The sequence below is a fragment of the Cellulomonas sp. NPDC055163 genome, assembly GCF_053607065.1.
In genome coordinates this window covers 36113-151455 of record NZ_JBSGSU010000005.1, presented here as the reverse complement: position 1 = coordinate 151455, position 115343 = coordinate 36113, and the positions used below count along the sequence as shown (strand labels likewise).

Below are 115343 nucleotides of genomic sequence, written 5' to 3'. Positions count from 1 at the left end.
CGCCGCTGACTCGCCCGCGTCCCGGCCACGCGGACCTCGTGGGCATGCGCAAGTACGCGTTCGACGACGCGCGACCGGTCCTGGAGCGCGCGAGCGCACGCGAGACCGCGACCCGCGTCGCGCTCGGCACGGTTGCGGCGCACCTCCTCGAGCAAGCCGCGGGGATCAGGCTTGTCTCGCACGTCGTCGCGATCGGCCCCGTCGCGACGCCGGACGACGCTGCACTGCCGCGCCCCGACGACGCCGCGGCTCTCGACGCCGACCCGGTGCGCTGCCACCACGCGGAGACGTCTGCGGCGATGGTCGCCGAGATCGACGACTGCCATGCTGCAGGCGACACACTCGGCGGCGTGGTCGAGGTGCTGGCCTACGGGCTTCCGTCGGGTCTCGGGTCGTACGTGCACGCGGACCGCCGCCTCGACGCGCGGCTCGCGTCCGCCCTGATGGGCATCCAGGCGATCAAGGGCGTCGAGGTGGGCGACGGCTTCCGCACGGCGACCCGGCGCGGGTCGCAGGCGCACGACGAGATGGAGCGCGAGTCGTCCGGGCGCATCATGCGGCGCACCAACCGTGCGGGTGGGGTCGAGGGCGGGATGTCCAACGGCGAGATCCTGCGGGTCCGGGCGGCCATGAAGCCGATCTCCACGGTCCCGCGCGCGCTCGCGACGGTCGACACGGCCTCGGGTGATGCGGCGAAGGCGCAGCACCAGCGGTCCGACGTCTGTGCCGTGCCCCCGGCGGCGGTCGTCGCCGAGGCGATGGTCGCGCTCGTGCTCGCCGACGCGCTGCTGGAGAAGACCGGCGGCGACTCGATCGGCGAGGTGCGCCGGAACCTGGCGGCCTACGTCGCCGCCGTCCCCGAGCTGCAGCGCTGACGGGCGTTCCGATGACTGAGATCAGCACGCCGCCAGGGCGGCGACCGCGGGTGGTGCTCGTCGGACCTCCCGGCGCCGGGAAGAGCACGGTCGGCGCGGCGCTGGCCGCACGCCTCGACGTCGCGGTGCGCGACACCGACACCGACGTGGTCCGTACGGCCGGCAAGCCGATCAGCGACATCTTCGTCGAGGACGGCGAGCCCGCGTTCCGCGCGCTCGAGCGGTCCGCGGTGTCGGTGGCCCTCGCCGAGCACGACGGCGTCCTGGCGCTGGGCGGCGGTGCCGTCCTGGACGCGCAGACCCGCGACGAGCTCGAGCAGTACCGCCGCTCGGGCGGCACCGTGGTCTTCCTCGACGTGACACTCGCGCACGCGGCGCCCCGCGTCGGTCTCAACCAGTCACGGCCGTTGCTGCTGGGCAACCCCCGCGCGCAGTGGCTGGCGCTCATGGAGGTGCGGCGTCCGGTCTACGAGGCCGTGGCGAGTGTGCGCGTCTCGACCGACGGTCTGCGGCCCGCCGGCGTCGCGGAGCTGATCGAGGAGCACCTGCGCACGTCCTCATCCGGGGACGCGACCAGACCGACGGACGGGAGGTCGGGGGAGTGACCATCGACGAGAGTGCACGCACGGTCCACGTCGACGGCGAGCAACCGTACGACGTCGTGATCGGCCACCACCTGTTGGGCGAGCTCCCGCAGCTCCTCGGGAAGGACGTCCGCCGGGTGCTGGTCATCCACCCCACGGCGCTCGCGACCTCGGGCGAGGCGGTGCGCGAGGACCTCGTGGCGCACGGCTACGAGGCGATCGCGGCGGAGGTGCCCGACGCGGAGTCCGCGAAGACGGCGCAGGTCGCCGCGTTCTGCTGGGGGGTGCTCGGTCAGGCGGACTTCACGCGCTCGGACGCGATCGTCTCCCTCGGCGGCGGGGCGACGACGGACCTCGCGGGCTTCGTGGCCTCGACGTGGCTGCGCGGCATCCGGGTGGTGCACCTGCCGACGACGCTGCTCGCGATGGTGGACGCGGCGGTCGGGGGGAAGACCGGCATCAACACGGCCGAGGGCAAGAACCTCGTCGGCACGTTCTTCCCGCCAGCGGGCGTGCTCTGCGACCTCGCCGCGCTCGAGACGATGCCGAAGTTCGACTACGTCGCCGGGCTGGCGGAGATCATCAAGTGCGGCTTCATCGCCGACGCGCGCATCCTCGAGATCGTCGAGGCGGCCCCCGAGCTCGTCGCCGACCCGGTGCGCGCAGCGCGCTCGCCCGAGCTTCTCGAGCTCGTCGAGCGGTCCGTGGCTGTCAAGGCCCGGGTCGTCGGGGAGGACCTCAAGGAGTCCGGGCTGCGCGAGATCCTCAACTACGGGCACACCCTCGGCCACGCGATCGAGCAGGTCGAGCGGTACTCGTGGCGGCACGGTGCCGCGGTGTCGGTGGGCATGGTCTTCGCCGCGGAGCTCGCCCGGTTGGCGGGCCGGCTCGGGGACGACGACGTCGCACGGCACCGCAGCGTGCTGCAGGCCGTCGGCCTGCCCGTGGCGTACCGGGGCGACCGCTGGGACCAGCTGCTCGCCGCTATGCGCCGGGACAAGAAGACCCGCGGCGACCTGCTGCGGTTCGTGGTGCTCGACGCCGTCGAGCAGCCGTCGCGGCTCGAAGGCCCGGACCCGACGCTGCTCGCTGCCGCGTACGCGGAGCTCGCCGAGGGGGCCGCACCGGCGGGCCGGGCGATCGCCCTGTGAGCCGGACGTCGTCGCCTAGGCTCGCCGCATGACGCGCGTGCTGGTGCTCAACGGCCCGAACCTCGGCAGGCTCGGCGTCCGCGAGCCCGACGTGTACGGCTCCGCGAGCTACGCCGACCTCGTCGCTGCCGGTGCCCGCTGGGGTGCCGAGCTCGGGCTCCAGGTCGACGTGCGGCAGAGCGACTCGGAGACCGAGCTCGTGGGCTGGTTGCACGAGGCCGTCGACTCCGCGAGCCACGTCGTGCTCAACCCGGCGGCCTTCACGCACTACTCGTACGCGCTGCGGGACGCCGCGGCCCAGGTCACGAAGGCCGGGCTCGTGCTCGTCGAGGTGCACCTGTCCAACCCCTACGCCCGTGAGGCGTTCCGCCACGTGTCCGTCATCGGGGCCGTCGCGACCGGCACCGTGGCGGGCTTCGGCTTCGAGTCCTACGCGCTGGCGCTGCGCGCGGTGGCGTCCCGCCTCTGACGACCCCTCAAGAGGGGCTTCCCGATGGCCGATGGGTCGGAGGCAGACCCGTCGAGAGGACGCAGGGCAACAACGTGACGCCGTACGCACAGCACATGCCGGCCGGGCCGGTAGCCGGCCGGGCAGGTGCCTGGTTCGCCCGCGAGCTCGCGGACCTGGCCGAGGCCCGCCCTCGGACGCACCGTGTGCTGCGCCGGGTGTGGCGGAACCCCGTCGCGATCCTCGTGCCGCTCGCCGCGGTGGTCCTGGGTCTCGTCGGAGCCGGGAGCCCCGAAGGTGACGCCGAGTGGTTCCGCCGTGCCGGGACGGGGATGGTCGGCCCAGGTCTCTGGGACGTCTTCGCCGACGCAGGCCTGCAGATCGGGCCTCTCGTCCTGCTGCCGGTCGGGCTCGTGACGGTGGCGGCGGAGGCGCTCGGGGCATCGGGCCCGCTCGTGGGGTCTGCCCTGCAGGGGGCTCTGGTCACGTGGGTCGCCCTGGTCGCGGTCCTGCACGCGACGCGTGCGACCGGGGTGCCCGCGCTCCCGGCGCAGTGGTCGGTGGCCTCGGTGCTGGCGTTCGGCGGTCCTCTCGCCGACGCGGTCGCGATGGGCCACACCGAGGAGATCCTCATCGGTCTGCTGCTGGTCCTGGCGGCGTGCGCGGCGCAGGGTGGACATGGTCGGCGCACCGGCGCGCTGCTGGGGGTCGCCGCGTGCCTCAAGCTCTGGGGTGCGCTCGGTGCACCCGTTGCGCTCGTCGGGCGTCGCCCGCGCGTCCTCGTGACGGCGGGCGTCGTCGCGGGCCTGGTCGTGCTCGTGTGCTATGTGCCGTTCTTCGCCTGGGGCGAGGTCAACACGTTTGAGTTCTCCTGGGTGGCCTCGAACCGTCCGGGACTGCGCGAGGTCGTCGGCGAGGGGCCCTCCGACTGGGCGCTGCGAGTCGCGCAGGGTGCGGCCTCGGTCGTCGTCGGCTGCTGCGTCGCGCTGCGCCGGTCAGGCTCGGCCGTGACGGTCGTGCTCTGCACGATGTCGATGCGGCTCTTGCTGGACCCCCTGATCATGCCGTACTACATCGGGCCGCTCCTGGCCGTCGGGCTGGTGTGGGTCTGGGCGAGCCCACTCCGCCGGGTCCGGACGGTCGCATGGGTCGCCACGCTGCTCGTCCCGGCGCACGTGCTCCTGCCGTATCTTCTCGGGCGCCGCGTCGCCTTCGTCGAGTATCTGCTGCTGATGCTGCTCCTCCCGGTCGGTGCGCTCGTGGGCGACCGGCGGGCGGTGCGGTCCGCGGCGTCGGAAAGCCCCGCGCCCCGGCCCGTTCCGTCCATTCCCGCTGATCAGGCGCAAGGTCGACAAGATCCAAGGCTTGTTACTACGGAAACAGTGGCGTAGCCTTGTGCGATGTTCGCCTTGACGATCGACCAGATCGGCAGCCGCCGCGTCGGTGACCGCGTGCCCGAGTTCCTGGCGGCGCTCGGCGCCCTCAGCGACGCGGAGCGCCTGCCTCCCGGGGCCGTGCGTGCCTTCGAGCGCACGGTCGGGGACGAGGTCCAGGGTGTGCTCGACGACCCCGCCCTCGTCGTCGACGTGGTGCTGGACGTCCTGCGGCACGGGGGCTGGAGCGTCGGCATCGGGGCAGGCGCCGTACGCACCCCGATGCCCACCTCGGTGCGCGCCGCGGAGGGACCCGCGTTCGTCCACGCGCGCGACGCCGTCGACGCGGCGAAGAGCCGTGCGCGTGCGGTCCCCGTCGCGGTCCGAGGCGACGACAGCCGCGCCGCCGCGGACGCCGAGGCGGTGGTCGTGCTGCTCGCCGCGACAGCGGCGCGACGCACCCCGGGCGGCTGGGCGGTGGTCGACGCGATGCGGGAGCGGCCGGACCTCCGCCAGGACCAGGTCGCCTCGCGCCTCGGCGTCACGCAGCAGGCGGTGAGCCAGCGCCTGAGGACCGCCCTGTGGCACGAGGAGCTCGCGGCGCGGCCCGCCGCCGCTCGGCTGCTGCGTCTCGCCGAGGCCCTCGGGTAGCGCCGGCGTCCCGAGCGCGGCGGCGGTGCACGGACGGGCTGCCGCGCTCGCGGCTCGCGGCGGAGCGGGGCACGACGCCTGCGCGCGGAGCCGCTACGGTCGGGGCCGTCGCGCGCACGTCGCGCCGGCTGCCCTCGACCCAGGAGCGCGCATGCACCCCGTCCTCCAGCTGCTCGTCGTCGTCGCGATGCTGGCCGTGAGCGTGTTCGGGGGCTGGGTGCTCACCTCCGGGGTGCTCCGGCTGGCCGGGCGGTCGTCCGATGCGGGGACCCCCGGCGACGGGACCCCTCCGGGCGGGGCGGGCGACGGCTCCGGCGGACCCGCACCCGACACGGTGAGCGACGGCCCGGACGGAGAACGTGCGCGCGCGGCGCTGCGCGGCGGGACGTGGATCGGCATCCTCGAGCGCCTCGCCGTCACGGGCATGGTGCTGGTGGGGGAGAACGAGGGTGTCGCGCTGGTGCTCGCCGTCAAGGGTCTGGGCCGGTACCCGGAGCTCCGGGAGAACCCCGGCGCCTCGGAGCGGTTCGTCATCGGGACGCTGGCGTCGCTGCTGTGGGCGGGCGCCGTCGGGTACGCGGGGCGCGAGCTGCTCTTCGTCTGACGCGCCTCGCCCGACGCCCGGGGGAGGGGAGCCGCCGACGCGGTGGCGGCCGTCCCGCAGGCGTGGTTCGGCGCGCACGGTAGGATGGTCGGCGGTCTTGCCGCGCCCGGCGTCCTTCGACGCCTGCAGCCGGCACGCAGATTCTCAACTCGACAGGAAGCAGCGATCGTGGCGACCACCAACGACCTGAAGAACGGCACCGTGCTGAAGATCGACGGCCAGCTCTGGACCGTCGTGGAGTTCCAGCACGTCAAGCCCGGCAAGGGTGGCGCGTTCGTCCGCACCAAGCTCAAGAACGTCCTGTCCGGCAAGGTCGTCGACAAGACGTTCAACGCGGGTCTCAAGGTCGAGACGGCCAACGTCGACAAGCGCGACATGCAGTACCTGTACAAGGACGGCAGCGACTTCATCTTCATGGACACCGCGACGTTCGACCAGCTCCCGGTCGCGGAGGCGACGGTCGGTGACGCCGCGAACTTCCTGCTCGAGAACCAGAGCGCGCTCGTCGCGACGAACGAGGGTGTGCCGCTCTACGTCGAGCTGCCCCCGTCGGTCGTGCTGGAGATCACGTACACCGAGCCGGGCCTGCAGGGTGACCGCTCGACGGGTGGCACCAAGCCCGCGACGCTCGAGACGGGCTACGAGATCCAGGTCCCGCTGTTCCTCGAGGCGAACACGCGCGTCAAGGTCGACACCCGGGACGGCAGCTACCTCGGCCGCGTGAACGACTGACGTGGGTGCCCGGACCAAGGCGCGCAAGCGCGCGCTCGACGTGCTCTTCGAGGCGGAGCAGCGGGGGATCGACCCGGTGACGCTGCTCGGCGACCGGATCGTGGAGCCGGGCACCGAGGCGGCCCTGCCGCAGTACTCGGTCGAGCTCGTCGAGGGTGTCACGGCGCAGCGCGTCCGCATCGACGAGCTCATCTCGACGCACGCGCACGGCTGGACCATCGAGCGCATGCCGGCGGTCGACCGGGCGCTGCTGCGCCTCGGCTCGTGGGAGATCCTCTACAACGACGACGTGCCCGACGCGGTCGCCGTCGACGAGGCGGTCGAGCTGGCCCGGAGCCTGTCGACCGACGACTCGCCGGCGTTCATCAACGGCCTCCTCGGCCGGATCGTGGACCTGAAGCCGACGCTGCTCGCCTGACTCCTCGCTCGACCGCGTGGCCCGAACGGCCCCGGCGACCCGAACACCCGATCAGGGGTGCGGGTCGCCGGGGCCGTCCTGTGTCGCTGCACCGTGCCGATCCGATAACGGAAACACGCGCCGGCGCGGCGCACACGGAAGACGAACCGCAGCAAGGGAGCGCCGGTATCCGACGCGAGGCGTCCGGCGTCCGCGCGGAGCTTGCGGGGGCACGGGCGACCGCCACCGGGGGACCACGGCTCGCGCGCTCAGCCACAGCGACACGCGCGGTAGCCACCGCCGGGCACCACGGGCCGTGCGCGCCGAGGGAGCAGCGGACGGGCGACGCCTCTCAGAGCACCCGCACCGGCCGGCGCCCACGCGGCCGCGGCCGCGGACCACGCACGGGGAGCGTGGGGGAGGCCCGCCCGAGCAGGTTCCCCTGCACGCGGGGGACCCCGAGGTCCGCGAGCGCCGTGAGCTCCGAGGCGCGCTCGACGCCCTCGGCCACCACGTCGAGCCCGTGCGCCTCCGCGAGGGCGAGGATCGCGCGCAGCACGGCCTTGCCGCGGCGCGTGCGGATCTCCCGCACGAACGCCTGGTCGATCTTGAGCACGTCGACGGGCAGCGTCGCGAGGCGGGACAGCGAGCTGTAGCCGGTGCCGAAGTCGTCGATGGCGATCTTCACCCCGCGGCTGCGAAGCTCCGTGAGCGTCCCGGCCGCCGCGGCGCTGTCGTCGAGCAGCGCGCTCTCCGTGACCTCGATCGTCAGGTGCGTCCAGGCGCCGTCGCCCCACGAGCGCTCGACGTGCTTGAGGAAGTCCGGCTCGGCGAGCTGGCGGGCGGCCACGTTGACGGCGACGGGCAGGCGGAACTTCTCGTAGCCGGCGCGCGAGCTCGCGAGCAGCGCCTGGCCGATGGGGACGATGAGGCCGGACTCCTCGGCGAGCGGGAGCCAGTCGGACGGCATGAGCACCTGGCCGCCGCGCGTCCACCGCGCGAGCGACTCGAGCCCGACGACCTCGAGCGTGACGGTGTCGACGATCGGCTGGTAGTGCGCCTCGAACTCCCCGTCGGCGACCCCCTCGTCGAGCGCCCGGCGCAGCTGGGTCTCGGCGTGGACACGGCTGCGGAGCTCACGGCCGAAGAACACGACCCCGGCCCGCGTGCGCTTGGCCTCGAGCATCGCGGTGTCGGCGTGCTGCAGGAGCTGGTCGGGTGCGACGGTGTCGCCCGGCTCGCGCACCGCGATGCCGACGGTGAGGCGCGGGGGGTTCTGCTCGGGCGTGCTGCCGCCGAACCCGGCGCGCAGCTCGCGCCCGAACGCCATGAGGTCGTCGTAGGTGCCGGCACGGGGGATCACCGCGACGAACTCGTCGCCGCCGAGGCGGGCGACCGTCGTCCCGTAGGGCGCCGCGGAGCGCAGGTGGTCGGCGACCTGCACGAGCAGCTGGTCGCCCCAGGCGTGCCCGTGGTGGTCGTTCGCGCGCTTGAAGCCGTCGAGGTCGCAGTAGACGAGCGCGACGCGGGTCCGCTCGACGTCGGCCTGGTCGAGCGCCTCGGCGAGGTGCTGGTCGAGGGCGTGCCGGTTCGGCAGGTGCGTCAGGGAGTCGGTGAACGCGGCCTGGCTGAGGCGCGACGCGAGCGCGTGCCGCTCGGCGGCGGCCGAGACGATCTGCGCGAGGTCCATGAGGAACCCGCGCTCGCGTGAGCTCGCCGCGTCGTGCTCGACCGAGAAGAGCTCGGTGACGAAGCGTCCTCGGGAGAGCGGCCGGAGCGAGCCCTCGATCGTCGGGTCGTCGAGCAGGCGGCGGCTCTCCTCGCGGGCCCGCAGGAGCAGCGCCTCGGGGTCCTTGATGAACCAGGCGGCGTTCGCGATGCGGGCGACGGCGTCACGCATGTCGTTCTGGCGCACGGCGTCGCCCTGCGCGCGGCGCAGCCGGTGGAGGCCGAGGACCTCGAGGCCGAGGCCGAGGGGGAGCGCCCACATGGTCGCGAACCCCTCGGCGGTCGCGCGGTCCTGGACCACGTGCGAGGCGACGAGCAGCGCGACCGACGCGACGCCCGAGGCGATCAGCAGGACCCCCACGGGGGTGATCCGCAGCTTGCCGACCGCCCGCACCACGTAGAGCGCGACGACGACGACGGGTGCGAGGAACGTCGCGGCGTCGAGCGGGCCGTACACCGGCAGGCCCTGGACGTACGTGTGCGTCATGACCATGTCGGTCGTGAGCCACAGCACCGCCCGGACCAGCGCGAACGCCCCCGCCGCGAGAACGTAGCGGCGCACGGGCGGCCCGGCGGTGTACGCGCGCGTCGCCGGCAGCGCGACGAGCACGACCGCGACGAAGAGCTGGGCCCGCACGAACAGCAGGGCTGCCCCGAGGACGCCCTCGGGGGCCATCGCGAGCAGGCCGTTCGTGACGAAGCCGAGCGCGAGCACCGCGGACCACAGCAGCGTCCACTTGGCGCCGGCCTGCCGCAGCTCGCCGCGCCACCACACCCACTGGAGCACGCACGAGCCGACGAGTGCTCCCGCGAGGAAGAACTGGAGAGCCGCCGGCCAGGTCGAGGCGGTTCCATCCATGGCAGGTTGATCGGCTGTCCTGGGGCTCCGCGTGAGTCGGCAACCGGGTGATCGACGCCACGGACGGTGGAAACGTGGACACCCCGGCCGCCCCGGCGGGGCCACGGTAAGGTCGGCGCCTGACAGACATTCCTTTAAGGCCCGTCCTGTGAGGCGGGGAAGGAGGTCGCCAGATGAGCTCTGGCACCGCTGTGCCGGCCGACGGCACACCCCCCGGGGCGGTCCCCGTCCCCGACGCGACGGTCGTCCTCGGCCCTCCGGAGATCTCCCGGGCACTGACCCGCATCGCGCACGAGATCCTCGAGCGCAACCGGGGCGGCTCGCGCCTCGTCCTTCTCGGCATCCCGACCCGGGGCCTGCCGCTCGCGCACCGGCTCGCCGCGCGCCTCGCGGACGTCGAGCCGGGGCTCGACGCGGCGGCGCTCGTGGGGAGCCTCGACGTGACGATGCACCGCGACGACCTCGCGCACCACCCGACCCGCGCGATCGGCGCGACGGACCTGCCCGCGGCGGGGATCGACGGCAAGATCGTCGTCCTGGTCGACGACGTGCTGTTCTCGGGCCGCACGATCCGCGCCGCGCTCGACGCGATCAGCGACCTGGGCCGGCCCGCCGCGGTGCAGCTCGCCGCGCTCGTCGACCGCGGGCACCGCGAGCTGCCCATCCGCGCGGACTACGTCGGCAAGAACCTGCCCACCTCGACGTCGGAGCGCGTGCGTGTGCTGCTCGACGAGACGGACGGCCGCGACGCCGTGCTCATCGAGGGGGCGCGATGAGGCACCTGCTCTCGGCGGGCGACCTGAGCCGCGACGAGGCGGTCCTGGTGCTCGACACCGCGGCGCAGATGGCGGCGACGCAGGCACGCGAGATCAAGAAGCTGCCGACGCTGCGCGGGCGGACCGTCGTGAACCTCTTCTTCGAGGACTCGACGCGTACGCGCATCTCGTTCGAGACCGCTGCGAAGCGGCTCTCGGCCGACGTCATCAACTTCTCCGCGAAGGGCTCGAGCGTCTCGAAGGGCGAGTCGCTCAAGGACACCGCGCTGACCCTCCAGGCGATGGGCGCGGACGCGGTCGTGATCCGCCACCACGCGTCGGGTGCCCCGCACACGCTCGCACGCTCGGGCTGGACGCAGGGCGCCGTGGTCAACGCGGGCGACGGGACGCACCAGCACCCGACGCAGGCGCTGCTGGACGCGTTCACGATGCGCCGGCACCTCGTGGGCGACGGCGGCCGGACGGACGCGACCGGCCGGGACCTCGCCGGCGTGCGCGTCGCGATCGTCGGCGACGTGCTGCACAGCCGGGTCGCGCGCTCGAACGTGCAGCTGCTGCACACGCTCGGCGCCGAGGTCACGCTCGTCGCGCCGCCGACGCTCGTGCCGGTCGGGGTCGGATCGTGGCCCGCGCGCGTGTCCTACGACCTCGACGCGGTGCTGGCCGGCGGCCCCGACGCGGTCATGATGCTGCGCGTCCAGCGCGAGCGGATGTCGACGTCGGGCGGCGGGTTCTTCCCGAGCCCCCTCGAGTACACCCGCAGCTACGGCCTCGACGCGCGGCGCATCGCGCTGCTGCCCGAGCACGCGATCGTGATGCACCCCGGCCCGATGAACCGGGGCCTGGAGATCTCGGCCGACGCCGCCGACTCCGACCGCGCCGTCATCGTCGAGCAGGTCTCGAACGGTGTCGCGGTCCGGATGGCGGTCCTCTACCTGCTGCTCGCGGGGGAGACGACGAACGTGAAGGTGGACGGCAAGTGACGACGTACCTGCTCCGCTCGGTCGCGCCGCTCGGCGGCGAGGCGGTCGACGTGCTGCTCGCCGACGGCGTGGTCGCGGCGATCGGCCCCGACGCCGGCGCGCGCGCGGACGGCGCGACCGTCGTCGAGGGGGAGGGGCTCGTGCTCCTGCCCGGCCTCGTCGACCTGCACACCCACCTGCGCGAGCCCGGCCGGGAGGACGCCGAGACGATCCGCTCCGGGACCCGTGCGGCTGCGGCCGGCGGCTTCACCGCGGTGCACGCGATGGCGAACACGACCCCGACGCAGGACACCGCGGGCGTCGTCGAGCAGGTGTGGCGGCTCGGTCGTGACGCCGGCTGGGTCGACGTCCACCCGGTCGGTGCGGTCAGCGTCGGGCTCGCGGGGGAGCACCTCGCCGAGCTGGGCGCGATGGCGTCCTCCGCGGCGCGCGTCCGGGTGTTCTCCGACGACGGGAAGTGCGTGCACGACCCGGTGCTCATGCGCCGTGCCCTGGAGTACGTCAAGGCGTTCGACGGCGTGATCGCCCAGCACGCGCAGGAGCCGCGGCTCACGGACGGCGCCCAGATGCACGAGGGCGTCGTGTCGAGCGAGATCGGCCTCGCGGGCTGGCCCGCGGTCGCGGAGGAGGCGATCGTCGCGCGCGACGTGCTGCTCGCCGAGCACGTCGGCTCGCGCCTGCACGTGTGCCACCTGTCGACCGCCGGCTCCGTCGAGATCGTCCGCTGGGCCAAGTCCCGCGGCATCGACGTGACCGCCGAGGTCACGCCGCACCACCTCGTGCTGACCGACGAGCTCGCGCGCGGCTACGACCCCGTGTTCAAGGTCAACCCGCCGCTGCGGACCGCCGAGGACGTCGAGGCGGTCCGCGCGGGCCTGGCCGACGGCACGATCGACATCGTCGCGACCGACCACGCACCGCACACCCGCGAGGACAAGGACTGCGAGTGGGCCGCGGCCGCGTTCGGCATGACCGGGCTCGAGACGGCCCTGGCCGTCGTGCAGGAGACGATGGTCGACACCGGCAGGCTGACCTGGGCCGACGTCGCGCGCGTGCTCTCGACCGCCCCCGCGTCGATCGGGCGCGTGGAGGGACACGGCCGCCCGATCGCGGTCGGCGAGCCGGCGAACCTCGTGCTCGTCGACCCGTCGGTGCGCCGCACCGTCGAGCCTGCCGAGCAGGCCACCGCGAGCGGCAACTCCCCGTTCCGCGGCCGCGAGCTCCCGGGCCGTGTCGTGGCGACGTTACTCCGCGGGCGCGCGACGGTGCTCGACGGCGTGCTGCAGGACGACGTGGACGGCTCGCACCGCGCGGCGGGACGGGGGGCAGGCGCCTGATGCGCGTGCTCGTGACCGTCCTCGTCATCGTCGCGCTGGTCCTGTTCGCCCTGTGGGGCATGCGCCGCGGCTGGGCGAGGCGCCGGACCGCCACCGCGGCCGTCGTCCCGGCGCTGCCCGTCACGCCGCCCGAGGGCGAGGGCCCGGGCACGCTCGGGCGCGCCCGCACCGAGCCGATCGAGGCGACCTACGTCTCCTCGACGCGCGCGGGCGACTGGCTCGACCGCGTCGTCGCGCACGACCTCGGGACCCGCAGCCCCGCGCTCGTGCAGGTCCGCGACGCGGGCGTGCTCGTCCGGCGCACCGGCGCGCGCGAGGTGTTCGTCCCCGCCGGCTCGCTGCGCGCGGTCGGCACCGCCCCGGGGCAGGCCGGCAAATTCGTCGGCCGGGACGGGCTCGTCGTCCTCACCTGGCGCACCGGACCCGACGACGAGCGCGGCCTCGACACCGGCCTGCGCGTGCGACGACGGGCCGACCGGGCCCGCCTGGTCGCCGCCGCCACGACCCTGATCTCGCAGAACCCGCCGCCTGCCGCACCGCAGGCGCAGAAGGAGCAGTCATGACCGACGCAGTCCTGGTCCTCGAGGACGGACGCACGTTCCACGGCGAGGCCTATGGCGCGCACGGGAGCACCGTGGGGGAGGTCGTCTTCAACACCGGCATGACCGGCTACCAGGAGACGCTCACCGACCCGAGCTACCACCGCCAGATCGTCGTGATGACGGCGCCGCACATCGGCAACACGGGCGCGAACGACGAGGACCCGGAGTCGGGGCGGATCTGGGTCGCCGGCTACGTGGTCCGCGACCCCGCGCGGCGGGCGTCGAGCTGGAGGTCCGTGCGCACGCTCGACGAGGACCTCGCCGACCAGGGTGTCGTCGGCATCTCCGGCATCGACACGCGCGCGCTGACGCGCCACCTGCGTGAGCGCGGGGTGATGCGTGCGGGGATCTTCTCCGGCGACGCGCTCACGGGCGACGGCGGCGCGCGGCGCTCCGACAACGAGCTGCTCGCGGTGGTGCTCGCCGCCCCGGCGATGCAGGGCGCCGACCTCGCGGGCGAAGTCACCACGAAGGAGCCGTACGTCGTCGAGGCGCTCGCCCCCGACGGCTCCCCGCTCGACGAGCCCGTCGCGACGGTCGCCGCGATCGACCTCGGGATCAAGGCCATGACGCCGCAGCGCCTCGCCGAGCGTGGCGTGCGGGTGCACGTGCTGCCCTCGAGCTCGACGATCGACGACGTGCTCGCCGCCGGCCCCGACGGGGTGTTCTTCTCGAACGGTCCCGGCGACCCCGGCGCGGCGACGCACGAGGTCGAGCTGCTCCGCGAGGTGCTCGACCGCCGGATCCCGTTCTTCGGCATCTGCTACGGCAACCAGATCCTCGGGCGCGCGCTCGGCTACGGCACGTACAAGCTCGGGTACGGGCACCGCGGCGTGAACCAGCCTGTCCTGGACCGCGCGACGGGCCGCGTCGAGATCACCGCGCACAACCACGGCTTCGCGGTCGACGCCCCGCTCGAGGGCGAGTCGGTCGCGCCGCACGACGGCGGGCGCTACGGGCGCGTCGTCGTCTCCCACGTCGACCTCAACGACGACGTCGTCGAGGGCCTCGCCGCCCTCGACCTGCCGGCGTTCTCCGTCCAGTACCACCCCGAGGCCGCCGCGGGCCCGCACGACGCCGCGTACCTCTTCGACCGTTTCCTCGACCTCATGCGCAGCGCGCCCACGGGCGCCGACGTGCAGACCGACCAGAAGGGTGCGGACGCCTGATGCCCCGCCGGACAGATCTCCACAGCGTCCTCGTCATCGGCTCCGGGCCGATCGTCATCGGCCAGGCCGCCGAGTTCGACTACTCGGGCACGCAGGCGTGCCGCGTGCTCAAGGAGGAGGGCCTGCGGGTCATCCTGCTCAACTCCAACCCGGCGACGATCATGACCGACCCGGAGTTCGCCGACGCGACGTACGTCGAGCCGATCACGACCGAGGTGCTCACCTCGATCATCGCGAAGGAGCGGCCCGACGCGGTGCTCGCGACCCTCGGTGGCCAGACCGCCCTCAACGCCGCGATCGCGCTGGACGAGGCCGGCGTGCTCGAGGAGTACGGCGTCGAGCTGATCGGCGCGAACATCGCCGCGATCCAGAAGGGCGAGGACCGCCAGCAGTTCAAGGAGGTCGTCGAGGTCTGCGGCGGGGAGAGCGCGGCGTCCGAGATCATCCACTCGGTCGACCAGGCCGTCGACGCCGCCGGGCGGCTCGGGTACCCGATGGTCGTGCGCCCGTCGTTCACGATGGGCGGCCTCGGCTCCGGGCTCGCGTACGACGAGACGGACCTGCGGCGCATCGTCGGGCAGGGCCTGCACTACTCGCCGACCTCGGAGGTCCTGCTCGAGGAGTCGATCCTGGGCTGGAAGGAGTACGAGCTCGAGCTCATGCGCGACCACGCGGACAACGTCGTGGTCGTCTGCTCGATCGAGAACGTCGACCCCGTCGGCGTGCACACCGGTGACAGCGTCACCGTCGCGCCCGCACTGACCCTGACGGACCGCGAGTACCAGCGCATGCGCGACATCGGCATCGCGGTCATCCGCGAGGTCGGTGTCGACACGGGTGGCTGCAACATCCAGTTCGCCGTCGAGCCCGACACCGGGCGCATCGTCGTCATCGAGATGAACCCGCGCGTCTCCCGCTCCTCGGCCCTCGCGTCGAAGGCCACGGGGTTCCCCATCGCGAAGATCGCGGCCCGCCTCGCGATCGGCTACACGCTCGACGAGATCCCGAACGACATCACGGGCTCGACCCCGGCGTCGTTCGAGCCGACCCTCGACTACGTCGTGGTCAAGGTCCCGCGGTTCGCGTTCGAGAAGTTCCCCGCCGCGGACGCGACGCTCACGACGACCATGAAGTCGGTCGGCGAGGCCATGGCGCTCGGGCGCAACTTCACCGAGGCGCTCGGCAAGGCGATGCGCTCGATCGACCGCGCCGGCTCCGTCTTCCACTGGGACGGGGACCCGCTCACGGGCGACGCGCTCGACGCGCTGCTCACGACGATCTCGGTGCCGACCGAGCACCGGCTCGTCGACGTGCAGCAGGTGCTGCGGGCGGGCGTCCCGCTCGAGGACGTGTACGCGCGCACCGGGATCGACCCCTGGTTCCTCGACCAGCTCGTGCTGGTCAACGAGGTCGCCGCGACGACGGCCGGCGCCCCCGAGCTCGACCGTGCGGTGCTCGTGCGCGCCAAGCGCCACGGGCTGTCCGACGCCCAGATCGGCGCCGTGCGCGGGATCGGCGAGGACGCGGTGCGCGCGGCACGGTGGGAGGCCGGGGTCCGGCCGGTGTACAAGACCGTCGACACGTGCGCCGCGGAGTTCGCCGCGCTGACCCCGTACCACTACTCCGCGTACGACGAGGAGACCGAGGTGCGCCCGCGGACGCGCCCGGCAGTGCTCATCCTCGGCTCGGGCCCCAACCGCATCGGCCAGGGCATCGAGTTCGACTACTCGTGCGTGCACGCCGCGCTCGCGCTCAAGGGCGAGTACGAGACCGTCATGGTCAACTGCAACCCCGAGACCGTCTCGACGGACTACGACACCTCCGACCGCCTGTACTTCGAGCCGCTCACGTTCGAGGACGTGCTCGAGGTCTACGAGGCCGAGCTCGCGGTCGGCCCGGTCGAGGGCATCATCGTGCAGCTCGGCGGCCAGACGCCGCTGTCGCTCGCGCAGCGCCTCGCCGACGCCGGGCTGCCGATCCTCGGGACGCCGCCCGAGGCGATCGACGCCGCGGAGGATCGCGGGGCGTTCGGTGCGGTGCTCGAGGCGGCCGGGCTCCCGGCACCGTCGTTCGGCACCGCGACGACCCTCGAGGGTGCGCGCGAGACGGCCCAGGGCATCGGCTTCCCGGTGCTCGTGCGCCCGTCGTACGTGCTCGGCGGACGCGGCATGGAGATCGTGTACGACGACGCGCAGCTCACCGAGTACGTCGAGCGCGCGATCGCCGCCGCGGTCAACACGACGGGCCGCGGCACCGAGATCCCGCCGCTCCTCATCGACCGCTTCCTCGACGACGCGATCGAGATCGACGTCGACGCGCTCTACGACGGCACCGAGCTGTTCCTCGGCGGCGTCATGGAGCACATCGAGGAGGCCGGCATCCACTCGGGCGACTCCGCGTGCGTGCTGCCGCCCGTCACGCTGTCGCTGTCCGAGCTCGAGCGGATCCGCCGCTCGACCGAGGCCATCGCGCAGGGCGTCGGGGTCCGCGGCCTGCTCAACATCCAGTTCGCGCTCGTCTCCGACGTGCTCTACGTCCTCGAGGCGAACCCCCGGGCGTCGCGCACGGTGCCGTTCGTGTCCAAGGCGACGGGCGTCCCGCTCGCCAAGGCCGCCGCGCTCGTCATGACGGGCCACTCGATCGCGGACCTGCGTGCCTCGGGCGTCCTGCCGCGCACCGACGCGAGCGTGCTCGACCTCGACGCGCCGATCGCCGTCAAGGAGGCCGTGCTGCCGTTCAAGCGGTTCCGCACGCACGACGGCACGGTCGTCGACACGGTCCTCGGCCCCGAGATGCGCTCGACCGGCGAGGTCATGGGCTTCGACGTGGACTTCCCGACCGCGTTCGCGAAGTCGCAGGCCGCGGCCTTCGGCGGGCTGCCGACGTCGGGCACCGCGTTCATCTCGGTCGCCGACCGCGACAAGCGCTCGATCGTGTTCCCGGTGAAGCGCCTCGTCGAGCTCGGCTTCGAGATCCTCGCGACCGAGGGCACTGCGGCCGTGCTGCGGCGCAGCGGCATCGCCTCGCGCGTCGTCCGGAAGTTCTCACGGGGCCGCGGGCCGGCGGGGGAGCCGACGATCGTCGACCTGATCTCCGAGGGCAGCGTCGACATCGTCGTGAACACGCCCTCGGGCCAGGGCGCGCGCGCCGACGGGTACGAGATCCGGGCCGCGACGACCGCCGCCGACAAGGCCATCGTCACGACCGTCCAGCAGCTCGGCGCCGCGGTGCAGGGCATCGAGGCGGCCCTCGCCGGACCGTTCAGCGTGACGAGCCTGCAGGAGCACGACGCGGCGACGCACGCACGCCGGGCGCGGGCCGCTGCCGGCGCTGTCGGTGCGGGTGCGGGTGCGGTCGCGGTGGGGGCGACGACGGACGGCGCGGTGACCGCGTGACCGCGCCGTTCGGCGCACGCCTCGCAGCGGCGACGGACGCGCACGGGCCGCTGTGCGTCGGCCTGGACCCCCACCCCGGGCTGCTCCGGGCATGGGGGCTCGCGGACGACGTCGCCGGTCTGCGCGCGTTCAGCCACGGCGTGCTCGACGCCCTCGGGGGGAAGGTCGCGGCGCTCAAGCCGCAGTCGGCCCTGTACGAGCGGCACGGCTCGGCCGGCGTCGCGGTGCTCGAGGAGGTCGTCGCGGCGGGACGCGAGACGGGCACCCTGGTGATCGTCGACGCCAAGCGCGGGGACATCGGCTCGACCATGGCCGGGTACGCGGACGCCTACCTGCGGGACGGTTCGCCGCTCGCCGGGGACGCGCTCACGGTCTCGCCGTACCTCGGCTTCGGGTCGCTCGCGCCCGCGGTCGAGGCCGCCGCTGCGTCGGGCCGCGGGCTCTTCGTGCTCGCGCTCACGTCGAACCCCGAGGGCGCGTCGGTCCAGCACGCGACCGGACCCGACGGGACCGCGGTCGCCGCGGCTGTCGCCGCGCAGGCCGCCGCGCTCAACGCCACGGAGCTCGCCTCGACGCGCGGCGCGCTGGGGTCGGTCGGCCTGGTCGTCGGTGCCACGACCGGTGACGCCGCCGAGCGTCTCGGGGTGGATCTGGCTGCCGTCCGGGGCCCCCTCCTGGCGCCCGGTGTCGGGGCGCAGGGAGCGGGCCCGGCGGAGCTCGCACGCGTCTTCGGGAGCGCTCGGCACGCCGTGCTCGCGTCGTCCTCCCGCGCGGTGCTCGCCGCCGGACCGGACCGGGCGTCGTTGCTGGCAGCGGCACGGAACGCGGCCACCGAGGCCGCATCCGCGCTCCGCTGAGCGTCGCGTTGGCGGACCCGCCCCCCGGTCGCTAGGTTCGGACCACGATCACATCCCGCGGACGAGAAGGTGACTCGAGTGGCTCTTCCCCCCTTGACCCCCGAACAACGCGCAGCAGCACTCGAGAAGGCAGCCGCGGCCCGGCAGGCTCGTGCCGAGGTCAAGAACCGACTCAAGTACTCTCAGGGCACGCTCTCCGAGGTGATCGCCCAGGGCCAGGCGGACGAGACGATCGGCAAGCTCAAGGTGCTCGCGCTCCTCGAGTCGCTGCCGGGCGTCGGCAAGGTCAAGGCGCGCGCCATCATCTCGGAGATCGGCATCTCCGAGACGCGGCGCGTCCGTGGCCTGGGTCCGCACCAGGTCAAGGCGCTCGTCGACCGCTTCGGGTGAGCCCGGAGGCACGCACCGTGTGCCTCTGACCACCCGGATCCAGCACCAGGCCAGGAGCACCGCAGCACCCATGACGACGCCAGCCCGGCTCACCGTTCTCGCCGGACCGACCGCCGTCGGGAAGGGCACGGTCTCCGCCGACATCCGCGAGCGCTACCCCGAGATCTGGCTGTCCGTCTCCGCGACGACGCGTGAGCCGCGACCGGGCGAGGTCGAGGGCGTGCACTACCACTTCGTGACGCCGGCCGAGTTCGACGCGATGGCGGCGGGCGGCGAGCTGCTCGAGTGGGCGGTCGTGCACGGCCGCAACCGGTACGGCACGCCGCGGCGCCAGGTCGAGGAGCGGCTCGCGGCGGGGTCGCCCGCGCTGCTCGAGATCGACCTGCAGGGGGCCCGTCAGGTGCGCTCGACCATGCCCGGTGCGCGGTCCGTCTTCCTCGCCCCGCCGTCGTTCGAGGAGCTGGAGCGCCGGCTCGTGGGCCGGGGGACCGAGGGGCCGGAGGAGCGGGAGCGGCGGCTCGCCACGGCGCGCGTCGAGCTGGCCGCGGAGCCGGAGTTCGACCACGTGATCGTCAACGACGACGTGCGGCGGGCGACCGACGAGCTGGTCCGGGTCATGGGACTGCCGACCAGGTAGACTGGCGTCAGTCCCACCCCTTCGTCTTTGCGGGAGTCCACCGTGTCCGGAACCGTCGCTGCACCCGTCGGCATCACCGACCCGCCCATCGACCAGCTGCTCGAGCGTGCGGACTCCAAGTACGCGCTCGTGATCTACGCCGCCAAGCGCGCGCGCCAGATCAACGCGTACTACTCCCAGCTCAACGAGGGCCTGCTCGAGTACGTCGGGCCGCTCGTCGAGACCCGCCCGCAGGAGAAGGCCCTGTCGATCGCGATGCGCGAGATCGACGGCGGGCTGCTGACGGTCGAGGCCACCGAGGGCTGACCTCGGCCCCGGTCCCTCGCGGCGTCCCGACCATGCGGATCGTCCTCGGCGTCGCCGGCGGCATCGCGGCGTACAAGGCCGTCCTGCTGCTGCGCCTGCTCGCGGAGGCCGGGCACGACGTGCGCGTCGTGCCGACCGACTCCGCGCTGGAGTTCGTCGGGCGCGCGACGTGGGAGGCGTTGTCCGGCAAGCCCGTGACGACGCGGGTCTTCGAGGACGTCGACGAGGTCCCTCACGTGCGCCTCGGCAAGACGGCCGACCTCGTCGTCGTCGCCCCGGCGACCGCGGACCTGCTCTCGCGGGCCGCGACGGGCCGGGCGGACGACCTGCTCACCGCGACGCTGCTGACGGCACGGTGCCCGGTGCTGCTCGCGCCGGCGATGCACACGGAGATGTGGGAGCACCCGGCGACGCGCGCGAACGTCGCGACCCTGCGCGCCCGAGGTGTGCACGTGCTCGACCCGGACTCCGGCCGCCTCACCGGCGCGGACACCGGGCCGGGCCGGCTCCCCGAGCCGGAGGCGGTCGCCGCGGCGGCGCTGGCGCTCGTGCGGCCCGCGCCGCAGGACCTCGCCGGCCGGCACGTCGTCGTCTCCGCGGGCGGCACCCGCGAGCCCCTCGACCCCGTTCGTTACCTCGGCAACCGGTCCTCGGGCCGCCAGGGCTGGGCGCTCGCCCGCGCGGCAGCGGCACGCGGCGCCCAGGTGACGCTCGTCGCCGCGAACGTGACCCTGGCGGCCCCCGACGGCGTCGCCGTGGTCCCGGTCGAGACCTCGGCCGAGCTGCGCGACGCGGTGCGTGCCGCGGCCAAGGACGCCGACGTCGTCGTCATGGCGGCCGCCGTCGCCGACTTCCGGCCCGCGACGGCGGCCGAGACCAAGATCAAGAAGGACGCGGGCGACGCTGCGGGTGGGACGCGCGTGCTCGAGCTCGTCCAGACGCCCGACATCCTCGCGGAGCTCTCGGCGCCCCGGCTCCGGGAGGGGCAGGTCGTCGTGGGCTTCGCGGCCGAGACCGGGGACGCCTCGGGGAGCGTGCTGGACCACGGGCGGGCGAAGGCCCGGCGCAAGGGCGCCGACCTCCTCGTCGTCAACGCCGTCGGCGGCGGGCGCGGCTTCGGGACCGCCGACAACGACGTGACGATCCTCGACGGGGACGGCGACGTCGTGGCGGTCGCGGCGGGCTCCAAGGACGACGTCGCGCACGCCGTCTGGGACGCCGTTCTGCTCCGGGGCTGAGCGTGCGCCCAGTAACCTGTGCGCATGACCGAGCCCGACATGCGCCTGTTCACGTCCGAGTCCGTGACCGAGGGGCACCCCGACAAGATCTGTGACCAGATCTCCGACGCGATCCTCGACGCGATCCTCGAGCAGGACCCCACGGCCCGGGTGGCCGTCGAGACGATGGTGACGACCGGCCTGGTGCACGTCGCCGGCGAGGTCACGACGAGCGCGTACGTGGAGATCCCGCAGGTCGTGCGCGAGGTCGTCCGGGGCATCGGCTACACGTCCTCGCACATCGGCTTCGACGGGGACTCGTGCGGGGTGTCCGTCTCGATCGGCCAGCAGTCGCCGGACATCGCCCAGGGTGTCGACAAGGCGCTCGAGGTCCGCGTGGACAGCGGCGACCTCGACCCGCTCGACCTGCAGGGTGCCGGGGACCAGGGGCTCATGTTCGGGTACGCGAGCGACGACACCCCGAGCCTCCTGCCGCTGCCGATCTGGCTCGCGCACCGCCTCGCGGAGCGCCTCGCGGCCGTGCGCAAGGAGGGCGTCGTGCCCGGCCTGCGCCCCGACGGCAAGACGCAGGTGACCATCGGCTACGACGGCGACCGCGCGGTGCGCCTCGACACCGTCGTCCTCTCGACGCAGCACGACCCGGACGTCCACCTCGAGACGACCCTCGCCCCGGCGATCGCGGACCTCGTCGTCGCGCCGGTCGTCGCCGGGCTCGACCTCGACGCGAGCGACTTCCGGCTCCTCGTGAACCCGACGGGCACGTTCGTCGTGGGCGGTCCCCAGGGCGACGCCGGCCTCACCGGCCGCAAGATCATCGTCGACACCTACGGCGGCATGGCCCGTCACGGCGGTGGCGCGTTCTCGGGCAAGGACCCGTCGAAGGTCGACCGCTCGGCCGCCTACGCCATGCGCTGGGTCGCCAAGAACGTCGTCGCGGCGGGCCTCGCGCGGCGCTGCGAGGTGCAGGTCGCGTACGCGATCGGCAAGGCGCACCCCGTCGGCCTCTACGTTGAGACGTTCGGCACGGGCACCGTCCCGGTCGGGCGCCTGACGGCCGCGATCCGCGAGGTGTTCGACCTGCGCCCGGCTGCGATCATCCGCGACCTGGACCTGCTGCGCCCGATCTACCAGCGGACCGCCGCGTACGGGCACTTCGGTCGCGACCTCGCCGACTTCACGTGGGAGCGCACGGACCGCACCGCGGACCTCCTCAGCGCGGTCGGCTGACACCGGGCGAGGGCGCCGGCATGTGCGGCGTGCTGGGCGCCGCGCCGTGAACCCGTCACCGGGGCCGCCCGTCTGACTGCACACGCCCGTCTGACCGCACTCGTCCGACCGCACTTGCTCGACCGCACTTGCTCGACCGCACTCGTCCGACCGCACCTGGTCGACAGCGTCCGCCCGCCCGGCCCTCACGTGGCCGGGCGGGCGGTCGTCGTCCCGGGCGGTGTGGTGTCGTCTCAGACGGCGTGGCGGCGGCGTGTCGTGCGGTCGCCCCGGCGAGCTGCCCCGGCGGGCGGTGCGGTCACCCCAGCGAGCCGCCCCGGCGCTGTGGGTGCTCCGCGGCGACGTCCCGCTGTGGCGGGCGACGCTTCGGCGGCCGGGACCGGTCGTGCGGTCGCGGGGCACCGCGTGCGGGCATCGGTGGACGGTGCGGTCCGCGGGGTCGGTCGTCGATGGTGAGATAGAGCCGTGGAGGCGACGGGCGGAGCAGCGGGGGAGCAGCTGACCCTCGCGGGGCTCCCGGAGCCGGTGCTCACGGGCCGTGGGCGGTCGGCGGCGCGGCGGCGGACCGCCGAGGGGCTCGAGCCGGCGGGGTCCCTGCCGGTCGCGCGGGTGTGCATCGACCTGCCGCCCGCGCACCTCGACCGGGTGTTCGAGTACCTCGTCCCGGAGGCGCTCTCCGCGGACGCCGTGCCAGGCACTCGCGTCAAGGTGCGCTTCGGGCGGCAGGACGTCGACGGGTACGTGCTCGCGCGCACCCCGGACGCCGAGCACGACGGCGCGCTCCAGCCGCTGCGGCGGGTCGTGTCGGCCGAGCCGGTGCTCAGCGACACGGTGGCGCGGTTGGCGCGCGCCGTCGCGGACCGGTACGCCGGGACCCTCGCGGACGTCCTGCGGCTCGCCATACCGCCGCGGCATGCGCGCGTCGAGTCCGAGCGAGGGGCGGCGGGCGCGGGGGGAGAACCCGGCGCAGCGAGGGCGGCCGGCGAGGCGGGGACGTCCGGTGCGGCGCGGGCGCCTGGCCCGGTGCCCGAGGTGTCCTCCCTCGCGGCCGCAGACGCAGCCGGAGCAGCAAGCGCAGCCGGAGCAGCCGCAGCCGCAGGCGCAGACGGGTCGACCGGGTCGGCCGTCACGCCGGTGGCCGGCGAGGCTCCCGGCCTCGGGACGGTCGGCGGGTCGTCGTCGGGCACGGCGGACCCGCCTCCCGCGCACGGGCGCCTGTCCGGCGACGCGTGGCTGCCGTACCGGGGCGGGCCCGCGTTCCTGCAGCACGTCGCCGCGGGCTCGTCGCCGCGTGCCGTGTGGACCGCGCTGCCGGGCCCCGCCGGTGCCCGCTGGCCCGACGCCGTCGCGCAGGCCGTGCAGGCGTGCCTCGTGTCGGGTCGGGGTGCGCTGATCGTCGTCCCGGACGCGCGCGACGTGGCCCAGGTGTGCGAGGCGCTCGACCGCGCGGAGGTCCCCGCGTGCACGCCGGACGCCCCCGGCGGGTACGTGCGCCTCGCGGCGGAGGACGGTGCCGCGCCGCGGTACCGCGCGTTCCTCGCGGCGCTGCGGGGCCGGGCGCGCGTCGTGGTCGGCACGCGCGCGGCGGCGTTCGCGCCGGTCGCGGACCTCGGGCTGGTCGTGTGCTGGGACGACGGGGACGACCTGCACGCCGAGCCGCGAGCGCCGTACCCGCACGTGCGGGAGGTCGTGCGGCTGCGCGCGGAGCTCGAGGGCACCGCGGTGCTGCTGGCGGCGCACGCCCGCAGCGTCGAGTCGCAGGCGCTCGTCGAGAGCGGCTGGGCGCGGGAGGTGAGCGCCGACCGTGCGGTGCTGCGTGCCCGGGCCCCGCGCGTGCGGGCGCTGACGTCGGTCGAGCTCGCGCGGGAGGGGGCCGCGGCGTCGGCCCGGTTGCCCGGTGAGGCGTGGCGGGCGATCCGTGAGCACCTGGCGCACGGACCGGTGCTCGTCCAGGTGCCCCGCGCGGGGTACCTCCCGGCGGTGGCGTGCGGCCGGTGCCGGGCGCTCGCGCGGTGCACCGCGTGCCACGGCCCGCTGTCGCTCGCGTCGGCCGACGGGGTGCCGCAGTGCGGGTGGTGCGGGCGGCTCGCGACGGGGTGGCGGTGCACCGAGTGCGGTGCGGGGGCCCTGCGGTCGGTGCGCGTGGGTTCGGAGCGCACCGCCGAGGAGCTCGGCCGGGCGTTCCCGGGGGTGCCGGTGCGCTCGTCGGGGGCGCGGTCGGCGACCGGGGTGCTCGCGAGCGTCCCCGGGACCCCCGCGCTCGTCGTCGCCACCACGGGCGCCGAGCCGGTGTGCGACGCCGGGTACGCGGCCGCGGTGCTGCTCGACGCGGCGGTCGCGTCGGCGTCGACGTCGCTGCGCGGGGCCGAGGACGCGCTGCGGCGCTGGCTCGCCGCGGCGGCGCTCGTGCGCCCGACGACGGACGGCGGCGTGGTCCTGCTGGTCGGCGACGGCGCTCCGCGTCCCACGCAGGCGCTCGTGCGCTGGGATCCCGCCGGTCTCGCCGCCCGGGAGCTCGCCGAGCGTCACGAGCTCGCGCTGCCGCCGTCGGTGCGGGTCGTGGCGGTCACGGGTGGGCGCGAGGCGGTCCGGGCGGTGCTGGCACGACTCGAGCTGCCGCCCGGCGCGGACGTGCTGGGCCCGGTGCCGGTCGCGGAGGGCGGCGGCGTCGTGCGCACGGGCGTCGCGTCGGGCCGGACACGTACCGCCGCGGCACCGGCGCAGGGGTCGTTCGAGCCGGAGGTGCGGGCGCTCGTGCGGGCACCCGTCGCGGTGGGCGACGCGCTCGTGCGGACCGTCGCCGCGTCCGTCGCGGTGCGCAGCGCCCGGCGCGAGGGCGGCACGGTGCGCGTGCAGGTCGACCCGGCGGAGATGCTGTGAGCGGCCCGGCTGCTCCGCGCGGGCACGCGTCCCACGGCCCCGGCGGTCCCGGCCGTCCCGGGGAGGCACCCATGCCGCTCGCGCCCGTCGACGCCGTCGTGTTCGACCTCGGCAACGTGCTGGTCCGCTGGGACCCCTACGGGCCGTACGAGGGGCGCCTCCCGCGCGCGGCGGTCGACGCGTTCTTCCGCGACGTGGACTTCCCGGCGTTCAACCACCTCCAGGACGCCGGGCGACCCTGGGCGCACGCGCGCGCCGACGTGCAGGCCCGGCTGCCGCAGCACGTGCCGGCCCTCGACCTGTACGTCGAGCACTTCCGGGCGGCGCTGCCCGGTCCGGTGCCCGGCTCGGAGGACCTCGTGCGCGACCTGCGCGCGCGGGGCGTGCGGGTGCTCGGCCTGACGAACTGGTCCGCGGAGACGTTCCACCACGCCGAGCCGGCGGCGCCCGCCGTGGGGCTGCTGGAGGGTGTGCTCGTCTCGGGGGAGGTGGGCGTCGCCAAGCCGGACCCGCGCATCTACCGCCTGCTCGCGCAGCGGTTCGCGCTCGACCCGGCGCGCACGGTGTTCCTCGACGACAGCGCGGCGAACGTCGCGGCGGCGGCGGCCGAGGGGTTCGCGGCGGTGCTCTTCACGACGGCGCCCGCAGCCCGTGCCGAGCTCGCCGCCCGGGGTGTGCGCGTCTGAGGGGGTCCGGGGACGCCGCCTAGGATCGAGCCATGCGCCTTCTCTTCGCCGGGACCCCGGACGTCGCCGTCCCGGCCCTCGACGCCCTGCTCGCCTCCCGGCACGACGTCGTCGCGGTGCTCAGCCGCCCCGACGCCCGGTCGGGACGCGGCCGGACGCTCGCGCCGAGCCCCGTGAAGCAGCGCGCGCTCGACGCGGGCCTCGAGGTCCTGACCCCGCGGTCGCCGCGCGACGCCGACTTCCAGGCGCGCCTCGCCGAGCTCGACCTGGATGCCGCACCCGTCGTCGCGTACGGGGCGCTGCTCCCCCCGGCCGTCCTCGACGTGCCGCGCCACGGCTGGGTCAACCTGCACTTCTCGGTGCTCCCGGCGTGGCGCGGCGCGGCGCCCGTCCAGCACGCGCTGCTCGCGGGCGACGAGGTCACGGGCGCGAGCACGTTCCGGATCGAGGAGGGCCTCGACACCGGTCCGGTGTTCGGCGTCCTGACGGAGCAGATCCGGGCGCGGGACACGTCCGGCGACCTGCTCGGACGGCTCGCGGTGGCCGGCGCCGGGCTGCTCGTGAGCACGCTCGACGCGATCGAGGACGGCATCCTCGCGCCGGTCCCGCAGGCGTCCGAGGGGGTCAGTCACGCCCCGCGGCTCGAGGTCGAGGACGCCCGCGTGCGCTGGGAGCACCCCGCGTACGCGGTGGACCGCCGGGTCCGCGGCTGCACGCCGGCGCCGGGGGCGTGGACGCGCACCCCGGACGGGGCCCGGCTGGGCCTCGGCCCGGTGACGTCCGCACCCGACGTCACGGACCTGGCGCCCGGTGAGCTGCGTGCGGGCAAGGACGCGGTGCTCGTCGGCACCGCGACCCACGCGGTCCGCCTCGGGGACGTCACCCCCGCGGGGAAGCGCACGATGCCGGCCGTGGACTGGGCGCGCGGCGCCCGCCCGGCGCCCGGCACGGTGCTCGGCGCGGCCGTGGTGGAGCACGCATGAGCGCCACGGGCGGTGCGGGTGGCACGGGCGGTGCGGGTGGGCGTCCGAGCGGCGGGGCGGACCGGCGGGACCGGCAGGGCCGCGAGCGCGGCGCCGCCCGCGCGCAGGGCCGGGGAGAGCGGACGGCCGCGGCACCGTCGGCCCGTCGTCGCGCGGGGGACCCGGCGCGCGGCGCCGCGTACGACGTCCTGCGGGCCGTCGACACGAGCGACTCCTACGCCAACCTGGTGCTCCCGCCGCTGCTGCGCGAGCGCCGGGTCGCCGGGCGCGACGCGGCGTTCGCGACCGAGCTCGCGTACGGGACGCTGCGCCTGCGCGGGCGCTACGACGCGGTGATCGAGCTGTGCGCGTCGCGTCCGGCCGCGTCGATCGACGCTCCCGTGCTCGACCTCCTGCGCCTGGGCATGCACCAGGTGCTCGGGATGCGGGTGCCCGCGCACGCCGCGGTCTCGGAGACCGTCGGGCTCGCCCGCGAGCGCGCCGGGACGGGTGCGTCGCAGTTCGTCAACGCCGTCCTGCGCGCAGCGTCGCGCGAGCCGCTCGACACGTGGCTCGAGCGCGTCGCCGAGGCGGCGCCCGCCGACGACACCGACCGGCTCGCGGTCACGCAGAGCCACCCGGCCTGGGTCGTGCGCGCTCTGCGCGAGGCCCTCGCCGGGTCCGGGCGACCGGTCACGGAGCTCGAGGACCTCCTGCGGGCGGACAACCAGGCCCCGCACGTGACCCTCGTCGCGCGCCCCGGCCTGGTCGACCGGGACGAGCTCGCCGCGGACGCCGGTGGTGCCCGCCCGGGCCGGTGGGCCCCGACCGCGCTGGTGCTCGACGGCGGCGGTGACCCGGCGGCGCTGGCCGCGGTCCGCGACGGGCGCGCGGGGGTGCAGGACGAGGGCAGCCAGCTCGTGACCCTCGCGCTCTCCGGTGCCCCGCTCGACGGCCCGGACGAGCGGTGGCTCGACCTGTGCGCGGGACCCGGGGGCAAGGCGGCGCTGCTCGGTGCCGTGGCGGCGCAGCGCGGGGCCCGGCTCGTCGCCAACGAGGTGCAGCCGCACCGCGCCCGCCTCGTCGAGCAGGCCGTCGCCGGGCTTCCCGCCGGGGCGGTCGAGGAGGTCCGCACCGGAGACGGGCGCACGCTCGGCACCGACGAGCCGGGCGCCTACGACCGGGTCCTCGTCGACGCGCCCTGCACCGGCCTCGGGGCGCTGCGCCGGCGCCCCGAGTCACGCTGGCGGCGGACGCCGGCCGACCTCGCAGGCCTCGCCGAGCTGCAGCGGGCGCTGCTCACGTCGGCGCTCGCGGCGGTCCGGGTCGGGGGCGTCGTCGCCTACGTGACGTGCTCCCCGCACCTCGCGGAGACCCAGCTCGTCGTCAAGGACGTCGTGCGGGCCCGGTCGAGGGCGGGCGACGGGGTCGAGGTCCTCGACGCCCGCGCGGCGGTCCTGGCCGTGGCGCCCGCGATCGAGCTGCCCGAGCGTGACGACGTGCAGCTGTGGCCGCACGTGCACGGGACCGACGCGATGCACCTGACCCTGCTGCGCCGCATGTCCTGACCGGGGAGACCGCCGGGGCGCACGGCACGAGCAGGTGGTGCGGGGACTGCCGGGCGCCGCGGCGGGCCGCGGCTAGGCTGGCCCGGTGCGCGCGCTGATCAACCCGAGCATCCTGTCCGCCGACTTCGCCAACCTCGAGCGTGACCTCGCTGCGATCGCGGGCGCGGACCACGCGCACGTCGACGTCATGGACAACCACTTCGTTCCGAACCTCACGATCGGCCTGCCGGTCGTGCAGCGGCTCGTCGAGGCCTCGCCGGTCCCGGTCGACGTGCACCTGATGATCGAGGACCCGGACCGGTGGGCCCCCGCGTTCGCGGAGGCGGGCGCCGCGTCCGTGACGTTCCACGCGGAGGCCGCCCGGGCCCCGGTGCGCCTCGCCCGGGAGCTGCGGTCCCTCGGGGCGCGCGCCGCGGTGGCGGTGCGCCCGGCGACGCCCGTGGAGCCGTACCTCGACCTGCTCGACGAGCTCGACATGATCCTGGTGATGACGGTCGAGCCGGGGTTCGGCGGCCAGTCGTTCATCGAGGGCACGCTCCCGAAGATCCGCCGCGCCCGTGCCGCGATCACGGCGGCCGGCGCGGACACGTGGATCCAGGTCGACGGCGGGGTGTCCCGCAGCACGATCGAGCGCATCGCCGCCGCCGGGGCGAACGTCTTCGTCGCCGGGTCCGCGGTCTACGGGGCGGAGGACGTCGCGGCCGAGATCGCCGCGCTGCGCGACCTCGCCGAGCAGGGGCTGCGCGTCGGGGAGTGACCGGCGCGGTGTCACCCGCGCCGCGTGACCGGAGGGGGACCGGCACCGCGTGACCGGCACACCGTGACCGGCACACCGTGACCGGCACACCGTGACCGGCACACCGTGACCGGCACACCGTGACCGGCACACCGTGACCGGCACACCGTGACCGGCGCGGCGACCGGCACCGCGGTAGCGCCGTGCACGACGACGACGCCGGCTCGTCAGGCGGCGGCCAGGAGGCCGCCGCCACGGTCCGGCGTGCCCGCGACGGGGGCGTGTCGGAACCCGGACACCCGGTGGGCGGGAATGCGGGGTGTGCCATGATCGTTGCTCAGCAAGAACACGCACACACGTGCTCCGGGGTCGGTGCAATTCCGAGCCGGCGGTGACAGTCCGCGACCCGTGAGGCTCCTCGTGAGCCGAGCGGTTGACCTGGTGGAACTCCGGGACCGACGGTGAAAGTCCGGATGGGAGGAGACGTGGCGTGCGCGCGGCCGACGGTCGCGTGCACGTGGCAGCGGCGACCCCTGGGGTCGTCCTCCGCCGAGACCCCGGAGCCCTGACCGGCACGGGAGGACGGCGATGGGTACCGAGACCCAGCACGACGCGACGCTCCTCGGCACGCCCGCACCCACCGCGGCGCCCCGCCCGGCATCGGGCGCGCCCGCGACGCTCCCCGCAGCCGCGGGGGCGGTGACCCCCGCCGAGACGGCCGCGCTGCGCCACGCGCTCGACCTCGCCCGCCGGGGACCCGCACACGGGCCCAACCCGCGGGTCGGCTGCGTGCTCCTGGCCCCCGGCGCGGCCCTCGACCCCTCCGGCGCGCCCGACCACGCCGCGGTTCTCGGCGAGGGCTGGCACGGGGGAGCGGGGACCGCGCACGCCGAGGTCGCGGCCCTCGCCGACGCCGGCCGCCGCGGTCACGACGTGCGCGGCGCGACGGCCGTCGTGACCCTCGAGCCGTGCGACCACACGGGGCGCACCGGCCCGTGCAGCGTCGCGCTCCTCGACGCGGGTGTCGCGCGCGTCGTGGTGTCCGTCGCCGACCCGAACCCGCAGGCCGCCGGCGGAGCGGACCGGCTGCGCGCCGCGGGCGTCGACGTCCACGAGGGGGTGCTCGCCGAGCAGGGACGGCAGACCCTCGGGGCGTGGCTGCCCGCCGTCGAGCGTGCGCGCCCGTTCGTCACGCTCAAGCTCGCCACCAGCCTCGACGGACGCGTCGCCGCCGCGGACGGGTCGAGCCGCTGGATCACCTCCGCGCAGTCCCGCCGGCACGCGCACGACCTGCGCGCCGACGTCGACGCGATCGTCGTCGGCACCGGCACCGCGCTCACCGACGACCCTTCGCTGACCGCCCGCAGCGCCGACGGTGCCCTGACCCACCACCAGCCGCTGCGGGTCGTCGTCGGCCGCCGGGACGTCCCCGCCGGTGCGCGCCTGCACGGCCCCGGCGGCGAGCTCGTGCACGTGCGCTCCCACGACCCCCACGAGGTGCTGCGCGCCCTGCACGCGCGGGAGGTGCGGCACGTCCTCGTCGAGGGCGGTCCCACGCTCGCCGCGGCGTTCCTGCGCGCCGGCCTCGTCGACGAGGTCCACGCGTACGTCGCACCCGTCCTGCTCGGCGCCGGGCCGCCCGCGCTCGCCGACCTCGGCGTCACCACGATCGCGGGCGCGCTGCGCCTGACCCCCCGCGAGGTCGTCCACCTCGGGCCCGACGTCCTCGTCGTGGCGACCCCGGACGCCCCCGCACCCCCGACCGGTACGAGCACGACCAGCGAGGAGAGCTGATGTTCACAGGCATCGTCGAGGAGGTCGGCGCGGTCGTCGCGCTCGAGCCCGGCACGCACGACGGCACCCCGGCCGGCGGTGCGGGGGACGCGCGGCTGACGGTCCGTGGTCCGCTCGTCGCGTCCGACGCGCACCTCGGGGACTCGATCGCCGTGTCCGGGGTGTGCCTCACGGTCGCCGCCCTTGGCGACGACGGCACGTTCACCGTCGACGTCATGCCCGAGTCGCTGCGCCGCACCGCGCTCGGCGACCTCGCCGCCGGCAGCCCCGTGAACCTCGAGCGCGCCCTGCGCGCCGACGCACGCCTCGGCGGGCACGTCGTGCAGGGGCACGTCGACGGGGTCGGGACCATCCGCGCCCGCCGGCCCGGACCGCGGTGGGACGACGTGGAGATCGCGCTCGACCCGCACCTCGCGCGGTACGTCGCCGAGAAGGGGTCGATCACCGTCGCCGGGGTCTCGCTCACGGTCACGCACGTGTCCGACGACGCGTTCGGCGTCTCGCTCATCCCCACGACGCTCGAGGCCACGACGCTGGGCGGTCTCGCGCCCGGCGCACGCGTCAACCTCGAGGTCGACGTGCTCGCCAAGTACGTCGAGCGCCTCCTCGCGGCCGGTACGGCAACCGGCAGGGTGACCCGGTGAGCGCGCCCGTGCGCCTCGGCGCCGTCGAGGACGCCCTCGACGCGCTGCGCGCCGGCCGCCCGGTGCTCGTCGCGGACTCCCCGGAGCGGGAGAACGAGGCCGACGTCATCCTCGCCGCGCAGTCCGCGACCCCCGAGTGGGTCGCCTGGACGATCCGGCACTCCTCCGGCTACCTGTGCGCGCCCATGCCGGCCGCCCGCGCCGACGCCCTCGAGCTGCCCCTCATGGTCCCGCGCAGCGAGGACCCGCGCCGCACCGCCTACACCGTCACGGTCGACGCCGCCCGCGGAGTCACGACCGGCATCTCGGCCGCGGACCGCGCCCACACCCTGCGCACCCTCGCCGACCCCGCGTCGGGCCCCGAGTCCCTCATCCGCCCCGGGCACGTCCTGCCGCTGCGCGCCGTCCCCGGCGGCGTGCTGCACCGGGCCGGCCACACCGAGGCCGCCGTCGACCTGTGCCGCCTCGCGGGCCTCGAGCCCGTCGGCGCGATCGCCGAGCTCGTCAACGACGACGGCACGATGGTCCGGCTCCCCGAGGCCGCCGGCCTCGCGGAACGCGACGGCCTCGTGCTGCTGACCATCGAGGACCTCGTCGCGTGGCGGCGCACCCACGACCCCGTCGAGGCACCCGCCCCCGGCACCACCGGCGCACCGCAGGCCCCGACCACCCCCCGCGTGCACCCGACCCACACCGCGTACCTGCCGACCCGCCACGGCGACTTCCGCATCCACGGGTACCGCGACCTGCGCACCGGCGCCGAGCACGTCGCTCTCGTCTCGACCGCCGGCCTCGCCGACGTCCCCGTGGTGCGCGTCCACTCCGAGTGCCTCACCGGTGACGCCTTCGGGTCCGCACGCTGCGACTGCGGCCCCCAGCTCGACGCCGCCCTGGCGCTCGCGGCCCGCGACGGCGGCGCGGTCGTCTACCTGCGCGGGCACGAGGGCCGCGGGATCGGCCTGCTCGCGAAGGTCGCCGCCTACGCGCTGCAGGACGAGGGCCGGGACACCGTCGAGGCGAACCTCGACCTCGGCTGGCCCGCGGACCGCCGCGAGTACGGCGCCGCCGCCGCGATCCTCACCGACCTCGGGGTCACCCGGGTGCGGCTCCTGACGAACAACCCCGCCAAGGTCACCGGGCTGCAGGCCCACGGCGTCGCCGTCACCGAGGTCCGCGGCCTCGAGGTCGGACGCACCCCGCACAACGAGGCCTACCTGCGCACCAAGGCGAGCGCCATGGGTCACGTGCTGCCCGGCCTCGACACCCGCGAGCCGCACACCGCGGACGCCGCGTCCCCCACCACCGAACCCGTGCACGTCGACCCCGTGCACGTCGACCCGGTGCACGCCTCCCCGCCCCTGCCGGGCACCGACACCACCGACCACGTCCTCGACGGCGCCACCGCACCCGCGACCACCGTCACCAGCCCCCGCACCACCCCCACGAACCAGGAGACCCCCGCATGAGCGGCGCCGGAGCCCCCACCCTCACCGTCGACGGCACCGGGCTGCGCGTCGTCGTCGTCGCCGCGAGCTGGCACACCGTCGTCATGGACGGCCTCCTCGCCGGGGCGCGGCGCGCGCTCGCGGACGCCCACGTGAGCGACGTGACCGTCGTGCGCGTCCCCGGGACGTTCGAGCTCCCCGTGGCCGCGAAGCACGCGGCCGAGCACGGCGCGGACGCCGTCGTCGCGCTCGGCGTCGTCATCCGCGGCGGCACCCCGCACTTCGACTACGTGTGCCAGGCCGCGACCCTCGGGCTCACGGACGTCGCCGTCCGCACCGGCGTCCCCGTCGGCTTCGGGGTCCTCACCTGCGACGACGACGCGCAGGCCCTCGACCGGGCAGGCCTGCCCGGGTCGCACGAGGACAAGGGCGCCGAGGCCGCGCAGGCCGCGGTCGCGACCGTCGTGGCACTGCGCGCGTCGCTGGGGGCCACGCCCGGGGGCGCACGGTGATCGACTGGCTCTTCGACGCCCAGCTCGTCGTCGCGGGCGCGCCCATCCTCGTCCGGGAGGTCGTCGGCAACCTGTTCGGGCTGGCGTCCGCGGTCGGCGGCCTGCGCCGGCGCGTGTGGGCGTGGCCGGTCGGCATCGTCGGGAACGTCCTGCTGTTCACGGTGTTCCTCGGCGGGGTCTTCGACACCCCGCAGGCCAAGGACCTGTACGGGCAGGCCGGGCGGCAGGTCTTCTTCGTGGTCGTCGCCGTCTACGGGTGGGTGCGCTGGCGCCAGGCCCGCGGCGCCGGGGACGGCCCCGCGATCGTCCCGTCCTGGGCGGGCACCCGCGGCCGGGTCCAGCTGCTCGTCGCCGCCGTCGTCGGGACCGTCGTCACCGCGCTCGTGTTCCAGGCCCTCGGGTCGTGGGGGCCGTGGGCCGACGCGTGGATCTTCACCGGCAGCCTGCTCGCGACCTACGGCATGGCCCGCGGGTGGACCGAGTTCTGGCTCGTGTGGATCGCGGTCGACGCGGTCGGGGTGCCGCTGCTGCTGCGCGCCGGGTACTACCCGTCGGCCGTGCTCTACGCCGTGTACGGCGGGGTCGTCCTCTACGGGTTCACCGTGTGGGTCCGCGCCCAGCGCACCGGGCAGGCACAGGAGGTCACCGCGTCGGCCGGTGCGGGCACCCTCGCCGTGGACGCGCCCGCCCCCGACCGCGCGGGCGTCTAGGCTCAGCGCGTGAAGACGTTCGACTCGCTGTTCGCCGAGCTCGCCGAGAAGGCCACCACCCGCCCCGCAGGATCCGGAACCGTCGCCGAGCTCGACGCCGGCGTCCATGCGATCGGCAAGAAGATCGTCGAGGAGGCCGCCGAGGTCTGGATGGCCGCCGAGCACGAGGGCGACGAGCGCACCGCCGAGGAGATCTCGCAGCTGCTCTACCACCTGCAGGTCCTCATGCTCGCGCGCGGCCTCACCCTCGAGGACGTCTACGCCCACCTCTGAGGCGCCGGCACGACCCCGGCCCGGGCCGCCGCGCACCCCCGCGCGCCCCGGGCCTCCACCCGACCGAACCACCCCGTGAGGACCACGTGCTGAGGATCGCCGTCCCCAACAAGGGCTCCCTGTCCGAGCCCGCCGCCGACCTGCTCCGCGAGGCCGGCTACCGCCAGCGCCGCGACTCCCGCGAGCTCGTGCTGCCCGACCCCGACAACGACGTCGAGTTCTTCTTCCTGCGCCCCCGCGACATCGCCGTGTACGTGGGGGAGGGGACCGTCGACGTCGGCATCACCGGCCGCGACCTCCTGCTCGACTCCGCCTCGACGGCCACCGAGCACCTGCGGCTCGGCTTCGCGCGCTCGACGTTCCGCTTCGCCGCCCCCGCCGGGCAGCTCACCGACATCGCGCACATCAGCGGGCACCGCGTCGCGACGTCCTACCCGGTCCTGGTCACCGACTACCTGCGCGAGCACGGCGTCGAGGCCTCCGGGATCGTGCGCCTCGACGGGGCCGTCGAGACCGCGATCCGCCTCGGCGTCGCCGACGTCATCGCCGACGTCGTCGAGACCGGCACCACGCTGCGCGCCGCCGGCCTGGAGATCTTCGGCGAGCCGATCCTGCGCTCCGAGGCCGTCCTCGTGCGCCGCGCCGACGGCGACGAGCCCGCAGGCCTCGACGTGCTCACCCGCCGCATCCAGGGTGTCCTCACCGCCCAGCAGTACGTCCTCATGGACTACGACGTCCCCCTCGCGCTCGTCGACCAGGCCGTCGCGATCACTCCCGGCCTCGAGTCCCCGACCGTGTCGCCGCTGCACAACCGCGAGTGGGCGGCCGTGCGCGCGATGGTCCGGCGCGACGAGACCAACCGCGTCATGGACGCGCTGTACGACGTGGGCGCGCGGGCGATCCTGGTGACCTCGATCCACGCGTGCCGGCTCTGACCCCGCAGCACCCCGCCCCCGGAGAGGAACCATGACCAGCGGCGACCCCGACGCCGGACTCCCCGCCGACCGCATCGCCGAGCTCTACGCGACGTTCCGCCCACGGCTCGCACGCGTCGTCACGCTCGCGCTCATGGTCCTCGTGCTCGCCCTCACGGCCGCCCTCGTCGCCGCCCTCCCGAGCATCGGGCCCGAGGGCGAGTCGTTCGGGGACCAGCTCGGCATGGGGCTCCTCGGCGCCGGGATCGCCTGGTTCTGCTGGCGGCAGGCGAGCGTCCAGGCCCGCGTCGACCGCGACGGCGTCACCGTGCGCAACCTCCTGCTCACCCGGCGGCTCGCCTGGGCCGAGATCGTCTCCGTGCGCTTCGGCCAGGGCCGGCCCTGGGTGCAGCTCGACCTCGCCGACGGCGACACGCTCGCCGTCATGGGCGTGCAGCGCTCCGACGGTGCGTACGCCGACGCGCAGGCCCGGCGCTTCGCGACCCTCGTCGCCCTGCACTCCCGCACCCCCCGCGACGACTGACCCGGCTCGGCGTCACCCGACCGGTGACCCGAACCGCACCCGACCGGTGACCGTCAGGCGCTCGCGGACCCCGCGGCCAGCCGCTCGGCGTGCACCCCGGCGGCGGCGACCGCCAGGAACGATGCCGGGTCGCCGTCGAGGCCGCGCCCCATCGTGGACAGCCGCACGGGCGTCCCGCGCAGCGCCTCGAGCAGCTCCGGCCCGGTCGGCACGTCGACGAGCCGGTGCCGGCCCGCGGGGGCGGCGAGGTCCCGGGCCTGCGCGCGCACCCGGGCGTCGAGCTCGTCGAGCCCGGCTCCGGCGGCCGCGAGCCCGGGGACGACGACGTCCGCGGGGCACAGCGCCACTCGCCCGTACGCGGTCGTGGAGTGGTGCGAGACGCCGAGGTGGCGCTCGCGCGCGTCCGCACCGGACACGCGCAGCGACGCCACGGCGCACCCGCCGAGGACCCCGGCGGCGTTCACGGCCTCCCCGGCGGCGACCCCGGAGAACCCCCACCGGGTCCCGGTCCCGAGGTTGCCCGGGCCCTGCGCGACGACGACGAGGTCCGCGCCCGCCACGAGCCGCGCGGCGAGCAGTCCCGTGTGCACGGTGACGGCCTCGAGATCGCCCCCGAAGGCCTGCCCGGTCGTCACGCACGCCTCGATCCAGCCGGCATCCCGCAGACCGGCGACCGTCCGGGAGAACCACGCGGGCAGCGCACCGCCGTCCGTCATGACGTAGACGACGCGCGGCGCGGGACGCCCGTGCAGCGCCGCGGAGTGCCGGGCCCCCGCGACCACGGCCGGCAGGGCCGAGTGCAGGTCCGCGACCACCACGGGCAGCCCGGCGAGGTCGTCCGCGTCGCGCAGCACGTCGTGGTGCGCGGACTCCTGGTCGTCGACGCCGAGCACCGTGGCCTGCAGGGCGGTGTACCGGGCCTTGACCAGGTGCCCGGGCCCGGGCGGCGGGTCGGCGGGCACGCGGTCGGCGAGCGCGACGACCATGGCGTAGCCGCCCGTCCCGAGCCCGCGCGCGAGCGCCGACACGTTGAGCAGCACCCGGTCACCGACCTGGGGCTCTCCGACGAGGCCCGGGTACGCGAGCGCCCGCACCCGCCCGTCCGCGGGCAGCCCGCCGACGGGCTCGCCCTCGAGCTCGACCTGCACCTCGACCGCCCCGGGCCACGACGCGCCGCCCGACACCACGACACCCGCACGCCACGTGATCACCGCTGCAGGCTACCGGCGACTACGGTGGAGCCGATGCCCGACCAGATCCACCCCGCCGAACGGCTGCTCAACCTCGTCATCGCCCTCGTGAACACCTCGGGACGCATGACGAAGGAGCAGATCCGTCGCAGCGTCGCGGGGTACGCCGACGCCCCGTCCGACGACGCGTTCGAACGCATGTTCGAGCGCGACAAGGACACGCTCCGCGACCTCGGCATCCCCGTCCTGACCGTCACCGGTGCCGGGCACGGCGACGACATCGGGTACCGCATCGACCAGGAGGCCTACGCCCTCCCGCCCGTCGACCTCACCGCCGCCGAGCTCGGCGTGCTCTCCCTCGCGTCGGAGTTCTGGCAGGACAAGTCCGTGCGCACCGACACCGAGCGCGCCCTGACCAAGCTCCGCGCCGTCGGCGACGCCCCCGAGGCGTCCGACCTCGTCGCCGGCCTCGCCCCCCGCGTGCGCGCCGCCGGGGGAGCGTTCGGGCCCTTGCTCGACGCCGTGCACGCCCGCCAGGCCGTCCGCTTCACCTACCGCGCCGCGAGCACCGGGGAGGTCCGCGAGCGCGCCGTCGAACCCTGGAAGCTCCTCGCCCGGCGCGGCGGCTGGTTCCTCGTCGGCCACGACCGCGACCGCGACGCCCCCCGCTCCTTCCGGCTCAGCCGCATCGAGGGCAAGGTCCGCACCGTCGGCGCCCCCGGCGCCTTCCCCGAACCCGACCCCGCGCGCCTCGGCACCGCCCTGCACAGCTGGGCCGCCGGGGAGGAGCGCATCGCGACCCTCGCCATCCGCCCCGAACGCGCCGAGGCACTGCGCGTGCGCGCCGTCCGCACCCCCGCCACCACACCCGACGACGTCGACCTCACCGACCCGCGCGTCGCCGCCGTCCTCGCCGACCGCGACGTCGTCCGCATCCCCTTCACCTCCCTGTGGGACCTCGCCGAGGAGATCGTCGGCTACGGCGACGCCGTCGTCGTGCTCGCCCCCGAACCCCTCCGCGCGACCGTCCTGCGCCTCCTGCGCACCGCCGCCGACCTCGTCACCCGAGGAGCCGACCATGGCTGAACGCGCGAGCGACCGCCTCCTGCGCATGCTCGGCATGATCACCTACCTCGACCGCCACGCCGGCGTCCCCGTCGAGCAGGTCGCCGAGCAGTTCGGCGTGACCCCCGCCCAGGTCATCGACGACGTCGACACCCTCTGGATGACCGGCACCCCCGGGTACTTCCCCCACGACCTCATCGACTTCGACGCCGCGTCCTACGAGGCCGGCGTCGTCCGCCTCACCGAGTCCCGCGGCATGACCCGGCCCCTGCGCCTCGGCACCCGCGAGGCCGTCGCGCTCGTCGCCGCCCTGCGCGCCATGGCGGAGGCCCTCGGCCCCCGCCTCGAACCCGCCCGCGCCGCCGTCCTGTCCTCCGCCCTCGCCAAGCTCACCGCCGCCACCGGCGAGGCAGCCGCGACCATCGACGTCCGCCTCGCCGTCGACGGCGCCCCCGAGGTCGTCGAGGCCCTCTCCGCCGCCCTGCGCGACGCCCGCCGCCTGCGCCTGCGCTACGTCAACGCCGCCGACGTCGCCAGCACCCGCGACGTCGACCCCGTCCGCCTCGTCACCGACGACGAACGCTCCTACCTCCTCGCCTGGTGCCTGCGCGCCGACGACGAACGCCTCTTCCGCGTCGACCGCATCCTGCGCGCCGACGTCCTCGACGCACCCGCCCAGCCCCACCGCGTGCGCGCCGACGCCGACGTCTTCCGCCCCGACCCCGCCGGCGGGCTCGTCACCCTCCACCTCACCAGCCAGGGCCGCTGGGTCGCCGAGAACGTCCCCGTCGAAGCCGTCCGCAACCACGACGACGGCACCTTCGAGGTCGACCTGCGCATCGCCAACCGCGCGTTCCTGCGCCACCTCCTCCTCCAGGCCGCCGACGACATCCTCGAGGTCCGACCCGCCGACGCCGCCGCCGACGTCTCCGCCGTCGCCCGAGCCGCCCTCGACGCCTACGGGCCCCTCGCCGACTGACCCCGCCCCACCCCGCCCGAGCGCACCCCGCCCGAGCGCACCCCGGGCCACCCCGCCCGAGCGCACCCCGCACCGGACCCACGACTACGCTGGCCCGATGCTCTGGTTCCTCGTCTGGACGGCCCTCGTCCTCGCCGCCGCAGCCGGCGCCGTCCTCCTCGGACGCAGCCTCTGGCGCAAGGTCCGGGACCTCGGCGACGCCGCCACCGAGGCCTCCGACGCGCTCACGCGCCTCGCCGACCAGGTCGACGCGCTCGCGGACGCCGCGGGGGAGTCCGAGCCGGTGCGGGCGCAGCTGGTCGACGACACGGACGTCCTCCGTGCACGTCTCGCGGAGCTGCGTCGCGCTGCCGCGGGGCGCCGTGCCGTGCGGCAGCTGCGGCACCAGGAGACGTACGCGCGGTGGCGGGCGTACAGCCGCTGAACAGATCCGCGGATCGACGGTCGAAGCGCTTCGACGGGGTTAGGATCGTCTGACCCACCGATGTTCGAGGGAGAGCACCCCATGTTCGGCAACGCTGTGAAGCCCACGCACATCCTGATCCTGGTGATCGTGATCATCCTGCTGTTCGGGGCGAAGCGGCTTCCCGACCTCGCGCGCAGCGTCGGCCAGTCCCTCAAGATCTTCAAGAGCGAGGTCAAGGACCTCACCGACGACAAGGACAAGGCCACCCCCTCGGCCCCCGTCGCCGGCGCGCCCGCGACCTACCCGGCGCCCGCGACACCCCCCGCGCCGTACACGAACGGGTCGATCCCCGACCCCGTCGCCGCCACGGAGCCCGTGCGCCCGGCCGAGCCGCCCGTCGAGGGCGGCGGCCAGCCCCGGGTCTGACGCGTCGTGGCTGCAGAGCGCCGCCGGGGCGAACCCGGCGGTCGGATGCCGCTGCGCGAGCACCTCCTCGAGCTCCGCAAGCGGCTGTTCCTCGCGGCGTGCGGGCTCGTGCTCGGCGCCGTCGCCGGGTGGCTGCTGTTCGACCCCGTGTTCGAGGCGCTCCAGGAGCCGCTGCTCGACGCCGCCGCCGACCGCGGGGCGTCCGCCTCGGTCAACTTCGGCGGCCTCGCGACCGCGTTCGACATGCGGGTCAAGGTCTCCCTGTTCCTCGGCGCGATCCTCACGAGCCCGTGGTGGCTCTACCAGCTGTGGGCGTTCGTCACCCCCGGGCTCACCCGGCGTGAGCGGCTTTACGCGGTGGGCTTCGTCGCGGCTGCCGTCCCGCTGTTCCTGAGCGGTGCGTTCCTCGCGTGGACGACGCTTCCCGCGGCGGTCCGGGTCCTCACCGACTTCATCCCCGAGGAGTCGACCAACCTCGTCGACGCCCAGACCTACCTGAGCTTCGTCATGCGGTTCATCCTGGCCTTCGGCGTCGCGTTCGTGCTGCCGGTCATCATGGTGTGCCTCAACCTCGCGGGGCTCGTCCGCGCCGCGACGTGGGGCCACGGCTGGCGCTGGGCGGTGCTGCTGGCGTTCGTCTTCGCCGCCGTGATGACGCCCACGCCGGACGCCGTGACGATGATCGTGATGGCACTGCCCATCTGCGGGCTGTACTTCCTGGCGCTCGGTGTCTGCCTCGTGCACGACCGCCGCGTGGACCGCAAGCGGCTCGCGGAAGGGCTGCCGAGGCTCGACGGCTCGGTCCCCGGCGAGGGCCTCACCGCGTCGTGAGCCGTCGCCGCCGCACGCCGCCGGCCCCCGCCCGGTGAGCCGGCGCACGCCTCCCGCACCCGCCCGCGCACCCGGTCCCGTGTCATGAGCCGTCTCGGTGTCGTCGTGAACCCGACCGCCGCCCGCGGCCGGGGCGCACGGGTCGGGGCGGGGACGATCGCGCAGCTGCGGGCGCGCGGGCACACCGTCCTCGACCTCTCGGCGCCCGACGCGGAACGGGCTCGGGCAGCCGCGCGGCACGCCGCGGTCGAGGGGCTCGACGCGCTCGTCGTGGTCGGCGGTGACGGCATGGTGCACCTCGGCGCGAACGTCGTCGCCGACACCGACCTGCCGCTCGCGATCGTGCCCGCCGGCACGGGCAACGACCTCGCCCGCGCGCTCGGCATCCCGCGGCGCGGCGTCGAGGAGCACGTCGCGGCGATCGAGCGCGGGCTCGCCGCCGGCGCCCGGTCCATCGACGCCGTGAGCGTCGGTCCGCCCGAGCACACGGCGCGCGAGTGGTACCTCGGGGTGCTCTCGTGCGGCATCGACGCCGCGGTGAACGCCCGCGCGAACGCGCTCACGTGGCCGCGGGGAAGCGGGCGGTACGTCCGGGCCCTGGCGGGTGAGCTCGCCCGGTTCCGGCCGTACGGCTACCGCCTGACGCTCGACGACGTCGTGTGGGAGTCCGCCGGGACGCTCGTCGCCGTCGCCAACGCGCCGTGGTTCGGCGGCGGCGTGCACATCGCCCCCGGCGCGCTGCTCGACGACGGCCTGCTCGACGTCGTCGTCGCCGGGCCCTTCACGAAGGCCGGAGTCGTGCGCATCTTCCCCGGCATGTACGCCGGCAAGCACGTGACGCACCCCGCCGTGCAGGTCCTGCGCTCACGCTCCGTGCTGATCGAGCCCGTCGAGCGGCTCGGCGCCGAGCCCCCGCACGCGTTCGCCGACGGCGAGCGCCTGGGGCCGCTCCCGCTGCACGCCGACGTGCACCCCGGCGCTGTCCGGGTGCTCGGGGGCACCAGCACCTAGGGTTGTCGCGTGGCACGCACCGAACGATCGCGACCGGCGTCGCACCCCGCAGCCGGCTCCGAGGCGCTCTCCCCGGCCGAGCGGTACGCGGCGGCCCGGCGGCGCACCGCGGCGGAACGCACCGAGCTCGCCCGGTTCGCCGAGGGCTTCGAGTTCGGCCTCGACCCGTTCCAGGTCGAGGCGTGCGAGGCCGTCGAGCGCGGCAGCGGCGTGCTGGTCGCTGCGCCGACCGGGGCGGGCAAGACGGTCGTCGGGGAGTTCGCGGTGCACCTCGCGCTCGCGTCGGGACGCAAGGCCTTCTACACGACGCCGATCAAGGCGCTGTCGAACCAGAAGTACGCGGACCTCGCCCGGCGGCACGGCGCGGACAACGTCGGGCTCCTCACGGGCGACACCTCCGTCAACGGCGACGCGCCCGTGGTCGTGATGACCACCGAGGTGCTGCGGAACATGCTCTACGCGGGCTCGCGTGCGCTCGACGGGCTCGGCTACGTCGTGATGGACGAGGTGCACTACCTCGCCGACCGCTTCCGAGGTCCGGTCTGGGAGGAGGTGATCATCCACCTCCCCGACGACGTGCAGCTCGTCTCGCTCTCCGCGACGGTGTCGAACGCCGAGGAGTTCGGCGACTGGCTCACGATGGTCCGCGGTGACACCCAGGTCGTCGTCAGCGAGCGCCGGCCCGTCCCGCTGTGGCAGCACGTGCTGGTGCGCGGCGACCTGCTCGACCTCTACGCCGGCCAGGTCGACCCGACCGACCCGGGCCCGAACCCGCCGATCAACCCGGAGATCACGCACCTGCTGCGTCGGCAGGAGCGCATCGACGGCCCGCACCGCGGCCGCCGTGGTCCGGGCGACCGGGGGTTCCGCGGGCGCGGTCACGGGCCGTCGAACGCGCTGGGAGGGAACCGGCCGACGCCGCGGTTCGCGGTCGTCGACGTCCTCGAGCAGGCCGAGCTGCTGCCCGCGATCTTCTTCATCTTCTCGCGCGCCGGGTGCGAGGGCGCCGTCTCGCAGTGCCTCGCCGCCGGGCTGCGGCTGACCACGCCGGCGCACGAGGCGGAGATCCGCCGGGTCGTCGAGGAGCGGTGCGCGTCGATCCCGCCCGAGGACCTCGAGGTGCTCGGCTACTGGGCGTTCACCGAGGCGCTCGCGCGCGGCATCGCGGCGCACCACGCGGGCATGCTGCCCGTGTTCAAGGAGACGGTCGAGCACCTGTTCGCGCGCGGGCTCGTGCGCGTGGTGTTCGCGACCGAGACCCTGGCGCTCGGGATCAACATGCCGGCGCGCTCCGTCGTGCTCGAGAAGCTCGTGAAGTGGGACGGGTCGAACCACGTCGACATGACCCCGGGGGAGTACACCCAGCTCACCGGGCGGGCGGGCCGTCGCGGCATCGACGTCGACGGGCACGCGGTCGTCGTCGAGCACCCCGGGCTCGACCCGGTCGCCCTCGCCGGGCTCGCGTCCAAGCGGCTCTACCCGCTCAGGTCGAGCTTCCGGCCGACGTACAACATGGCGGTGAACCTCGTCGCGCAGGTCGGCCGTGACCGCGCCCGCGAGGTGCTCGAGACGTCCTTCGCGCAGTTCCAGGCGGACCGCGGGGTCGTCGGGCTGGCCCGGCAGGCGCAGGCGCACACCGAGGCCCTCGACGGGTACGCCAAGGCGATGAGCTGCCACCTCGGGGACTTCTCCGAGTACGCGGGCATCCGCCGGGCCATCAGCGCCCGCGAGCGGGCGATCGCGAAGGAGTCGTCCGCCGCGCGGCGCGCCGACGTGGTCCGCTCGCTGGAGGGACTGCGGGTCGGCGACGTCATCGAGGTGCCGTGGGGGCGCCGCGGCGCGCACGCGGTGGTGCTCGACCCCGGGACGGCCGGCGGGTTCGACGGACCCCGACCGACCGTCCTGACGACCGACCGGCAGGTCCGGCGGCTCGCCGTCGCCGACGTCGGCACCGGCGTGACGACCGTCGGGCACCTGCGCGTGCCCAAGGGCTTCAACGGACGCGTCGCCGCCGCACGGCGCGACCTGGCGGCGACGCTGCGGGACTTCGCGGCCGACCTCCCGTCCGGCGACGGCACGCGGCGCGACGGGGGTCGTCGGGCCCGCGGGAGGTCCGGCGCCCGCGAGGACACCACGCTCGACGAGCTGCGTCGCCGGCTGCGCGCTCACCCGTGCCACCAGTGCCCCGACCGCGAGGAGCACGCACGCTGGGCCGAGCGCTGGGAGCGCCTGCGCGCCGAGCACGACTCCCTCGTGCGCCGCATCGAGGGACGCACCGGGTCCATCGCCAAGGTCTTCGACCGCACGTGCGACGTCCTGCTCCGGCTCGGCTACCTCACGACCGCCGAGCCCGCGCCCGTGACCGCGCCGGGCACGCCCGAGGACGGCGACGGTGCGTGGCCGCCGGTCCCGTCGCGTGGGACGGTCGCCGGACGCCCGGGCGCCGGCTCGCGCACCGTGGTGACCTCCGACGGGCGGTGGCTGCGCCGGCTCTACGCCGAGAACGACCTCCTGCTCGCGGAGTGCCTGCGCCGGGGTGCCTGGGACGAGCTCGACGCCCCCGGCCTCGCCGCCGCGGTGTCCGCCCTGGTGTACTCCGCGCGGCGCGACGACCGCGAGGCCGAGCCGGGCATCCCCGGTGGTCCCGCGGGAACGCTGGGGCGCGCTCTCGACGAGACGGTCCGGATCTGGTCCGAGCTCGAGGACCTCGAGCGGGAGCACCGCCTCGAGACCCTCGCGCCGCCCGACCTCGGCCTCGTGCAGTCCATCCACCGGTGGGCCGCGGGCCGCAGCCTCGACGCCGTGCTGCGGGGCAGCGAGCTCGCGGCGGGCGACTTCGTGCGCTGGTGCAAGCAGGTCATCGACCTCCTCGACCAGCTCGCGCAGTCGGCACCCGACCCCCACCTCCGTCAGACGGCGGGACGCGCGGTCGGTGCGCTGCGCCGGGGCGTGGTCTCCTACTCGTCGCTGTGAGCGGGCTGTGCGGCGCCTGGGACGGTCGCGTGGGAGCGGACCGGCGGTCCCGCGCAGCCCACGTGCCCGCTCGTGCAGGCTCCTTCGCAGGTCAGGCGCGGTGAACCTGGCTATCGTGCGGGTGTGACCTCCACCCTGTACCGGCGCGGCGTCGTCCACTCGTCCGCGGACCCCTTCGCCGAGGCCCTCGTCGTCGAGGACGGGACGATCGTGTGGATCGGTGCCGACGACACCGCCGACGGGCTCGCGGACCGTGCCGACGAGGTCGTCGACCTCGACGGTGCGCTCGTCGCCCCCGCGTTCGTCGACGCGCACGCCCACGTCCTCGAGACCGGCTTCGCGCTCGAGGGCGTCGACCTGTCGGCCACGGCCGGCGTGACGTCGCTCGCGGACCTCCTCGACGCCGTGCACGCCGCCGCCGAGGAGGTCCGGGCCACGGGCGGGGAACGCGCCGGCCTCCCGCTGCTCGGCCACGGCTGGGACGAGCTCACCTGGCCCGAGGGCCGTGCGCCCACGCGCGAGGAGCTCGACCGGGCGGCCGGCGGCGCACCCGTCTACCTCGCCCGCGTGGACGTGCACTCGGCCGTCGTCTCGACGTCGTTCGCCGAGGCCCTCGGGCTCCCCGCACTGCGCGGCTGGCGCGACGACGGCCTCGTGACCCTCGACGCGCACCACGCGGCGCGCGACGCAGCACGCGACGTCGACGCGGCGCGCCGCGACGCGCTCTACGCCCGCGTGCTGCGCACCGCAGCCGCCGCAGGCATCGTCGCGCTGCACGAGCACAGCGCACCGCACGTCGACACCCGCGAGGGACTCGTGGCGCTGCTCGGGATGACGGCCGACGCCGGCTCCGGCCTGCCGCACGTCGCCGGATACCGCGCCGAGCTGTGCGTCACGAGCGACGACGCCCGCCACCTCCTCGCCGCCATCCCCGGGCTGACGGGCATCGGCGGCGACCTGTCGGTCGACGGCTCGCTCGGCTCGCGCACCGCCGCGCTGCGCTCCCCGTACGCGGACGCCCCGGCCGGAGCCGAGCACGCCCACGGCGTCCTGCACCTCGACGCCGGCGCGATCAGCAACCACGTCGCCGCGGTCACGCGCGCCGGTTCCCACGCCGCCTTCCACGTCATCGGCGACCGCGCGATGGACGAGGTGCTCGTCGGCCTCCGCGTCGCCGTGGACGTCGAGGGGGTCGGCGCGATCCGCGGCGCGGGCCACCGCCTCGAGCACGCGTCGATGATCGACGCCCCGACGCTCGCCGCCCTCGTGCTCCTCGGTGTGCGGGTCAGCACCCAGCCCGCGTTCGACGCCGCATGGGGCGGCCCCGGCGGCATGTACTCCCGGCGGCTCGGCGAGGGGCGCTCCGACGCGCTGCACCCCCTGGCGGACCTCGCCGCCGCGGGCATCCCGCTGGCGTTCGGCTCCGACTCGCCGGTGACACCGTTCGACCCCTGGGGGGCGGTCCGCGCCTCGGTCACGCACCACGCCCCGGACCAGCGCATCTCCGCCCGCGCCGCGTTCCGTGCCCACACGCGCGGCGGCTGGCGCGCTGCCGGGCTCGATGACACCGGCGCGGGGGAGATCCGGCTCGGCGCACCCGCGCACCTCGCCGTGTGGCGGGCGGAGCACCTCACCGTCCAGGCCGCGGACGGTCGTGTCTCGGCGTGGAGCACCGACGCCCGTGCCGGCACGCCCCTCCTGCCCGACGTCAGCCCCGGCGCACCCGCGCCGCGGTGCCTGCGCACGGTGCGCGCCGGCGTCGTCCTGCACGACGAGCTCGGCTGACCGCACCGCAGCACCACCCCAACGGGCGGACGTGTCGAGCGTCGCGGCGACACACCGGGCGACACGCCGGAGCCTCCTGCCACAACACGCCCGCGGGGGCGGCGCTGACCAGCCGCTCGACGCGTGACCTGCGGCGACGCGGCCTTGACACGTGCCCAGCAGCCGGTAGGTTCACGTGGTGTTCCGCTCTGGCGGACGACGGTCGGTCCGGAATGCGCTCAGCACCCAGGACCCGCCGCCCGTACAGGAGGACCCGGCTGGGCCCGCGTGTTCAGTAGAAAACGTACGCCGCACCACACGGTCGTGGCGTCCGGCACGAAGGACACGCGGGCCGGTCGGCCGGGTCACCCGGCTGACGTAGGCTTCTGCGGTGCCAGCCCGAGAGCCCTCACGCGCGCTCAGCCTCGCGCTCGCGGCCGTCGGCGGTGTGCTCGCCTGGACCGCGTTCCCGGACCTCGGGTGGTGGGGGACGGCCTACCTCGCCGTCGCCGCCCTGTTCCTCGCGATGCGGCGCGACAGCGCCCGGTGGAACACCCTGCTCGGCCTCGTCTGGGGTCTCGTCTTCTTCCTCCCGCACATCGCGTGGGCCGACTACGCCGTCGGCCCCGTGCCGTGGGTCGCGCTCTCCGTGGTCGAGGCCGGCTTCGTCGCGCTCTTCGGTGCCGCGTGGACCTGGGCCCGGCGCGGTAACGCCGTGTGGCGTGACGCCCGCCTCCAGCTGGTCGTGTTCGCTGTGCTCTGGGTCGCCGTCGAGGAGCTCCGGTCCGCGTGGCCCTTCGGCGGGTTCCCCTGGGGCCGGCTCGCGTTCTCCCAGGCCGGCTCACCGGTGCTCGCGTACGCCTCCTGGGGCGGTGTACCCCTCCTCTCGCTCCTCACTGCCGCAACCGGCGTCCTGCTCGCTCTCGGGATCCTCGCGGCACGTCGGCTCGCGGTCGGGAGCACGGCGCTGCGCATCGGCGCTGCGTTCGCGATCGTCGTCGGGGCGCTCCTCGTGCCGCTCCCGTCGAACTCCGAGGCCGGGCGCCTCGAGGTCGGGGCGGTGCAGGGCAACGTCCCCACGCCCGGCCTGGACGCGTTCGCTCAGCAGCGCGAGGTGCTGCACAACCACGCCGTCGGCACCCACGCTCTGCTCGACCAGGTCGAGCCCGGCGAGCTCGACCTCGTGCTGTGGCCCGAGAACGGGACCGACGTCGACCCGCAGGTGGACGCGCAGGCCGCGGAGGAGATCGACGCTGCCGCGCGGGCGGTCGGGGCGCCGATGCTCGTGGGGACCGTCGAGTACCCCGAGTCGGGGGGCCGGTACAACACCGCGGTCTTGTGGGTCCCCGGACAAGGCGTCGTGGCGACCTACTCGAAGCAGCACCCCGCGCCGTTCGCCGAGTACATCCCGCTCCGGTCGCTCGTCCGGCCGTTCTCGTCCGCGGTCGACCTCGTCCGCAACGACATGCTCCCCGGCACGGAGGTCGGCCTCGTGCCGCTCGAGTCCGAGCGGCTCGGCCGCGTCGTCGGCATCGGGGACGTGATCTGCTTCGAGGTCGCGTACGACGAGCTGGTCCGCGACGCCGTCCGGGCGGGTGCCGAGGTGCTCGTCGTGCAGACGAACAACGCCTCGTTCGGCTACACCGCCGAGTCGACGCAGCAGCTCGCGATGTCCCGCGTGCGGGCCGTCGAGCACGGGCGGGCGACGGTGCAGATCTCGACCGTCGGGGTGAGCGCCGTGATCCAGCCGAACGGCGTGGTGAGTCAGCAGACCGGGCTGTTCACCGCCGAGCAGATGGTCGCGTCGCTGCCGCTGCGGGACTCGCTGACGCTCGCGTCCCGCCTCGGTGGGTGGCCGGCGTGGGTGATCGAAGGGCTCGCGCTGTGCGTCGTCGTGACGGGGATGGCGGGGGCCCGCCGCATCCGACGTGACGAACGGCCGGACGGGGTCGGCTAGGCCGGGCGCGGAGGAGACCGCGGACGCGGCACGACGAAGGGCGGGTTCCGGCATCCGCCGGAACCCGCCCTTCGTGGATCCTCACCTCATCGCGGTGCGGACACCGTCACGGCGTCACGCGCTGCGGCGCAGCTTGCCCGCCCGGAGCAGGCCGAGACGCTCGTCGAGGAGCTCCTCGAGCTCCTTGACCGTCCGGCGCTCGAGCAGCATGTCCCAGTGGGTGCGCGGCGGCTTGCCGGCCTTCGGCTCCGGTCGCGACGCGTCGCGCAGGAGCGCCTCCTCACCGCAGCGGCACTCCCAGACGAGCGGGACGTCGGCCTCGACGGAGAACGGGAGGATGATGGTGTGACCGTTGGGACAGTCGTAGTGCGCCTGGAGGCGAGGGGCGAACTCGACGCCGTCCTCGGTCTCCATACTGTGAGAACCGATGCGCATCCCGCGCAGTGACCGGTTCGACATCTGTGGACCTCCGTGCTGTTGCCTTACGAGATCTTCCACCGGGCTCAACGATGGAGGGACCCTGGGTGTTCCAGTCTGCCGTGAAGGTCTCGTGAACGCGCGCGGGGCCCGGAGCAGCGCAGACGCGGAGTCGGGCATACCCGGACGAAACCCGACAGGGGGCGGTCCGGTGGTGTGACGGACGTCTCGCCTACCGGCCGGTCGGCGTCGGTCGTGACCCGGCGTCGAGGATCCCTTCCCGCGTGACGCCCGTCACCAGCGCGGGTCCAGCACGCGGGCGCGGTCCTGCCCGAGGGCCGCCTCCACGCGGATACGCACGCCGGCCCGCGCGGCCTCCGCCTGCAGGACTCGTGACCACCCGCCCTCGAACGCACCGCGATCCCCACCACCGCGCCGCACGTACGCCACGAGCAGCGAGCCGCCCGGGGCGTCGTGCTCGAGGACGTGCAGCAGGTTCGCCGCCACGACCGGGTCGGCGACGAGCGGGACCTCGGGGATCGGCAGGACGACGGGGAGCACCCGGTCGTCCGCGTCGAGCAGCACGAACCACAGCGCCGGCGGCCCCGAGCGGTCGCGACCCACGAGGCCGAGCAGGAGCGCGAGGGCCTCGTCGGCGCTCTCGAGCGTGCGGCCGACGGCGTCGGGCGTCTCGTGCTCGGGGAGCCGGAGGGCGTCCCAGGGCTCGGGCGGCGGTGTGGGCGCCACGCGTGGGTCCGGCGGGGGAGCGTGGGGGCCGCGTGGGCCCTCTGCGGGGGAGTGCGCGGGGGGCACGTCCGGCGGGAGGGCCTCCCGGTGGGGGCGCGGGCGGGGGAGCAGCTGGTCGTCGTCGGGGCTCATGGCGTGACCGTCGCCGACCGGGGCGCCGGGGTGGCGGCGCGCCGGCACGCACGGCGGTCGGGGCGGCGGACGCCGGGTCTGTGGGTGGCCGTTCGGGCTGCGCACCGACGAGCGACGAGTGCGACGGCCGCGGGCGGATGGGTCGGCGGCGGCGAGGCCGATGACCGGCGCGGACGGCGTCGACGGGCCGGAACGCCGGGCCGACGTGCGCCGTCGGCCCGGCGTGGGGCGACGGTCAGGCGGGCGGCGACGCCGGCTGCGCCATGACGACGCCGTCGGTGAACATGACCCCGTCGGAGAACCGGGCCTCGACCCGCCCGCCGCCGAACTGCTCCGCGTACAGGCGTGCGTACAGCCCGTCGGGCGCGGCCACGAGCTCCTCGTGCGAGCCTCGCTCGACCACGCGGCCGTCGTCGACCACGAAGATCACGTCCGCGTCCCGGATCGTCGAGAGCCGGTGCGCGATCGCGAGCGTCGTGCGCTGGCGCACCGCCCGCGCGAGCGCACCCTGCACGAGCCGCTCCGACGCGGTGTCGAGCGCGGACGTCGCCTCGTCGAGGATGAGGACCCGGGGGTCCTTGAGCAGCACGCGCGCGATCGCGATGCGCTGCTTCTCCCCGCCGGACAGGCGGTAGCCGCGCTCGCCCACGAGGGTCCGGTAGCCGTGCTCGAACGCCTCGATCCGGTCGTGGATGTTCGCGGCCCGGCACGCCTCGACGAGCTCGTCGTCGGTCGCGTCGGGACGGGCGTAGCGCAGGTTGTCGGCGATCGTCGCGTGGAACAGGTACGGGTCCTGCGTGACCATGCCGACGGTGTCGGCGAGGCTCGAGAGCGTGAGGTCGCGGACGTCGTGGCCGTCGACGCGCACCGCACCGCGGTCGACCTCGTACAGCCGCGGGACGAGGTAGCTGAGCGTCGTCTTGCCCGCGCCCGACGGGCCGACCAACGCAGCGAGCTGCCCGGGCTCGACCACGAGCGACACGTCGCGGACGGCCCAGGGGCGCCGTCGCGACCCGGCGAGCGCGTCGCCGGTCCCGGGTGCCGGCTCGTCACGGGGCAGCCGGACCGCGCCGCCTCCGCCGGGGTGCCCGCCGCCGGACGGGGCAGCGAGGCCGACCATCGCCCCGCGCATGCCGAGGCCGCCGCCTCCGCGTCCTCCCGGCACGGGAGCCGGCTGCGTCAGCCGCGGCGGGGGCGGGTACCGGAACCACACCTGGTCGAGCTCGACCCGGCCCTGGGTCCCGCGTGGGTCGAGGTGCACGGCGCCCGGGCGGTCCGTGATCGCCGGCGTGAGGTCGAGGTACTCGAAGATGCGCCGGAAGAGCGCGAGCGACGTCTGCACGTCGAGCGCGACGCGCATGAGGGAGATGACGGGCATGAGCAGGCGGGCCTGAAGCGTCGAGAACGCCACGAGCGTGCCCGCGGTCAGCGTGTCCGTCCCGGCGCGTCCGGCGATCATGTATCCCGCGACGAGGTACACCAGCGCCGGGGTGATCGCCATGAAGGCGGTGACGACGCCGAAGAAGCCCTGCCCGGCCATCGCCTGCCGGACCTGGAGGGTGACCTGCCGGTCGTTCTCGGCCCGGTACCGCGCGATCTCGGTGTCCGAGCGGTTGAACACCTTGGTGAGCAGGACCCCGGAGACGCTGAGCGCCTCCTCGGTGATCGCCGTCATGTCCGAGAGCGACTCCTGCGTCTGGCGCGCGATGACCTGCCGCCGGGCGCCGACACGGCGCTGCAGCACGACGAAGACCGGCATGAGCGCGACGGCGACGACGGTGAGCTGCCAGCTGAGCAGGAGCATCGCTACGAGGGAGGCGAGCACCGTGACGGTGTTCGAGAGGATCGACGACGCGGTCGTGGTCAGGACGGAGCGGACGCCGCCGACGTCGTTCGCCAGGCGCGACTGGATCGAGCCGGTCTTCGTCGCGGTGAAGAACGCGAGCTCCATCCGCTCGAGGTGCTCGAACAGCCGGCCCCGCAGGTCGGCCATCGCGAGGTTGCCGATCTTGGTCGTGAGGTACGTCTGGCCGACCCCGATCGCGGCGCTGAGGAGCGGGATGACGATCATGGCGGCGACGAGGCCCGTGAGCAGCGGCAGGTCGACCCCGGAGCCGTCGACCGGGAACAGCGCGTCGTCGAACACGCGCTGCGTGAGGAACGGCGTGACGATCCCGAGCACCGACGCGACGACGATCGAGAGCGCGACGAGCAGCAGCGCCCCGCGGTGCGGCGCGAGCAGCGCACCGATGCGTCGCAGCAGGCCCGAGTCGCCGGTGCGTTCGGCGGCGCGGGCGGATGTGGGGGTGGTCGTGGGATCGGTGGGACGCGAGGTGCCGGGCAGGCCGTCCGGAGTCATGGGACCAGTCTCAGGCAAGCGTCGCCTGGACCGCGCGGGCGACGAGTGCGGCGTCGTCCGCCCCGTCCTCACGCCACCGGCGCTGCCGGACGGCGCCGTTGCCGCGCGCGAGGACCTCTTTGAGGTGGCTCGTGACCCACTCGAGGTCGCCGGACGCCTCGAGGGCCGGCCGCACGTGGGCCAGGAGCGCGGCGACCGCGTCGGCGGCGGGCACCGTGGTGCCGTGGACCGGGTCGACGAGTCCGCCGCTCAGGCCGGACCGTGCCGCACGCCACGCGGCGACGCGCACGAGCTCGGTCCGCGGCTGCTCGAGGAGGGCCGGCCCCTGCGCCTCGGCGACGGCCGTGTCGGCGAGCGCGCGGACGAGGGCGCCCTGCAGCACCGCGTCCGCGGGGTCGAGGCACACGTCCGGCACGCGCACCTCGACGGTGGGGTAGCGCGCGGACAGCCGGGCGTCGAAGTAGACCATCCCGTCGTCGAGGATCGTGCCGCTCGCCAGGAGGTCCCGGACCACGGAGCGGTAGGTCGCGACGTCACCGAAGGGCGCGGTCGGCCCGGCCGTGGGCCACCGTCCCCACACCTGCGAGCGGAAGCTCGCGTAGCTCGTGTCCACGCCCTGGTAGTAGGGGCTGTTCGCGCTGAGGGCGAGGAGCACGGGCGTCCAGCGGCGCAGGTGGTCGATGATGACGACGCCCTCGTGGTCGTCCTGCACCGCGACGTGGACGTGGCACCCGGAGGTGAGCTGGTCACGCGCGACCTGCCCGAACTCCGACCGGATCAGCCGGGCCCGGTGGTTCGCGATGACCGTGGCAGCGACCCGCTGCGGTGCCGTCCCGAGAGCGGCGACGCGGGCGCCCGCGTGCTGGGCGGACGCGTCGGCGCGGGCACGCCCCGACCGCACCTCGGTCAGCAACGCTTCGAGGTCGGTGCACGGGTGCGTCGAGGTCTCGACCTGCTCCTGCGTGAACTCCTTCTCGAGCTCGCCGCCGGGCGTGGAGCCGGGAGCCGGCTCGGGCATGCGGGCGGACGCGTGCTGCAGCACCGCGGCGGCGACCGCTCGCGGGGCCCCGTCGGGGGAGACGAGCAGGAACTCTTCCTCGATTCCGATGCTGCGCATGCGCACAGTGTGGAGGGGAGCGGCGTGCGTGTCCTGTGCAGGGCGTGCACCAAGGGGCGGGAACGCGGAACAGCTCGCGAGGTCGTTCGGCTCGAGTTCCAGGCCCGGCATGCCGAGAGAACAGGAGAGCGTGAGCATGCGATAACGGAAACAAGCGTTCTCGTGTCGCGTCCTGGCGCGGTTCGGCCGCCCCGCCGTGCGCGCTGCGCACGGCGAGCAAGGAGGGGAGCACCAGGGGCTAGTTTCCGTTATCGACGCGATAGCGCGGCGGGACGCACGATGTCGGTGAGAACCGGTACACCTGTGCCATGAGCAGCGCAGGTCGATCCCTGACCATCCACGACGTGACCGATCGGTACCTCGCTGCACTGGAGGCGTCCACGTCGACCCTGCGTCAGCGACGGTGGGCGCTGCGCGACCTGTGCGAGCACGCGGAGGAGTCGGGGCGAGCCCACGCCCAGGACGCGCTGCAGCCCGGCGCCCTCGCCGCCTGGCTGGCGGCCCGCGAGACACCCGAGGACGGTCGCCCCGCATCCGTCGCAGGCGTCCGGGCGCGGGCGAGCGCCGCGCGCGCGCTCACCGAGTTCGTCCGGGACCACCACCTCGTGCCCGGGCTCGCCGACGTCGGCGACGCCCTCAGCCGCCCGGACACGGCAGCCGCCGTCCACGACCCGCGCGCGGGCCGGTACCTGCTCTCCATGGCGTCGTCAGGAAGCCCCTGGGGAGTGCCCGCCGCCGTCTGGGCGCGCTTCTCCGCGCACGTCCACCTGCTCGCCGCGACCGGCGCCGGCGAGAACGACCTGGCGCGGCTGCGCGTCGAGGACCTCGGGCCGCACCGCGACACCGTGACCCTGCGCACCGGCCCCGTCCCGTTGCCCGACCCCGCGCGCCGGTCGCTCGAGGTGTGGCTCGCCGCGCGGAGCGACGTCGTGCGCCGGCTCAGCGGCTCGGACCCGGCGGCGCTGTGGATCCGGATCCACCCGGGCAAGGACCGCCGCACCGGAGTCGTCGCACCGGCGGGACTCGCGATCAGCGCGCGAGGGCTGCGTCTGTCGTTCCAGACCGTGCGCGCCGCCCTCGCCGCCGAAGACCCCCGCGTCGCCGAGGTCAGCGTCCGGGACGTCCGGGCACTGGGCCGGCTCGAGGACGCCCGCGCCTGACGCGAGCGCCCACGTCAGCGCCGCGCGTCCGCCGCCGCGTCAGGACGCGTCACCTCGTGCACCAGGTGCGCACCGGGATTCGCCTCGACCGCGTCGCGCAGGCCGTGCCCGACCGACTGCAGGTACCTCTTCGTGGTGTCCAGGCTCTCGTGCCCCAGGAGCTCCATCACCTCGACGATCGACGCCGAGCTGTTCACGAGCTGGGTCGCGAACGTGTGCCGCAGCGCATGCACGCACGACTCTCCGCGAGGCGTGATCCCGGCGCGCGCGTACCAGCGGTAGACCAGGTGCTGCATCGCCCGCGGCGTGAACGGTCGACCGTCCCGCTGGACGAAGAGGGCTTCGGACGGGCGCGGCTCGCCGACCCCGTGCTCCCGCTCCGCGAGGTACGTCTCGAGCGTGCCCACCGTCGCGCGCGCCAGCGGGACGGTGCGGTGCTTGTTGCCCTTGCCGAGCACGTGCAGGTGGGGGGAGCCGGTGAGGTCGCGCACGTCCCCGACGGTCACGGCGCAGGCCTCCGAGAGCCGGATGCCCGACGTCAGCAGGACCGACGCCAGCGCGAGGTCGCGTGCGGGCCACGGGCGCCGTGACGTCCGTGCGGCGTCGGCGGTGGCGACCGTCCGCAGCAGGCGTTCCGCCTCGTGGAGCTCGAAGGGCGTGGGGGAGTAGGTGGGCTTGGGGCCCCTGCTGATGCGCGGGTCCTTCATCGGGTTCGCCGCCAGGAGGCCGTGGGCGCGCGCGTGCTCGCACAGCGCCGTCCACGCGGCCGCCGCACGTCGACGGGTCGCGGCGCGGCGCGGCTCGGTCTCGATCCCGGGACGCACGACGCGGCGCCGGTCCGGGGCCGACGAGCCGAACGCCGCGAACGCCTCCGCGAGGTGGCGGGGATGCAGGTCACCGAGCGTCAGCACGGACACGAGCCGGACCGTCTCGCGGTAGGCCGTCGGGCTGACACCGGCCGGCACCCGCTCCGCCGGCACCCGCTCATCCGGGCCGCGCTCTGCCACAGGCCCGTCCTCGGGCGGTGGCACTGCTCGTCCCAGGACGTCGGTCAGCGCGCGAGCGACGAGCTGGACGTCGGCGACGTACGCACGGACCGTCGCACGCGACTTCTCGCCCGTGAGGACGGTGACCCAGTCGACGAAGACGGGAAGCAGCGGTGAGTCGGGGCTGACGTCGACCTCGTCCGCAAAGCTCAGGCCGCCCATGCGAGCAGTCTGCCGCCCGCCACCCACATCGCCGGACGCGTCCCGAACGTGCGGAGCACGGGGGAGTGGTCGGCGCTCACTGGACCTTCGGTGTTCTGCGAGCCGTAGGGGGAGCACTCACGATTGCCACGGCCGCGAGCCGGTCGGGACGTGGGGTCCTGGCGAGCATGCGCACCGACGCCGAACGAGGACGGCAGGCGAGGGGAGACCGAAGCGGTGCCGAGCGGTAAGGTCAAGACCCTGTGCGCTCCGAGTAATGCGTAGATAATGTCCGTTATCTACCTGTTCAACGACGATCGGGGCCCGTCGAACCGTGGCACGCGCGCCGAGAGGGTTCTCGAGCCGTCTCGCGCGAGAGCGTGCAGACCCCGCAGGCGCACGGCCGGCACTCTGTGCGAATCAGTCCGCGAGCGCTGGTGGGCCGTCGTTGCGGCGCTGTGAGAGCGAGCCGCGGCCCGGTGCACGGCGGCAGTCGAGTCGCGACGGTCGCCGGGCCGGACGTCGGCACGTGGCGCTGTCACTTGTGTCGACGTGAGCCGTCGGTGCCGCCGGAGCCGTTCGACGTGCGCCGGCCAGTTCGCAGCCGGCGTGTCGGTGCGTCGCGCCTGGATGCACTCGTCGTGCCGTGACTGCGGCGCCGGTCCGCGTCGCGCAGCCCGGCGTCGCCGGACACACCAGGCGCTGCCGTGAGAGCTCGCACGACACCGCGGGACCCGCGCGTGGCACTCCGATCACCTCTGCGCCACACCCCAAACGTAACGCCGATAATGCACATTATGACATTCCAGCGTGGAGAGGCGGTCCTACTAGTCCCTGCGGCCGCCGCTCAGCTCTCGTTGTCGATACGCACGTCGCGGGGCGAAGGCGCACCCGTGCCGGTCTCCACGAGCGACTTGAGGCTCAGGAGGGACGACGCCCACGTGGTGCTGCATGAACTCCACCGGCTCGCGCCAGCTGCGGTGCGCGAACAGCACGGTCGCGTGCTCGCCCTCCTGACGCAGGTCCCACTCGACGGTCGCCCCGACCCACTCCGCGGGTCCGTCGACGACCCGCCACACCACGCGCTCGGACGGCACGAGCTCGACCACCTCCATGTCGAAGCCGCCTGCCGGGAAGCGGAACGCGAGGGTGCCGCCGCCGACCGTGTCGCCGCTCCCCCGCGTGTCCTCGGTCCACCAGCCCGCGAGCGCGTCGACGCGTGTGAGGGCGTCGTACACGGCGGCGGTCGTCGGGGTCACAGCCCCGACCCTGTGCGGGATGTCGACCATCTCGTCTCTCCTCGTGCGTTCGGTGGTCCGCGTGTTCGGTGGTTCGTGTGCCGCCCGGCCGGGTGTACTGCGCCCGACGCCCGACGCCCCGCGCTCGAGGTGGCCCGCGCGCGGGACCAGGGTGTGTGCGCGCGCAGAGCCGCTCCCATGACGCACGGACGTGCGGCGGACGGGCGGGACCCGCGCTGCACGAGCGCCTCTGACGCCCCGCCGGCGCCGCCCGTGCGGCCCCAGGCAGGCCGCAGCGGCCCACGGTCGGCCCAGTGCGCGCCCCTCAGGCCTGCTGAGCGCCCTCGATCGCCTCGGCGATGCGCTTGATCCGCTGCAGGCGGGCATCCCAGGTGGACCCGACGGAGGTGAGCTGGGCTACCGCTCGTGCGAGCTGCGCCTCGGCGACCTGGTAGCGCCGCTCCCGGCCTGCGGGTGCCGCCGTGACGAGGCCGACGCGGTCGAGCACGCCGAGGTGCTTGGCGACGGCCTGACGGGTCACGGGGAGGTGCTGGCTGAGCGTGGTGGCCGTCCCCCCGCCGTCGGCAAGAAGCAGGTCGAGCATGCGACGCCGCGTGGGGTCCCCGACAGCCGACCAGAGGTCGTCGTCGACGGGCGCGGTCGTCGCAGCGTTCACGGTCGCACCTCGAGGGTTGCGACGTAGGGCGCTATCCGTGGCAGGAAGAAGTCCCAGCCTGTGACGTGCTCGCGGTACTGGCGCTCGAGGACGGCGGCCTCCCAGCCGAGCTCGCGGAAGCCGGTCTCGGTCATCCGCAGGAGGGTTCCCCTGCCCGACGAGGTCAGCTCGAAGGTGACGAGCAGCGAGTTCCCGGCGGCGGCAACCTCCCCTGCGGGGTGGGTCCACCGGAACGAGAACGTGCGCGGCGGCTGCGAGTCGACGACGGTGAACGCCACCGCTACCCCGCCGTCCGTCGGATCCCCGAAGACGATCTCCCCCGGCGCGCCGGGCACCTGCTCGTAGTGCGCCTCGTCGGGCCACCAGCCGGTGAGGTGCTCGGGGCTGCTCACCACGTCGAACACGACGTCGGGCGACGCGTCGACGTAGATCTCCCGCTCGATAGTTCCCAGCTCCACGGCGTCCTCCTGCAACGTTTGGTTGCGGATAACGGTACGCTGCGTCACGTCTGCGCGCAACCATCAGTTGCGCAGTCGATCGATGCGTACCTCCCCGCGCCCTGTCGCTGTGAGCACCCGGTCCCCGCACCGGACACGCCACACACGATCGTCGACCGCCCCGTGCCACGAGAGACCCCGCACCGGCCGCCCACGGCCTCCGACCTCCTCCGCCACGCTGCGAGAGCGCCGGCTCCACCCCTCACGCGGTTGCGGCGCTCCCCGGCGGCAGCACCCGCGCGTACCGGAGCTCGACGAGCCCCTCACGCCCGGGAACGGGGTGCCGCTCCCCCGTGGCCGCGAAGCCCAGCCTCTCGAACAGGCGCAGGGCCGCGGTGTTGTCCTCGCGCACCCACAGCGACAGCGTCTCCGCCCCCGCCCGGGCCGCCTCGCGCTCGGCCGCGGCGAGCAGAGCTGTACCGACGCCGCTGTTCCTCGCCCCTGGCTCCACCCACAGTGCGACCAGGTGACGGTCGGAGCTGGGTGACCCCGGCTCCTCGATCAGGCAGGCGAGCCCGACCGCGGGGCCGTCCTCCCGTGTCGCCACCCACCACGGGCTCGAGCGCAACCGCATCCGCCAGTGCTGCTCCCGGAACAGCTCCTCACGCGCGAGCGACGACGCGAACGCCTCCGGGTCGCTGCGCAGCGCGCGCAGCCGGATCTCCGCAAGCCGCTCCCAGTCGTCCTCGTCGAGCCGCGTGATGCTCGCGGTCACGGCACCTCGCGGGCGGTGACACCGGCGTCGGGGCTGCCGCCGTGGCCGTCCGGGTCAGGGAGCGAGCGGGCGACGTCCGCGATCTCCTCCTCCGGGCGCGGCGGAACCGTCTCGTCGACCTCGAGGAGCTCGACCTCCTCGGACGCCCCCGGGATGGTGGCGGGCTGGGCGACGTCGCTGTTCTCGGGCACGGGGATGGTCACGGGGTGCTCCTTCGGTCGGGTGCGTCCACGGTAGCGGCGGTGCGCGTGGCGGGCAGCGCGGCGTACCGCCGCGTCAGCCGAGCGTGAGCCTGTCCCCCATCGCGAGCCGCCGGTACTCCCCGGGCGCGAGCCCGGACAGGAGCCGGTCGACCATCGCGTTCCCGACCCCGCTCAGGGGGGCGTCGTGGATCGGGACGAGCGTGCGCGCACCGATCTCCCGGGCGAAGTCGACCGCCTCGCCGAGCTTCAGCCACGGCGCCGCCACGGGCAGGCACAGCACGTCGACGCCGCGCGCGGCCTCGGGGACGTCGAACGAGTCGCCGGGATGCAGCACGGCGCCGTCGACGAGGTAGCCGACGTTCGCGATCCCCGGGACGTCGGCGTGGATCTCGGCGTGGCTCCCACCGACGACCGCGACGTCGAAGCCGCCGGCGGTGAACCGGTCCCCGGGAACCACCGCGTGGACGCGCTGCACAACCCCCGCCACGCCCGCGAGCTGGTCGGCGACGGACGCCGGGGCCCACACCTCGAGCTCGGGCTGGGCCTCGAGCGCCGCACGCAGCTGGTCGGGGACGACGTGGTCGGGGTGCTCGTGCGTCACGAGCACCGCCTGCGCGCCGGTCACGGCGTCCGGAGAGCTGAACGACCCCGGGTCGACGACGAGGCGCCGCCCCTCCCGGTCGAGACGGATGCAGGCGTGGCCCCAGAAGCTCAGCTCGGTCGTCATGGACCCAGCATGTCCTCCCCCTGGGCCCGCCCGCCAGGCGAGGTCGGCCGACGGTCCTCGTCGGCCGACCTCCGCCGGTCAGGCGACGACCATCACCAGGTCGCCGCCCTCGAGCTGCTGGACCGCGCCGATCGCGAGGCGCTGCACCTTGCCCGCCACGGGGGTCGTGATCGCGGCCTCCATCTTCATCGCCTCGACGGTCGCGACGGTCTGCCCGGCCTCGACCGACTGGCCCTCCTGCACGACCGGGGTGACCGCACCCGCGAACGGAGCGGCGATGTGACCCGGCGTACCGGGGTCGGCCTTCTCGGCGGTGGCGATGTCGACCTCGACCGTGCGGTCGCGCACCTGCAGAGGGCGGATCTGCCCGTTCAGGGTGAACATCACGGTCCGCATGCCGCGCTCGTCGGCCTCCCCGACGGCCTCGAGCCCCACGAGGAGCCGCACGCCGCGCCCGAGCACGATGTCGACCTCGTCGCCCGCCGCCATCCCGTAGAGGTAGCGCGTCGTGTCGAGCACGCTCACGTCGCCGTAGGCGCGGTTGAACGTCTCGTACTCCTTGGTCGGCCCCGAGAACAGCAGGTGGTTGAGCCGGTCACGTCGGGTCGCGGAGTCGGCGTCGAGGTCCTGGCGGTCCTGGTCGCTCAGCGGGGTGATCGCCGTGCGCACCGTGCGACCCGCGAGGGCACGCGAGCGGAACGGCTCCGGCCACCCGCCGGGCGGGTCGCCCAGCTCCCCGGAGAGGAAGCCGATCACCGAGTCGGGGATGTCGAAGTCCTGCGGGTTCGCCGCGAACTCCGCCGGGTCCGCGCCGCGCGCGACGAGGTGCAGCGCGAGGTCACCGACGACCTTCGACGACGGTGTGACCTTCACGAGGCGGCCGAGGATGCGGTCGGCCGCCGCGTACGTCGACTCGATGTCCTCGAATCGGCTGCCGAGGCCCAGCGCGATGGCCTGCTGGCGCAGGTTCGAGAGCTGACCGCCCGGGATCTCGTGCTCGTACACACGGCCCGTCGGTCCCGGCAGGCCCGACTCGAACGGGCGGTACAGGCGGCGCACCGCCTCCCAGTACGGCTCGAGGTCGCACACCGTGCGCAGGCTCAGACCCGTGTCCCGCGGCGTGTGCTCGAGCGCGGCGACGAGCGCCGACATGGGCGGCTGGCTCGTGGTCCCGGCCATCGCGGCGCTCGCGGCGTCGACCGCGTCGACCCCCGCGTCCGCAGCGGCGAGCAGCGTCGCCATCTGGCCCCCCGTCGTGTCGTGCGTGTGCAGGTGCACCGGGAGGTCGAAGCGCGACCGCAGCGCCGTCACGAGCTTCGTGGCGGCAGCCGGACGCAGGAGACCCGCCATGTCCTTGATCGCGAGGACGTGCGCGCCGGCCTCGACGATCCGGTCCGCGAGGCGCAGGTAGTAGTCGAGCGTGTACAGGTCCTCCGCCGGGTCGAGCAGGTTGCCCGTGTAGCAGAGCGCGACCTCCGCGACCGGGGTCCCCGCCTCGCGGACCGCGTCGATCGCCGGCCGCATCTGCTCGACGTCGTTGAGGGCGTCGAAGATCCGGAAGATGTCGATGCCCGTCGCGGTCGCCTCGCGCACGAACGCCTCGGTCACCTCCGTCGGGTACGGCGTGTAGCCGACCGTGTTGCGGCCGCGCAGCAGCATCTGGATCGCGAGGTTCGGCATGGCCTCGCGCAGCGCCGCGAGCCGCTCCCACGGGTCCTCGCCGAGGAACCGCAGAGCGACGTCGTAGGTCGCCCCGCCCCACGCCTCGACCGACAGCAGCTGCGGCAGCGCGCGGGCCTGCGTCGACGCGACGCCCAGCAGGTCGTGCGTGCGCACGCGCGTGGCGAGCAGCGACTGGTGGGCGTCACGGAACGTCGTGTCCGTGACCGCCACCGCGCTCTGCTCGCGCAGCGACCGCGCGAAGCCCTCGGGACCGAGCTCGAGCAGGCGCTGGCGGCTGCCGTGCGGCGCCGGAGCCGTCAGGTCGACCTTCGGGAGCTTGGTGCGCGGGTCGATCGCGTCCGCGGGCCGTGCGCCGTGCGGACGGTTGACCGTCACGTCCCCCAGGTAGGACAGCAGACGGGTCCCCCGGTCGCGGTTCTCCCGGGCTGCGAGCAGCTCGGGCCGCTCGTCGATGAAGGACGTCGACACCTGACCCGCCGCGAACTCCGGGTCGGCCAGCACCGCCTGCAGGAACGGGATGTTCGTCCGGATCCCCCGGATGCGGAACTCGGCGAGCGCGCGGCGCGCACGGCGCACCGCCGTCGGGAAGTCCCGCCCGCGGCACGTGAGCTTGACCAGCATCGAGTCGAAGTGCCCGGAGATCTCCGAGCCGGCCGTCGCCGTCGCACCGTCGAGGCGCACACCCGCGCCGCCGGGCGAGCGGTAAGCGATGATCCGGCCCGTGTCGGGACGGAAGCCGTTCGCCGGGTCCTCGGTCGTGATGCGCGTCTGCAGCGCCGACCCATTGACGCGCACCGTCTCCTGCGAGATCCCGAGGTCCGCGAGGGTCTCCCCCGCCGCGATGCGGATCTGCGAGGACACGAGGTCGATGTCGGTGACCTCCTCGGTCACCGTGTGCTCGACCTGGATGCGCGGGTTCATCTCGATGAAGACGTGCTCGCCCGCGCGCTCGCCGACCGTGTCGAGGAGGAACTCGACGGTGCCCGCGTTCTGGTACCCGATGCTCCGGGCGAACGCCACAGCGTCGCGGCACAGCGCGTCCCGCACCGCCGGGTCCAGGTTCGGCGCCGGGGCGATCTCCACGACCTTCTGGTGGCGGCGCTGCAGCGAGCAGTCGCGCTCGAAGAGGTGGACGACGTTGCCCTCGCCGTCCGCGAGGATCTGCACCTCGATGTGGCGGGGGCGCAGGACGGCGCGCTCGAGGAACACCGTCGGGTCCCCGAACGCCGCGTCCGCCTCGCGCATCGCCGCGGCGAGGGCGTCGGGCAGCGCGTCCCGGGTGTTGACCCGGCGCATGCCTCGCCCGCCGCCGCCCGCGACGGCCTTGACGAAGATGGGGAAGCCGACCTCGTCGGCCGCGGCGATGAGCTCGTCGACGTCCTTGGACGGCGCGGTCGACGGCAGCACGGGGATGCCCGCGTCGCGCGCCGCCTGCAGCGCGCGGACCTTGTTGCCCGCGAGCTCGAGCACCTCGGGAGGCGGGCCGATGAACGTGATCCCGGCGGCCTGCGCGGCGCGGGCGAGGTCGGGGTTCTCCGAGAGGAACCCGTAGCCCGGGTAGATCGCGTCGGCGCCCGAGTCGTGCGCGACGCGGATGATCTCCTCGATGTCGAGGTACGCACGCACCGGGTGACCGGGCGTCCCGATCGGGTACGCCTCGTCAGCCTTGAGCCGGTGCTCGGAGTTCCGGTCCTCGTGCGGGAAGACGGCGACGGTGCGCGCGCCCAGCTCGTACGTGGCGCGGAAGGCCCGCACGGCGATCTCAGCGCGGTTCGCGACCAGGACCTTGGAGAACACGACTCACCCCATCCGTAGATTCGGCAGCACCGTAGCGACCGGCGCCGGGGCCGGTCATGACCAACCGCATACCGAACACCGGTGCGGGGCACCGGTCGGAATCCTGCCACGGTTCTGATTCGGCGCAGGGATTCGTGCAAGGACTGAGCACGGCGTTACCGTGACGCCGTGCTGGTCCTCGGAGTGTGCAGCCTCAAGGGTGGTGTCGGGAAGACGTCCGTCACGCTCGGCCTTGCCTCGGCGGCGCTCGAGCTCGGCCTGCGGACGCTCGTCGTCGACCTCGATCCGCAGGCGGACTGCACGCTCGCGCTCGGCACGGGTGCGGACGGCCACGACGACGTCGCCGCGGTGCTCGACGCACCCAGCGCGGAGACGATGCAGCGTGCCACCGTGCCCAGCTCGTGGGCCGACGACGGCCTGGACGTGCTCGTCGGCTCCCCCCGCTCCGTGCGCCACGACCGGCTCGACGAGGTGGGCGGCGGCCTCGACGGACTGCGATTCGCGCTCTCCTGGGTCAGCGGCTACGACCTCGTGCTCGTCGACTGCCCCCCGTCGCTGGGCGGGCTGACCCGCACCGGGCTCGTCGCGAGCGACCGCGCCGTCATCGTCACCGAGCCCGGGCTGTTCTCCGTCATGGCCGTCGGGCGCGCGATGCGCACGATCGACGAGCTGCGCCGCGGCGCCGCACCGTCGCTCCAGCCGCTCGGCGTGGTCGTCAACCGGGTGCGGTCACGCTCCGTGGAGCAGGCGTTCCGGCTCGAGGAGCTCCGCACGCTCTACGGACCGCTCGTGCTCGCGCCCCAGATCCCGGAGCGCGCCGCGCTGCAGCAGGCGCAGGGCGCCGCCCAGCCCGTGCACGCCTGGCCCGGTGCCGCGGCCGCGGAGCTCTCGCAGGTGTTCGAGGACCTCCTCGAGCGGGCGCTGCGGGCACCCGGCGCGCGCTGACCCGTCACCCCGCACGCGGCCGGACGCGTGCGGTCCGGCACCGGGCTCACGCCGGGCCGTCACCCAGCGCACGCGGCAGGACCCGGACGCGCGGTGCGCACCCGGGTCCTCAGGCGTTCCGGTCAGCCGGCGGTGCGGGCCTGCCGGCGCGCCGCGAGCTCGTCCGCCGCGCTCGGCTGGGCCGGCACGGCGTCGTGCGCGTCGTCGTCCGCGCGCTCGGTGGGCAGCTCCGCGAGCGTGCCCTCGACCTCGCGCCAGACGCGCCCGACGGCGATGCCGAACACTCCCTGCCCGCCCTGCACCAGGTCGATGACCTCGTCGGCGGACGTGCACTCGTAGACGCTCGCCCCGTCCGACATGAGCGTGATGCGGGCCAGGTCGTCGACGCCGCGCTCGCGCAGGTGGCCGACCGCCGCACGGATCTGTTGCAGCGAGACACCGGTGTCGAGCAGGCGCTTGACGACCTTGAGCACGAGGATGTCGCGGAAGCTGTAGAGGCGCTGCGTGCCCGAGCCGGTCGCCGGCCGGATCGTCGGCTCCACGAGCCCCGTCCGCGCCCAGTAGTCGAGCTGGCGGTAGGTGATGCCGGCGGCACGGCACGCCGTCGGACCGCGGTACCCGGTCGCCGTGTCGAGGTCCGGCAGCTCGTCGCCGAACAGCAGCCCCTGTGCGCGCTGCGGGATCCCGCCCGCGACCTCCACGCTCTCCCCGCTGCCGCTCACGAGTCCTCCACTCACGCCCGCACCCGCCCTGATCGGCGCCTGCTCAGGAGCCCGCGTCGTGCACTGCGGCGCCGTCCTGCCTCGGATGTCTGACCTTGCAACGCTAAGCCTGCACCCTGGGGGCGTCAACGACGCGGAACGACGCGCCGAATCGGCGTGTCGCCCCGGCGTGTCTCACCCTGTGCTTGAGGGTCAGGCACCCGCGCCCGGCCGCCGCTCGGGGTCCTCCCCCTCGTCCTCCCCCTCGGGCGCCCCCGGCTCACCGGGCTCCTGCCCGGTCAGGAAGTCCTCCGCGCTGACCTGCTCGAGGAACGCGCGGAAACGCTCGACCTCCTGCTCCGACGGTCCGTCCGACGCCTCGATCCCGGCGATCGCGACGACCTCCGCGGCGCACAGCACCGGGCACCCGACGCGCACCGCCACCGCGATCGCGTCGGACGCGCGGGAGTCGACGCGGACCCCGGACGCCAGCACGAGCGCCGCGTGGAAGACGCCCTGACGCAGCTCGGTGATCTCGACCGTCGCGACCGCCGAGCCGAGCGCCGCCACGACGTCGCACAGGAGGTCGTGCGTCATGGGCCGACGCGGCACGATCCCCGCCTGCGCCGACGCGATCGCGGTCGCCTCGGTCGGGCCGATCAGGATCGGGACGAACAGCTCCGCAGCCGGGTCGAGGAGCAGCACCACGAGCTCGTCGTCCACGAGGTGCTGGCGCACCCCGACGACCTCGACCTGCACCAGCTGCTCGTCGTCCGCCACACCCTCACGCTACGACCCGAACGGCCGTGCGTCTGCACGAGAACCCCGCGCGCTCGGGCGCCTCGTGGCGCGGCGCTCAGGACGTGAGACCCGAGACCGCCGAGCGGAGCAGGGCCGTGTGCAGCTGCGTGCAGAGCTCACCGACCTCGGCGGCCAAGGTGCCGGCGCGCGCACGCGACGACGCCGCGTTCTGCCCACGCCAGGGCGCGACGATCTGCTCGACGAGGTCGGCCTGCCGGTCCGCCGCCGCACGGAAGACGCGCAGGTGACGCGCGTCGACCCCGTGCTCCCCGAGCGCCGCCGCGAGCACGACGACGTCGCGGGCCCACGGGTCGAAGTGCCCCGACACGCTCGGACGCAGCACCCCCGAGCGCACGAGCTCGTCGACGAGCGCGACGTCGACGCCCGCCTCCCGGGCGAGCGCGTCCCCGGTGTAGCGCGCAGCGACCGCAGGGCCCTGCACCACGCCGTCGCGCGTCGCGAGCTGGGCGCGCGGTGCCGGCTCCTCGTCCTCGCCCGCGTCGAGCGCGGCGAGCTGCTCGCCGATGACCTTCAGCGGGACGTACCGGTCACGCTGCTGGCGCAGCACGTAGCGCAGCCGCTCGATGTCCGCCGGGCTGTACTGCCGGTAGCCCGCGGGCGTCCGGACGGGCTCGACGAGCCCCTGCTCCTCGAGGAAGCGCAGCTTGCTGTTGGTGACCGCGGGGAACTCGATGCGCAGCGCCGCCAGCACGTCGGAGATGCGCATGGACGCACGGCGCGAGATGCCCCGCGGCCACGGCTCGACGACGACGTCCTCGCCCGACCGCGGGTCAGGCGTCCCCGCGCGGGTCGGCGCGAGATCCTCGGAGCCTGCGGCGAGCCGGGACGCGCGCTCGCCCGCCCTCATGACCGGGCGTCGGCAGAGCTCGCAGGGCCGCGACGGTCGCCGTCCCGCGCCGGGCTCGGGTGGAACGTCAGGCGGTACTTGCCGATCTGCACCTCGTCGCCCGCACGCAGCGCGGCCGCGTCGATCCGGCGGCGGTTCACGTAGGTGCCGTTCAGCGAGCCGATGTCACGGACGAGGAAGTCGTCGCCCTCGCGGACGAACTCGGCGTGCTTGCGCGAGACCGTCACGTCGTCGAGGAACACGTCGGCGTCCGTGCTGCGCCCGGCGACCGTGCGCTCGGCGTCGAGCAGGAACCGCGCACCGACCGACGGTCCCCGCTGCATGATCAGGAGCGCCGACGTGGGCGGAAGCGCCTGGACCGCCGCGAGCTCGTCGGCGGTGAGGCCCGAGGGGGCGACCAGGTCGAGGTCGACCGGGTCCAGGTTCCCGAAGCTGATCGTCGTGTCGGACGACGTCCGGGCGATCTGCCCCGCGTCCTGCGCACCACGTTGCTCGGGCAGGTGCCGTTCGTCGCTCATGCCGCCTCCCGGGACTCGTCGTGCCTACGACCTCGGCACGGGTGCCGGGTCGCGCACAGCCTATGCGGACGCGGCCCCTGCATGCAGCACGCGACGCCGGTCGAGCCGCACGGACGGCCCGACCGGGACGGGTGTCAGCCCTCCTCGGGCGCGAGCGGCGTCGCGAACCGGGGCTCGGGAACCGTGCGGGTCGCCAGGATGCTGAGCTCGTCCTGCTGGACGGCGGTGGGACGCCCGCCGTCGTTGCGGATGGTCGCGAAGGCCCCGCCCGGGATCTCCATCGCGTTGCCCATCGTCGCCGGGTCGCCGATCACCAGCCACCGGTACGGGGGCTCGACCGCGACGCCGTCGACCACGACACCCCGGCCGTCACCCTCGACGACGTAGCTGCTCGCGGTGATGCGCAGGTCGTTGAGCTGCACGGCCTCGGCGCCGGCGTTGCGCAGCTCCTCCAGCAGGTTCAGCAGCGACCGCGCGGCAACCGCCCCGTCGGGGTCGGTGACGGTGATGCTCAGGCCCGGGCCCTCGGCCGGCAGACGACCGGCCAGGATGCCCTGCGTTGCGGCGCTGCTCATCGCGGCGTCGAGCGCGGCCTGGCTGCTCGTCGAGCCGGTGAGCAGCTTCTGGCGGGTCCGCTCGAGCGAGTCGGCCTCCCGCTCGAGCTCGTCGCCCTGCCGGGTGGTCTGGTCGAGGATGCCGACGAGCTCCGACTGGCGCAGAGTCGAGAGGCCCTCGTCGTGGGTCTGGCGGACCTGCACGACGACCGCGAAGCCGAGCATCCCGCACAGCAGGCCCGCGAGGACCTGGGCGCGGTTGGCCCGGGGTCGCAGGCTGCGGCCGAGCGTGCGCCACGCCCCGGGGGCCGGAGCGGCGCCGGACGCCTGGCCCGCCCCAGGCGCCGGCTCGCGGGCGGGCACGGCAGGCACCGGCACCGGAGCGCTCGGGTGAGCGGCGGCCGGGTCCGTCGCCGCGAGATCCGGTGCGGCTCCGACGGGGCCGTGCGGGGGAACACCGTCCGCCGCCTCGTACGCGTCGTGGCCGGACGCGTCGACGTCGGATGCCTCGACGTCGTGCGTGTCGATGTCGTGCGCGTCGAGGTCGCGCGCCCCGGGGTCGTGCTCGTCCAGGTCACGCGCCCCGGGGTCGTGCTCGTCCAGGTCACGCGCCCCGGGGTCGGGCTCGTCCAGGTCACGCGCCCCGGGGCCGGGCTCGTCGAAGGCCGCTGCCTCGCGGTGGCTCGCGGGCTCCTGGTGGTCCTCCGGGTCGGACGCGGGCAGCTCGCCGCGCACGTCGAGCGGCCAGAGGTGCTCGTCGCGTCGCGGTGCGCTGCCCGCGGCATCGACCCCGGACGCGTCCTCCACGGACGCGTCGGCGGCGGACACGTCGGCGACGGACGTGTCCGCCGCAGCGCCGGGGCCCGGGTCCTCGCTCGGGGCCGGCTCGACGCGCGGCACGAGCCGGGTGGGGGGCGCCGCCTCGTCACCGGGCATGTCGGTCCACGTCCCCGCCGCGGTGAGCGGCGCCTCGTCCCGGGCCGCAGCGCGCGCGGCACGCTCCCAGGCCGCCTCGTCCGAGGGCACCTCGTGCCGCACCTGCTCCGTCCGGAGGTCCCCCGCGAGGAGCTCGTCGGCCGGGGTCGGCTCGAGGGGCGCGACCGCCTCGGCGGGCACGTCGACCGGTCCCGCGTCGACCTCCGCCCGCTCGCCGGGCTCCGGTGCGCGCGTCATGCCTTGAACAGGTGGCGGCGGATGGACGCGGCGTTGGAGAAGATCCGGATCCCGAGGACGACGACGACACCGGTCGAGAGCTGCGTGCCGACCCCGAGCTGGTCACCGAGGAAGACGATGAACGCCGCGACCACCACGTTGGACAGGAACGACACGAGGAACACCCGGTCGTCGAAGATCCCGTCGAGCAGCGCCCGCAGGCCACCGAAGAGCGCGTCGAGCGCCGCCACGACCGCGATGGGCAGGTAGGGCTGCAGACCGACGGGCACCGTCGGCTGCACGAGGAGCCCGGCCACGACGCCCACGACCAGGCCGATCACTGCGATCACGGACAGCTCCTCCTCGTGCGCGTCATCCCCCGGACCCCGCCGGGTCCTGCTGCTCGCCCGTCACGGTACCCGTCGGCGTGCCCGTGCCCACCGGACCCTCCTCCGCGCCACCCAGGAGAGGGACGCCGAGGGGCACGCTCGCGGACCGCAGGCCCGGGCGCGCGGCGGACGGCAGCTCGAGCTCCGTCTGCGACGCGATGTCGACGCCGATGCCCCAGCTCGCGGTGAGGTCGCTCAGGTACGGGCCGACGGTGGACCGCGCGAGGCCGGTGTGCATCGCCTGGGTGTCGCCGATCGCCTCGACGACGTAGGGCCCGGAGAGCGGGACGAGGTCGACGAGGATCGCGCTGCCCGCGCTGCGGATCGCGGTCGTCGACGTCAGGCGCTGGCCATCGACGGCGACCGCCTCCGCTCCGGCAGCCCACAGCCCGTTGACAAGGACCTGCAGGTCCTGGTCCTGGACGCGGGACAACGCCTCCTCGTCCGGTGCACCGGCGGGGCCGTCCTTCATGGTGATCCGCAGGCCCGGCCCGGACACGGGCACCGCACCGGAGACGAGGGAGTCCGCGGCGGTCCGCTCGAGCAGCTCGCTGTCCTCGGCGGCGAGCACCGCGGCCTGCAGCTCCGCGATCTCCCGGCTGCGGTCGGCGTTCTCCTCGCGCAGCCGCTCGACGCTCGCCGTGCGCTCCGCGATCTGCTCCTCGAGCAGCGTGCGCGCCGCCAGCACCGACGGCTCGGGGGCCCGGAGCGCCAGGGTCGCCGCCGTCGTCGCGATGCCCAGACCGACGGCGGTCAGCAGGAGCAGCACCCGGCGCGGCCTCGAGCGTGGCGGGTCTCCCTGGGTCCGGCGGCGCTCGGCGACCATCGCGTACCCGGGGTCGAGCGGGCGACGGATGACCTCGTTGAGCAACGTCATCGACGCGTCCGCCACGCGGGGCACGGTCGTCGGCGGCGGCGCGGGACGGTGCCGGGAGGTCATGCGTCGCTGCGCTCGTCGACAGCCAGGAGCCGGCGCGCCTGGACCACGTAGAGCAGTCCCGCGAACCAGTACAGCGCGAGGCCCCACCACGCGAACGCCCAGCCGAGGACGTAGGAGACGGTCCCGATCGGCGCGCGCCACTCGGCGAGCAGCAGGAGCGGGAACGCGTAGAGCAGCGCGAACGTGCCGGCCTTGCCCGCGAGGTGGACCGGCAGCGGGCCGTAGCCGTGCCGCGCGACGACCGCGAACAGACCGAGCAGCATCACGTCGCGCGCCACGAGGACGGCGACGAGCCACCACGGGACGAGGTCGCGCCAGGCCAGCCCGAGCAACGTCACGAGGATGAAGAGGCGGTCCGCCGCGGGGTCGAGCATCTGGCCGAGCTTCGACACCTGGCCCAGCCGCCGCGCCAGGACCCCGTCGAGCCAGTCGCTCGCGCCCGAGACCGCGAGGACCACGAGCGCCCACCCGTCGTTGCCGACCGCGATGAGGACCGCGAACACCGGGACGAGCACCAGCCGACCGAGGCTGATCACGTTCGGGACGGTCAGGACGCGATCCGAGACGGCACCCTGCTCGGTCACTGCCTCCCCTGACGTCGACCCGGATGGACGGGGACGATCCTATGCGCGAGCGCGGGCACGCCCGACCGGCACACGCGGGGCACCGGCGGTCACGCCCGGACGCGCCCGGTGCGTCGCCCGTCGGGTGCGCTCGCCCGGCAGCCGGTCGTCGGGAGGTCTCAGCGTCGCGCGCGTGCCGCCGGCGCGTGCGTACCGGTCGTGTCGAGCGCGAAGCGGACGTCACGGGCGTCGACGTCGGCGCGCACGAGACGCACGCGGACGCGCTCGCCGACGGGCAGGTCGTCGCCGTCACAGCGGGCCACGACCGCGGGGTCCGCGACCTGCACGGTGTCGTGGTCGAGCGCCACGCCGTCGAGGACGGCACCGACGTGCGGGGCCAGCACGGCCGCCTCGACGACGTCCGTGCACGCGCGGTCGACCGCCGACGAGCGCCGGGCGGCCTGCGCCATCTCCTCGCCGAGCGTGGGGAGCGCCGCCGTGACCCACCCCGGGACCGGCCGGCCGGCGTGCGCCGCGAGGCTCACCTCGAGGCCGTACCGGTCGACGAGCCGGCGCAACGGCGCCGTCACGTGCGCGTACGGCGCCGCGATCGCACCGTGCAGCACCTGCGCGGGCGGGGTGCCGTCGAACGGCGTCCACGCGGCCCCGCGGAAGAGCGCGGTGGCGGCGGAGAGGAACGCGGCCGTCCGCGGCTCGGCGTGGTCGAGCCGGGCGAGCACGTCGCCGTACTCCTCGCCCTCGGCCCACGCGACGCCCAGCGCCCGCGCCTGACGCCGCAGCCGGGCGAGCGCCTCGCCGTCGGCGGGGGGCATCGTCCGCAGCACGCCCACCCCGGCCTCGAGCATCAGGCCCGCGGCGGCCATGCCCGTGAGCAGCGAGATCTGCGCGTTGTGGTCCTCGACCGGCAGCGGTGCCCGGAGCTCGAGGCGCCAGCCGTCGCCGTCGGGGACGACCTCCTGCTGCGGGCGCCCGAGCGAGACACCCCCGCGGGCCCGTTCCTGCTGCGCGCGCAGCGTCCCGATCTCCGCGAGCAGGGTCGGCAGCTCGTCGCGGCCCGCCGAGGCCAGGGCCGACTGGACCCCGGCGTAGTCGAGCTGCGCACGGCTGCGCACCCGGCCACGACGCACGTCGGTCGAGGTCACCGCGCCGTCGGCGTCGAGGTCGAACGTCCACACGACGGCGAGCCGCTCGACGTCGGCGAGCAGCGACGCCGCGCCCTCGGACAGCACCTCGGGGTGCAGCGGGATGCGCCCGTCCGGGCAGTACACGGTCTCCCCGCGCCGATGGGCCTCGGCGTCGATCGCACCGCCCGCGCGCACGAACGCGGCGACGTCCGCGATCGCGTACCGCACCCGGTAGCCGCCCGGCCGGCGGGCGAGGTGCACCGCCTGGTCGAGGTCGGTCGACCCGGGCGGGTCGACCGTCACGAACGGCACGTCGCGCAGGTCGGCGCGCTCGCCCGCGTACGGGTCGGTGCCCGACGTCGCGGCGGCGTGCGCCTCGGCGAGCACCGCGGCGGGCATCACCTCCGGCACCTCGAGCTCACGGCGCACGGCGGCGAAGGCCCCGCGCAGGACGTCACCGTCGGCGGCCAGGGTCAGCGATGGTCTCGGCACGCCCTCACAGTAGGGCGGGACCCCGCGGCCTGCCGGGTGCCTGCCCGGCGCCCGGGCGCTGTGCTCGGTGGGCCGCTGTGCTGGGTGGGCCGCTGTGGTTCGCTGGGCGGGTGAGCCACGTCAACGACCCCGCGGTGATCCACCGGCTCCTGACGACCCGGGCGCGCTGGGCGGTCGTCGGGCTGTCGACCAACCGCGCGCGCGCCGCGTTCGGCGTCGCGGCCTACGTCCAGGGCACCCTCGGGCACGAGATCGTCCCGGTCCACCCCCGCGCGGACACGGTCCACGGCGCACCGGGGTACCGGGCGCTCGCGGACGTCCCCGGGCGCGTGGACGTGGTCGACGTCTTCGTGAACTCGCGGCTCGCCGGTTCCGTCGTCGACGAGGCGATCGCGATCGGGGCCGGTGCGGTGTGGCTGCAGCTCGGCGTGGTCGACGAGGAGGCCGCGCAGCGGGCGCTCGACGCCGGCCTCGACGTGGTCATGGACACGTGCCCCGTGATCGAGGGACGTCGCGGCGGGCTGGCCTGACGGGCGCGGGGCGGCGGACCCGTGTGCCCGACGTCACCCCCGGTCGCCGCACCAGGACCGCGCCCGCCCGGTAGTCTGGAGTCACCCCCGGAGTTTGTCGCGCTTCCCTCGTGTGTCTGTGCCGGTGTCCGCACCGTCGATGTGTTCGGGACAAGCGACCTCCTGGACGGCCCTCCTGGCCGGCCACGACGCCACTCCCCCGCACATGATCGGTGACCCCACATGACCCTGACAGACCCCACCCTGCCTGCGACCGCCCCCAGCGGCCCCGCCTTCGCCGACCTCGGCCTGCCCGAGGCCCTCGAGCGGGCGATCGCCGACCTCGGCTTCGAGACGCCTTCGGCGATCCAGGCCGAGGCCATCCCGGCCCTGCTGGCCGGCCGCGACATCACGGGCGTCGCGCAGACCGGCACCGGCAAGACCGCCGCGTTCGGGCTGCCGCTCCTCGCCGCGATCGACCCCGAGCTCCGCCAGGTCCAGGCCCTCGTCCTGACCCCGACGCGCGAGCTCGCGATGCAGGTCGCCGAGGCCATCGAGTCCTTCGCCCGGCACCTGCCGGGTGTCGAGGTCGTCGCGGTCTACGGCGGCTCCCCGTTCCTGCCGCAGCAGCGGGCCCTCGCCCGCGGCGCCCAGATCGTCGTCGGCACGCCTGGCCGCGTCATGGACCACCTCGACCGGCGCACGCTGCGCCTCGACGACGTGCGCTTCCTCGCGCTCGACGAGGCCGACGAGATGCTGCGCATGGGCTTCGCGGAGGACGTCGAGAAGATCTTCGCGTTCGCGCCGACCCAGCGCCAGGTCGCGCTGTTCTCCGCGACGATGCCGCCCGCGATCCGCCGCGTCGCCGCGCACCACCTCACCGACCCGGTCGAGATCACGGTCTCGCGCCAGTCCTCGACGGTCACCGACATCCGCCAGACGTACGCGGTCGTCCCGTTCCGGCACAAGACCGGTGCGCTGGCCCGTGTCCTCGCCGTGTCGGACGCCGAGGCGGCCATCGTCTTCGTGCGGACCCGCGGCGCGGCCGAGGAGGTCGGCAGCGCGCTCGTCGAGCGCGGGGTCCCCGCGGCGTACATCTCGGGCGAGGTCGCGCAGGGTGACCGCGAGAAGATCGTCGAGCGGCTCCGCAACGGCACGCTCGACGTCCTCGTCGCGACCGAGGTCGCCGCACGCGGCCTCGACGTCGACCGCATCGGCCTCGTCGTCAACTTCGACGTCCCGACCGAGCCCGAGGCGTACGTGCACCGCATCGGCCGCACCGGCCGCGCCGGGCGCACGGGCGAGGCGCTGACGTTCGTCACGCCGAGCGAGCAGCACCGCCTGCGCGCGATCGAGCGGACGACCCGGCAGCGCCTCGAGGAGATCCAGATCCCCTCGCCCGCCGATGTCTCCGCGCACCGCGTGACCAAGCTGCTCGGTCAGGTCGAGGAGCGCGCCGCACTCGGCCGTCTCGACCTGTACCGCACCGCGGTCGGCGAGTACCTCACCGCGAACCCGGGTGTCGACCCGGTCGAGCTCGTCTCGGTCCTCGCGGCGCTCGCGGTCGGCGACACGGGCCCGAGCGCGCGCCCGGCGCACGGCGACGACCTGGACGACGCCCTGTCCCGCGCGTCCCTGTCCCCCGAGCGCGACGGCCAGCGGTCGTCCGCGTCGGGCTCCGGGCCGCGCCGGACCAGCCACCGCCCCGACGGCGCGCTCCGCTACCGCATCGCGGTCGGGCACACGCACGGTGCGCAGCCGGGCGCGATCGTCGGTGCGCTCACGAACGAGGGCGGGCTGACCGGCAAGGACCTCGGGAAGATCGACATCTTCCCGAGCTTCTCGCTCATCGAGATCCCGGGCGGGCTGACCCCCGAGGCGTTCGACCGCATCGGGCGCGCCCGCGTCGCCGGCCGACCGCTGCGCATCCGCGTCGACGAGGGACCGGGCCCGCGCAGCGGCCAGGGCGCCTCGCGGCCGACCGGCCCGAGCACGCACCGTGGCGAGCGCCGCCCCGAGAACCGCTCGGACTCGCGCGAGCGCCACATCCGGCCGCACGCCGCTCGTTGAGCCGCCGGGCCCCGGCCCGGACCTCGCCCCGCACGTCGACCCGGCCCCCGGCCGCCCTCGATCGGTGCGCTGAGTCGATCAGCGCACCGTCGAGCGGCGCCGGGGGTCGGGCTGCGTCTGGGCCCGCAGCAGTGCGATGTCGGCCTCGCGCAGCGCGTCGTCGGCGTCGTGGAACCGCTGGATGCTCGACAGGACGCCCACGGCGACGTCGACGCCGAGGTCGGTCCGCACGTGCGTCAGCAGCTCCTCGACGCGCACCGGGTCACCGCCGGCACCCACGTCGTCGAGCAGCACCGCGAACTCGTCCTGACCGAGCCGCGCCGCCGAGTCCCCCTCGTGCAGCGCACGCCGCAGCCGGCGCACGACCTCGCGCCGCACCTCGACGTCGCCGTCGCCCAGCTCGGTGCCGTCGTCGCGCAGCGGGTGGCCCGGCTCCGCGACGACGCGCAGGAGCACCACCGTGCAGTCGAAGTCGCCCGAGCGGCGCGTGCGCTTGATCGCCGCACCGAGCCGGTCGAGGAAGAGCATCCGGTTCGCGAGCCCGGTCTCCGGGTCGCGCAGCGCGTTCCGGCGCAGCGCGAGCTCCTGCTCCTTGCGCTCCGTCATGTCGACGAGCGCGCCGACGAGGCGGGCCGGGCAGCCGGCGTCGTCGAGCACGGTGACCGCGCGGCACATCATCCAGCGGTAGTCGCCCGACGACGTGCGCACGCGGTGCTCGAGCTCGAGCGGCGTGCGCGCCCCGCCGAGCTGCGCCGCGATCGACGCGGAGAGCTCGTCGCGGTCGTCGGGGTGCACCCGCTCGAGCCACTCCGTCGGGGACGCGCCGATCTCGTCCTCCTCGTACCCGAGGGTCTGCTTCCACCGCGGCGAGTAGTAGACCGTGCCCGCGGACACGTCCCAGTCCCACGTGCCGTCCTGGGCGGCCATCGACGCGAGCGCGTACCGCTCCTCGCTCGCCCGCACGGTGTCGGCCAGCGCGCGCTCGCGAGCCGCCGCCTGCTCCAGCGCCCGCCGCTGGTCACGCAGCGAGGCGACGAGCCTCTCCTGGTCGAGCGCGACCGCGAGCAGGGCGGCCCAGTGGTTGTACTTGTCGCGCGCGCTCGTCATACGGGTCTCGACGTTGCCGTCGATCGCGAGCAGGCCCCAGTCGCTGCCGCCGAACGTCACCGGGATGACGAACGTGAGCTCCGTGCTGCCGATCGTCCCTGCCCGGGTGAGCGCCGGGGGTGGAAACTGGCTCGCGGGCGTGCGCAGCCCGATGAGGCGCGACAGCGTGCCGGAGGTGTCGTTGACGCCGACGATCTCGATCTCCCGGTCGCCCGGCGAGCGCTCGTGACCGACCCACAGGCCCAGGCACGCCGGTCCGCGCACGGCCCGCGGCAGCCACGTCAGGGCGCGGGGGCTCGGTCCCTTGCCGCGCAGGAGGTCCATGTCGACCTCGTACTGGTCCGCGATCGTCCGCTCGAGGTAGCCGCTGCGCGCGAGCATCGGCCGGGTGCAGCCCTTGGTCAGCGTGAGCAGGACCTCGGTGGTCACGCGGCGGAGCACGGGGAGCCGGTCCGACGACGGTGGGAGCGCGCCCATCAGCTCGCTCTCGAGGTCGCGGACCGCCGACACGAGCTGCTCGAGCGCCTCCGGGTGCGGCTGGAGGGCTGACGTGAGGTCCGCGAGACGGCCGAGGGCGACACCCGAGGGAGCCGACCCGCGCTCGGCGGCCGCCGCGACCGGGTCGACCACGGCGTGCAGCCAGCTCGTGCGCGCCTCGTCGCCCGCCCGGCGCGTCCCCGCCGCCGCCGAGGGACCTGCGAAACCGGTGTCGGACAGGCGTCGCAGGCGCGCCCGGGCCGGGGTCGAGCCGTACGTGTCGAGCGCCCCGTCGTCGTGGCACGCGTCGGGTGTCGCGCTCGGCTCGCCGCAGCCGCAGGACTCGCGCGTCACCAGCGTGGCCGGGGCCCGGTGCGCGCCCGTGGCCACCTCCTCGCCCCGCAGGCGCGCCAGCAGCAGCTTGACCGCGAGCTCGCCGACGCGGTCGTTGTGCGGGTCGACGGTCGACAGGCGCGGGACGAGGCGCGCGCCGCTCTCGGTGTGGTCGAAGCCGACGACGGCCTGGTCGCGGGGCAGCACGAGCCCGCTCGCGCGCAGCGCCCGCAGGAAGCCGATCGCGTTGCGGTCCGTGGCCGCGACCGTCGCGGTCGTCGGCACGCCCGCCGCGAGGAACCGGGCCGCCGCGTCCGCGCCGCCCTGCTCGTGGTTGTCGACCGTCTCGTAGAACCACTCCGGGTCCGGCTCGACACCGTGCTCCGCGAGCGTGTCGCGGTACGCCTCGTAGCGCTCACGGATGTCCCGCTGCGCGAGGTTCCCGATGAACGCGATGCGCGTGTGGCCGTGCTCGAGCAGGTGCTCGACCGCCGCGCACACCCCGCCCCCGTTGTCCGGGACCACGACGGGCGCGGGGAGCTGCGTCTCGTCCTCGCTGATCATGACGACCGGGCGGCCCCACTCCTGGACCGACGCGAGCCGGTCGTGGCGCACCGCCTTCGCGATGATGATGATGCCGTCGACCGCGCCCAGCGCGACCGGGACCTCGAGCAGGGGCTCGTCGGGGTAGCGCTCGCGGTCGAGGCCCGCGGGGTACGTCTGCACCGCGACGACGCGGTGACCCGCCGTCCGTGCCGCGCGCGAGACGCCCGCGATGAGCCCGCCGAAGTAGAAGCCGCCGACCACCGGGGACAGGACGCCGATGGTCCGCCGAGCGCTCGCCGCCACCGGGCCGCGCCGAATCGTGCCCATGCACACTCCTCGTCCACGTCATCGGAGCCGAGACGATGCGCTCGCACGCATCGGGCGACACACTAGGCGATTGTGGTCACACCCGCAGCAGACAACCCAGGATCGCTCACCCGCCGCCCCACGATCTCCGACGTGGCTCGTGCGGCCGGCGTGTCGATCGCCGTCGTCTCGTACGCGCTGAACGGTCGGCCGGGGGTCTCGGCCGCCACGCGCGAACGGGTCCTGCGTGTCGCGGACGAGTTCGGCTGGCGCCCGAGCGCGGCGGCACGCTCGATGCGGACGGGCCCGCGCGCGGTCGGTCTCGTGCTCAGCCGCGGGGCGGGGGCGGCCGCGCACGCGACGTCGTTCCTCGACTTCGTCACGGCGACGCAGGACGTCGTCGCCCAGCGCGGGCTGGCGCTCGTGCTGCAGATCGTGGACTCGGCCGAGGCGGCCGTCACGACGTACCGCGAGTGGTGGGCCGAGCGGCGGTTCGACGTCATGGTGGTCACGGACGTCCTGACGCAGGACCCGCGGGTCGAGGCGCTGCGCCGCATGCGGGCGCCGGCCGTGGTGCTCGGTCCCCCGTCGGTCGCGCAGGGGCTCGCGTCGGTGTCGCTCGACGAGGACGAGGCCTACTCCCGCGTCGCGACGTACCTGCTCGAGCTCGGTCACCACGACGTCGCGGCGGTCACCGCGCCCGCGACCCTGCACCGCACGCGGCTGCGGCTCGACGCGCTCGGCCGGGCGATGGACGCGGTCGGCGGGACGCTCGTGCACGAGGCGACGAACGCGACCCCGGAGGAGGCCGCGGCGGCGACGCGGCGGCTGCTCACGGCGCCGGTGCCCCCGTCCGTGATCGTGTACGACTCGGACCAGATGGCGGTCGCAGCGCTCGATGTGGCGCGCCGGACCGGGCTCGAGGTGCCCTGGGACCTGTCGATCCTCGCGGGCAGCGACTCCGCGCTGTGCCGGCTCGCGACCCCGTCGATCACCACGCTCCCGCTGCCTCTCGGCGACCTCGGCACGGCGGCCGGCGAGGCGGTCCTCGCCGTGCTCGACGGCACGCCGGACGTCGAGCGCACCGTCCCGATCGGCGGGATCGCGGTGCGCGGCAGCACGGGACCGCGGTCGCGCTGACCTGCGCACGCGCCGGCCGGGCGCCCCTCTGACCAGGGCGGACACCGGGGTGGGCGCGTGCTGTCGACGGTTCCCCCGCCCCGTCGCGACCGTTCCGGGAAGGTCACGATTAGGTAACGCGGAAACGCCTAATCGCTTCACCCGCTGCCCGCGCCACACCGCCGCGTGTGAGGTTCACGGCAGTCGCCGAGGACTCACCCCGGGCGACTCGTGCCCGGGCCCTCCTGCTTCGGGACCGGCACGCCGATCCCAACCCGGAGGACCGTGTGTCCAAGATCCCCAAGCGGCTGAGGGCCGCCACCACCGCCGCGGCTGCCGCGGCACTCGTCGCCGCGCCTCTGGCGTTCGTCGCCACCGGCGCCCAGGCGGCCGAGGCGCACGTCGACAACCCGTACGCGGGTGCGACGCAGTACGTGAACCCGACCTGGGCCGCCTCGGTTGAGAGCGCTGCCACGCGGGCGTCCGACCCCGCCCTCGCCGCGAAGATGCGTGCGATCAAGGGGCAGCCGACCGCCGTGTGGATGGACCGGATCAGCGCCATCGCCGGCAACGCCGACGGCAACGGCCTGAAGTTCCACCTCGACAACGCCGTCGCCCAGAAGAAGGCCGGCACGCCGATCGTCTTCAACCTCGTCATCTACGACCTGCCCGGCCGTGACTGCTACGCGCTCGCGTCGAACGGTGAGCTGCCCGCCACGGACGCCGGGCTCGCGCGCTACAAGACCGAGTACATCGACCCGATCGCAGCGCTCCTGGCCGACCCGAAGTACCAGGACATCCGCGTCGCGGCCGTGATCGAGCCGGACTCGCTGCCGAACCTCATCACGAACATCTCGGAGTCGACCTGCCAGCAGGCCGCGCCCTACTACCGCGAGGGCGTCAAGTACGCGCTCGACAAGCTGCACGCGATCCCGAACGTCTACAACTACATCGACGCGGCGCACTCGGGCTGGCTCGGCTGGGACTCCAACGCGGGCCCGGCCGCGAAGCTCTTCGCCGACGTCGCCAAGACGACCCAGGCAGGCGTCGCCTCGATCGACGGCTTCGTCACCAACACGGCCAACTCGACGCCGCTCGAGGAGCCGTTCCTGACCGACTCGACCAAGCAGGTCGGCAGCGGCCAGGTCCGCTCGGCCAAGTACTACGAGTGGAACCCCGACTTCGACGAGATCGACTGGACGGCGCACCTGCACCGCCTGCTCGTCGCCGAGGGCTTCCCGTCCTCGCTCGGCATGGTCATCGACACGTCGCGCAACGGCTGGGGCGGCCCCGCCCGCCCGACCGCCGTGTCGACGAGCACCACGCTCGACACGTACGTCGACCAGTCGCGCATCGACAAGCGCAACCACCGCGGCGCCTGGTGCAACCCGCTCGGCGCCGGCATCGGTGAGCGCCCGAAGGCCACGCCGTCCGGCTACGCGGCGTCGCACCTCGACGCGTTCGTCTGGGTCAAGCCTCCGGGCGAGTCCGACGGCGCCTCGTCGGAGATCCCGAACGACCAGGGCAAGCGGTTCGACCGCATGTGTGACCCGACGTTCAACTCCCCGAAGCTCGCCGGTGCGCTCACGGGCGCCACGCCGAACGCCCCGCTCGCGGGTCAGTGGTTCGAGGAGCAGTTCGTCACCCTCGTGAAGAACGCGTACCCGGTCATCGAGGGCAACGGCCCGGTCGACCCGACCGACACCACCGCCCCCACGGCGCCGTCGGGCGTCACCGCCGGCACGGTCACGAACACCTCGGTCGCGCTGTCGTGGACCGCCTCGACCGACGCGGTCGGCGTCACGGGCTACGACGTCTACCAGGGCACGACGCGCGTCGGCTCCTCGACCACGACGAGCCTCACGGTGACCGGCCTCACGGCCAACACGGCGTACTCGTTCACCGTCCGGGCCAAGGACGCCGCCGGCAACGTCTCGTCGCCGTCGAGCGCGGTCTCGGTCCGCACGACGAACGACACGACGGTCCCGCCGGTCGACACGACCGCTCCCACGGCGCCCTCGGGCCTCGTGGCCGGCACGGTCGCCCAGACGTCCGCCGCGATCTCCTGGACCGCCTCGACCGACGCCGTCGGCGTGACGGGCTACGAGATCTTCGCCAACGGCACGTCCGTCGGCACCTCGACGACGACGAGCTTCACCGCGACGGGTCTCACGGCCTCGACGGCGTACTCGTTCACCGTCAAGGCCAAGGACGCCGCAGGGAACGTCTCCGCCGCGTCGACCGCCCTGTCGGTCACGACCAAGGCGAACGACACGGTCCCGGCCGGCACCTGCAAGGTGGCGTACTCCGCGAACAGCTGGAACTCGGGCTTCACGGCCTCGGTGAAGGTGACGAACACGGGGACGACGCCGCTGGCCAACTGGAAGCTGACGTTCTCCTTCGCGAACGGCCAGACGGTCCAGCAGGGCTGGAGCGCCACGTGGAGCCAGTCGGGCTCGGCCGTCACGGCCGCCGGTGCGTCGTGGAACTCCACGCTCGCGCCGGGTCAGAGCGCGGACATCGGCTTCAACGGCAGCCACTCGGGCACGAACAACGCCCCGACGTCGTTCGCCGTCAACGGAGTCGCGTGCCAGTGACGCCGTAGCAGCACACCGTCCGTGGTCCCCGCTCAGCACCGAGCGGGGACCACGGGCGGCGTACCACCCGCACCACCGCCGCCCCTCCCCTCCCGGCCCCGCTCCGCCCCACCGCCTCCCCTCGCCGCACCGTCGGCCCCTCGCTCCTCGTACCCCGGAGGTACCCGTGTCACTCGCCCCCTGGTCGGCGGCTCCCCGTCGCGTGCGCGCCGCCGTGTCGGCGCTCGCCGCGGCCGCGGTCGTCGCCGGTCCGCTGGTCCTCGCCGCCCCCGCCCACGCGGCCCCGACGCAGGACTGGCTCCACGTCGAGGGCAACCAGATCGTCGACGAGGCCGGCCAGGAGGTCTGGCTGACCGGCGTGAACTGGTTCGGCTTCAACGCGAGCGAGCGGGTGTTCCACGGCCTGTGGTCCGCGAACCTCGAGCAGACCACGAAGGCCATGGCGGACCGCGGCCTCAACGTCGTGCGCGTGCCGATCTCCGCGCAGCTGCTCCTCGAGTGGTCCCAGGGCAAGACCGTCGCGGCACCGAACGTCAACACGTTCGCGAATCCCGACCTGGTCGGCCTGAACAACCTCCAGATCTTCGACCGGTTCCTCGAGCTGTGCGAGAAGTACGGCCTCAAGGTGTTCCTCGACCTGCACAGCGCCGAGGCGGACAACTCCGGGCACGTCTACCCGATGTGGTGGAAGGGCTCGATCACGACCGAGAAGGTCTACGAGGCGTGGGAGTGGGTGACCGCGCGCTACAAGACCAACGACACGATCATCGGCGCGGACGTCAAGAACGAGCCGCACGGGTCCTTCTCGGAGACCGAGTTCGCGAAGTGGAACGACACCACCGACGCGGACAACTTCAAGCACTTCGCCGAGACCGCCGGCAAGCGGATCCTCGCGATCAACCCGAACCTCCTGATCTTCGTCGAGGGCACCGCCGTGTACCCGAAGGACGGCGCGAGCTGGACGTCCACGAACAAGGACGACTGGTACAACACCTGGTGGGGCGGTCAGCTGCGCGGCGTCGCCGAGCACCCGATCGACCTGGGCGCGAACCAGGACCAGCTCGTGTACTCCCCGCACGACTACGGCCCGCTCGTGTTCGAGCAGCCCTGGTTCACGGGCACGTGGGACGCGACGACGCTCGAGCGCGACGTGTGGGACCCGAACTGGCTCTACATCCACAAGCAGGATGTCGCGCCGCTGCTCATCGGTGAGTGGGGCGGCTTCATGGACGGCGGGCCGAACCAGAAGTGGATGACGGCGCTGCGCGACCTCATCGCGAAGTACCGGCTCCACCACACGTTCTGGGTCCTCAACCCGAACTCGGGCGACACCGGTGGGCTCCTCGGCAACGACTGGGTCTCGTGGGACGAGGCGAAGTACGCGCTCCTCAAGCCGGCGCTGTGGGCGCAGGGCGGCAAGTTCGTCAGCCTCGACCACCAGGTCAAGCTCGGTGGCACGGCGAGCACGACCGGCATCTCGCTGAGCGAGGCGACCGGCGGCGGCGAACCGGCCGACACCACCGCGCCCTCCGTCCCGACCGGCGTCACCGTCGGCGCGACGACCACGTCGAGCGTCGCCCTGAGCTGGGCCGCGTCGACCGACGCCGGGTCGGGCGTCGCGGGCTACGAGGTCTACCGCGGGACGACGCGCGTCGGCACGTCGACCTCGACGTCGTTCACCGCGACCGGGCTCACGGCGGACACCGCCTACACGTTCACGGTGCGGGCCACGGACCGCGTCGGCAACGTCTCCGCCGCCTCGACCGCGGTGACCGCCCGCACCCAGACCGGCACTACGCCGACCGACACCACGGCACCGAGCGCGCCGACAGGGCTGCGGGCCGGCACGGGGACGTCGACGTCGGTGGCCCTCGCCTGGGACGCCTCGACCGACGAGGCGGGCGGCAGCGGGGTCGCCGGGTACGACGTGTACCGCGGGACGACGCTCGTCGGCACCAGCACGACGACCAGCCTCGGCGTGACCGGGCTCAGCCCCGCCACGGCGTACAGCTTCACGGTCCGTGCCAAGGACCTCGCCGGGAACGTCTCGGCCGCGTCGGCGCCGCTCGCGGTGACGACCCCGCCCGACCGGGCCACGGGTGCGTGCACCGTGAGGTACACCGCGAACGGCTGGAACGCCGGCTTCACGGGGACGGTGCGGCTCACCAACACCGGGACCTCGGCGCTGTCGAGCTGGTCGCTCGGGTTCGCGTTCCCGTCGGGGCAGACCATCACGCAGGGCTGGAGCGCGACGTGGTCGCAGACCGGGACCGCCGTCACCGCGACATCCCTGCCGTGGAACGGGAGCCTCGCGCCCGGCGCGAGCATCGAGATCGGCTTCAACGGCGCCCACACCGGGACCAACACCGCACCGACCGCGTTCACGCTGAACGGCGCGACGTGCACCGCCGGCTGAGCGCCGGCCCCTGAGCACAGGTGCGGGGGGCGGGCGGATCGCCCCCCGCACCTGTCACCACGTGTCACCCCCCGTGATGTCCGGGTGACAGCAGCGAGGGGCAAAGGGGAGGGGGGGGCCCCCCGCCTGGGGGGGGGATGGGGTGTGGGGGGGGGGGGGAGAGGGCGGATGCAATCGCAACAAGGGGAGAGAACGCACCTGCCTCCTTCCCACCCGTTCCACCCCCGGGGGGTTGGGGGGAAAAATAGGCAATCCCCCCCCCACCCGCCCCCCCCCTGTTCCGCCGGGGCCTCGTGCGTGCGGTCAGACGCGCGCGAGCTCGCCCTCGAGCGCCGCGACGAAGCCGTCCACGTCGTCCTCGGTGGTGTCGAACGAGCACATCCACCGCACCGAGCCCGTGGCGGGGTCCCAGTCGTAGAAGCGCCGGACCTCGCGCAGCCTCTCGGCCACCGGGGGCGGGACGACCGCGAACACCGCGTTCGCCTGGGTCGGCAGCGTCAGGGTGACGCCGTCGAGCCGCTCGACCCCCGCGCGGAGCCGGGCCGCCATCGCGTTGGCCCGCCGCGCCGAGCGCAGCCACAGGTCGTCCTCGAACAGCGCGACGAGCTGGGCGGAGACGAACCGCATCTTCGACGCCAGCTGCATGTCGATCTTCCGCAGGAAGTCCACCCCGGTCACCGCCGCGGGGTCCAGCACGACGACGGCCTCGCCGAACATCGCCCCGTTCTTCGTCCCGCCGAGCGACACGAGGTCCACGCCCGCGTCCGTCGTGAACGCGCGCAGCGGCACGTCGAGCCACGCCGCCGCGTTCGCGATCCGCGCGCCGTCCATGTGCACGCGCATGCCGAGGCCGTGCGCGTGCTCGGTGATCGCCCTGACCTCGTCGGGCGTGTACGTCGTGCCGAGCTCGGTCGACTGGGTGAGCGAGACGACGCCCGGCTGGGCACGGTGCTCGTCGCCCCACCCCCACGCGTGGCGGGCCACGAGCTCGGGCGTCAGCTTGCCGTCGGGCGTCGGGACGGTCAGCAGCTTCAGGCCGCCCACCCGCTCGGGGGCGGCGTTCTCGTCGGTGTTGATGTGCGCGGTCTCGGCGCAGATGACGGCGCCCCAGCGCGGGAGCGCCGCCTGCAGCGCGAGGACGTTCGCGCCCGTCCCGTTGAACACCGGGTAGGCGTGCGCGCCGGCCCCGAAGTGCTGGGCGACGACCTCCTGGAGGCGCGCGGTGTAGGCGTCGCCGCCGTACGCGGTCTGGTGACCCCCGTTCGCGGCCGCGATCGCGGCGAGGACCTCGGGGTGCACCCCGGCGTAGTTGTCGGACGCGAGCTCGCGCCGCTCGGTGTCGTGCAGTCGGTTCACGCGTCCCAGTCTCTCCCACGCCGCGGCACGGTCCGCGCCGTGCGGAGGCGACCCGGGGTCATGACGCGACGCGGACCCCGCGGTCGGGTCTCCGCGGGGCGAAAGCGTCGCGGGTGCCGGCCGGGCGAGGGCGTCGTGGGTGGTGCCGGCCGGGCGGGGCGTCGCGGTCCCCGCGGGGCGCTCGCGGCCGGCGGCGCCGTCAGTGCTGCGCGCTGCGGGCCGCGCGGCAGTCCGCGCACGTGCCGACGAGCTCGATGGTGTGCTCGACGTCGACGAACGCGTGCGCCGCCGCGATCTGGTCCGCCCAGGTCTCCGCGGCGGGCCCGTCGATCTCGACGGTGCGCCCGCAGTACCGGCACACGAGGTGGTGGTGGTGGCTGCCGCGGCGCTCGCACCGGCGGTACACCGACTCGCCGTCCTCGCTGCGCAGCACGTCGACCTCGCCGCTCTCGGTGAGCGACTGCACCGCGCGGTACACGGTCGCGAGGCCCGTCGAGGACCCCTGGGAGCGCAGGAGCTCGTGGAGCTGCTGGGCGCTGCGGAACTCGTCGAGCCCGTCGAGGAGCGCGAGGATCTCGGCGCGCTGGCGCGTGTTGCGCTGGATCACGGCCACGGGGTTCTCCTCCGTCCGGTCACGCCGCGGGTGGGGGTGCGGGCGGGACGAACCGTCCGCACCGGCGATTCTAGGCGAGCGGCACACCCGGGCCCGGCCCCTGCGCCGGAGCGCAGGGCACGCCTGCCGACCGCACGGCGCGGGCCCCCGTGCGATCAGCACGAGGGCCCGGGCCGGTCGGGCGCCCGGATGCGGCGCCCGCGGGGGTGCGACTACTTGGCGACGGCGCGCTTGAGGGCGCTGCCGGCCGTGAGCTTCACGCGGTAGCCGGCGGGGATCTCGAGCTTCTCGCCGGTCTGCGGGTTGATGCCGGTACGAGCGGAACGGTCCGCACGGGAGACTGCGAGCAGCCCGGGGATGGTGACGCTCTCGCCGGCGGAGAGCTGCTCGACCAGGACCTCCTGGAAGGCCTTGAGCGCCGCGTCGGCGGCGGTGTTGGTCAGACCCGCCTTGGCGGCGATGGCCTGGACGAGCTCGGTGCGGTTCACGCTCACGGGATGTGCTCCTTGTAGGTCGGACGTGCCTGCCCGGGCGACACGCCCGGACGTTCAGGCCGCACCCGTGGCGGCGGGGTGGGGACCCCTCCGCCGTCGGCCTGTCGCGGACGACCTTAGTGGCCGCTCAGGCTCGCGCACGCCAGGACGGGCCTCGAGCGCGTCACCCGACCAGCCGCTCCGCACGGTCGAGGAGCCTCTCGACGGGCCACGCGCACACGATCCGGTCCGGGCCGAGGCCGTGCTGGACGGCGCGCTCGCAGCCGGCGACCTGCCAGTCGAGCTGCCCGGGGGCGTGCGCGTCGGAGTCGATGCTGAAGACGCACCCGGCCTCGATCGCGACGTCGAGCAGGGCGTGCGGCGGGTCGAGCCGGTCGGGGCGGCTGTTGATCTCGACCGCGACGCCGTGCGCGGCGCACGCCTCGAACACCGCGCGGGCGTCGAACTCGCTCTCGGGACGGGGTCGACCTGTCAGCCGGCGGCCCGTGCAGTGCCCGAGGACGTCGGTGCGCGGGTCGCTGACCGCCGCCACCATGCGGCGCGTCATCTCCTCCCGCCCCATGCGCAGCTTCGAGTGCACCGACGCCACGACGACGTCGAGCTCGTCCAGCAGGTCGGGGTCCTGGTCGAGGGAACCGTCGTCGAGGATGTCGACCTCGATCCCGGTCAGCACCCGGAACGGCCCCACGGCGCGGTTCAGCGCCGCGACCCGCTCGAGCTGCGCCCGCAGGCGCTCGGCGCTCAACCCGTTCGCGACGGTCAGGCGCGGCGAGTGGTCGGTGATCGCCAGGTACTCGTGCCCCAGGTCGATCGCCGCGAGGACCATCTCCTGCAGCGGGCTCGACCCGTCGCTCGCCTCGGTGTGCGCGTGCAGGTCCCCGCGCAGCGCCGCCCGCAGCTCCGCCCCGGGGCCCGCGTCCGACGCACGCGCCCCGAGCCGCTCCTCGAGGTCGGCGAGGTACTCGACCGCTCCCCCGGCCGCGACGTCCGCCGCGACCTGCGCCGTGCGGGCGCCCACGCCCGGGAGGTCGGTCAGCGTGCCGGCGCTGACCCGGGCGGCGACCTCGTCCGCCCCGAGCCGCTCGACCGCGCGCGCCGCCCCGCGGAACGCCTCCGCCCGGTACCCGCTCTCCTGCGCCCGCTCCAGCAGGAACGCGACGCGACGCAGCGTCGCGACGACGCGCTCACGCAGGTCTCCCGCCGGGTCGTGCCCCACGGACGTCAGGACGCCCGGCGACGCGACGCGGTCTTCGCGGGCTCCTTCGCGGCGCTCGACCGCGCCGTCGACGCGCGCTTCTTCGGTGCCGCCGCCGTGTCACCGTCGTCGTCGGCCTTCGTGCGGCGCGACCTCGTGCTCGCCGCGGGTGCGTCGTCCTCCGCGCTCGCGGACGCCTTCGACGGGCGCTTCGCCGCCGGCTTGCGCGCCGCACCCGAGTCGCCGTCCGCGTCCGACGAGGCACGCGTGCGCTTCGCGGGTGCGGGCTCCTCCGCGTCCGCCCCGGACTCCGCCGCCGCTCCTCCGCGCCCCGCACGGGCCTTCTCGACGCTGCGCTGCAGAGCCGCGAGCAGGTCGACCACCTCGCCGCCGCCCGTCTCGTCCTTCGCCGCGGTCGCCGGGACCTGGCGCGTGCTGCCCGACGAGACCTTGGACTCGATGAGCGACTCCAGCGCAGCCTGGTAGGAGTCCTCGAAGCCCGAGGGGTCGAAGTCCCCCGCGAGCGACTCGACGAGGGAGGACGCCATCGCGAGCTCCTGCGGGCGGACCGTGACGTCGGTGTCGAGGATCGGGAAGTCCGCCTCGCGCACCTCGTCGGGCCACAGCAGCGTCTGCAGGCAGATGACGTTGTCGCGGACCCGCAGCACCGCCATCGACTCGCGCTGGCGCAGCGCGACCTTGACGACCGCCATCCGGTCGCTCGCCTCGAGCGCCTCCCGCAGCAGCGCGTAGGGCTTCGCGGACGTCTTCTCCGGCTCGAGGTAGTACGTCTTGGCCAGCAGGATCGGGTCGACCTGCTCCGAGGGCACGAACTCGACCACAGAGATCTCGCGCTCGGTCGCGAGCGGGAGCTCCGCGAGGTCCTGGTCGGTCAGCACGACGAGCTCGCCCTCGTCGGTCTCGTAGCCCTTGGCGATGTCGCTGAACTGAACGGTCTCGCCGCAGACGCTGCAGACCTTGCGGTAGCGGATCCGCCCGCCGTCGTCCTTGTGCACCTGGTGCAACGGGACCTCGTGCTCGCCGGTGGCCGCGTAGAGCTTCACCGGGACGTTGACCAGACCGAAGGCGACGGCACCCTTCCAGATGGCACGCACCGACGACCACCTCCTCGAGCTCCGTGTCGCGCAGCCTCGCCGGTCCGCAGAGCGCGCTCGAGCGCGCGCCGAACACGGCCTACCTGGGCAGGATGGACCCGTGCAGCCCATGCTCGCCACCCCTACGGCCCCCGGGTCACCCCTGCCGAGCGGGCCGGGGTGGGCGTTCGAGATCAAGTGGGACGGGGTCCGGGTGCTCGCCGACACCACCGCCGGACGGCTGCGGCTGCACGCCCGCAGCGGTCGGGAGGTCACCGTCGCCTACCCCGAGCTCGCCGCGCTCGCGGGCCTCCCGGGGGCGGTGCTGGACGGCGAGGTCGTCGCGATGGCCGACGGCATCCCGTCGTTCGAGGCGCTCGCCTCCCGCATGCACGTGCGCGACGCGGCCCGTGCGGCGGCGCTCTCGCGTCAGCTGCCCGTGAGCTACCTCGTGTTCGACGTGCTGCAGCTGTACGGCGTCGACGTGACCCGCCGGACGTTCGACGAGCGCCGGGCGACGCTCGAGCGCCTCGAGCTGCCCGCGCCCGCGACCCTCTCCCCCGTGTACCCCGACGGCCCCGAGCTGTGGGAGGTCACGCGCGCGCACGGGCTCGAGGGCGTGGTCGCGAAGCGCCGGTCCTCGACGTACCAGCCCGGCCGACGTTCACCCGACTGGCTCAAGGCGGCGCACCGCTCGACGCGCACCGCGCTCGTCGCCGGCTGGCGCCCCGAGACGACCGGCTCGGGGCGGCTGGGGGCGGTGCACCTCGCCGCGCCGGCGGCCGACGGACGGCTGCGCTACCTCGGGCGCGCCGGCAGCGGGCTCGCCGGGGAGCTCGGACGGGACCTGCGGCGGCGGCTGGAGCCGCATGCGCGGGACGACTGCCCGCTCGACGAGCAGCTCGCGCCCGTCGACCGGCGCGACTCGTTCTGGTCCGACCCCGTGGTGCAGGTCGACGTCGCGTACCTGGGGCGCACCGGTTCGGGGCGGCTGCGCCACCCCGCGGTCCGGGGGGTGCGCGACGAGGTGCCGGTCGACCCGTGGGAGGACCGGTGACGCCGAAGGACGACGCCCAGGTCGTCGACGTGGGCGGGCGTCCGGTGCGGCTCACGCACCTGGACCGGGTCATGTACCCGTCGACCGGGACGACGAAGGGCGAGGTGCTGCACTACGTCTCGCAGGTCGCCCCCGCGCTGCTGCGCCAGCTCGCGAACCGGCCCGTGACCCGCATCCGGTTCACGGCCGGCGTCGACGGCGAGACGTTCTTCGAGAAGAACCTCCCGGGGTCGGCGCCCGACTGGGTCCGGCGCCAGACGCTGCGCGCCGCCCCCGGGGCCGAGGACGAGGGCAAGGAGCTGACGCTGCCGTTCCTCGACGACCTCGCGGCGCTCGTGTGGGCGACGAACCAGGGAGCGCTCGAGCTGCACACGCCGCAGTGGCGCGTCGGTCCGCGCGGCGGCGTGCGCCGGCCCGACCGGCTCGTGATCGACCTCGACCCGGGACCGCCCGCGGGGCTCGACGCCTGCGCCGAGGTCGCCCTGCTCGTGCGCGAGCGGCTGCACGCGGACGGGCTCGAGTGCCGGCCCGTGACGTCGGGGAGCAAGGGCATGCAGCTCTACGCACCGCTGCCGGGACGGCGCACGGTCATGGAGGTCCGCGCGTACGCCCGCGACGTCGCGCACGAGCTCGCGGCCGCGCACCCGGACCTCGTCGTCGCGATCATGCGCAAGGAGCTGCGCGCCGGCAAGGTCCTGCTCGACTGGTCCCAGAACCATCCCGCCAAGACGACCATCACGCCGTACTCGCTGCGCGGCCGGGAACGGCCGGCGGTGGCTGCGCCCCGGTGGTGGGACGAGATCGGGCCGGGTCTGACGCAGCTCGGGCCCGACGAGGTCGTCCGGCGCCTCGAGGCGGACGGCGACCCGCTCGGCTGAGACCGGGCGCACCGGACCCGCCGGGATGCGATGCTGACCGCATGCTCGAGGCGCTCACCGGCACCGGCCTGGCCACCGCGGCCGGGCTCAACGCGTACGTCCCGCTGCTGGTCATCGGACTGCTCGGCCGCTGGACCGACCTCGTCGACCCGCCCGTCGGGTGGGAGTGGCTGACGAACGAGTGGGTCCTCCTGGTGCTCGGGGCGCTCCTGCTGCTCGAGGTCGTCGCCGACAAGATCCCGGGCGTCGACTCGATCAACGACGTGGTCCAGACGGTCGTGCGTCCCGCCGCCGGCGGCATCGCGTTCGGCGCGGGCTCGTCCTCGCAGACCGCCGTCGTGACCGACCCCGGCGCCTTCGTCCAGTCGGGCCGGTGGCTGCCCGTCGTGATCGGGATCGTGCTCGCGCTCGTGGTGCACGCGGCGAAGTCGACGGCTCGGCCGGTCGTCAACGCCGCGACCCTCGGCCTGGGCGCCCCGTTGGCGAGCACCGCGGAGGACGCGACGAGCGTGGGCCTGTCGTTCGCGGCGATCCTGGCCCCGGTGCTCGTTCTGCTGCTCGTCGTCGCGCTGGCCGTGGTGTGGTGGCGGTTCCGTCGCCGGCGCTCCGCTGCCGCTGCCGCCCGAGTGGCGGCCGAGGGTGCTCCGCCACCACGGGTCGGCTGACCGGGCTCAGCCCGGCTGCTCGACCGTGCGCAGCGCGAGACCGTCGAGCAGCAGCGCGAGGCCGAGCTCGAACCGCTCGTCGGCGTCGAGCCCCGCGCGCGCGACGGCGGGTGCGGCGGTGAGCTGCGCGTGCCACTGCTCGTGCGCGGTGTGGCCGAGGACGTAGTGCACGAGCGCGGCGGCCCCGGCCGCGGCGTGCACGCCGGGGACCCCTGCGGCGCGCACACCGTCTGTGAGCGCGGCGACGGTCGGGTCCTCGTCCGAGCGCAGGGCGTACGCCGCCGCGACGACCTCGGCGCCGTCCCGGTGCGCGAGGAGCGTGCGGCGCAGGGCGCGCGCCCAGCCGGCGACGGCCGGGAGGGCTCCGTGTTCGTCGACTGCGGCGGCGAGGGCTCTGGGTGCACCGGCGGCGGTCGGGAGGGCTCCGTGTTCGTCGGCCGCGGCGGCGAGGGCTCTGCGGGGACCGGCGACCGGACGGACTCCGGGCGCGGCGGCGGCGTCACCTGGGGGTCGCGGTGTGCTCCCCGTCGGATCGTCGCCGGTGGTCGGCAGCGAGAGCTCCGCGACGATGGCGTCCGCGACGTCGGCGAGCAGCGCCTGCTTGTTCGCGACGTGCCAGTACAGCGCCCCGGGCTGGACGCCGAGCGAGCCGGCGAGGCGCCGCATCGTCAGGTCGCCGAGACCGTACTCGTCGAGGATCTCGAGCGCGGCGGCCACGACCTGCGCGCGGGTGAGCGCCACGTCCTCTCCTCCCGGTCGTCGCGCTCCGGAGCGATCTCCGGCGCGCCTTGACGCTACTGCAGCGTGCGGCTAACTTGAACGCCGTTCAGTCGTACTGAACGCCGTTCAATCACCCGGGAGCCCTGGTGGAGACCACTCTGCTCGACCGCCTGACCCGTCGCGCCACCGCGCTCGAGGTCCAGGACCGTGCCGATCTCCTCGCCGTCCTCGCCGCGCCCGACGACGCCGTGCTCGACGTGGTCGCCGCCGCGGCCCGGGTACGTCGACGGTTCTTCGGCAACCGCGTCAAGGTCGCCTACCTCGTGAACCTGCGCAGCGGGCTGTGCCCCGAGGACTGCACGTACTGCTCGCAACGGCTCGGCTCGGCAGCCGAGGTGCTGACCTACCCCTGGTTGACCACGGAGCAGGCGCTCGCCGCCGCCGGCCCCGGCATCGCCGCCGGCGCGGCGCGCGTGTGCCTCGTCGCGAGCGGCCGCGGCCCCTCGCGCCGGGACGTCGCCCGCGTCGCCGACATCTGCGGCGCTCTCAAGGAGCAGCACCCGGGCGTCGAGGTGTGCGCGTGCCTCGGGCTCCTGCGCGACGGCCAGGCGGACGACCTGCGGGACGCCGGCGTCGACGCCTACAACCACAACCTGAACACCGCCGAGGCGCGGTACGCCGACATCTGCACGACGCACACGTACACCGACCGCGTCGGCACCGTCGAACGGGTCCGCGACGCCGGGCTCACCGCTTGCTCGGGACTGGTCGCCGGCATGGGCGAGCGGGACGACGAGGTCGTCGACGTCCTCCTCGAGCTGCGGCGGCTCGGCGCGCGCTCCGTCCCGGTGAACTTCCTCGTGCCGTTCGAGGGCACGCCGCTCGCCGGCCACCACGAGCTGACCCCGCTGCGCTGCCTGCTGCTGCTCGCCGCCGCACGGTTCACGTGCCCCGACGCCGAGATCCGGGTGGCCGGCGGCCGCGAGCTGCACCTGCGCACGCTCCAGCCGCTGGCCCTGCACGTCGCGAGCTCGATCTTTCTCGGCGACTACCTCACGAGCGAGGGACGCCCCGGCAGCGAGGACCTCGCGATGATCGCCGATGCCGGGATGGTCGTCGACGGACTCCCCCACGCGGCGTCGTCCCGCCTCTCGGCCGGAGCGGATGCGGACGCGGATGCGGACGCGGGTGCGGGTGCGGGTGCGGGTGCGGGTGCGGACCGCACACCGGTCGCCCTGCGCCGGCGCGGCGCCGGCACCTCGCTCGAGCCCAACGCCTGACGAGCGACGAGCGACGAGCGACGAGCGACCGTCGCCGATCGCCGGACGGCTCCCGTCACCACCCCGCCACGCACCGCAGACCCATGCCGCACACCCACCCCGCACACCCGACCGAGGAGCCGTCCATGACCACCGTCAGCCTCTCCGCACCACGCCCGCTCGTCCTCGCCGACCTCGTCCCGGCGGCGCGCGCCCGCGTCGCCGTCGACTCCGCGCTCGTCGTGGCGGGGACGCTCCTGATCGCGGCGTTCGCGCAGCTGACGATCGCGCTGCCGTTCACCCCGGTGCCCATCAGCCTCTCGACGCTCGCGGTGGTGTTCGGCGGCGCCGCGCTCGGCGCCCGCCGCGGCTCGCTCAGCGTCCTGCTGTACGTGGCGTGCGGGGTGCTCGGCGCACCCTTCTACGCCGACGGGAACAGCGGGTGGGAGATCGCGTCGTTCGGCTACATCCTCGGCTACCTGCCGGCCAGCGCGCTCGCCGGCCACCTCGCGCGGCGCGGCGCGGACCGCGGGCCCGTCCGGGCGTTCGGTCTCGTCGCACTCGCGTCGGCCGTCGTGTACCTCGGCGGCGTTCCATGGCTCATGGCGTTCCTCGACGTCAACCTCGCCACCGCCGCGCAGCTCGGCGTCTGGCCGTTCCTCGTCGGCGACGCCATCAAGGCGGCCCTCGTCGCACTGGCCCTGCCGGGGGCCTGGCGCCTCCTCGGCCGGCACGCCCACCGTCCCCTCCCGGCGCCCGCACCGGAGCCCTCCGCCGCCACCGCCACCGGGACGGACGCGCAGCGCTGACGGGCGCGTCCGGCTCTCGCCCGCGACGCGCCCACCTGCGCGCTCGCGGGCGAGACGGCCCGCGCACCTGCGGTGACGCCCGGATGCGACCCCGCCGCTCGTAGGGCACGGTGGAGTCACACGAATCCAGGCGCCCGGACGGCGCCGGACCCGAGGAGGCACCCCACCATGGCCCGTCGTACAGGTCTGCCCAAGTTCACCGTGCCGTCGATCTCCCCCGAGGACGGCGCCGCGCTCGCCGAGATCCTGCAGACCCGCCTGAACGCGCTCAACGACCTCGCGCTCACGCTCAAGCACATCCACTGGAACGTCGTCGGCCCGCACTTCATCGCCGTCCACGAGATGCTCGACCCGCAGGTCGAGGCGGTCCGGGCGATGGTCGACGCGATCGCCGAGCGCATCGCGACGCTGGGCGTCCCCCCGCGCGGCACGCCGGGCGCGATCGTCGCGGAGCGAACCTGGGACGACTACTCCATCGGCCGCGCGGGCGCGATCGAGCACCTGGGTGCGCTCGACGAGGTGTACCAGGGCGTCATCACGGACCACCGCAAGGCGGCCAAGGACACCGAGGAGCTCGACGACGTCACCAACGACCTGCTCGTCGGCCACCTGCACGAGCTCGAGCTGTTCCACTGGTTCGTGCGCGCCCACCTCGAGTCCGCGGGCGGCGCCCTGAGCACCGACGGCGCGACGACCGAGAAGGCGGCGGCGAGCAAGTCCGGCTCCGCAGCCAAGGGCGCGGCGGACCGCTGAGCGCCTCGATGAGCCACCACGCGCGACCCGTCGCGACCACGACCCAGCGTCCGCACCGCGCGGCGCGCTACGAGGACGCGCTCAACCGGCGGGTCGCGCGCTGGCTGTCGGGACGCGGGTGGACCGCCCGCGTCGAGCCCTACGTCGGCTACGGCTCGTCGGCCGGGTGGGTGCGCGTGCTCGCGCGCGTGCTGCTCGCCTCCCCCGCAGTGCCGGACGCCGAGCTGCCGGGCGCGGGGACCGCGACGAGCGAGCGCGAGGCCCGCGACGTCGGTGCGGTCCGTGGCTGGCGGTCCTTCGCGACCGCTCAGGTGCCCGAGGCGCGCGTGGAGATCGAGGTCTCCGGCCGCACGTTCACCGCCGTGGCGGACCGCGGCGGGTACGTCGACACGGTGGTCGAGGCCGATCTCGCACCGGGCTGGCACGACGTGACGGTCCGCGCGGAGGGCGGGGCGAGCCAGTCGGTCCCCGTCCTGGTGATCGACCCCGGGACTCCCTACGGGCTCGTGAGCGACATCGACGACACGATCATGGTGACGCGCCTGCCGCGCCCGTTGATCGCCGCGTGGAACAGCTTCGTGCGGCACGAGAACGCGCGCGAACCCGTGCCGGGCATGGCCGCGCTCTACCGTGCGCTGCTGACCGACCGCCCGGACATGCCCGTGATCTACCTGTCGACGGGCGCGTGGAACGCGGCTCCCACGCTCGGGCGGTTCGTCCGCCGCCACCGGTTCCCGGTCGGGCCGCTCATGCTGACCGACTGGGGACCGACGAACACCGGGTGGTTCCGCAGCGGGCAGGAGCACAAGAACCAGACGCTGCGCCGGCTCGTGCACGACTTCCCCGAGATGCGCTGGGTGCTCGTGGGCGACGACGGGCAGCACGACCCGGAGATCTACGCGAGCCTCGTGCGCGAGCGGCCGGACCGGGTGCACGCGGTGGTGATCCGGCAGCTGACCGGGGCCGAGCACGTGCTGGCGCACGGCGCACCCACGTCGACGGACCAGGCGAGCCGCGCGGAGGGCCGCACGCAGGCCGAGGGCGTGCCGGTGATCCAGGGCGCCGACGGCAGGGCGATCCTGCAGGAGTGGCGGACCCGGGGCGTGACGCTGACCTGACCCGACCGGCCCGTCCCCCGCACGGACGGCTCCCCCTGCACGCAGATGCGCCCGACCCCGGTGAGGGGTCGGGCGCATCTGCGTGTGCGGGTGGTCAGAGGCGCGCGGGGTCGTCCCACTCGTCCGCGGCGGCGATCGCCTCGTCGTCGGCCTGCTGCTCCGTCGAGGAGAGGGAGTGCGGCGCGCGGCTCGGGTCTCCCCCGGTCCGGGCGTCCCCGGCGAACGCCTCGGCCTCGGTCAGGGCGCGCTCGGCGCGGTGGTCGGCGGCGGTGTCGGACGTCAGGTCGCGCGGGACGGTGCTCATGGTCTCGTTCTACCGCCTCCGGCGTGCGGGCGCATCCGTCGCCGGCTGCTGAACGCCGACGTCAGACTGTGATCGGCGGCCGTCTCGCCGCGGCTCGGGCCGGGCTCGCCCCTGGTCGTCCGCTGCCGGTTTTGTGCTGTTGTGTGTGCCGATCACGGCGCATGTTTCCGTTATCGCACCCGCAGCTGGACGTCCGCACGTCTTCTGCGTCTCGTTGACACCGTGTTGAGCCCCTGTTGAGCGGCGTCGGACACGCTGCCTCCATGACGACGACTGCCACGCGTCCGACGCCGACCCTTCGTCCTGCTGCCCCGACGGGCGACCGCGCCACCCACCTGCGCCCCACGCCGCTCCCCCGCGTCCACGTCGCCGTGCACTGCGAGGACACGCTCAGCGCCGCCGGCCTCGAGATGCTCCTGCGCGACTGCGCCGACCTCGTGCTGGTGCCGCGCCCCGAGCGTGGGGCGGCCGACGTCCAGCTCCTCGTGCTCGACCGCGTCCGCGCGGAGGACCTCGCCTCGGCCGACCCGGGCGGTCGTCCGCGCCCGCGCCGCGTCCTCGTGGTCGCCGAGCTCGACGCCCACGACTTCGCGCTCGCGCGGTCGGCCGGCGTCGTGGGGGTGCTGTGGCGGCGGGACGTGACGCGGACGAGCCTCGCCGCGCTCCTGCGTGCGGCGTCTGCCGCCCCTGCACCGCAGGTCGACCACCCCCGACCGGCCGCCGCGCACGGCGCCGCACACGGTGGCGGTCACCCCGCACCGGGCGCGGGCGCCGGCGGCGAACCGGCGCTGTCCGAGCGCGAGATCGAGGTCCTGCGGATGCTCGCCGCCGGCTCGGACACGCGCGAGATCGCCCACCGCCTGTGCTACTCGGAGCGCACGGTCAAGACCGTGATCCAGGACATCACCCGGCGGTTCGGGCTACGCAACCGCTCGCACGCCGTCGCGTACGCCGTGCGCCACGGGCTGGCCTAGAGAACGGTCGCTCCTCCGGAGCGCTCGACCGGCTGCCGAGCCGCGACCGCCTGCCGGGTGGCTGCCCAGCCGCGAGCCGCCGCCCGGGGTCGAGCGTCCGCCCGCGCCTGCGTGCACCCGCCGCACCGAGCCGCCCGCTCCCAGCCCGGCCCGCTCCCAGCCCGGCCTGCTCCCAGCCCGGCCTGCTCCCAGCCCGGCCTGCCCCGAGCCAGGCCCGCCCCGCGCGTGACCCACCTCCGCGCAGGGCGTGCGCTCAGGACGGCGAGCGCCTCGGCATCGACGCGACGAGCGGACCAGCCGCACGCACGGCGCGGACGGGGACGGTCCGGGCCGGGTCCTCGATCGCCCGCCCGGCCGTCGACGGCCGCGCGGGACCGGGCCCGACGAGGACGTCGAGCTCGCGCAGGATGCCGGCGTACGCGCGGCGCGCAGCCGCGGCCGCCGCCGGCTCCCCCGCCTCGTCGAGGGAGAGAGCGAGCCGCTGCCACAGGCCGTCCTGGTAGGCGTCGACGGCGAGCCCGCGGCGGCACACCTGGATCGCCGCAGCGTGGTCGCCCGCGCGGGCGTGCCGGTCGGCCAGGACCCGGCACGCGGACACCGCGGCGCTCCGCAGCCGGTCGCGCTCGTGCACGACCCACTCGCTGACCCCGTCGTCCGGTAGGAGGTCGGCGGGGTACGCGTCGACCGCAGCCTGGTAGAGCGCGGTGCCCGCGGCGCCGTCGGCGGCGATCCGGGCGTCGTGCAGCAGGCGCTCGAAGGTGCGGGCGTCGTGCTCGTCGTCCGGCCCGAGCTGCAGACCGTAGCCGCCGGCGTCCCGGCAGATCACCGAGCCGCGCGTGCCCGTGGGGGCCGGTTCGAGGAGCTTGCGCAGCTCGCTGACGGCGACCTGGAGGCTGTGCTGGGCGCGTTCGGGGTCGCGTCCGGGCCAGAACCACTCGAGCAGCCGGTCGCGGTTCACGGGGGCGCCGGCGTGCGCGCACAGGGCCCGCAGGAGGGCCTGGTGCTGGGGGCGCAGGTGCGTGTGGGAGACGGGGCGGCCGTCCCGTGCGAGGGAGAAGCCTCCGAGGCAGCGCACGACGAGGCGCGTGGGGCGGGCGGCGGGCACCGCGGCGCGTGAGGGCGGGGAGGTGGGGGGTGCGACGAGCGCGTGGGGCCGGGTGGCGATGTCGAGGGCGGCGGCGGTCCGGCCGGGCTCGAGCCGGGCGCGCTGGGCCCACGGGTGCGCGGGCTGCGTGCCGGGGGTGGGGGCGGTGCGGCGGGCTGCGGTGAGCGGCACGACGCCCGCGGACCCGGTGGGGCTGGGCGGCCGGGTGTCCGCGTGGGCGGCGTCGAGGGTCCGGGCGACGGCGTCCAGCCAGCCGGGCCCGGAGGGCGTGCGGGGCGTGGCCTCGGTGCCTGGAGGCCGGTCGTCGGCGCGCCCGTCCGTGGGGGCGGGCGTCGGCGTGCGTGGCGCGGCGGTACGGGCGGGCTGGTCGAGCGCTGGACGGGCGTTCGTGAGCCGGACGAGCGCGGCGGGCACCCCGGTGAGGTGCGGTGCGGGCTTGCCGGCAGCGCGGTCCGGCACGCCGGTCTCGCGGTGCCGGGCGGGGGCCCGGGGCGTGGTCCGTGCGCAGGCGTGGGCGCGGGCGACGACGGCGAGGGCGGTGCCCCACGCGGCGAGCGCAGGTGCGTCGAGGGCCTCGAACCGGGCGCGGGCGTCGTCGGCGTCCTCGGGGGTCGCCGTGCGCCGCACCACGTCGGCGCACAGTGCGAGGAGCCGCAGCACGGCGGCTCCCCAGTCGTCGCCGGCGGCCTCGGCGCTCCGGGTCAGGTGCTGCAGCGCGCGCGGGTGCGGGCGGGGACGGCAGGCGAGCTCGAGGCCCTCGGCGGCACGTTCGAGGGCGGTGCTCGGGAGCAGGTGGGCGGCGGTGGTGGCGCGGGTGCGGGCGCCGGGCGCCGCGGCGTCGCCGACAAGGCTGAGCGCCGCCGCGTGCGCGAGGAGCGCGAGCGCCTCGACGGCGGGCGGGGTGGCGCCGGCGTCGAGGAGCGCCCGGAGCTGCGCGGCGGCGCGGACGGGGTCGCCGGCGACGAGCTCGGCGAGGGCGGGGGCGAGGGTCGGTGGATCGTCGGGGATGAGGCCGGCGCGGCTGCGGTCGGGGGCGACGAGCGCGGCGCGGGCGGGTTCGCGTCGGACGGCCAGCCGGTCGGCGCCCGGGACCCATGCGGACGCGTGCGCGAGCTCGCGCTGGATCTCGGCTCGGTCGGCCGGGGTCGAGGCGTGGTCGAGCGCCGTGCGGTAGGCGCGGGACGCCCCGCGCAGGTCGCCCTCCGCGAAATGTCGCCGCGCGTCGGCGAGCACCGCCCACGGGTCGCTCGCGCGCAGCACGTCGGGCAGGGCGTCGAGCCAGGGGCCGGGGCGCCGGGCGAGCGCCGGACCGTCGACGGCGAGCAGGTGGTGCACCGTGGCGTGGTCGTGGGCGCGGCACGCGGCGTCGAGCGCGTCGTGCGGGTCGCCGTCGTCGGCTGCGACGCGCGCGGCGGCGGCGTGCAGGGCGCGGGTGCGTGCGGGTCCGTCCCGGTGGGCGAGGGCGTCGAGGAGGTGGGCCCGCAGCGGCCCGGTCAGCCGGAGGCGGCCGGGGTCGCCGGGGGCGGCGGTGAGAAGACCGAGGCTCTGGGCGGTGTCGAGGTGCCGGCGTGCGTCGTCCGTGTCGAGCAGGGCGGTGCAGCGGGCAGGTGTCAGGTGCGCGAGGACGCTCGTGGTGACGAGGAGCTCGCGGGTGGCGTCCGGGAGATCACCGAGCACGTGCCGGTCGAGGTACTCGTGCGTGAGGTCGGCGCCCTCACCCGGGACGGCGCGGCGGCGCGACGCGGGCAGGCGGCTGGTCGCGAGGTGGAACAGCTCGACGCCGGCGGGCCAGCCGCCCGTGTGGTGCACGAGGTCGTCGGTCTCGCGGGCGGTGACGGGGCTGCCGTGCAGCCGGGCGAGCTCGGCGGCCTCCCACGTCCGCAGGCGGAGGTCGTCCGCGTCGAGCTGGGTCGCGGTGCCGCGCAGCCGCCGGGTGAGGAGCGCGGCCGGCGTGGTCCGGGAGGCGAGCAGCACGCGCAGCCGCGAGGGCTGGTGGCGCAGGAGGAGCGTCACGGTGTCCGCGGCGGGGCCGGCGCCGAGGGCGTGCAGGTCGTCGAGCACGAGCAGCCCGGGCGGACCGGGCTCGTGCAGCGCGGCGACGGCGACCTCGGCGGTGACCCAGGGCTCGCTCGTGTCGGTGAGCTCGGTGCAGGCGAGCCGGAGGTGCTCGAGCAGCGCGGCGGGGTCGCGCAGCGCGGCGTCGAGGGTCAGCCAGCCGCGAGCGCCGGTGCTCGTCGCGGTGGCGTCGGCGAGGAGGGTGGTCTTGCCCCAGCCGGCGGGGGCGACGAGGGCGGCGAGGGGTGGGGTGTCGGGTCCGAGGAGGGTGTGGAGGAGGTGGGGTCGGTGCAGCGGGGGTGCGGGGGGTGGCCAGGTGCGGCTGCGGAGGAGGGCCGGGTGGCCTGATGTGGTCATACGCACCTCGCTTGGGTGTCCCGTTGCGTCGTTGCAACTGCCCTCGTGCCCCTCGTGCCGCGTACGGGTGCACAGTATCGGGTGGGCGTTTCGGGGGGAATGGGCGGCTTCGGGTGGGCTGAATTGTTTCGCGGCCTCGAAGTCGTCGAACCGCTTCGATACGGTCGGGCGCCGCCGCGGCCCACTGTCCGGGCCCCGGGGGCACCTCACCGTTCCCGAAGGAGTGAAGCGGATGCGTGTCCTACCAGTGATGGCGCCACTGACGGCGATCGGTCTGGTCGCTGCGGCGGCCGTGGGGGTGAGCGCGGCGGACGTCGCGTCGGCGCCCGGGGCGGCTGCGGCCACCGGGTACGCCTGGGGCAACGTGGAGGTCGTGGGCGGGGGTTTCGTGCCCGGGATCGTCTTCAACCCGACGGAGAAGGACCTCGTGTACGCGCGCACCGACATCGGGGGCGCGTACCGGCTCGACGCGACCACCCGGCGCTGGGTGCCGATCACGGACCACGTCGGCTGGGACGACTGGGGGCACAACGGGATCCTGAGCCTCGCGACCGACCCGGTCGAGACGAACCGGGTGTACGTGGCGGCGGGGACGTACACGAACGGCTGGGACCCGAACAACGGGGCGATCATGCGCTCGACCGACAAGGGCGAGACGTGGCGGACCACGGTGCTGCCGTTCAAGGTCGGCGGGAACATGCCGGGCCGCGGCATGGGTGAGCGCCTGAGCATCGACCCGAACCGGAGCTCGGTCCTGTACTTCGGTGCGGAGAGCGGCAACGGCCTGTGGCGGAGCACCGACTACGGGGCGACGTGGAGCAGAGTGACGAGCTTCCCGAACGTCGGGAACTACGTGCAGGACGCGTCCTTCGACTACACGGCCGACAACCAGGGCGTGCTGTGGACGGTCTTCGACCCGTCGACGGGCACGAGGGGCCAGGACACGAGGACGCTGTACGTCGGGGTGGCCGACAAGGAGAACAGCGTCTACCGCTCGACCGACGCGGGCGTGACGTGGGAGCGGGTCCCGGGTCAGCCGACCGGGTACCTGCCGCACAAGGCCGTCCTCGACCACGTCGGCAAGCAGCTGTACGTCGCGACGTCCGACACGGGCGGCCCGTACGACGGCGGCAAGGGCGACGTGTGGCGCCTGGACACCACGACGGGCACGTGGACGCAGGTCAGCCCGGTCCCCTCGTCGAGCGCGGACAGCACGTTCGGCTACTCGGGCCTGACGATCGACCGGCAGGACCCCGACACGATCATGGTGACGACGCAGGTGTCGTGGTGGCCGGACATCAACGTCTTCCGTAGCACCGACCGCGGTGCGACGTGGACGCGGATCTGGGACTGGGCGGGCTACCCGGCGCGGACGCTGCGGTACACGCAGGACATCAGCGGCGCGCCGTGGCTCACGTTCGGCAAGCAGTCGGCCGAGCCGGAGCTCAGCCCGAAGCTGGGCTGGATGACGGAGTCGTTCGAGATCGACCCGTTCGACTCGGACCGTGCCCTGTACGGGACGGGCGCGACGATCTACGGGACGGACGACCTCACGCGCTGGGACGCCGGCGGGAAGATCGACATCGCGGTCCGCGCGCAGGGCCTCGAGGAGACGGCGGTGCTCGACCTCGCGGCTCCTCCGGGTGCGGTGGAGCTGGTCTCGGGGCTCGGGGACGTCGGCGGGTTCGTGCACACCGACGTGACGAAGGTGCCGTCGACGATGTACACGCAGCCGTACCACGGCTCGGTGACCGGGGTGGACTTCGCGGCGCTCGCGCCGGCCACGATGGTGCGCGTCGGGCAGGCGGTCGACGGCGCGGTCGAGTCGCACATCGGCGTCTCGACGAGCTCGGGCAGCAGCTGGTGGGCCGGGCAGGAGCCTGCCGGGGTGACCGGCTCGGGCACCGTCGCGATGGGCGCCGACGGCCGGGCGATCGTGTGGAGCCCCGAGGGCACCGGGGTGCACGTCTCGACGACGTTCGGGTCGTCCTGGACGGCGTCGACGGGGGTGCCGGCCGGTGCGCGCGTCGAGTCGGACCGCGTGGACCCGAGGACCTTCTACGCCTACGCCGCAGGGACGCTGTACGTGTCGCGGGACGGGGGCGTGAGCTTCGCGGCGTCGGCCGCCACGGGCCTGCCGACCGAGGGCAACGTGCGCCTCGCGGCCGTCCCTGGCGCCGCGGGCGACGTGTGGCTCGCGGGTGGTGCGGCGACGTCTGCGTACGGGATCTGGCGCTCGACGGACTCCGGGGCGACGTTCACCCGGCTCGCGAACGTCGACCAGGGCGACGTCGTCGGCTTCGGCAAGGCGGCCCCCGGCAAGGACTACCCCGCGGTGTACACGTCGTCGAGGATCGGCGGTGTGCGCGGGATCTTCCGGTCCGACGACGCGGGCGCCACGTGGGTCCGCATCAACGACGACCGGCACCAGTGGGCGTGGACCGGCGGGGCGATCACCGGCGACCCCGACGTGTACGGCCGCGTGTACGTCGGCACGAACGGGCGCGGCATCGTGGTGGGCAACCTCGACGGGACGGTGCCCACCCCGACGGCGACGCCCACGCCCACGCCGACGCCGACGCCGACGCCGACGCCCACGCCGACGCCCACGGTCACCCCGACCCCCACGCCGACCCCGACCGCTCCCGGGGCGTGCCGTGTCACGTACACGACGAGCGACTGGGGATCGGGCTTCACGGCGTCGGTGAGGATCACCAACACGTCCGCGAGCGCCCTGTCGTCGTGGCGGCTGGGCTTCGCGTTCGCGGGGAACCAGAAGGTCACGAACGGGTGGTCGGGCGAGTTCGCGCAGAGCGGCGCGGCGGTGACGGTGTCGAACGCCGCGTGGAACGGCGCCCTGGCGGCGGGTGCGTCGACCGAGGTCGGGTTCAACGCCTCGTACTCGGGGGCGAACGCGCGGCCGTCGGCGTTCACGCTGAACGGCGCGGCGTGCACGTCGGGCTGAGCCGGCGGGGCGTGCGGCGGGTGCGCGGCGCCCGCTGACCTGCTCGATCCGCGCGTCGGCCCGTCCTGGGAGCCCCGGGGCGGGCCGACGTGCACCCGCGGCGAGGCGCACCGGGCGGACCGACGCGCGCGGGTCTGCCGCGGGGCGGGGCGGCCTGGGACAGTGGGGGCGTGACGAACCTCGAGGTGCGGCCCGACGAGACCCTGTGCCACCCGGTGCTGCAGCGTGGCCCGGTGCACCGTGTCCTGGAGCCGCGTGACGTCCCGCTGGGCGGGTTGCGGGCGATGCAGGTGAGCCGCACGCTGCCGCAGCGGGACCTGCCGCTGGTCGGGGCGTGGTGCTTCCTGGACCGGTTCGGGCCCGACCGGACCGACATGCGGGTGCTCCCCCACCCGCACACGGGGCTGCAGACGGTGACGTGGCCGCTCACCGGGGAGATCCACCACCGTGACAGCCTGGGCAGCGACGTCGTGGTGCGCCCCGGCGAGCTGAACATCATGACCGCGGGCCACGGCATCGCCCACTCGGAGATGTCGCTCGGCGAGCAGCCGCTGCTCGACGGCGCGCAGCTGTGGGTCGCGCTGCCCGCGAGCGCCGCGGGCGGCCCGGCGGCGTTCGCCCAGCACCGGGACCTGCCGCGGGTGAGCGGCGACGGGCTGGTGGCGACGGTGCTGGTGGGTGAGCTGGGCGGGGCGGCGTCGGGGGCGGTCGTGCACACGCCGTTGCTGGGGGCGGACGTCGAGGTCGCGGCGGGCACGTCGGCGCAGGTGGGGCTGCGGCGGGACTTCGAGCACGCGGTCCTGGTGCTGGCCGGCGAGGTCGAGGTCGACGGGGCGGTGCTGCCGGTGGGTCCGCTCCTGTACCTGGGTGCGGGCCGGGACCGGCTCGCGGTGGCGAGCGGTGCGGGCGGTCGGTTCCTGCTGCTGGGCGGGGAGCCGTTCGCGGAGGAGATCGTGATGTGGTGGAACTTCGTGGGGCGCAGCCACGACGAGGTGGCTCGCGCGCGGCACGACTGGGAGCACGCCCGTGAGGAGCGCTTCGGGGTGGTCGACGGGCACGGTGGGGCGCGCATCCCGGCCCCGGAGCTGCCGAACGTGCACCTGACGCCGCGGCGGCGGCGCGTGGACTGACGCCCGGGCGTCGCGAGGTGGTGCGCGGCGGCCCGGTTGGCGTGCACCTGGTGGGGGCACGGACGGTCGAGCGCCGCGACGGGCGTCGCGTGCTCGCCGCGGGGCGTGACGACGCGATCGAGGAAGCAGCCGTCGTCGGTGGTCGTGGGTAGCCTGCGGGCACACCGAGGGAACGGACGACCCGATGAGCAGCGCACACCCCGCACCGGCCGGCCCGGCCGCCCTGACGGCCCTCGCGGGGCGTCTGCGCGCGGGCGCGAGGGCGTACTACGACACCGACGCCCAGCTCATGACGGACGCGGAGTACGACGACGGGATCGAGCAGCTCCGCATCGCGGTGGCGGACGACCGGGCGCTCGCGCCGCAGTTCGCGGACCTGCTGGAGCGGGTCGCCGCCGGGCAGTCGGCGGGCGGCGACGTCGCGCACTCGAGCGTCATGGGGTCGATGGACAAGGTCGTCGGCACCGACGCCGTCGCGGAGTTCGTCACGGCGGTCGGCGGTGACGTGGTCGTGGAGCCCAAGCTCGACGGGCTCGCCGTCACCGCCGTCTACCGCGACGGTCGCCTGACGCTCGCGGCGACCCGCGGGACCGGGACCCACGGGGAGGACGTCACCGCGCACGTGCGCCGACTCGCCGTCCAGGGCCTCCCGGACCGCACGGTAGGGGACCTCAGCGTCGAGGTCCGCGGCGAGGTCGTGCTCACCGACGCCGACTTCGCGCGCGCCCAGGAGCTGCGGACCGCCGAGCCGAAGGCCAAGGCGTTCACCAACTCGCGCAGCGCCGCCGCCGGCATCCTGCGCAAGGGCGACCCCGCCTACGCCGGGGTGCTGACGTTCGCCGCCTACGAGGTCCTGGCCCTGCCCGGCGGTGACCTGCCCGGCGCGGACCACGCCGAGCGCCTCCGCGCCCTCGCCGCCGCGGGCCTGACGACGGTCCAGGCCCTCGTGCCCGCGCTCCCGGTCACCCCGACGAGCGACGTCGAGGACGTGCTCGCCCGCGTCCAGCACCTCGGGGACCACCGCGCCGACCTCGGGTTCCCCATCGACGGGGCGATCGTCAAGGCCACGGGCGACGACGTGCGCGCCGCCCGCGGGCACGGCTCGCGCGCACCCCGGTGGGCCGTGGCATACAAGTTCGAGGCCGAGACCGCCACGACCGTCGTCAAGGCCATCACGACCGCCGTCGGCCGCACCGGGCGGCTCGCGATCCGCATCGAGGTCGAGCCCGTGTTCGTCGGCGGCACCACCGTCACGTACGCGACCGGCCACAACGTCGGCTGGATGCTCGAGCGCGACGTGCGCGTCGGGGACACCGTCACGATCAAGCGCGCCGGCGACGTCATCCCCTACGTCGTCGACGTCCTCCTCGACGCCCGGCACGCGGGCTCGACTCCGTGGGCGCCGCCGGAGACGGACCCGGCCGGCAACCCGTGGGACACCTCGACGCTCCTGTGGCGCTCGACGTCCCTCGAGCTGTCCGTCCTCGGCCGCATCGTCTACGCCGCGTCGCGCGACTGCCTCGACATCGAGGGCATGGGCACCGAGGTCGCCACCGCGCTCGTCGAGCAGGGCCTCGTGAGCGACCTCGCCGACCTGTTCGACCTCACGCTCGACCAGCTCACCACCCTGACTCTCGGCGGGCGCGCCCTCGGACCGGCGAACGGCCGCAAGGTCCACGCGGAGCTCGACCGCGCCCGCGCCACGCCGTGGAACCGCGTCATCACCGCGCTCGGCATCCGCGCGACGGGCCGCACGATGGGCCGCCGCCTCGCCGCCGCGTTCCCGACGATGGCCCGTCTGCGCGCCGCGTCCGTCGAGGACCTCGCGGGCGTCGACGGCATCGGACCCATCAAGGCCGAGCTCGTCCACGCCGGCCTGCGCGAGCTCGAGACCGCCGGCGTGCTCGACCGCCTCGCCGCCTCCGGCCTCAACATGGGCACCGAACCCGAGGTCGACCCCGACGCCCCCGCCCGCCCGCTCGCGGGCGAGACCGTCGTGGTGTCCGGCGCCGTCCCCGGGCTCACCCGCGGCGAGGTCGCCGAGGTCATCGAGGCCGCCGGTGGCAAGGCCTCCAGCAGCGTCTCGGCCAGCACGACGCTCCTCGTCTCCGAGCCGTCCACGTCGAGCAAGTACACCAAGGCCGCCGCGCTCGGCATCCGCATCCTGACCCCCACCGAGCTGCTCGCCCTCCTCGGACGCTAGGGCCACGCACACCCACGTCGTCGGGCCCGGAGCACGCCCTGACGTCACCGACCGCGGCTCGGAGCGGCCTCGGGCGCTGGCCCGGGGCGGCCTCGGCTGCTCCGCGGGCTCGGCTACTCCGCGGGCTCGGACGGGAGGCGGTGGGAGGAGATCCCGACGAGCGGCGACCCCCGCAGCTGCTCGACGGTCGCCCGCCCGTGCCCGAACAGCACCGTCACGTCCGGGAACGCGATCGACCGGTGGACGACGAGCCCGCGCGACGGCCAGAGCAGCTGCTCCATCAGGGAGCCCAGCCCGGACGGCATCGTGAGCTCCGGTTCGCCCAGGGCGTCGACCGGGTCCGCCGCGAGCGCGGGGTCGCGCACCTCGACGAGGGTCACCCGATCGTGCTGGGCCCACACCACGATCCCGGACGGGGTGGCCGGGCCACCCGGTGCCCGCAGCACCGTCGCGGGCTGACCGAGGAGCGTGCGGGCCCCGGGCGACCGCTCCAGACCGTCGACGGCAGCGACCGCGTCCTGGACGCTCACGTCGCCCGGGAGGGGCGTCCAGGCGGTCACGTCGCCCTCCCCCAGCGCACGCAACGACCGCGCGAGCCGCGCGGCCGGGGTCGGCCGGTCGTCGCCGCTCACGGGCGCGACCCCGTGGACGCGACGCGGGGCGCGCGGCACCGGGACGCCGGCCCGTCAGTGCGCGGGGACGAGCACATGGTCACCTGCCTTCGCTGCCGCCCAGTCGAGGCCGGGGTTGGCCTGGCGGAGCGCCGCCACGCTCACACCGTGCTGCGCGGCGACGTGGCGCGGACCCTCGACGGCCGTCGCCAGCACGGTACCCGTGGCGGTCTGCTCGCTGGCGGCGACGAGGCGGTGCGTGCGGACGCCGGGGACCCGGACCTGCGCGGGCAGGGCGCCGCCCGGCTGCAGCCCGGGGTTCGCGGCGAGGATGGCCCCCTGCGAGCTGCCGGTCAGGACACCGAGGGCGAACACGTTCGTGACCCCAGGCGGGACCGTCACGAGCTCGCCCGATCCCGGCGCGGCGCCCGCCGACGCCTCACCTGTCGCCGTCAGGCCGAGCAGCTCGACGTGCCCCTGGAAGAACGCCGACCGGGCCGCGGCCATGCTCGTCCGGGCGACGAGCCTCTCCGCGCCCGCGAGGTACGCCGCGTAGGAGCCCGGCGAGTAGGCGCGGACGAGCAGCTCGGTGAACGTCGGCCAGGGCCTGCCCGAGGGACCGGCGCCCTCGATCCCGACGCGCAACGTCGCGTCCCCGGCCTTCGCGACCGGGATGTAGCGCAGGAGCACCTCCCGCGTGAAGAGCTCGCACAGCCCCTCCCGCAGCACGCGGCTGCGCCACGTGACCGCCCTCGACGCCGGGTGCTCGATCGTGTGGATGTACTCGTGCACCAGCGTCTGCCACATCCCCCACTGGGCCTGCCGCACCTTGCCGGGCGGCCCGTCGCCCAGGATCGGCCGGTCGTCCGCCGCGACCCACGGGACCATCTTCACGACACCGTCCTGCGCCGTCGCGAAACCGGTGCGGTCGTAGATCTCGAGCGCCTGCCGGTTCGCCGTCACGAACGGGCGCAGGATCCCCTCCTTGAGGAACTCCTTCTCCTCGGGTGTTCCCCGGCTGTCGAACCCGTGGGCGCGCGCCGCGGCGACCGCCGCCGGCAGCGTCTCCAGCATCCACGACGCCACGTCCACGGGGTTCGGGGTGTGGTGCGCCTTGTCGGTCAGGTCGAGGAGGTCGACGCCCGGTGTGAAGGCGAAGGCGGCGCGCGCCTGCTCCTGGGCGCCCGTCAGCACCCCCGCACCCGCCGACTCGGAGAACACCGAGTCCACGACCCGCTTGGCCTGCACCCCGGCGCCGACGAACGAGGCGACCGGGATCTTGCGTCCCGCGAGGGTCTTGCGCGACTCGACCATGGCGACCGCCAGTCCCTCGTCGAGCGCCGAGACGAGGCCGTCACGCAGCTCCCGCCTCCGGGCAGCCGCCGCGGAGCCCTCCCCGGCGCCGTCCCACGGGACGCGGGCGGCGGCGGGGTCGGCGGAGGCGGTCGCGGGCGTGATGATGCCCCGGACGGCTGCAGCGGTCTCCGCGCTCGGGTCGACGACACCCACGCGCTGGTCGGCCGCAGCCGCCCGCGGCAGCCGGAGGAAGTCCTCGACGGCCCTCAGCTCGCCCGGCCCGTCGAGGAACGCCACCGCACGGCCCAACCACCCCGTCTCGGCCACGTCCCCCGTCGTCCCCGCCGCCCGCACCGTCGCGGCCTTGATCGCCACCATGAGCTGACCCTTGCGCGTCACGGGTGCCGCAGCGATCGAGTCCCTGAACGGCTGGAGGCGGCCGCGGGTCTGGAGCGTCAGGCACGTCACGAGGAGCTCCGGCACGGCGAGCCCGTCAAGGATGGTCCACGCCAGCCCGATGTCGCCCCCGGGGTGCCGCCGGGTGTCGTCGAGCGCCGCGACCACCCGCGCCGACGCGTCGCGCTGCAGCACCGGGCCGCCCGCGCGGAGCCGCGGACGCAGGCCCGTGGGCGGGCGCAGGCCCGTGGGCAGGGCGTCGAGCACAGCGGCGGTCACCGCGCGGTTGCCGGCGGCACGGCCGAGCGCCGTGAGGTCCGCCGCGCGCCACATCGCGACGGCCGGATCGGCCGCCGTCGCGGACGGTGCGGGTCGCAGGTGACCGGGGTCACCCGCCTGCTGCATCTCGTGCACCGCTCACCCCCGGTGGAGCCATCGTTCCGGCCGCCCGGCACCGCGCGGCGCGACTTCAGGACCGGCGCGGGGGCAGGAACGCACACCCTTTCGGGCACCCGTGCAGGTCCCCGACGCAACGACCTCGGCCCGGTGCGTGCGAGGCGTGCCCGCGGACGGGACCGCGCGTGAACCCCGAGCGGCGCCGGGCGGCCTCGGGAGCGCGCACCCCGACGCCGCACCGGCCCAGAGCGTCCGCTCAGCGCAGGTGCACACCCACCTCGGTCGCCTTGACCGACAGCCACACCGGCACCCCCGGGCGCAGGCCCAGCTCGGCGACGGAGGCCGCCGTGACGTCGGCGACGACCTCGGGCCGTCCACCCGTGCGGACCCCGACCGCCGCGCCGCGCGGCTCGAGCGCGACGACCGTCGTCGCCCACACGTTGCGGGGGCTCGCGTGCGCGGGCGCCTCCGTGTGCACGGACACGGCGGCCGGGGCGAACACGGCGGCCGCCGCGACACCGTCGGGCACGGCCGCGGTGCCGCGGAGCACGCGCCCGTCGGGGGCGCGGACCCCACCGGCGTCCCCCGTGCCGACGACGAGGTTGACGCCCGCGAGCGCGGCGGTGAACGGGTCGCGCGGTGCGGCGAGGACGGCGCCCGTGGGCCCGTGGTGGACGGCACGGCCGGAGTCGAGGACGAGGACCCGGTCGGCGAGGACGACCGCGTCGAGCACGTCGTGCGTGACGAGGACCGTGGTGGTGCCGGTGCGGGCGACCTGCTCGCGCAGGAGCTGGCGCACGAGGGGGGCGTGGGTCGCGTCGAGGGCGGCGACGGGTTCGTCGAGGAGCAGCGCGTGGGGTCGGGCCGCGAGCGCGCGGGCGAGGGCGACGCGTTGGCGCTGCCCGCCCGAGAGCTCGCCGGGGCGTCGTGCCGCCAGGCCGGGCAGGCCGACCGCGTCGAGCCAGGCCGCGGCGTCGGCGCGGGCGTCGGCGCGGGCGCTGCCGTGGGCGCGGGGGCCGAACGCGACGTTCTCCAGGGCGCTCAGGTGCGGGAACAGCCGCGGGTCCTGGCCGAGGAGCCCGACGCCGCGGTGCTCGGGCGGCACCTCCGCGTGCACGCGACCTGCGCGGTCGACGTGGGTGAGGGCGCGGCCCGCGAGGTGCACGGTCCCGGCGCTCGGTCGCAGGTGCCCGGCGAGGACGGCGAGGAGCGTGGACTTGCCGGCGCCGTTGGGTCCGACGACGGCGAGGACCTCCCCGGGCTCGACGTCGAGGCGCACGTCGAGGGTGAACGCGTCGGCGCCCGGGCGGGCCGGCCGGTGCACGTGGACGTCGGCCCGCAGGGAACGCCCGTCGTCCTGCACCGCAGGGGCCGCACGACGGCGGGCCCCCGAGGCCGTCCCGCTGGCGGCCGCGCCGTCCTCCCCGGACGCACGGCCTCCACCCGCGGCGCCGGGCACCGCCGGCCCTCGCCGCCCGGGCCTCATCCGCGGACCCCCGGACGCCACGCGCGGGCGGCGACGAGGATGACGACGGCGACCACCAGGAGGAGCAGCGACAGGGCCACCGCGGTGTCCGGGGACACCCCCGCGCCGTTGAACGCGGTGTAGATCGCGAGCGGCATCGTGCGGGTCACGCCGGGCACGTTCCCCGCGAACAGGGCCGTCGCCCCGAACTCCCCGAGGGCCCGGGCGAAGCACAGCACGGTCCCGCTCACCAGGCCCGGCCCGGCGAGCGGGAGCGTGACCCGCCGCAGGACCGTCCAGCGCCCCGCCCCGAGCGTCGCGGCGACCGTCTCGTAGCCGGTGCCGAGCGTGCGCAGCGACCCCTCGACGGCGAGCACGAGGAACGGCAGCGCGACGAACGTCTGGGCAAGCACCACCGCGGCGGTCGTGAACGGCACCCGCACCCCGAGCAGCGCGTCGAGGTGCTCCCCGACGAGCCCGTGGCGGCCCAGCAGGTACAGCAGCGCGATCCCACCGACCGTCGGGGGCAGCACGAGCGGGAGCGTCACGAGCGCGCGCACCACGTCCGCGGTGCGCGTGCGGGAGCGCGCCAGGAGGACCGCGAGCGGGAGTCCCAGGACGACGCACAGGGCGGTCGCGCCCGCCCCGGTGCGTAGCGACAGGCCCAGCGCGGCGACCGCCTCGGGGGACGTGACGGCGGCGGGCACCCCGGCCCAGTCGGCGCGCACGAGCAGGGCCAGCACGGGCAGCACGAGCAGGGCGAGCCCCGTGCCCGCGGCGACGGCGACGGTGCGCGGGACCTGCGGCCCGAGCTCCCGCGGCGGCGCACCGACGACCGGACCGGCCTGCCCCGTCACGGGGCCTCGAAGCCGTGCCGGGTGAACACCTCGCGCGCCGGCGCCGAGCCGAGCAGCGCGACGAGGTCGCCCGCCTCGTCCGGGTGGGGGGCGCCCGCGACGACCGCGGCGCTGGCCGTGGTGCGCGCCCGCGCCGCCCCCGGGATGTCGACGCCGTCGACCGCACCCTGCGCGCCGAGCACGTCCGTGACGTACACGACCCCGGCGTCCGCCTCACCCGAGGCGACCTTCGCCAGGACCGCCGTCACCGCCTGCTCCTCGCTGGCCCGCGGGACCACGACGCCGGCGTCGGCGAGGAGCGTGCGGGTGGCCGCGCCGCACGGGACGGGCGCCGCGCACAGCACGACCGCGACCTCCGGCCGGGCGAGGTCGGCCAGCCCCGTCACACCGAGCGGGTTCCCGGGCGCGACCGCGATGCGCAGCGTGTTCGCGGCGACCTCCGTCCCGGGACCCGCGAGCAGGCCGTCGTCGACGGCGCGGGCGGTCGACGCCGCGTCGGCGAGCACCACGACGTCGGCGACGGCCCCCTCGCGCAGCTGCGTCAGCAGCGCCGCCGACCCGTCGTAGGTCACCTGCGGCGCGGGCCCACCGGTGCGTGCGGCCTGCAGCGCGACGAGCTCGTCGAGCGGGCCGTGCAGCGACGCGGCCGCGAGCACGCGCACCGGCTCCTCCACACCCGCCGCCGGCCCGCACGCGGCCAGGGCGAGGGCGGCGCCGGCCACCAGCGCGGCGACGGCACCCCGGCGCGCGCCTGCCCCGGGCGCGGCCCCGGCCCGGGGCTGCACGGCGCCGCGATGCGTCCGGCGTGGCGCGACGTTGCGCAGCGCACCCCCGCGCGAGGCACCCGTGGGGGGCGGACCCGCGCACGACTCACCTGCACACCACGCATCCACGTGGGACGCGCCCGTGGGGGGCGGACCCGCGCACGACCGACCTGCACAGGACACACCCGCACGGGACGCACCCGCTCGCGCCGCACCCGCTCGTACCGCGGTCGCGGGCCGTGGCACCGGGCGCGCCGTGCTCACCGGCTCGCGCCCGGTGTCTCGACCAGGACCGTCGTCGCCTTGACCACCGCGACCGCGAGCGCCCCCACGTGCAGGCCGAGATCGCGCACCGCCTCGCTCGACATGAGCGACACGACGCGGTGCGGACCGCACTGGAGCTCGACCTGGGCCATGACCGTGTCCGCGGTGATCGCGGTCACGAGCCCGACGAAGCGGTTGCGCGCGGAGCTCGTGCCGGCGCCCGGGTCCTCCGGGGTGCGCGCATTCTGGGCGGCGCGTGCGGCGAGGTCGGCACCGTCGATGAGCCGGCGCCCCGCGCTGTCCCAGCCGGCGCGGAGCAGCCCCGAGTCGACCCAGCGACGCACGGTGTCGTCGCTGACCCCCAACAGCTCGGCAGCCTCGGCGATCCGGAAATGCGTCATGAAACGGACGATATCACCGCACACGCGGATCGATCGGTGCCGCAATGCACGCTCGCGCAGGGGCGCCGTCCTCGTCGGACCGGCGCCGGACGTTCCGCGGATCGCCCCCCGTGACCACGAATCGCCCCAGGATCGCCCCGGGTCGCCCGCGGACGCCGCGACGCCGACGCCCCCCGGGTGCGGCGAACGTCACCCCGAGGATCGGCCCACCCGCCGGTACGCTGAGCGGTTGGCGCGCAACCCGCGCCGGCGTGTGCCCGTGAGGACGAGGCCCCGCGAGGCCCGTCGTCCGCCCGGGGCGGCAGAGATGGAAGAGCCAGATGACCGTCACCGACAGCCGCGACGCGCGCGGCACCGCGCAGCACCCGGACGCCGAGCCGCTCCCGACCGGCGAGCAGCCCGCCGCGGTGGTCCAGCCGGACGAGCAGCCGGACGCGCAGCCGGACGCGCACGCCCCCGGCGTCGACGACGCGGACCTCGCGACGTTCCTGCGCGTCGTCGACCACCTCGTCGCCCTCCCCCACGACCACCCCCAGCACGCGGTCGCCCGGCGCGCGACGTCGGGGCTGTTCAAGGCCGTGAAGAAGCAGCGCCGCACCCAGAAGCGCGCCGCGATCAGCGCCGCCGACCGCGCCGTCGTCGCCGCGACCGCGACCGGCAGCCCCGGCCGCATCGACGACGAGACCCTCGGGATCCCGCTCGTGTCGAGCGTGCGCGGCGCGAGCGCCGGGACGCTGCTCAAGGCCCGGCCCTGCTACATCTGCAAGGAGCTCTACAGCGCGGTCGACGCGTTCTACCACCAGCTGTGCCCGTCGTGCGCGGCGCTCAACCACGCGAAGCGCGACGCCCGGACCGACCTGACCGGCCGGCGCGCGCTGCTCACGGGCGGGCGCGCCAAGATCGGCATGTACATCGCGCTGCGGCTCCTGCGCGACGGCGCGCACACCACGATCACGACGCGCTTCCCGCGCGACGCGGCCCGGCGCTTCGCCGCGATGCCCGACGCCGCCGACTGGATCGACCGGCTCGAGATCGTCGGGATCGACCTGCGCGACCCGGCCCAGGTCGTCGCGCTCGCCGACTCGGTCGCCGCCGCCGGGCCGCTCGACGTGCTGATCAACAACGCCGCGCAGACCGTCCGCCGCTCCCCGGGCGCGTACTCGCGCCTCGCCGACGCCGAGCACGCGCCGCTGCCCGCCGGGCCGCTGCCCGCGATCCGCACGTTCGGCCACACGAGCGACGCGCACCCCCGCGCGCTCGCCGGCGCCGTCAGCGAGCTCACGAGCCCGACCCTGGCCCTCGCCGCGGCGGACGCCGGCGCGCTCACCGCCCAGGCCCTGACCGCGCACGCCGCCTCGCTCGAGCGGCTCGTCGCGGGCACGTCGATCGACGCGGGCGGGCTCGTCCCCGACACGCACGACACGAACAGCTGGGTCGCGACCGTCGACGAGGTCGACCCGATGGAGCTGCTCGAGGTCCAGCTGTGCAACCAGACCGCGCCGTTCATCCTCGTCAGCCGCCTGCGTCCCGCCATGAAGGCCGCGAGCGCCCGGCGCACGTACGTCGTGAACGTCTCGGCGATGGAGGGCGTGTTCTCGCGCGGCTACAAGGGCCCCGGGCACCCGCACACGAACATGGCGAAGGCTGCGCTGAACATGCTCACGCGCACGAGCGCCGCGGAGCTCGCGACCGACGGCATCCTCATGACGGCGGTGGACACGGGCTGGATCACCGACGAGCGGCCCCACCCGACGAAGGTGCGCCTCGCCGAGGAGGGCTTCCACGCCCCGCTCGACCTGGTCGACGGCGCCGCGCGCGTGTACGACCCGATCGTGCGCGGCGAGGCGGGCGAGGACCTGTTCGGCTGCTTCCTCAAGGACTACGCCCGCTCCGCCTGGTGACCGGCGGGGGGGGGGGGGGGGGGAGGGGGGGGGGGGCCCCCCCCCCCCCCCACCCCTCCCCCCCTCCGCCCAGCTTCCTTCGACATCCCCCCCAAG

Annotated in this window: 100 protein-coding genes and 1 riboswitch (1 of these 101 cut by a window edge); of the genes, 62 read left to right on the top strand and 38 right to left on the bottom strand. The window is 75.1% G+C overall.

The annotated features are described in order from the left end of the window. The 9 genes from aroC to nusB form a co-directional block, all read left to right on the top strand. Positions 1-875: the 3' portion of a chorismate synthase gene (gene aroC / locus ACWFNE_RS11215; protein ID WP_452122499.1), read on the top strand. It extends 316 nt beyond the left edge of the window; the window shows 875 of its 1191 coding nt (coding positions 317-1191); its start codon lies beyond the left edge, outside the window; its stop codon occupies positions 873-875. Positions 876-886: 11 nt separating this feature from the next. Next, the gene (locus tag ACWFNE_RS11210) at positions 887-1480 is read left to right on the top strand and encodes a shikimate kinase (RefSeq protein WP_452122498.1); all 594 of its coding nucleotides are present in this window, start codon (positions 887-889) and stop codon (positions 1478-1480) included. Next, positions 1477-2610: a 3-dehydroquinate synthase gene (gene aroB / locus ACWFNE_RS11205; RefSeq protein ID WP_452122497.1), complete on the top strand. Its 1134-nt coding sequence runs from the start codon at positions 1477-1479 to the stop codon at positions 2608-2610. Before ACWFNE_RS11210 ends, aroB begins: the two co-directional genes overlap by 4 nt. A 28-nt stretch (positions 2611-2638) precedes the next feature. Further along, positions 2639-3079 (top strand): type II 3-dehydroquinate dehydratase, encoded by a 441-nt coding sequence (locus ACWFNE_RS11200; protein WP_452122496.1) that lies wholly within the window; start codon positions 2639-2641, stop codon positions 3077-3079. A 95-nt stretch (positions 3080-3174) separates the two neighbouring features. Then, positions 3175-4449, top strand: a complete 1275-nt coding sequence (locus tag ACWFNE_RS11195) for a hypothetical protein (protein WP_452122495.1) — start codon at positions 3175-3177, stop codon at positions 4447-4449. A 9-nt stretch (positions 4450-4458) separates the two neighbouring features. Then, positions 4459-5082, top strand: coding sequence for a hypothetical protein (locus tag ACWFNE_RS11190; RefSeq protein ID WP_452122494.1), 624 nt, complete (start codon positions 4459-4461; stop codon positions 5080-5082). Between the two features lie 151 nt (positions 5083-5233). Further along, complete coding sequence (locus ACWFNE_RS11185) at positions 5234-5686, top strand: hypothetical protein (protein WP_452122493.1); 453 nt, start codon at positions 5234-5236, stop codon at positions 5684-5686. Positions 5687-5854: 168 nt separating this feature from the next. Then, the gene (gene efp, locus ACWFNE_RS11180; protein ID WP_452122492.1) at positions 5855-6418 is read left to right on the top strand and encodes an elongation factor P; all 564 of its coding nucleotides are present in this window, start codon (positions 5855-5857) and stop codon (positions 6416-6418) included. Position 6419: 1 nt separating this feature from the next. After that, positions 6420-6836: a transcription antitermination factor NusB gene (nusB, locus tag ACWFNE_RS11175; protein ID WP_452122491.1), complete on the top strand. Its 417-nt coding sequence runs from the start codon at positions 6420-6422 to the stop codon at positions 6834-6836. A 331-nt stretch (positions 6837-7167) separates the two neighbouring features. Here nusB and ACWFNE_RS11170 read toward each other — a convergent pair whose 3' ends face one another. Beyond that, positions 7168-9402 carry a putative bifunctional diguanylate cyclase/phosphodiesterase gene (locus tag ACWFNE_RS11170; protein ID WP_452122490.1) on the bottom strand — a complete coding sequence of 745 codons (2235 nt, stop codon included), beginning with the start codon at positions 9400-9402 and terminating at the stop codon, positions 7168-7170. Between the two features lie 173 nt (positions 9403-9575). Here ACWFNE_RS11170 and pyrR point away from each other — a divergent pair, with 173 nt between their 5' ends. From pyrR to ACWFNE_RS11045, 25 genes are all read left to right on the top strand, one after another. Beyond that, positions 9576-10178 carry a bifunctional pyr operon transcriptional regulator/uracil phosphoribosyltransferase PyrR gene (gene pyrR / locus ACWFNE_RS11165; RefSeq protein ID WP_452122489.1) on the top strand — a complete coding sequence of 201 codons (603 nt, stop codon included), beginning with the start codon at positions 9576-9578 and terminating at the stop codon, positions 10176-10178. Further along, positions 10175-11161, top strand: a complete 987-nt coding sequence (locus ACWFNE_RS11160; protein WP_452122488.1) for an aspartate carbamoyltransferase catalytic subunit — start codon at positions 10175-10177, stop codon at positions 11159-11161. The genes pyrR and ACWFNE_RS11160 overlap by 4 nt, the downstream gene beginning before the upstream one ends. Continuing rightward, on the top strand, positions 11158-12498 hold the full coding sequence (locus tag ACWFNE_RS11155; RefSeq protein WP_452122487.1) for a dihydroorotase: 1341 nt from the start codon (positions 11158-11160) through the stop codon (positions 12496-12498). The genes ACWFNE_RS11160 and ACWFNE_RS11155 overlap by 4 nt, the downstream gene beginning before the upstream one ends. Beyond that, positions 12498-13061 carry a PH-like domain-containing protein gene (locus ACWFNE_RS11150; protein ID WP_452122486.1) on the top strand — a complete coding sequence of 188 codons (564 nt, stop codon included), beginning with the start codon at positions 12498-12500 and terminating at the stop codon, positions 13059-13061. Before ACWFNE_RS11155 ends, ACWFNE_RS11150 begins: the two co-directional genes overlap by 1 nt. Then, complete coding sequence (carA, locus tag ACWFNE_RS11145; protein WP_452122485.1) at positions 13058-14269, top strand: glutamine-hydrolyzing carbamoyl-phosphate synthase small subunit; 1212 nt, start codon at positions 13058-13060, stop codon at positions 14267-14269. The genes ACWFNE_RS11150 and carA overlap by 4 nt, the downstream gene beginning before the upstream one ends. Next, complete coding sequence (carB, locus tag ACWFNE_RS11140; RefSeq protein ID WP_452122484.1) at positions 14269-17664, top strand: carbamoyl-phosphate synthase large subunit; 3396 nt, start codon at positions 14269-14271, stop codon at positions 17662-17664. The genes carA and carB overlap by 1 nt, the downstream gene beginning before the upstream one ends. Next, positions 17661-18521 carry an orotidine-5'-phosphate decarboxylase gene (gene pyrF, locus ACWFNE_RS11135; protein ID WP_452122483.1) on the top strand — a complete coding sequence of 287 codons (861 nt, stop codon included), beginning with the start codon at positions 17661-17663 and terminating at the stop codon, positions 18519-18521. Before carB ends, pyrF begins: the two co-directional genes overlap by 4 nt. Positions 18522-18599: 78 nt before the next feature. Continuing rightward, positions 18600-18911 (top strand): integration host factor, actinobacterial type, encoded by a 312-nt coding sequence (gene mihF, locus ACWFNE_RS11130; protein WP_034627300.1) that lies wholly within the window; start codon positions 18600-18602, stop codon positions 18909-18911. A 70-nt stretch (positions 18912-18981) separates the two neighbouring features. Next, the gene (gene gmk / locus ACWFNE_RS11125; protein ID WP_452122482.1) at positions 18982-19548 is read left to right on the top strand and encodes a guanylate kinase; all 567 of its coding nucleotides are present in this window, start codon (positions 18982-18984) and stop codon (positions 19546-19548) included. Positions 19549-19590: 42 nt separating this feature from the next. Next, positions 19591-19854 (top strand): DNA-directed RNA polymerase subunit omega, encoded by a 264-nt coding sequence (gene rpoZ, locus ACWFNE_RS11120; RefSeq protein ID WP_034627292.1) that lies wholly within the window; start codon positions 19591-19593, stop codon positions 19852-19854. A gap of 32 nt (positions 19855-19886) precedes the next feature. After that, positions 19887-21092, top strand: coding sequence for a bifunctional phosphopantothenoylcysteine decarboxylase/phosphopantothenate--cysteine ligase CoaBC (gene coaBC / locus ACWFNE_RS11115; RefSeq protein WP_452122481.1), 1206 nt, complete (start codon positions 19887-19889; stop codon positions 21090-21092). A gap of 24 nt (positions 21093-21116) precedes the next feature. Next, positions 21117-22319: a methionine adenosyltransferase gene (gene metK, locus ACWFNE_RS11110; protein ID WP_452122480.1), complete on the top strand. Its 1203-nt coding sequence runs from the start codon at positions 21117-21119 to the stop codon at positions 22317-22319. 465 nt (positions 22320-22784) lie between these two features. After that, the gene (locus tag ACWFNE_RS11105; RefSeq protein WP_452122479.1) at positions 22785-25199 is read left to right on the top strand and encodes a primosomal protein N' family DNA-binding protein; all 2415 of its coding nucleotides are present in this window, start codon (positions 22785-22787) and stop codon (positions 25197-25199) included. 71 nt (positions 25200-25270) lie between these two features. Next, positions 25271-25885, top strand: a complete 615-nt coding sequence (locus tag ACWFNE_RS11100) for an HAD family hydrolase (protein ID WP_452122478.1) — start codon at positions 25271-25273, stop codon at positions 25883-25885. Between the two features lie 32 nt (positions 25886-25917). Then, entirely contained in the window at positions 25918-26868 is a 951-nt protein-coding gene (fmt, locus tag ACWFNE_RS11095; RefSeq protein ID WP_452122477.1) for a methionyl-tRNA formyltransferase, read from the top strand. After that, the gene (locus ACWFNE_RS11090; RefSeq protein WP_452122476.1) at positions 26865-28415 is read left to right on the top strand and encodes an RsmB/NOP family class I SAM-dependent RNA methyltransferase; all 1551 of its coding nucleotides are present in this window, start codon (positions 26865-26867) and stop codon (positions 28413-28415) included. Before fmt ends, ACWFNE_RS11090 begins: the two co-directional genes overlap by 4 nt. Positions 28416-28500: 85 nt before the next feature. Then, positions 28501-29172: a ribulose-phosphate 3-epimerase gene (rpe, locus tag ACWFNE_RS11085; protein ID WP_452122475.1), complete on the top strand. Its 672-nt coding sequence runs from the start codon at positions 28501-28503 to the stop codon at positions 29170-29172. 333 nt (positions 29173-29505) lie between these two features. Further along, positions 29506-29640, top strand: a riboswitch (FMN riboswitch). 99 nt (positions 29641-29739) lie between these two features. Continuing rightward, complete coding sequence (ribD, locus tag ACWFNE_RS11080) at positions 29740-30945, top strand: bifunctional diaminohydroxyphosphoribosylaminopyrimidine deaminase/5-amino-6-(5-phosphoribosylamino)uracil reductase RibD (RefSeq protein ID WP_452122474.1); 1206 nt, start codon at positions 29740-29742, stop codon at positions 30943-30945. Then, positions 30945-31589, top strand: coding sequence for a riboflavin synthase (locus ACWFNE_RS11075; RefSeq protein WP_452122473.1), 645 nt, complete (start codon positions 30945-30947; stop codon positions 31587-31589). Before ribD ends, ACWFNE_RS11075 begins: the two co-directional genes overlap by 1 nt. Next, a complete protein-coding gene (gene ribB / locus ACWFNE_RS11070; RefSeq protein WP_452122472.1) occupies positions 31586-33055 on the top strand; it encodes a 3,4-dihydroxy-2-butanone-4-phosphate synthase in 1470 nt (489 codons plus the stop codon). The genes ACWFNE_RS11075 and ribB overlap by 4 nt, the downstream gene beginning before the upstream one ends. Then, on the top strand, positions 33052-33546 hold the full coding sequence (gene ribH / locus ACWFNE_RS11065; RefSeq protein ID WP_452122471.1) for a 6,7-dimethyl-8-ribityllumazine synthase: 495 nt from the start codon (positions 33052-33054) through the stop codon (positions 33544-33546). Before ribB ends, ribH begins: the two co-directional genes overlap by 4 nt. Further along, positions 33546-34256, top strand: coding sequence for a nicotinamide riboside transporter PnuC (gene pnuC, locus ACWFNE_RS11060; protein ID WP_452122745.1), 711 nt, complete (start codon positions 33546-33548; stop codon positions 34254-34256). Before ribH ends, pnuC begins: the two co-directional genes overlap by 1 nt. A gap of 9 nt (positions 34257-34265) precedes the next feature. Beyond that, entirely contained in the window at positions 34266-34529 is a 264-nt protein-coding gene (locus ACWFNE_RS11055) for a phosphoribosyl-ATP diphosphatase (RefSeq protein ID WP_258723153.1), read from the top strand. A gap of 86 nt (positions 34530-34615) precedes the next feature. After that, positions 34616-35464: an ATP phosphoribosyltransferase gene (hisG, locus tag ACWFNE_RS11050; RefSeq protein ID WP_452122470.1), complete on the top strand. Its 849-nt coding sequence runs from the start codon at positions 34616-34618 to the stop codon at positions 35462-35464. A gap of 31 nt (positions 35465-35495) precedes the next feature. Continuing rightward, a complete protein-coding gene (locus ACWFNE_RS11045; protein ID WP_452122469.1) occupies positions 35496-35987 on the top strand; it encodes a PH domain-containing protein in 492 nt (163 codons plus the stop codon). Positions 35988-36040: 53 nt separating this feature from the next. On the opposite strand, the gene ACWFNE_RS11040 is transcribed toward ACWFNE_RS11045, so the two are convergent. Then, positions 36041-37198, bottom strand: coding sequence for a DUF3866 family protein (locus tag ACWFNE_RS11040; protein ID WP_452122468.1), 1158 nt, complete (start codon positions 37196-37198; stop codon positions 36041-36043). A 33-nt stretch (positions 37199-37231) separates the two neighbouring features. Between ACWFNE_RS11040 and ACWFNE_RS11035 the strand changes: the two genes are divergently transcribed. From ACWFNE_RS11035 to lnt, 9 genes are all read left to right on the top strand, one after another. After that, positions 37232-38263, top strand: a complete 1032-nt coding sequence (locus ACWFNE_RS11035; RefSeq protein ID WP_452122467.1) for a helix-turn-helix transcriptional regulator — start codon at positions 37232-37234, stop codon at positions 38261-38263. After that, positions 38256-39221 (top strand): helix-turn-helix transcriptional regulator, encoded by a 966-nt coding sequence (locus tag ACWFNE_RS11030; protein WP_452122466.1) that lies wholly within the window; start codon positions 38256-38258, stop codon positions 39219-39221. Before ACWFNE_RS11035 ends, ACWFNE_RS11030 begins: the two co-directional genes overlap by 8 nt. 97 nt (positions 39222-39318) lie before the next feature. Continuing rightward, positions 39319-39645 (top strand): hypothetical protein, encoded by a 327-nt coding sequence (locus ACWFNE_RS11025; protein ID WP_452122465.1) that lies wholly within the window; start codon positions 39319-39321, stop codon positions 39643-39645. A gap of 81 nt (positions 39646-39726) precedes the next feature. After that, positions 39727-40053 carry a Sec-independent protein translocase subunit TatA gene (gene tatA / locus ACWFNE_RS11020; protein WP_452122464.1) on the top strand — a complete coding sequence of 109 codons (327 nt, stop codon included), beginning with the start codon at positions 39727-39729 and terminating at the stop codon, positions 40051-40053. Between the two features lie 45 nt (positions 40054-40098). Then, the gene (tatC, locus tag ACWFNE_RS11015; protein ID WP_452122463.1) at positions 40099-40884 is read left to right on the top strand and encodes a twin-arginine translocase subunit TatC; all 786 of its coding nucleotides are present in this window, start codon (positions 40099-40101) and stop codon (positions 40882-40884) included. Positions 40885-40968: 84 nt separating this feature from the next. Beyond that, complete coding sequence (locus tag ACWFNE_RS11010; RefSeq protein ID WP_452122462.1) at positions 40969-41895, top strand: diacylglycerol/lipid kinase family protein; 927 nt, start codon at positions 40969-40971, stop codon at positions 41893-41895. Positions 41896-41904: 9 nt separating this feature from the next. Further along, positions 41905-44868, top strand: a complete 2964-nt coding sequence (locus ACWFNE_RS11005; protein WP_452122461.1) for a DEAD/DEAH box helicase — start codon at positions 41905-41907, stop codon at positions 44866-44868. A gap of 123 nt (positions 44869-44991) precedes the next feature. Then, positions 44992-46653, top strand: a complete 1662-nt coding sequence (locus ACWFNE_RS11000; RefSeq protein WP_452122460.1) for an amidohydrolase — start codon at positions 44992-44994, stop codon at positions 46651-46653. 370 nt (positions 46654-47023) lie between these two features. Beyond that, positions 47024-48589, top strand: coding sequence for an apolipoprotein N-acyltransferase (lnt, locus tag ACWFNE_RS10995; RefSeq protein WP_452122459.1), 1566 nt, complete (start codon positions 47024-47026; stop codon positions 48587-48589). A 114-nt stretch (positions 48590-48703) separates the two neighbouring features. Here the strand turns inward: lnt and ACWFNE_RS10990 are convergent, their stop codons facing one another. From ACWFNE_RS10990 to ACWFNE_RS10975, 4 genes are all read right to left on the bottom strand, one after another. Further along, positions 48704-49048: an RNA polymerase-binding protein RbpA gene (locus tag ACWFNE_RS10990; protein WP_034626998.1), complete on the bottom strand. Its 345-nt coding sequence runs from the start codon at positions 49046-49048 to the stop codon at positions 48704-48706. 252 nt (positions 49049-49300) lie between these two features. Continuing rightward, positions 49301-49753, bottom strand: a complete 453-nt coding sequence (locus ACWFNE_RS10985; RefSeq protein ID WP_452122458.1) for a hypothetical protein — start codon at positions 49751-49753, stop codon at positions 49301-49303. Positions 49754-50120: 367 nt separating this feature from the next. Continuing rightward, complete coding sequence (locus ACWFNE_RS10980; protein WP_452122457.1) at positions 50121-52244, bottom strand: ABC transporter ATP-binding protein; 2124 nt, start codon at positions 52242-52244, stop codon at positions 50121-50123. 10 nt (positions 52245-52254) lie between these two features. Then, entirely contained in the window at positions 52255-53361 is a 1107-nt protein-coding gene (locus ACWFNE_RS10975) for a carboxylate-amine ligase (RefSeq protein ID WP_452122456.1), read from the bottom strand. Positions 53362-53669: 308 nt separating this feature from the next. Here ACWFNE_RS10975 and ACWFNE_RS10970 point away from each other — a divergent pair, with 308 nt between their 5' ends. Continuing rightward, positions 53670-54521 (top strand): hypothetical protein, encoded by an 852-nt coding sequence (locus tag ACWFNE_RS10970; RefSeq protein ID WP_452122455.1) that lies wholly within the window; start codon positions 53670-53672, stop codon positions 54519-54521. A gap of 14 nt (positions 54522-54535) precedes the next feature. On the opposite strand, the gene ACWFNE_RS10965 is transcribed toward ACWFNE_RS10970, so the two are convergent. The 8 genes from ACWFNE_RS10965 to ACWFNE_RS10930 all read right to left on the bottom strand — a co-directional run bounded on the left by ACWFNE_RS10965 (position 54536) and on the right by ACWFNE_RS10930 (position 63244). Further along, complete coding sequence (locus ACWFNE_RS10965; protein WP_452122454.1) at positions 54536-55729, bottom strand: tyrosine-type recombinase/integrase; 1194 nt, start codon at positions 55727-55729, stop codon at positions 54536-54538. 806 nt (positions 55730-56535) lie between these two features. Beyond that, positions 56536-56967 carry an SRPBCC family protein gene (locus ACWFNE_RS10960; RefSeq protein ID WP_452122453.1) on the bottom strand — a complete coding sequence of 144 codons (432 nt, stop codon included), beginning with the start codon at positions 56965-56967 and terminating at the stop codon, positions 56536-56538. Positions 56968-57271: 304 nt separating this feature from the next. Continuing rightward, positions 57272-57622: an ArsR/SmtB family transcription factor gene (locus tag ACWFNE_RS10955; protein WP_452122452.1), complete on the bottom strand. Its 351-nt coding sequence runs from the start codon at positions 57620-57622 to the stop codon at positions 57272-57274. Next, the gene (locus ACWFNE_RS10950; RefSeq protein ID WP_452122451.1) at positions 57619-58080 is read right to left on the bottom strand and encodes an SRPBCC family protein; all 462 of its coding nucleotides are present in this window, start codon (positions 58078-58080) and stop codon (positions 57619-57621) included. Before ACWFNE_RS10950 ends, ACWFNE_RS10955 begins: the two co-directional genes overlap by 4 nt. A 241-nt stretch (positions 58081-58321) precedes the next feature. Continuing rightward, positions 58322-58834 (bottom strand): N-acetyltransferase family protein, encoded by a 513-nt coding sequence (locus ACWFNE_RS10945; RefSeq protein WP_452122450.1) that lies wholly within the window; start codon positions 58832-58834, stop codon positions 58322-58324. Then, a complete protein-coding gene (locus tag ACWFNE_RS10940) occupies positions 58831-59037 on the bottom strand; it encodes a hypothetical protein (RefSeq protein WP_452122449.1) in 207 nt (68 codons plus the stop codon). Before ACWFNE_RS10940 ends, ACWFNE_RS10945 begins: the two co-directional genes overlap by 4 nt. Before the next feature lie 73 nt (positions 59038-59110). After that, a complete protein-coding gene (locus ACWFNE_RS10935) occupies positions 59111-59764 on the bottom strand; it encodes an MBL fold metallo-hydrolase (RefSeq protein ID WP_452122448.1) in 654 nt (217 codons plus the stop codon). A gap of 78 nt (positions 59765-59842) precedes the next feature. Next, positions 59843-63244 carry a pyruvate carboxylase gene (locus tag ACWFNE_RS10930; protein ID WP_452122447.1) on the bottom strand — a complete coding sequence of 1134 codons (3402 nt, stop codon included), beginning with the start codon at positions 63242-63244 and terminating at the stop codon, positions 59843-59845. Between the two features lie 168 nt (positions 63245-63412). Here ACWFNE_RS10930 and ACWFNE_RS10925 point away from each other — a divergent pair, with 168 nt between their 5' ends. Further along, positions 63413-64189 (top strand): ParA family protein, encoded by a 777-nt coding sequence (locus tag ACWFNE_RS10925; RefSeq protein WP_452122446.1) that lies wholly within the window; start codon positions 63413-63415, stop codon positions 64187-64189. A 122-nt stretch (positions 64190-64311) separates the two neighbouring features. On the opposite strand, the gene ACWFNE_RS10920 is transcribed toward ACWFNE_RS10925, so the two are convergent. The 9 genes from ACWFNE_RS10920 to ACWFNE_RS10880 all read right to left on the bottom strand — a co-directional run bounded on the left by ACWFNE_RS10920 (position 64312) and on the right by ACWFNE_RS10880 (position 72312). After that, on the bottom strand, positions 64312-64911 hold the full coding sequence (locus tag ACWFNE_RS10920) for a MerR family transcriptional regulator (RefSeq protein WP_452122744.1): 600 nt from the start codon (positions 64909-64911) through the stop codon (positions 64312-64314). Positions 64912-65103: 192 nt separating this feature from the next. After that, entirely contained in the window at positions 65104-65670 is a 567-nt protein-coding gene (locus tag ACWFNE_RS10915; RefSeq protein WP_452122445.1) for a bifunctional nuclease family protein, read from the bottom strand. Between the two features lie 76 nt (positions 65671-65746). Next, positions 65747-66559, bottom strand: coding sequence for a transcriptional regulator FtsR (gene ftsR / locus ACWFNE_RS10910; RefSeq protein ID WP_452122444.1), 813 nt, complete (start codon positions 66557-66559; stop codon positions 65747-65749). After that, complete coding sequence (locus tag ACWFNE_RS10905; protein ID WP_452122443.1) at positions 66556-67077, bottom strand: FHA domain-containing protein; 522 nt, start codon at positions 67075-67077, stop codon at positions 66556-66558. Before ACWFNE_RS10905 ends, ftsR begins: the two co-directional genes overlap by 4 nt. A 134-nt stretch (positions 67078-67211) precedes the next feature. Continuing rightward, entirely contained in the window at positions 67212-68804 is a 1593-nt protein-coding gene (locus ACWFNE_RS10900) for a DUF881 domain-containing protein (RefSeq protein ID WP_452122442.1), read from the bottom strand. After that, positions 68801-69133 (bottom strand): small basic family protein, encoded by a 333-nt coding sequence (locus ACWFNE_RS10895; protein ID WP_034628570.1) that lies wholly within the window; start codon positions 69131-69133, stop codon positions 68801-68803. Before ACWFNE_RS10895 ends, ACWFNE_RS10900 begins: the two co-directional genes overlap by 4 nt. A 22-nt stretch (positions 69134-69155) precedes the next feature. Then, a complete protein-coding gene (locus ACWFNE_RS10890) occupies positions 69156-70064 on the bottom strand; it encodes a DUF881 domain-containing protein (protein ID WP_452122441.1) in 909 nt (302 codons plus the stop codon). 44 nt (positions 70065-70108) lie between these two features. After that, positions 70109-70696, bottom strand: a complete 588-nt coding sequence (locus ACWFNE_RS10885; protein ID WP_452122440.1) for a CDP-alcohol phosphatidyltransferase family protein — start codon at positions 70694-70696, stop codon at positions 70109-70111. 158 nt (positions 70697-70854) lie between these two features. Then, positions 70855-72312: an RNB domain-containing ribonuclease gene (locus ACWFNE_RS10880; RefSeq protein WP_452122439.1), complete on the bottom strand. Its 1458-nt coding sequence runs from the start codon at positions 72310-72312 to the stop codon at positions 70855-70857. 110 nt (positions 72313-72422) lie between these two features. On the opposite strand from ACWFNE_RS10880, the gene ACWFNE_RS10875 reads away from it, so the two are divergent. Both ACWFNE_RS10875 and ACWFNE_RS10870 read left to right on the top strand, forming a co-directional pair. Continuing rightward, positions 72423-72842: a CoA-binding protein gene (locus tag ACWFNE_RS10875; RefSeq protein ID WP_452122438.1), complete on the top strand. Its 420-nt coding sequence runs from the start codon at positions 72423-72425 to the stop codon at positions 72840-72842. Between the two features lie 222 nt (positions 72843-73064). Next, complete coding sequence (locus ACWFNE_RS10870) at positions 73065-74891, top strand: DEAD/DEAH box helicase (protein ID WP_452122437.1); 1827 nt, start codon at positions 73065-73067, stop codon at positions 74889-74891. A gap of 78 nt (positions 74892-74969) precedes the next feature. Here the strand turns inward: ACWFNE_RS10870 and ACWFNE_RS10865 are convergent, their stop codons facing one another. Continuing rightward, positions 74970-77681 carry a substrate-binding domain-containing protein gene (locus tag ACWFNE_RS10865; RefSeq protein ID WP_452122436.1) on the bottom strand — a complete coding sequence of 904 codons (2712 nt, stop codon included), beginning with the start codon at positions 77679-77681 and terminating at the stop codon, positions 74970-74972. A 132-nt stretch (positions 77682-77813) separates the two neighbouring features. Here ACWFNE_RS10865 and ACWFNE_RS10860 point away from each other — a divergent pair, with 132 nt between their 5' ends. The 3 genes from ACWFNE_RS10860 to ACWFNE_RS10850 all read left to right on the top strand — a co-directional run bounded on the left by ACWFNE_RS10860 (position 77814) and on the right by ACWFNE_RS10850 (position 83792). Then, on the top strand, positions 77814-78800 hold the full coding sequence (locus ACWFNE_RS10860) for a LacI family DNA-binding transcriptional regulator (RefSeq protein ID WP_452122435.1): 987 nt from the start codon (positions 77814-77816) through the stop codon (positions 78798-78800). Positions 78801-79066: 266 nt separating this feature from the next. Then, positions 79067-81376, top strand: a complete 2310-nt coding sequence (locus ACWFNE_RS10855; protein ID WP_452122434.1) for a glycoside hydrolase family 6 protein — start codon at positions 79067-79069, stop codon at positions 81374-81376. Between the two features lie 166 nt (positions 81377-81542). Further along, positions 81543-83792 carry a cellulase family glycosylhydrolase gene (locus tag ACWFNE_RS10850; protein WP_452122433.1) on the top strand — a complete coding sequence of 750 codons (2250 nt, stop codon included), beginning with the start codon at positions 81543-81545 and terminating at the stop codon, positions 83790-83792. Between the two features lie 303 nt (positions 83793-84095). Here ACWFNE_RS10850 and ACWFNE_RS10845 read toward each other — a convergent pair whose 3' ends face one another. The 5 genes from ACWFNE_RS10845 to ku form a co-directional block, all read right to left on the bottom strand. After that, positions 84096-85157, bottom strand: a complete 1062-nt coding sequence (locus ACWFNE_RS10845) for a threonine aldolase family protein (RefSeq protein ID WP_452122743.1) — start codon at positions 85155-85157, stop codon at positions 84096-84098. 190 nt (positions 85158-85347) lie between these two features. Then, the gene (locus tag ACWFNE_RS10840) at positions 85348-85752 is read right to left on the bottom strand and encodes a Fur family transcriptional regulator (protein ID WP_452122742.1); all 405 of its coding nucleotides are present in this window, start codon (positions 85750-85752) and stop codon (positions 85348-85350) included. Positions 85753-85973: 221 nt separating this feature from the next. Next, positions 85974-86255: an HU family DNA-binding protein gene (locus ACWFNE_RS10835; RefSeq protein ID WP_034628582.1), complete on the bottom strand. Its 282-nt coding sequence runs from the start codon at positions 86253-86255 to the stop codon at positions 85974-85976. A 163-nt stretch (positions 86256-86418) separates the two neighbouring features. Then, positions 86419-87471: a PHP domain-containing protein gene (locus tag ACWFNE_RS10830; protein ID WP_452122432.1), complete on the bottom strand. Its 1053-nt coding sequence runs from the start codon at positions 87469-87471 to the stop codon at positions 86419-86421. Between the two features lie 5 nt (positions 87472-87476). Continuing rightward, positions 87477-88565 (bottom strand): non-homologous end joining protein Ku, encoded by a 1089-nt coding sequence (ku, locus tag ACWFNE_RS10825; protein ID WP_452122431.1) that lies wholly within the window; start codon positions 88563-88565, stop codon positions 87477-87479. A gap of 109 nt (positions 88566-88674) precedes the next feature. Here ku and ACWFNE_RS10820 point away from each other — a divergent pair, with 109 nt between their 5' ends. From ACWFNE_RS10820 to ACWFNE_RS10810, 3 genes are read left to right on the top strand one after another with little or no spacing between them, the layout of a single operon-like run. After that, positions 88675-89601 (top strand): ATP-dependent DNA ligase, encoded by a 927-nt coding sequence (locus ACWFNE_RS10820; RefSeq protein WP_452122741.1) that lies wholly within the window; start codon positions 88675-88677, stop codon positions 89599-89601. Further along, positions 89598-90479 (top strand): non-homologous end-joining DNA ligase, encoded by an 882-nt coding sequence (gene ligD / locus ACWFNE_RS10815; RefSeq protein ID WP_452122430.1) that lies wholly within the window; start codon positions 89598-89600, stop codon positions 90477-90479. Before ACWFNE_RS10820 ends, ligD begins: the two co-directional genes overlap by 4 nt. A gap of 41 nt (positions 90480-90520) precedes the next feature. Next, a complete protein-coding gene (locus tag ACWFNE_RS10810) occupies positions 90521-91144 on the top strand; it encodes a DUF4126 domain-containing protein (protein WP_452122429.1) in 624 nt (207 codons plus the stop codon). A 6-nt stretch (positions 91145-91150) separates the two neighbouring features. Here ACWFNE_RS10810 and ACWFNE_RS10805 read toward each other — a convergent pair whose 3' ends face one another. After that, on the bottom strand, positions 91151-91885 hold the full coding sequence (locus tag ACWFNE_RS10805) for a TetR/AcrR family transcriptional regulator C-terminal domain-containing protein (RefSeq protein ID WP_452122428.1): 735 nt from the start codon (positions 91883-91885) through the stop codon (positions 91151-91153). 125 nt (positions 91886-92010) lie between these two features. Between ACWFNE_RS10805 and bioB the strand changes: the two genes are divergently transcribed. From bioB to ACWFNE_RS10785, 4 genes are all read left to right on the top strand, one after another. After that, a complete protein-coding gene (bioB, locus tag ACWFNE_RS10800) occupies positions 92011-93144 on the top strand; it encodes a biotin synthase BioB (protein ID WP_452122427.1) in 1134 nt (377 codons plus the stop codon). A 125-nt stretch (positions 93145-93269) separates the two neighbouring features. After that, positions 93270-93932: a biotin transporter BioY gene (locus ACWFNE_RS10795; RefSeq protein ID WP_452122426.1), complete on the top strand. Its 663-nt coding sequence runs from the start codon at positions 93270-93272 to the stop codon at positions 93930-93932. Positions 93933-94100: 168 nt separating this feature from the next. Continuing rightward, entirely contained in the window at positions 94101-94685 is a 585-nt protein-coding gene (locus ACWFNE_RS10790) for a Dps family protein (RefSeq protein ID WP_452122425.1), read from the top strand. 8 nt (positions 94686-94693) lie between these two features. Next, positions 94694-95803: an App1 family protein gene (locus ACWFNE_RS10785; protein ID WP_452122424.1), complete on the top strand. Its 1110-nt coding sequence runs from the start codon at positions 94694-94696 to the stop codon at positions 95801-95803. Between the two features lie 94 nt (positions 95804-95897). On the opposite strand, the gene ACWFNE_RS10780 is transcribed toward ACWFNE_RS10785, so the two are convergent. Further along, positions 95898-96107, bottom strand: a complete 210-nt coding sequence (locus ACWFNE_RS10780; protein WP_452122423.1) for a hypothetical protein — start codon at positions 96105-96107, stop codon at positions 95898-95900. 263 nt (positions 96108-96370) lie between these two features. On the opposite strand from ACWFNE_RS10780, the gene ACWFNE_RS10775 reads away from it, so the two are divergent. Then, entirely contained in the window at positions 96371-97081 is a 711-nt protein-coding gene (locus ACWFNE_RS10775) for a response regulator transcription factor (protein WP_452122422.1), read from the top strand. A gap of 253 nt (positions 97082-97334) precedes the next feature. Here the strand turns inward: ACWFNE_RS10775 and ACWFNE_RS10770 are convergent, their stop codons facing one another. Then, positions 97335-100598: a winged helix-turn-helix domain-containing protein gene (locus tag ACWFNE_RS10770; RefSeq protein ID WP_452122421.1), complete on the bottom strand. Its 3264-nt coding sequence runs from the start codon at positions 100596-100598 to the stop codon at positions 97335-97337. Positions 100599-100848: 250 nt separating this feature from the next. Between ACWFNE_RS10770 and ACWFNE_RS10765 the strand changes: the two genes are divergently transcribed. From ACWFNE_RS10765 to ligA, 3 genes are all read left to right on the top strand, one after another. Beyond that, a complete protein-coding gene (locus ACWFNE_RS10765; protein ID WP_452122420.1) occupies positions 100849-103563 on the top strand; it encodes a cellulose binding domain-containing protein in 2715 nt (904 codons plus the stop codon). Positions 103564-103733: 170 nt separating this feature from the next. Next, the gene (locus ACWFNE_RS10760; RefSeq protein WP_452122419.1) at positions 103734-104693 is read left to right on the top strand and encodes a pirin family protein; all 960 of its coding nucleotides are present in this window, start codon (positions 103734-103736) and stop codon (positions 104691-104693) included. Positions 104694-104877: 184 nt separating this feature from the next. Continuing rightward, complete coding sequence (gene ligA, locus ACWFNE_RS10755; protein WP_452122418.1) at positions 104878-106896, top strand: NAD-dependent DNA ligase LigA; 2019 nt, start codon at positions 104878-104880, stop codon at positions 106894-106896. Positions 106897-107009: 113 nt separating this feature from the next. On the opposite strand, the gene ACWFNE_RS10750 is transcribed toward ligA, so the two are convergent. The 6 genes from ACWFNE_RS10750 to ACWFNE_RS10725 form a co-directional block, all read right to left on the bottom strand. After that, positions 107010-107528, bottom strand: coding sequence for a hypothetical protein (locus ACWFNE_RS10750; protein WP_452122417.1), 519 nt, complete (start codon positions 107526-107528; stop codon positions 107010-107012). Between the two features lie 54 nt (positions 107529-107582). Further along, positions 107583-109613 carry a hypothetical protein gene (locus tag ACWFNE_RS10745; RefSeq protein ID WP_452122416.1) on the bottom strand — a complete coding sequence of 677 codons (2031 nt, stop codon included), beginning with the start codon at positions 109611-109613 and terminating at the stop codon, positions 107583-107585. Positions 109614-109851: 238 nt separating this feature from the next. Continuing rightward, complete coding sequence (locus tag ACWFNE_RS10740) at positions 109852-110958, bottom strand: sulfate/molybdate ABC transporter ATP-binding protein (RefSeq protein ID WP_452122415.1); 1107 nt, start codon at positions 110956-110958, stop codon at positions 109852-109854. A gap of 119 nt (positions 110959-111077) precedes the next feature. Beyond that, positions 111078-111917 (bottom strand): ABC transporter permease, encoded by an 840-nt coding sequence (locus tag ACWFNE_RS10735; protein WP_452122414.1) that lies wholly within the window; start codon positions 111915-111917, stop codon positions 111078-111080. Further along, positions 111914-112639 (bottom strand): molybdate ABC transporter substrate-binding protein, encoded by a 726-nt coding sequence (gene modA / locus ACWFNE_RS10730; protein WP_452122413.1) that lies wholly within the window; start codon positions 112637-112639, stop codon positions 111914-111916. Before modA ends, ACWFNE_RS10735 begins: the two co-directional genes overlap by 4 nt. Before the next feature lie 302 nt (positions 112640-112941). Next, on the bottom strand, positions 112942-113346 hold the full coding sequence (locus ACWFNE_RS10725) for a TOBE domain-containing protein (protein WP_452122412.1): 405 nt from the start codon (positions 113344-113346) through the stop codon (positions 112942-112944). Positions 113347-113666: 320 nt separating this feature from the next. Here ACWFNE_RS10725 and ACWFNE_RS10720 point away from each other — a divergent pair, with 320 nt between their 5' ends. Next, entirely contained in the window at positions 113667-115247 is a 1581-nt protein-coding gene (locus ACWFNE_RS10720) for an SDR family NAD(P)-dependent oxidoreductase (protein ID WP_452122411.1), read from the top strand. The last annotated feature ends 96 nt before the right edge of the window (positions 115248-115343 follow it).

Coding starts and splice junctions, on each gene's coding strand:
- carA (WP_452122485.1), top strand. CDS start 13,058: ATGACCGACGCAGTCCTGGTCCTCGAGGACGGACGCACGTTCCACGGC.
- carB (WP_452122484.1), top strand. CDS start 14,269: ATGCCCCGCCGGACAGATCTCCACAGCGTCCTCGTCATCGGCTCCGGG.
- ftsR (WP_452122444.1), bottom strand. CDS start 66,559: ATGAGGGCGGGCGAGCGCGCGTCCCGGCTCGCCGCAGGCTCCGAGGAT.
- ACWFNE_RS10980 (WP_452122457.1), bottom strand. CDS start 52,244: ATGACTCCGGACGGCCTGCCCGGCACCTCGCGTCCCACCGATCCCACG.
- ACWFNE_RS10990 (WP_034626998.1), bottom strand. CDS start 49,048: ATGTCGAACCGGTCACTGCGCGGGATGCGCATCGGTTCTCACAGTATG.
- ACWFNE_RS10900 (WP_452122442.1), bottom strand. CDS start 68,804: ATGACGCGCGCACCGGAGCCCGGCGAGCGGGCGGAGGTCGACGCGGGA.
- gmk (WP_452122482.1), top strand. CDS start 18,982: ATGACGACGCCAGCCCGGCTCACCGTTCTCGCCGGACCGACCGCCGTC.
- ACWFNE_RS11035 (WP_452122467.1), top strand. CDS start 37,232: ATGCCCGACCAGATCCACCCCGCCGAACGGCTGCTCAACCTCGTCATC.
- ACWFNE_RS11195 (WP_452122495.1), top strand. CDS start 3,175: ATGCCGGCCGGGCCGGTAGCCGGCCGGGCAGGTGCCTGGTTCGCCCGC.
- ACWFNE_RS11025 (WP_452122465.1), top strand. CDS start 39,319: ATGCTCTGGTTCCTCGTCTGGACGGCCCTCGTCCTCGCCGCCGCAGCC.
- ACWFNE_RS10765 (WP_452122420.1), top strand. CDS start 100,849: ATGGCGCCACTGACGGCGATCGGTCTGGTCGCTGCGGCGGCCGTGGGG.
- ACWFNE_RS10870 (WP_452122437.1), top strand. CDS start 73,065: ATGACCCTGACAGACCCCACCCTGCCTGCGACCGCCCCCAGCGGCCCC.
- ACWFNE_RS11100 (WP_452122478.1), top strand. CDS start 25,271: ATGCCGCTCGCGCCCGTCGACGCCGTCGTGTTCGACCTCGGCAACGTG.
- ACWFNE_RS10975 (WP_452122456.1), bottom strand. CDS start 53,361: ATGCGCAGCATCGGAATCGAGGAAGAGTTCCTGCTCGTCTCCCCCGAC.
- coaBC (WP_452122481.1), top strand. CDS start 19,887: ATGCGGATCGTCCTCGGCGTCGCCGGCGGCATCGCGGCGTACAAGGCC.
- ACWFNE_RS10965 (WP_452122454.1), bottom strand. CDS start 55,729: ATGGGCGGCCTGAGCTTTGCGGACGAGGTCGACGTCAGCCCCGACTCA.
- ribD (WP_452122474.1), top strand. CDS start 29,740: ATGGGTACCGAGACCCAGCACGACGCGACGCTCCTCGGCACGCCCGCA.
- tatA (WP_452122464.1), top strand. CDS start 39,727: ATGTTCGGCAACGCTGTGAAGCCCACGCACATCCTGATCCTGGTGATC.
- ACWFNE_RS10810 (WP_452122429.1), top strand. CDS start 90,521: ATGCTCGAGGCGCTCACCGGCACCGGCCTGGCCACCGCGGCCGGGCTC.
- ACWFNE_RS11190 (WP_452122494.1), top strand. CDS start 4,459: ATGTTCGCCTTGACGATCGACCAGATCGGCAGCCGCCGCGTCGGTGAC.
- ACWFNE_RS11160 (WP_452122488.1), top strand. CDS start 10,175: ATGAGGCACCTGCTCTCGGCGGGCGACCTGAGCCGCGACGAGGCGGTC.
- tatC (WP_452122463.1), top strand. CDS start 40,099: ATGCCGCTGCGCGAGCACCTCCTCGAGCTCCGCAAGCGGCTGTTCCTC.
- ACWFNE_RS10780 (WP_452122423.1), bottom strand. CDS start 96,107: ATGAGCACCGTCCCGCGCGACCTGACGTCCGACACCGCCGCCGACCAC.
- ligA (WP_452122418.1), top strand. CDS start 104,878: ATGAGCAGCGCACACCCCGCACCGGCCGGCCCGGCCGCCCTGACGGCC.
- pyrR (WP_452122489.1), top strand. CDS start 9,576: ATGAGCTCTGGCACCGCTGTGCCGGCCGACGGCACACCCCCCGGGGCG.
- ACWFNE_RS10865 (WP_452122436.1), bottom strand. CDS start 77,681: ATGGGCACGATTCGGCGCGGCCCGGTGGCGGCGAGCGCTCGGCGGACC.
- ACWFNE_RS11185 (WP_452122493.1), top strand. CDS start 5,234: ATGCACCCCGTCCTCCAGCTGCTCGTCGTCGTCGCGATGCTGGCCGTG.
- ACWFNE_RS11200 (WP_452122496.1), top strand. CDS start 2,639: ATGACGCGCGTGCTGGTGCTCAACGGCCCGAACCTCGGCAGGCTCGGC.
- ACWFNE_RS11090 (WP_452122476.1), top strand. CDS start 26,865: ATGAGCGCCACGGGCGGTGCGGGTGGCACGGGCGGTGCGGGTGGGCGT.
- ACWFNE_RS11150 (WP_452122486.1), top strand. CDS start 12,498: ATGCGCGTGCTCGTGACCGTCCTCGTCATCGTCGCGCTGGTCCTGTTC.
- ACWFNE_RS11075 (WP_452122473.1), top strand. CDS start 30,945: ATGTTCACAGGCATCGTCGAGGAGGTCGGCGCGGTCGTCGCGCTCGAG.
- ACWFNE_RS10905 (WP_452122443.1), bottom strand. CDS start 67,077: ATGAGCGACGAACGGCACCTGCCCGAGCAACGTGGTGCGCAGGACGCG.
- ACWFNE_RS10935 (WP_452122448.1), bottom strand. CDS start 59,764: ATGACGACCGAGCTGAGCTTCTGGGGCCACGCCTGCATCCGTCTCGAC.
- ACWFNE_RS11210 (WP_452122498.1), top strand. CDS start 887: ATGACTGAGATCAGCACGCCGCCAGGGCGGCGACCGCGGGTGGTGCTC.
- ribH (WP_452122471.1), top strand. CDS start 33,052: ATGAGCGGCGCCGGAGCCCCCACCCTCACCGTCGACGGCACCGGGCTG.
- ACWFNE_RS10720 (WP_452122411.1), top strand. CDS start 113,667: ATGACCGTCACCGACAGCCGCGACGCGCGCGGCACCGCGCAGCACCCG.
- ACWFNE_RS10820 (WP_452122741.1), top strand. CDS start 88,675: ATGCTCGCCACCCCTACGGCCCCCGGGTCACCCCTGCCGAGCGGGCCG.
- ACWFNE_RS10970 (WP_452122455.1), top strand. CDS start 53,670: ATGAGCAGCGCAGGTCGATCCCTGACCATCCACGACGTGACCGATCGG.
- ACWFNE_RS10770 (WP_452122421.1), bottom strand. CDS start 100,598: ATGACCACATCAGGCCACCCGGCCCTCCTCCGCAGCCGCACCTGGCCA.
- ACWFNE_RS11170 (WP_452122490.1), bottom strand. CDS start 9,402: ATGGATGGAACCGCCTCGACCTGGCCGGCGGCTCTCCAGTTCTTCCTC.
- ACWFNE_RS11010 (WP_452122462.1), top strand. CDS start 40,969: ATGAGCCGTCTCGGTGTCGTCGTGAACCCGACCGCCGCCCGCGGCCGG.
- fmt (WP_452122477.1), top strand. CDS start 25,918: ATGCGCCTTCTCTTCGCCGGGACCCCGGACGTCGCCGTCCCGGCCCTC.
- ACWFNE_RS10785 (WP_452122424.1), top strand. CDS start 94,694: ATGAGCCACCACGCGCGACCCGTCGCGACCACGACCCAGCGTCCGCAC.
- metK (WP_452122480.1), top strand. CDS start 21,117: ATGACCGAGCCCGACATGCGCCTGTTCACGTCCGAGTCCGTGACCGAG.
- ACWFNE_RS10775 (WP_452122422.1), top strand. CDS start 96,371: ATGACGACGACTGCCACGCGTCCGACGCCGACCCTTCGTCCTGCTGCC.
- ACWFNE_RS11030 (WP_452122466.1), top strand. CDS start 38,256: ATGGCTGAACGCGCGAGCGACCGCCTCCTGCGCATGCTCGGCATGATC.
- ACWFNE_RS10725 (WP_452122412.1), bottom strand. CDS start 113,346: ATGACGCATTTCCGGATCGCCGAGGCTGCCGAGCTGTTGGGGGTCAGC.
- ACWFNE_RS11045 (WP_452122469.1), top strand. CDS start 35,496: ATGACCAGCGGCGACCCCGACGCCGGACTCCCCGCCGACCGCATCGCC.
- ACWFNE_RS10795 (WP_452122426.1), top strand. CDS start 93,270: ATGACCACCGTCAGCCTCTCCGCACCACGCCCGCTCGTCCTCGCCGAC.
- ACWFNE_RS10790 (WP_452122425.1), top strand. CDS start 94,101: ATGGCCCGTCGTACAGGTCTGCCCAAGTTCACCGTGCCGTCGATCTCC.